Source organism: Rahnella laticis, assembly GCF_015644585.1.
Lineage (GTDB): Bacteria > Pseudomonadota > Gammaproteobacteria > Enterobacterales > Enterobacteriaceae > Rahnella > Rahnella laticis.
Genome location: NZ_JADOBI010000003.1, coordinates 402204 through 517546, shown reverse-complemented (window position 1 = coordinate 517546; position 115343 = coordinate 402204). Strand labels below are relative to the sequence as shown.

Genomic DNA, 115343 nt, shown 5'->3' with positions numbered 1-115343 from the left:
GTGAGCTGAAAACAAAGAAAGCGAGAAAAGGGTTTCTGCCATTACGGGGGAACCCTTTTTTGTGTTTTGAACCTCATTCATCAGACCTGCCTGGAATCCCCGCTTATCTCAGTAAAAAACCTGCATTTCCCCTTTTCAAAAAGAGATTTAAGAAATAAAAAATGAAATCGATTAACAAATAACAGGCTTTGCAAAATATTATTCTGTCAGCAGGGATTATAACGGTGATCACAATAATGAGTTAAAGTGGTTATAACGTAATGTAATTGTCACGCAGGCATGATTTAATTATAGGTGCTATTTTTATCCGATAATTGTTATTAAATATTTCTATTCTGAACGCGATTGAATTTACATTTGATTGCATTACAAACAATCGGGATGTTATTTGCACTAAAATATACATTTTGTTTTTTAGTTTTACATTTCAAAATAACAATGTCGAATTATTAAGCCGTATATATCTTTTTCTTATAGGGAACTTTCTGAATTTTCACTTTGTCGCCCGTCTTACCTATGTTAATTATTTATACGCGGCGCAAGACCGCTCACACATCACATAAATAATAATGACAGGGTAATAATGAACAATTTAAAAGCGTCAATGTTAATTGGCGGTGTCGTGCTGTCGGCTTTATCGGCAAGTGCGCAGGCCGAGATTACTGTTTTAGATAAAAATCCTCAGAGTAATTCTTTGCTGGCACCGTTAAGTTTACAGGTGGGCGGGAGTATTCGTCCTGAGTGGATTTTCAATAACGGCGAAGAGCCGGGCTATTATAAAAATGGTCATGACGGCGGTACACGTTTCCGTTTCCGCGGTGATTATAAGCTGACGCAAGACACCTCCATTATCGCTTACTACGAGCTGGGTGTGGACATGGCGCACCTGCTGGGCATGGACGGACACTATGAAGAAGGCGCACGTCGCGATACTCAGCGTCAGTTATATGCCGGGTTTAAAGACGACCGTTACGGCACATTAACCTACGGCCACCAGTACGGGATTTATTATTCCGTCGTCGGGATTAAAAGCGACGTCTGGGATAACGATGGTCACGCGGGTGGTACGGGAATTGGTATTAACGGCAACTACGACGGTGCTAATAAACCGAAGAACAGTATTAAATATACCAACGACTTTGGCCCTCTGACATTATATGCAAACTATTTGCTGCCGGAAGATCAAATCGCTGCCGGTGAAAATCAATATTATCGTCGTAATAATGGCGGCGGTTTAGGTTTCGATTATAAGCTGACCAAAGATTTAGTCTGGAGCGCAGCCTATAGCGTGACCGACGCGACGGTTAAAGATAATCAATACAATGAAAAAGATTATCACCAGCAGCTTTCCGGTACTGCGTTAACCTGGCAGCCGGGTAACTGGTATATCGTCGGGACCGGCAGTTATTACAAAGACTTTGTGCCAAGCACGCGCGCCAATCCGGTGGATCATTACTTTGCGGGCAGCGGCTACGGCGTTGAAGGTTTCGTCGGTTATACCTTTAATATCGACAAACCGTTCCTGAAATCTATTCAACCTTACGTCGCAGCCGATTCCCTGCAACTGAAAGGTGGCGAAGATTTCCATGCAAACCACACCTATTTTGGTGCGGGCACCACGATCGGTTACGGCCTGTCAGTTTATGTCGAACGCACACTGGCGCATTCTACCGACGGCGAACCGGATCAGACCTGGGTTACCGTGTTCTACGATTTCTAATTACCAATTGCCTCGTATTTTCAATTGCCAGCGCCGAAATGCGCTGGCTTTTTTACGCCCTGAATCCCGGCGTTATGCCGCCAGCGGCTCTTCCTCTACAGCGATGTCATCATCGGTAAACGGCAGTTCCAATGCCAGATTCAGCACCTCTAATCGCTCACAAAGAATATAGCCCAGCAAGTCTTTGGCCTGCGCGTTATCCAGCGTCACGATCGCATAAGCCAGTGCACGGCATTGATCGACGATCTCTTCGAGTTCCAGCTGTGTATTGTCATAAAGGTCAGACATGGGCTGCCTCCTGTGCGGAGGTGTTGAGCAGAGCGGTAGTATAAAATTCCATTTCGATGACTCCAGAAAATAGTGAGTTTGCTACCACTGGAGACGCTAAACCCATGGTGGTAGCTCAAACAGCGTTAGCGTTGCCGGTTTTCTGGATCCGGTGCTTTCGAAAAAGCCACTGCCTGAGCCACCATAATTTGGGTGAGTGCAGACCGTACCACATTTACTCTGTTTTCATAGAGTTGGTGGTACCAGAAAATGACAGAACGCTAATTCTGACTGCGGGTTTTGCCGCAGTGAGGAGAGACTACATCATGGGAATTTATACAGTAAGAAGAATTTTTAGGCAGTTTTCATTCTTGCGAGATGTCTTGGAAAAGGGGTGTAAATGAGATGAAATTCAAAGGCTCAAATGGCAATGAACCGTCTAATAATGGCTTCTGTCGTCGTTTGAATACATTGAGCAACGATGAGAAAAGAGGTGAAAGAATTATTTAAATTACACTCAAATACGAAATACTTCTCCGCGATGCCAATGCACGAACTGCTCAAGTGGATAATCTTCTTTATTTCTTGGAAGTAAAATTGATCGCCCTTCAAAATCCCAAAAAAGTTTATCAATTATCGGGCTACCATTCACTCCAGTAGAAATAAGCACTTTCATATTTTCATCAATTCCTATTACTCCCATGTCGAAGGCTGAGTGATGTAATGAACATAGAGCGAGTCCGTTAACCGTAATACATGGGCCTCCATATTGTTTCCATTTGATATGTGCAGCCTCTAAACCGACGGGAGTGCTGTCGTGTCGTAAATTATATCCACAAATTGCACATTGATAATTGTAGGCGCGCAAAATAGTTTGTCTAAAGTGAGGGTCGCGTGTTTTGCTGATATCCTCAATAAATAAGTCTAAACGATTGGCGACTAATTCTTGAACGCTCTCGGGAAATTGCTCACGTAATATTTGCAAGGCCAATTTGTTAACCAATAATGGCTCTCGATGCAACAATTCAAAAGCATCTTCATCAAAACCTCCCTTAACATCACGTTCAATAATTTCACGCTTTGGAGGTTCTTTGCTGCCTTTTTGGGGAGAACATAGATCGGCATTTTTTAACTCCCAGAAACCGTCTCCTTGTAAACGCCAAAAGGGCATAGTCGGGTAATGTTCTCGACGTTGTGGGCCAAAACTCTGAAGCAGATCTAACAATGGCCGATGAATTTCATTCCCGTAGTGAAATAATCTGCCATGCCCTTTTTTATATTCTGATAAAACATAGAGAAGTAACAAAGGCTTATGCGGTGCTCGCTGATCGCCTTTGCGCCAAACAGTCAAATTAGAGATCGCAGTTTGCAGCGTTTTACTGTTGAGCATGTAACTGTCCTCTCTAACAATTTCATTCATTGCGCACATGCTCGCAAAATCCAGCGACCAGAACAAGTGGCTCTTTCATGCCTAAATCCATCATTTCTCAGATTTATTTATCCTTTTTTGTGTTCAAACCATCCAAAATCCAAATGCATTCGTTGTAAGCAATCAAGATCGTCTTATACTTCCAACCTATTGATTCATGTAACAGGTATCGATAGATGGCGAATGAAGAGATCTGTGTTGTTCTCGCGGAGAATGATGATTCTAAGTGGGATGATAAAACTGGGGAACGCTACCATTTCCCTAAAATGTATAGAAAACATCTCAGCCCTGGGATGCGATTTGTTTACTATAAAGGTAAGTTAAAACCAGAGAATAAGGAGTTTGCTTCTCAGCGTTTATCAAAATTGCCTCACTATTTTGGTGTTGGGCGAATAAGCGACATCACTCCAGATGACGATGGACATTTTTATGCCACACTGACTGATTTTCAGGAGTTCGACAATGCTGTCATTGCCAAAAAGGATGATGGATATTACGAGGATATTCCTGAACGTCAAAAATCGAATTATTGGCGCCCAAGTGTTCGCCCAATCTCAGCAGAAATATTCGCAGATATTGCTGTCGCTGCCGCATTAACAGAACCACGCCAGATCATCGGTGATATCAAAAACGAAGATGTTCATATTGAAGATGAAACTGACGAAGAGTCTCTGATTTCTTATCAGGAAGGGAAAAAGTCTTCCAAGTTTGTCACGACTTATGAAAGAGACCAGAAGCTAAAAAAACGGGCCAAAGAGCTTCACGGTACAACCTGCTTTGCCTGCGGTTTCAATTTCGGTGATTTCTACGGTGAATATGCTAAGGACTTTATCCATATCCATCACGTCGTGCCGGTATCCGAATTTGGCGGGTCAAAGAATGTCGATCCTAAAAAAGATCTTGTGCCGGTTTGCGCTAACTGTCATGGGATTATTCATCGTAAAAAAGACCGAACGCTGTCTATTGATGAATTAAAAGCCATGATCGCCGCGAGCAAAAAAACGCCCTAACAAGGGCGTTTCTCCTCAGCGCATTATTCCCCCTTAAAACATCGCCCCCATCTCCAACTGTCCCATCAGCAACGCATTGTCACTGTAGTCCACCGGGACGGCGACGACGGCGGGGCCTTGTACGTCCATCGCGGCGCGGAGGGTGCTTTCCAGGGTTTCGGCGGAGGTGACGGCGAAACCTTTCGCGCCGAACGCGTCAGCGTACGCTTTGAAATCGATCGGGCCGAACTGGATGCCGGAGGTGCGCTGGTATTTTTTCTCTTCCTGGATGGCGACCATGTTGTACGCCTCATCCACCCAGATGATGTGCAGCAAATTCACGCCCAGCCGGACGGCGGTTTCCAGCTCCATGCTCGATTGCATAAAGCCGCCGTCGCCGGAAACGGACACCACTTTGCGGCCGGGATCGACCAGCGCCGCGCCAATCGCCCACGGCAGCGCGACGCCCATAGTTTGCTGGCCGTTGGAAATCAGCACCTGACGTGCGCGGAAGCTGTAAAGGTAACGGGCGATCCAAATGTGGAAACTGCCCATGTCGACGCATAACGTGACGTCGCTGTTGACGATGTCCTGCATCGCGCGCACCAGCCGCAGCGGGTGGATGGCGAACTGGTTCAGGCTCCGGCCTTTTTGATCCAGCAGTTCGCGTTGCTGGCGGCGGTCTTCCAGAATCGCGATGGACGAGGTGCTCAGCACGAAATGCTGCTGGATTTGTTCGGTCAGCAGGTCGAGCGTATCGGCGATATCGCCCACCAGTTCGACTTCCGGCAGATATTCGCTGTCCGTTTCGGCGGGCATCACGTCGATATGCACCAGTTCGGCATTCTCGTTATTCCACTGCGCCGGTTCGTACTCGACCGGGCTGTAGCCGATGGTGATCACCAAATCGGCATTGCGCAGCAGGCGGTCACCGGCCTGATTATTGAATAAACCCACGCGCCCGGCGAACCGGTGGAACGACGCCTGATCGATAACGCCGGCGGCCTGATAAGTACTGGTGACCGGCAAATCGCTTTTGTGCAGCAGACGGCGGATTGCCGCCGCATTACGCGGCTGGCTGGCCATCAGGCCGAGCAGCAGCACCGGGTTTTTGGCCTGATTTAACAGACGCGCGACCTGCAAAATGGCGTCGTGCGGCGCGCTGCCCAGAACGGGCGGCTGTGATGTCAGCAGTTTGCCGTTGGCGGGTTCGTTGACGATGTCCATTGGCAGGCTGATGAATGCCGCGCCCGGACGCCCGAATTCGGCGGCGCGAAAGCCGTTTGCCATCACTTCGGCCAGCGCGGAAGAGGAGGTCACTTCCGCAGAATATTTGGTTACCGGGCGGAACATCGCGACGGTATCCATCGTCTGGTGAACCTGTTTTACGTGGTCGGCACGTTTTACCGCGCCGCCGAGTGCGACCAGCGGATCGCCTTCTGATGTCGCCGTGGCGACGCCGGTGATGAGGTTGGAACAGCCGGGGCCGGACGTCACCAGCGCGACGCCCGCTTTGCCGGTCAGGCGGCCGACGGCACCGGCCATAAAGGCGGCGTTGGCTTCGTGGCGCACCGGAATGGTGGTGATGGTGGAGTCGATCAGGGAATCAAATACGCGGTCGATTTTTGCGCCGGGAATGCCGAAGACATGTTTTACGCCCTGTGCTTCAAGCTGAGCGACTACCAGATCTGCGCCGCATTTCCATTCGATTTTAGGGTCTGAGTTTTTCATGGTGTTTTCCTTTTACCTGCGGGCTGTTAACTCTCAACGGACTGAATCGCATCGTTTAAATCATCGGGATTTAAATCGGCATGCAGGAAATCGCTGTCCTGCGGGAAGTCGATCAGCAGCTTTTCAACGGTGCCGAACGTGAGCACGCCGCTCTCAACCTGATAATCCAGAACATGGCCGCCGCTGCTGCGTTCCTGATTAATAAAGTGTTCGTGATAGCCCGCCACATTGATGCCCTGCATATACGCCGGGGTCAGAAAACCAATCAGCACGCCCTGGCTGTGCTCGATGTGAAAGGTTGGCTGGGCCTCGATGGCTTCCAGCATCGGTTTATACGGGCGCTTTTGTTCCGGCACGGTGCGCGTCTCCACGCGGCTGAATTCACCGTCGATGCGCAGCGCACAGAAGGTGTTCTGGCTGGCCACGGCGCGGTCAATCACCGCGTGGATCTGCTCGCGGGTGTGGGGTTTTTCAATCAGGTATTCATTCGTAGGATTAAAGAATGTCATCACCGCGAACGGCGTTTTTTGTTCGGGCAGGGCGCGTCGTGCGCTGCCGTCGCCACGTAACTGGAAGATATTGCTATTAAAAGCAATCAGTTCTCCGTCGAGATGGTTAAAGGTACCGAGGCCAAAATCGCCGTGTTCCAGCAGGTCGGCCATGGTGGTTTCGCCTTCGTAGACGCCGCTGAGCAGGGCACTCATCAGGGATGACTGGTACAAGACGCGGTCGGGATGTCTCTGGGTAAACGCTGAGGCGGTGCGGGCGAGTTCGGCAACGCAGGAACAGGAATCAGAATGGGTTTTCATGCAGGAAGCTCCGGTCGAATGATTAACTTATCTGATTAAAGGTTGACGCGATTCAGCCAGAAGTTCCAATATGACGAGGTGTTCACTTTGAGACGTTTTTGATATGGAACTTCGTCATCTGCGCTACTTTGTCGCGGTAGCAGAGACGGGCCACTTCACCCGTGCTGCCGAACAACTGGGGATCTCCCAGCCTCCATTGAGCCAGCAAATCCAGCGGCTCGAACATGAAATCGGAACCCCTTTACTCAAGCGTCTGACCCGTGGCGTCGAGCTGACCGAAGCCGGAAAAGTGCTCTACGACGATGCTCAGACCATCATCAAACTCACCGATGCCGCCCTTGAAAGAACCCGTGCCGTGGCGCGCGGAATCAACGGGACATTGCGTATCGGCTTCGCCACATCGACGGCATTTAACCCGCAGGTTTTTGCGCTGCTGCACCGCTTTCGGGATAAATATCCGGGCATCGTGCTTGAGCCGCAGGAAAAGGATATGGCGGGGCTGATGACCGCAATGGGCGAGGGCGCGCTGGACGCGGCATTTATTCGCCTGCCTTGCGAGCGCAGTAAAGACTTCAGTTTTAAGGTGCTGGATATCGAAGAAATGATGGTGGCGCTGCCGAAAAAGCATCCGCTCAGCCAGGAGAAAGAGGTGCGTCTGGCGGCGCTGCGGCACGATACGCTCATCACTTTCCCGCGGGATTTATCGCCGGGGTTGTACGACGCGGTGACACAGGCGTGTGAAGATGCGGGTTTTACGCCGCGCTACGGGCAGCAATGTCCGCAAATTACGTCGTCGCTGAGCATGGTGGCAACAGGATTTGGTTATGCGCTGGTGCCGGCGTCTCTCAGTAAGATTGATGAGACTAACGTACGATGTCTGCCCCTGGCAGGGCAGACATTAACCACGCAGATAGCGCTGGCCTGGCGACGTACGGATAACTGCAAGGCCGCGCTGCATCTGGTGGGGTTACTCTAAATTACACCACGATAATCACAGAAACCCGGCGGTTCTGCGCGCGCCCGGCCTGCGTTTTATTGCTGGCAACCGGCTGGCTCTGGCCTAATCCACGGGTATGGATATTGGCGCGCGGCATTCCGGCGTCGGCAAAGGCGGCGGCAACGGTATTGGCGCGGCGCAGCGACAGATCATTGTTGTAGCTGGCGTCGCCGTAGTTATCGGTATGGCCGTCGAGGTTCACTTTATTCAGGCCAACGTGCAGAAGTTCGCCCGCCAGTTTTTCCACCGACTGCTTACTTTCAGCGGAAAGTTTGTCCTGATTATTGCCAAACAGAACTTTGGCATCCAGGCCGAGTTCCCAACCGGCATCCGTTTGGGTGAAGCCATTTTTTTGCAGAACCGCGATTTGTTCCGGGGTTAATCCGGTCACTGGTTTGGCCTGGCAGGCCGCCAGGAAAATAATGCAAAGTGCCATTCCGGCATACTGGCACCAGGTTTTGAAACGATTGTTATTATGCATGTGTGTTAACTCCTTTTAGTCTTTCATCACGACAGGAAGCGGCATTCCTGAAGAAACATGCCAGCAACTGCCGGATATCTTTTTCGAGCGATACATCGCTTCGTCGGCTTTTTCGAGCAGTTCTTTCGCGCTGTTCGCCTGCGAAGGCGACAACGCAATACCGATACTCAGGGAAACATCCAGTGTCTTGTTATTGAGCAGGATCACCGGCGTTTTCATGATGTCGACAATCCGCTCGGCGAAGGCCACAGCTTCTGCCGTGGAAATCATCGGATCGAGCAGGATAGCAAACTCATCGCCCCCCAGACGCGCCAGCACATCGCCCTGACGCAGCGTTTTTGCCAGCCGTTCGCCGATCACCATCAGCACACGGTCCCCGGCGGCATGCCCCAGCGTGTCATTGATCTCTTTAAAGTTATCGACATCAATAAACAGCAGAGCCAGCGACAGAGGCGGACGCATCGGGTTGAAGCACTGATTTAGGGTATCAATAAAGAACGCGCGATTATGCAGACCCGTCAATCCATCGTGCAACGCTTTTTGTGTCAGCGAACTGTTTTCGTTACGCATATGGTTTTCCCAGGCTTCCAGCTCGGTCAGCAGGCTGTTGAAGTCCTGGCTCAGCGTATGCAGCTCGACAATCGGGGCGGACGGTACGCGCAGATTGAAAGAGCGGTTAGCGCTCACTTCGTGCGTAACATGCGTGATGTGGCCAAGCGCATCGACAATCCCTTTCTGCATCCGGCGCGAAAAATACAGTGCGACCAGCGCCGTCAGCACCAGACAACCCAGCAGGCTGAGCACCGTTTCCAGCAGGAAACCAATCAGGCTGGTGCCGTTACCGGCGAGCCAGATGGTGCCGATGACGGAACCGGAGTGGATCACCTGCGTGGTAATCGGCTCCGGGAAGGCGAGATGCCCGACGAACTGGCCGAGCTTGTCCCAGTTGGTGTTGATCGGGCGCTGCCATTCCGTGAATGTCGCACCGGCAGGCGTCAGGATTTTCGCCTGCGTAAAATCACCGCGCTTGGCGATGAACTCCAGCGAGTCGTGTGCGGCCGCCGGATCGTTAAAGACCAGTGCGGCTTCCGTGGTGTAGCCAATCGCGCGCGCCGTCAGCTCAAGGTTGCTTTGGGCATGCGAACGCAAAGCGATCAGGGCCAGCAGGGTGAGTAAAAAGCCTGCCAGACCAATCGCCGTCACAATAACAATCACATGGATTCTGTTCAGTGCGGCGCTCAACGTCGTGCGCGGGCTCTGCTGTTCTGTGTCAGGAACAGGAATTTTATTTTCCATGGTCACTCCTTTTCCCTGGCAAGTTGTAATACGGCGGGATTAACCCGTACGCCGCTGCGGGACAGCGTATCCAGATTCAATTTAAAACCGGTGTGTTGAGCGGTAATCACCAGACAAAATGAGTTCAGTAATGCGCAGGCATCATCCTGTTCGCCAATGGTCAAAATCGAATGCCCTTCCAGGCGCTGGTGTAAATCGGTTTGCTGTGCGGCGGTTGTACTGCCGGAATAAATGGCGTTGCACTCCGACGTCAGCAGCGGGCTGTCTATCGGAAGGGTTAAAACCTTGAGGGATCTGCCGGAAAATGCGCTGCCGTCCGGCGTTAATTGCGCGGCATATTTTACCGGCGGAATGATGCACAGCGTCAGCGCCGAAGAGGCGGTGCCGTCGGGCCAGCGCGAATAGCTGAGAATGCCGTTGACCGTCTGCGCGACGGCGGCGTTCGTGGCCGCATCACCGGTTTCTGCCACACTGGGCGCCAGCGGAACGGCCAGAAGCAATGTCAGCAGCGCAAAGCCAGTCACAGCCTTCAAAAAACGGCGGGAATGAGTCTTCACTGACAGGCAAAAAAGAGTTCGGGCTTTTCCCATTGAGTCGCTCAGCGTTTTCTTCCGGTTGAAATTATTTCTCCGGAATAAGAATAACTTTATCGGCATGAGTTCTGAAAGCGTCAATAAGAAATTTTTCATCTTGTTACGCCGCTCGCTTTGTTCCGAAATTTTTACACAAGGCAGGCAAACGGCGCATCCTGAAGCAGGGGTAATGATTTTGGTTCGAAGGTTGTTTGTTTTTTAGCCAGTTCAGGGCGACCTGAAACGGCGATAAATAATACACTTTGCTGGCAATTCAACCGTTATTTAAATAATAGTCACGTGGATAACAAAATATGACAAAAAATAAATGTTATCGGAATCACTAATTGATGAATTTAAATTGCAGGAAATGTTAATGATTTTGAATTTAAAGGAATATCAGGCGGAAATATTTAGTTATTCGTGATCATGATCTCAAAGCCAGGTTGTTCACCAGATTTTTATGCTGCTGATAGGTATCATGCCCGCATTAATGGTATGTTTTATCCGTCAGGGTGGTTTTTTTGATGACGGGTGCAGTAAAAAAAACATCAACCATTCCTGGGGAAAACGGAATTATTTTTATAATTAGGTACTGAGGAATCATGGATAATACAACAATCGGGACGCTGTCTAAAAAATCGGTAAGTTCCTGGCGTAAAACTGACACCATGTGGATGTTAGGCCTCTACGGAACGGCAATTGGTGCAGGTGTTCTATTTCTTCCTATTAATGCAGGGATTGGCGGTTTAATTCCGTTAATCATCATGGCAATTCTTGCCTTCCCAATGACTTTCTTTGCTCACCGCGGATTAACACGCTTTGTATTATCCGGTAAGAATGCGGGCGAAGATATTACGGAAGTTGTTGAAGAGCATTTCGGTATTTCAGCCGGAAAGTTAATTACCCTGCTTTATTTCTTCGCCATCTATCCCATCCTTTTAGTTTACAGCGTGGCCATTACCAATACGGTTGAGAGTTTTATTACTCACCAGATGCATATGAATGCGCCACCGCGTGCATTGCTGTCATTGGTTCTGATCCTCGGCTTAATGACGCTGGTACATTTCGGGCAGGACATGATCGTGAAAGCGATGAGCATTCTGGTCTTCCCGTTTGTTGCCGTGCTGATGGCGCTGGCGCTGTACCTTATTCCTAACTGGAACACGTCGGTATTTGAAAACGTGTCTCTGTCCGGTAACGGCGTGGGTCACGGCATGCTGATGACGCTGTGGCTGGTCATTCCGGTGATGGTGTTCTCCTTCAACCATTCCCCGATTATCTCTTCTTTTGCTGTCGCAAAACGTAAAGAGTATGGCGAAGACGCTGAGAAAAAATGCTCCCGTATTCTGGCATTTAGCCACATCATGATGGTGCTGACGGTGATGTTCTTCGTCTTCAGCTGCGTCCTGAGCCTGTCTCCGGAAAACCTGATGGAAGCTAAAGCACAGAACGTTTCCATTCTGTCTTATTTAGCTAACCATTTCTCTAACCCGGTGATTGCTTATATCGCGCCATTTATTGCCTTTATCGCGATTACTAAATCTTTCCTCGGCCATTATCTGGGCGCGCGTGAAGGTTTCAACGGTATGGTGATTAAATCACTGCGCAGCAAAGGAAAAACAATTCCTCTGCCAGCGCTGAACCGTTATACCGGTATCTTCATGTTATTAACCACCTGGTTAGTCGCAACGCTGAATCCAAGTATTTTAGGCATGATTGAAACACTGGGTGGCCCGATTATTGCGATGCTGTTATTCCTGATGCCGATGTATGCCATTCGCAAAGTGCCTGCGATGAAAAAATACAGCGGTCATATCAGTAACGCATTCGTGGTTATTATGGGGCTGATTGCCATGTCTGCGATTGTATTTAGTCTGATGGGTTAATTCATTCAACAGTCATATCCGGTGAGCGGATTTTATTCCGCTCACTGCTTCTGTTTTATCCACCGTCATCTTTATTTATTCCTTAATCCTATTCAGACATGGAGTCTACCGTGATCAGCGTCTTCGATATTTTCAAAATTGGTATTGGTCCTTCCAGTTCGCATACTGTCGGCCCGATGAAAGCCGGGAAAATATTCACTGATGAACTTATCTCTTCAGGCCATATTGACCAGACAACCCGCGTTTCTGTGGATGTTTACGGATCGTTATCGTTGACCGGTAAAGGTCATCATACTGATCTGGCTATCATTATGGGGCTGGCCGGTAATATGCCGGATGACGTTGATATCGATGCGATCCCCGGTTTTATACACCAGGTGGAAACTTCCGGTCGTCTGATGCTGGGCAAAGGGGCGAAAGAAGTGGATTTCCCGGCCGGTTCAGGCATGAATTTCCACACCAGCAATTTGCCGTTGCATGAAAACGGCATGTCCATCAGTGCTTTTAATCGTGATGAACTGCTGTATACCCGGACTTATTATTCTATTGGCGGCGGTTTTATTGTCGAAGCCAGCAAATTTGGCGTGCAGGATGAAAACCCGGTCGTGCGCCCGTACCCGTTCCGTTCGGCCAGCGATCTGCAAAAACATTGTACGGAAACCGGCCTGTCGCTGTCGGCGCTGATGCTGAAAAACGAGCTGGCGGGGCATACCCGTAACGAAATCAGCGATCACTTTGCCGCCATCTGGAATGTGATGAGCGAAGGGATCACCCGCGGTATTCATACGGAAGGGTTATTGCCTGGTCCGATGAAAATCAACCGTCGTGCGGCGGCTCTGCGTCGCATTCTGGTGACGCAGGATAAAAATAACGTCGATCCGATGGGCGTCGTTGACTGGATCAACATGTACGCCATGGCGGTGAATGAAGAAAATGCCGCAGGTGGCCGCGTGGTGACTGCGCCGACTAACGGCGCGTGCGGGATTATTCCGGCGGTTCTGACGTACTACGATCAGTTTATCCGCCCGATCAGCCCCGATTCCTACAGCCGTTTCTTCCTCGCGTCGGGTGCCGTCGGCATTCTGTTCAAAATGAATGCGTCGATTTCCGGTGCTGAAGTCGGTTGTCAGGGTGAAGTTGGCGTGGCCTGTTCCATGGCGGCGGCAGGTCTGACCGAGCTTCTGGGTGGCAGCACCGCGCAGGTCTTTATGGCGGCAGAAATCGCGATGGAACACCATCTCGGGCTGACCTGCGATCCGCTTGCCGGGCAGGTTCAGGTGCCGTGCATTGAACGAAATGCGATTTCAGCGGTGAAAGCCGTTAACGCCTCGCGTATGGCGCTTCGCCGCACCAGCGAGCCGCGCGTTTGCCTCGATAAAGTCATCGAAACCATGTACGAAACCGGCAAAGACATGAACTCGAAGTACCGTGAAACCTCAACAGGTGGTCTGGCGATCAAAGTTTTAGCCTGTAATTAATCCTCTTTTTACCTCATTTCTGAAAAGGCGGGAAACCGCCTTTCCCGCTCCCCTCGCGCATTTTCCCTGTGTTATGTTTTGAGTTATCTATACTTTTTCATTACCTCTACACACCTGGAAAACAGTTAAAAGGAAAAGCTCTGCATGTCTAAATTTTTTATGAATGACCGCAAGACCCTGATTAACGATGTGATCGAAGGGGTGATCCTGACCTCTCCCTACAAAAATCTGGCGAAGCTGGACGTGGATCCGGCAATCCGCGTCGTTGTGCGCCGCGACTGGGATAAGAAAAAAGTCGCGCTGATTTCCGGCGGCGGTTCCGGACATGAACCTGCGCACGTCGGTTTTGTCGGTAAAGGGATGCTGACGGCGGCGGTGTGCGGCGAAGTGTTTGCTTCCCCGAGCGTTGATGCGGTGCTTAACGCCATTGTTGCGGTGACCGGGAAATCGGGCTGCCTGCTGATCGTCAAAAACTACACCGGCGACCGTCTCAACTTTGGCCTGGCGGCAGAAAAAGCCAAAGGCATGGGATACAACGTCGAACTGGTGATGGTGTCTGATGACATTTCCCTGCCGGATAACAAACAGCCGCGCGGCATCGCGGGCACGGCGCTGGTCCACAAGATTGCCGGTTATGCGGCCGAGCAGGGCAAATCCCTGAAAGAAGTGACCAAGATTGCCCAACAGGCTATCGATGCGACGGCCAGTATCGGCGTGGCGGCAGCCGGTTGTAACCTGCCCGGCGGCGGGGAAGATGAAGAAGAACAGCGCATCGAGTCCGGCCACGTTGAGCTGGGTTTGGGCATTCACGGCGAGCCGGGCGTGTCGACCATGAAAACCCAGAACAGCAAAAAAGTGATTGATACGCTGGTCGGAAAGCTTCAGGAACATGTGAAGAAAAGCGACAAACTGGCGGTGCTGGTCAATAACCTCGGTGGCGTTTCGCCGCTGGAGATGAATCAGCTGACCAAAGAGCTGGTGCATTCCGCGCTCGGCGGTTCAATCCGTTATCTGATTGGCCCGGCGTCGCTGGTCAGCGCGCTGGATATGAAAGGTTTCTCGCTCTCGGTGATTGCGCTGAAAGGCGGCATCGAAGAAGCATTGCTGGCAGAGGTTGAAGCGTCCGGCTGGCAGCCGCTCGTGAAACTGGAAAAACTGGCGACCCAAAAAGGTAAGAAGATCAGCGAGAAGAAAGTCGCGAAAGCCTCGTCTAACGCCGCGGTCGGCAAAATTGTCGAAACCATTACGCAGACGCTTTCTGACCTCGAAGATGAACTGAACAAGCTGGATGCTAAAGTAGGCGACGGTGATACCGGTTCGACGTTTGCCAGCGGTGCGCGGGATATTCAGAAACAGAACAAAGGCAAAAAACTGCCGCTGAACAATGTGGCCGATCTTCTCGGCGTCGTCGGCGATCGTCTGGCCGTCGTGATGGGCGGATCCAGCGGTGTACTGATGTCGATCTTCTTCACGGCGGCGGGCAAAAAAGTGGCTGAAGGCGAGAAGTTGCCGAAAGCGCTGCTGTTTGGCCTGGAGCGGATGAAACATTATGGCGGCGCCGATCTCGGCGATCGCACCATGATCGACGCGCTGCAACCTGCGCTGGAAGCATTAGGCAAAAAAGAGGCGCTGAAGGGCGCCGCCAAAGCTGCAGCCAAAGGCGCAAAAGATACCGCCAGCATGAAGAAAGCCAACGCCGGTCGTTCTTCATATCTCAGCAGCAACAGCCTGAAAGGCGTGAAAGATCCGGGCGCGGTCGCTGTCGAAAAAGTGTTCGAGGCACTGGCGAAGAAATAACGTTGTCATTGCGTTGAGAAGTCCTAAAAACAAAAGGCTTGCGGGGAAACCGGCAGGCCTTTTTTACACTCAAAACAAAAACTGATCTAAATCAAATCTGAGTGATTTGCCCGCCCGCCGAAATTGTAGCCCCCGTATAATTTGCGGCCAATTATTTGCCGTCGAACGAAGAACCTCCTATGCCAATCAGTCTGATCCAACCCGATCGCACATTGTTTTCTTACCCTCGCTACTGGGCCGAATGTTACGGCACAGCGCCGTTTTTCCCGATGACCCGGGCGGAAATGGATGAACTTGGCTGGGACAGTTGCGATGTGATCGTGGTGACCGGCGATGCGTATGTTGATCACCCGAGTTTCGGGATGGCGATCATCGGCCGCATGCTGGAAGCGCAGGGGTTCCGCGTGGGGATCATCGCGCAGCCGGACTGGACCAATAAAGACGATTTTATGCGGCTCGGGAAGCCGAATCTGTTTTACGGCGTGACCGCCGGAAATATGGATTCGATGATCAACCGTTACACCGCTGACCGGAAATTGCGCCATGACGATGCGTACACGCCGGGCAATGTCGGCGGCAAACGCCCCGATCGCGCGACGCTGGTTTACACGCAGCGCTGCAAAGAAGCCTACAGCGATGTGCCGGTTTTACTTGGCGGCATTGAAGCCAGTTTGCGGCGTATCGCGCATTACGATTACTGGTCCGATACCGTGCGGCGTTCGGTGCTGGTGGATTCCAAAGCTGACATGTTGATTTACGGCAACGGCGAGCGCCCTCTGGTGGAAGTGGCGCACCGGCTGGCGGCGGGCGAGTCGATTGCAGATATTCACGACGTACGAAATACCGCCGTGATGCGCAAAACAGCGCTGACTGGCTGGAGCGGGGTCGATTCCACGCGGCTCGATAAGCCCGGCAAAATTGAGCCGATCATGAACCCGTATGGCGAGGATTTGCCCTGCTCCGAAGGGGAACTTCCTGCGCCGGATGCGCCGCAGCCGGTTACCGTTCGTGCGCCAAAGCCGAAGCCGTGGGAGAAAACCTACGTTCTGCTGCCGTCGTTCGAAAAAGTGAAGGGCGATAAAGTGCTGTACGCCCACACCTCGCGTATTTTGCACCACGAAACCAATCCGGGCTGTGCGCGGGCGCTGATGCAAAAACACGGCGATCGCTATGTGTGGATTAATCCTCCGGCGATCCCGCTGTCCACGGAAGAAATGGATGAAGTGTTTGGCCTGCCGTTCCAGCGCGTGCCGCATCCTTCTTACGGCAAATCCACGATCCCGGCGTATGACATGATCCGTTTTTCGATCAACATCATGCGTGGTTGCTACGGCGGTTGCGCATTTTGTTCGATCACTGAACATGAAGGGCGGATCATTCAGAGCCGTTCGGAAGAGTCGATCGTGCGTGAAATCGAAGAGATCCGCGACAGCGTGCCCGGCTTTACCGGCGTGATTTCCGATCTGGGTGGCCCGACGGCAAACATGTATATGCTGCGCTGCCAGTCGCCAAAAGCGGAACAAAGCTGCCGCCGCGCGTCCTGCGTTTATCCTGAAATCTGTACGCACATGGACACCAACCATGAGCCGACCATCAATCTTTACCGCCGCACGCGCAGCCTGAAAGGCATCAAGAAAATCCTGATCGCCTCCGGCGTGCGTTACGATCTGGCGGTGGAAGATCCGCGTTATATCAAGGAGCTGGCCGAACATCACGTCGGCGGTTATCTGAAAATTGCGCCGGAGCACACCGAAACCGGGCCGCTGTCGAAAATGATGAAACCGGGAATGGGCAGCTATTACCGGTTCAAGGAGCTGTTCGACAGCTATTCCAAACAGGCCGGAAAAGAGCAGTATCTGATCCCGTATTTCATCTCCGCCCATCCGGGTACACGCACGGAAGATATGATCAATCTGGCGCTGTGGCTGAAGAAGAACCGCTTCCGGCTGGATCAGGTGCAGAACTTCTATCCGTCACCGCTCGCCAGCGCGACCACCATGTATTACAGCGGTAAAAATCCGCTCGGCAAAGTGGATTATAAAAGTGAGGACGTGGTGGTGCCGAAAGGCGATCGTCAGCGTCGCTTGCATAAAGCGTTGCTGCGTTATCACGATCCGGTGAACTGGCCGGTGATCCGCGAAGCGCTGACGGCGATGGGGTTGCGCCGCCTGATCGGCATCCGCCCGGATTGCCTGGTGCCTCCGGACGGCTTTGATCCGAAATTTACGCCATCACGTTCCGGGAAAGACAAACCGGCCGCGACGCGTTTCACCGGATCCAAAGCGCAAAATCCGGCGAGCGGAAAAGGCAAATCCACCGAGTTCCGTGCAGGGAAAAAACCGGCGGCGGCCAGACCGGCTCAGGGGAAAAACGGTCAGTCTGCCGCGCAGGAAAAAAGCGGGGAACAACGGGTTAATCGAGGTAAAAGACCGGCTTAAGATCGCTGCTGATCGGGCTGTTATCGGCATTGGCAGGCATCACGTCTGCCATATGCTTCCACCATTGCTGGCAGATTTCCGTCTTCGCCACGGCGTTCCATCTTTCTTCTGATTCAATCTCCACATACCCGAACAGCAGGTTACGTTTTTCATCGAGAAAAATGCTGTAGTGGTGCGCGCCGTGCGCTTTCAGGGTCTCCGCCAGTTCCGGCCAGATCGGCGTATGCCGCCGCTGATATTCCGCATGCGCATTCGGGTTGACCTGCATAACGAAGGATTTAAGGATCATTCGAATTCTCCTGGTTTGGTTTTCTCCCTCCCCTGCGAAGGGGAAGGAGAAAAGAAGTCACATCGCTTTCATGTAAAGCTCGCGCACTTCTTCGCTCGTTGCGGTTCCCGGGTTGCACGGCGCGCAGGGGTCAGCCAGGGCTTTGTCGAGCCAGCCTTCTATGTCGGCTTCGACTATGCCTAATGCTCTGAATCCTGATGGAATTCCCACTCTCGCTGACAAATCCCGGATCGCTTTAATCGCCGCAATGCTGGCCTGCGTTTCGCTGATGCCCTGCGTATTCACGCCCATGGCGCGTGCGATATCGGCAAAACGGTGCGGGGCGGAAGCACGGTTAAATTCTTCCACGACCGGCAGCAGAATGGCATTACAGACGCCGTGCGGCAGATTGTGCGTCGCGCCCGGCTGATGCGCCAGCGCATGCACTAATCCCAGCCCGGCGCTGTTAAACGCCATCCCGGCCAGATATTGTCCCTGCGCCATTTTCTCGCGCGCTTCAATATTATCGCCATGATCCACCGCTTCTGGCAGCCATCGGGTGATGGTTGAGATCGCCGCCAGCGCCGTCGGATCGGTCAACGGATGCGCACCGACAGAAACATAGGCTTCGATGGCGTGCGTCAGGGCGTCCATACCGGTGGCCGCAGTCACGTCTGCGGGGATCTTCAGCATAATCGACGGATCGTCCACCGCGATATCCGGGATCAGATTTGCATCGATAATGACTTCTTTCACCTGACGCTGGCTGTCGATGATCACCGCATTACTGGTCAGTTCCGCAGCGGTACCGGCCGTGGTGTTGACCGCCACCAGAAATACGCCCGGTTTCGTTACTTTGCCGACGCCGGAATAAATCGTCACCGGCCCCGGATTGGCTGTCAGGATTTTGATGCCTTTTGCGGTATCAATCGGGCTGCCGCCGCCGAAACCAATCAGGTAATCGCAATGATTTTCCTGATACTGACGGAAACCTTCGTCTACGTGTGCGGAAGTCGGATTAGGCACCACGCCGCCGTATAACGCATACGGCAGTCCGGCGGTTTTCAGTGCGGAGAACAGGCCATCGAGCAGACCTAACTCGACCAGCTGAACGTCGGTGACGATCAGCGCTTTGCCCGGTTGTTTTGTCGCCAGCATCGCAACCATATCGCTGATCGCGCCATGGCCGTGGAGGCTGATTTTAGGTAATGCCAACATAAAGCTCATATAAAATCCCTCTTCTATTTTATTAAGAATCAATGCTCTGACCGCGCGGCTCCTGATCTGCGCCGGTCCCGGCGACAGGAAACATTCCGTCGTTCCTGTGCCGGGTTTTTAATAAGCCGGAGCCTTAATGGCCGGTTCAGGCTTTTAAAGCGGCCTCAAAAGGTGTGACGTCAAAGCGTTTAGCCAGCGCAATCAGCTCGTCGGTTTGGATCGTCTGTTTCATGCCACCCATCGAAATCACTTTCACCAGTATTTCCGCTGATTTTTCAGCGGTGTCGATCAGACCAAAGGCGTCATCAAGTGTCGGGCCGCAGCCGAAGATCCCGTGGAAGGCCCACAGCACCAGACTGTGATGCTGCATACGGTCGGAAGTGGCTGCGCCGATGCCGTCGGTGCCCGGCACCATCCACGGCACAATGCCCACGCCGTCGGGGAAGACCACCAGACATTCAGTGCTGCATTCCCACAGCTTGCGGGTGATTTTCGCGCTGTCGGGTTCGAGCACGTAAGTCAGCGCAATCAGGTTAGTGGCGTGACAGTGCATGATCACGCGGTCCTGCCCGTGAGTGACGCGTTTACGCACGGCGTGAGATTGCAGGTGCGACGCCAGTTCAGACGTCGGCAGGCCGCCCGCGGTCAGGCCCCAGAGGATTTTGTAGCTGGTGCCTTTGTCATCGAGCTGGATCACGGTCAGCGCTTCGGCAGGGGCGAGCTGCACGTTGCGGAAGAATTTGCCGGAGCCGGTCACAATGAAATATTCGTTAGCCAGATCCGGCGCATGCTGGGTCAGTTCAACCTGACGCGGCTGGGCGTAAAAATCATTTTTGTACGGTGCCACGTCTTCCGGCAGCAGACGCATACTGACGTTGCCGCCGTTGCGCTCGTCCCAGCCTTTCAGCCACATATCGGTGGTCGCTTTGACCATGCCCTGTACAAACCACGCGCTAAATAATGTTTTCATCAGTTCTTTCCTGCGAATAGGGTGAATGCTTTTAAGCCATAAATTCTTCGGTAATCAGCGTTTTGCCAGCACGCTGGTTTCGTAATGACGAACGGTATCCAGCCACTGACCGCCGACCGGTACGTCGTGGCGCTGGCAAAACATGTCCCAGACGGCCTGCCACGGCAGCGATTTTTGTTCTTCCAGCAGGGCCAGGCGGGCGGTGTAATCGCCTTCGACTTCCAGTTTTTTCAGCAAGTCGGTCGGTTCCAGCAGCGCTTTCAGCAAGGCTTTTTTCATGTTGCGCGTGCCGATGACCCAGGCGGCGATGCGGTTGATGGAGGCGTCGAAGAAATCCAGCCCGATATGCACGCGGTTGAACAGGTTATGGCGCACGATTTCGCTGGCGATAGCCTGTGTTTCATCGTCCAGCAGCACGACGTGGTCGCTGTCCCAGCGCACCGGACGACTGACGTGCAGCAGCAGGCGCGGCACATACAACATGGCGGCCGAGATTTTGTCGGAGATCACTTCGGTCGGGTGGAAATGCCCGGCATCGAGGCACAGCGCGGTGCCGCGGCTGGCGGCGTAGCCCAGATAGAATTCGTTGGATCCGACGGTGTAGCTTTCAGAGCCGATGCCGAACAGTTTGCTTTCGACGGCGTCGATGTGTTCGGTGATATCAAACTTCTCGGCAATCACTTCGTCGAGCGCGCTCATCAGGCGTTGGCGCGGTGCCAGACGATCCACGGTGACATCTTTCATGCCGTCCGGAACCCAGATATTCATGACGGAAGGCGTACCCAGCGCGCGGCCAAAGGAAGCGGAAACGCGGCGGCTGGCCTGACAATGCTCAATCCAGAACTGACGGATTTCCGGGTTAGCGCTGGAGAGCGTGAAGCCGTCCGCGCTCATCGGATGCGAGAAACAGGACGGGTTGAAGTCCAGACCCAGTTTGTTTTTCTTCGCCCAGTCGACCCAGCCAGTGAAATGCTTCGGTTCGATTTCATTGCGCGGAACCGGATTATCGGATTCCAGATAAATAGCATGCAGATTCAGACGATTAGGGCCGGGGATCATTGAAATCGCCAGTTCTAAATCCGCGCGCAGCTGTTGTGCATTCCGCGCTTTGCCCGGGTAATTACCGGTCGCCTGAATACCGCCGGTCAGCCCGCCTTCCGGATTTTCAAAACCCGCGACGTCATCCCCCTGCCAGCAATGAATTGAAACCGGCAGGGTATCGAGTTGTTTGATTGCGGCTTCGGCATCAATGCCCAGTTGGGCGAAACGTTCTTTAGCAAGCGTCCATGCATTGTCGATAGATGAAGTCATACTGCGAGCTCCTCATTGGCGTGACAGAGCGCCTGGAAACGGCGCCAGTGAATTGGGAAATCCTCGTGAATACGGGGGAGGTAATGGCGTTGCTCGAAATTCGTGGCGACAATGCGACGAAATTCAGCGGCATCTTTTACGGCATCAAGTGCCATCAGCTGGCAGCCGATATTGCCAAGCGTTGAGGCTTCAACCGGCCCGGCGCTGACGTTCACCTGACAGGTGTCGGCGCAAAGCTGGTTCAGGAACTGGTTCTGGCTGCCACCGCCGACAATGTGAATGTCGCGAAGCGGCTCGCCCTGCAGCTTCGCCAGCTGAACGGACACCTGCCGGTACAACATGGCAAGGCTGTCGAAAATACAGCGCGCCAGTTCGGCCGGTGAGTCCGGAACCGGTTCTCCCGCCTGTTCGCAGGCTTCGCGAATGGCATCGACCATTGACGGTGGATTGATAAAGCGGTCTTCATTCGGGTTAATCAGATAGGTGAACGGCGGGACGTTTTTGGCCAGCGTAATTAATGAAGGCAGGTCCTGAATATTCAGTTCACGGCAAACGCGCTGGAACAGCCATAACCCCATGATATTGCTCAGTACGCGATAGCTGCCGTTGATGCCGCCTTCATTGGTGACATTGTCGTGCAGCGCACCGGCGTGATTGAACGCTTTCGGACTTTCGATGCCCATCAGAGACCAGGTGCCGGAGCTGATATAGGCGCTGTGCGTGCCGGTGAGCGGCGCGGCGACGACTGCGCTGGCGGTGTCATGCGTGGCGACACTGAAAACGGGCACGCTGCGGCCGCGCGGGCTGTGCCACAGACCGGGAGAATGGCCGGGCTGGCCTGGTTTTGTCAGCCAGTGACGCGGCACGCCTGCCAGTTTCAGCAGATCTTCATCCCAGTCGCCGGTGGCAATATTCAGCATCTGCGTGGTGCTGGCGTTGGTGTATTCCTGATTCAGTTTGCCGGTAAGACGGTAGAGGAAATAATCCGGGATCATCAGCAGATGCGCGGCTTTCTCCACGACCTCAGGCTGCTGTTCGCTCAGCGCACGCAGCTGATAGAGCGTATTGAACGGCATAAACTGGATGCCGGTTTTCTGGTAAATCGCTTCGCGGCTCAGCTGTTGTTCCATGCGCGCCATGACGCCTTCGGTGCGGTTGTCGCGGTAGGAAACGGGCAACCCTACGCGCTGGCCGTGCTCGTCGATCAGGACATAATCCACGCCCCACGTATCAATGCCGATACCGTCGAGCTGAATGCCCGACGCATCCAGGCGGTTCAGCCCCTCGAGAATGTGCTTTTCCAGCGCATCAAGATCCCAGGTTTCGTGACCGTCTGTGTGCAACAGATTATTGGGAAAACGGTGAATTTCTTTCAGCGTCAGCGTTGCTGCCGGGTCTGCATCGAGGCGGGTAAACGTCGCCAGCATTACCCGGCCGCTGGAAGCGCCGAGGTCAATAGCGGCAAGATGGTGAGTTCTCATAGCGGCCATTCCTTATTGAATATGCGGCCAGTGTAGGGGAGGCGTTGCGGGGTCACCTTCCGGTGATTGCCACCGGTTTTGACGGGATGGCAGCATTAAAAAGGTAGATGCGAGGCAGATCACAGATCAGCCTAAAGCTGGCTCTGGCGAGGTTTTGCAAACGGGGATGCGGGCAGGGCGGGCGACTGTGATCTTCGCCGCAGATCTGTTGCGTGGTGGGGTGAATCTTAAAAATCTGACCGTTTATGACGTTTTTCACGCCGCCGTTTGAAGGTAAGAACAGCACGCGCAGGGTAGGGTTGTTTTCCGAAGCATCATGATTTCCTGAACCGGAGGCGATAAATGACGTTACTGAAGGGTGATGATTATTTTGCGGCACCTGAGCTGACTGTGACGGTTGAGCGGCGTCTTCCGCAAGACGTTTTCCCGGAGCATTACCACGATTTCCACGAGATTATGCTGGTGGAAAGCGGCTCGGGCGTGCACATCTTTAATGACAATCCGTATACCCTGACCGCCGGAACGGTGTGTTTTGTCCGCGCCAGCGATCATCATTTGTTTGAAAACGTGGATAACCTGCGGCTGACCAATGTGCTTTTCCGTTCGCCAAAAGCGTTTCGCTTTATTCAGGATGTCGGCCATTTTCTGCCGCAGGAACATCACTATCAGTCGCAGATCCACTGGCAGCTCAGCCCGTGCGTGTTGCATCAGGTTCTGAACTGTATCGCGCAGCTGGAAGCGCTGCCCGACAGTGTGGAAATGGAACACATCGCCACGCGCGAAAGCCTGTTTTTACAGCTGCTGATCCTGCTTTATCAGGACTGTTTCCAGCCACAATTGCGAGATACCTCGGAAAACAGGGTTAACCAACTTTTGCAATGGCTCCAGTCACATTACAGTGAGGACGTTAACTGGACCGAGGCCGCCGAACGGTTTTCGCTGGCGCTGCGCACGCTGCACCGGCAGATGAAGCATTACACCGGCATGACGCCGCAGCGGTATCTCAACCGCCTGCGCCTGCTGGAAGCCCGCCGCCGTTTACACCACAGCGATCAGAGCATTACGGATATCGCTTATGCCTGCGGGTTCAGTGACAGTAACCATTTCTCGACGCAGTTCCGTCGGGAATTTTCGGTGTCGCCAAAACTCATGCGTGATCAGCTACGTTAAGCGGTGCCTCTCGTGCGCTCAGGTTTTTACCTGAGCCGCCTCGTTTATCTTGCCGTCAAACGGGTATGGGATTGCTGCTATGTCTTTAAGACTCAATAAAAATGACCTCTTTCTGACCGGGATGAACTCGGTGGTGGTAGAAGAGCGCCATCCGCAGGCGGATTTCCCCACCCATGACCACGATTTCGATGAACTGGTGATCGTCTGGCGTGGCAACGGTATGCATATCTGGAACGATATTCCCTATCCCATTACCTGCGGCGACCTGTTTTATATCAACGCCAGAGACCGGCACAGCTATGAATCTGCCAATGAACTGGCGCTCGATAATGTGCTGTTTTGCCGCGAACGTTTCCGGCTGGAAGCCGACTGGGCGCAATTATTGCCGGGAGAAAATGCCAGCCAGGAACAGCGTTACTGGCGGCTGAGCACGCTCGGGATGTCCGTTTTACGCGATAAAGTGGATGAGCTGGCGAAGGAGTGTATGAAATCCGAGCCGCTATCTGTTCAGCTGAGCGAGGCGTTGCTGATGCAACTGGCGCTGCTTTTGCTGCGCTTCCGGCACCGTCCGGACAGCGGCGCGTTGCCCGACGCACATCAACTGGATTTATTGCTTATGGCGCTGCGGGCTGGCATTGCCGAACCGTTCCATCTGGAGACGTTTTGTCAGCAACATCAGCTGAATCCCCGCAGCCTGCGGGCGTTATTCAAGCAACATACCGGCCTGAGTGTAATGAGTTATTTGCGTCAGCTCAGGCTGTGCCGGGCAATGAGTTTGCTGCGTTATGGCAACATGGCGATTGGTGACGTGGCCGCCGAATGCGGCTTTGACGACAGTAATTATTTTTCCGTGGTGTTTAACCGTGCGTACGGTGTTTCGCCGAGGGATTACCGGCAGCGGTTTATTGCTCAGGCGAAAAAGACGCCGCCGCAGCCTTTTTCGCTGATTGCGGCGGATTGATAACGGCAAAGCACGCTCTGCCGCCAGGGTTTTCGCTAGGGTTTACGGATTGAAAATCAGAGTGCCATTCCCAGCCCGACGATATTGGCGGCCAGAATAATCACCAGCGCACCGAGGCAGAGAATGCGAACCGGTTTTCTGCCGACGCACACCCATTCTTTCAGAACCAGACCGACGATCCCGCCGCACAGCACGTAGAAACTCATGTGCAGCATCCAGCTCATGTAGTCGTATTCGATGGGAATGCTCGCGTGTCCCCAGGCGTAAAAGAAGAATTGCAGATACCACATGGTGCCGCCCAGGATGGAGAACAGGATATTGGCCACCAGCAGGGATTTCGCCACGGACATGTCTGCCCTGAGCGAAAGGTTCTTTCGCGTCGCGAGACGGATGATGCAAAAACCAAGGTTGACGATAGCGCCGCCGCCCATGATCACCACATAACTCGGCAGGGCCACGTACAGCGGGTCGATGCCCAGCGCGCGTGCTGCGTCGTGCATCGGAACCGCTGCGCTCATCGCAAACGACATCCCGGCGGAGAAGATCCCGCACATCACCGCCAGAATCAGCCCTTTTTTCAGGTTAAATTCTTCCGCCTGAATCCCCAGCGCTTTCTCTTTCAGATAACCGGCGTAACTGACTATCGCCACGCCAATCACCGCCACCAGCACGCCGAGCAACGTTAACCGGCCACCGGCGGTACCGAACAGCATACCGATTTTGCCTTGCAGGACCGGCGTCATCAATGTGCCGATAATCAGGGTGATCCCGATGGCGATGCCGATCCCCAGCGACATCCCGAGATAGCGCATCGTGAGGCCGTAATTAATGTTCCCGATGCCCCACATCGCGCCGAACAGGAAAACCGGCAGCAGGGTGGCAAAGCTGAACGAGCCGTAATACGCCCAGAAATCGGGCAGAAGTACGTAGCTCACCGCCCACGGTAAAATAATCCAGGAAAAGAAGCCGCCCAGCGACCACATGGTCTCCCAGGACCAGCTTTTCACTTGCTTGAAAGGTGCATAGAAGCAGGCTGCGCTGGCCGCTCCTATCAGATGCCAGATAATCCCTAAAACTATCGAATTGTTCATACACCGGACCTTTTGTTATGTAGAGAAACAGAGTGGTAATGAGGTGAATAAGCCCGCCGTAACACGCTGATCCGTCAGAAGTCAGTACGGCGGGTGGGCAACAGTGTAAGAAGTGTTCGATCAGGGAGCCTTCCGGTCAGTGCCACGGGAAAATAGCCTCTGGCACTCGCCGGAAGGTGGACGTGAGAGAGTTCACAAATTTTGAAACAGACTAAATAATGGCGTTAAAACAATAAAGTAGACGGGATTTGTAACATAAAACCTGGCGGGAAAAAGCAATATTCTGCGGGGACGATGACAAAACAACGTCGGGATTAGGATTATTTTTATACATCTTATTTTTGTGGGGATTTACAAAATGAAAGGTTATTTAAGCAGGGCGTTCAGTCAGGCGGGTAACAGGGTTTTGTAACATTCAATAAGGTAAACAAGCTGTTTAACTTTCAGCCTGAACCATTAATCAGGCCGAAAATTGAATGATTATGCAGTGATAATGAATGAGCGCGCTTTATTATCGAACAGGGCAACGGTATCATTATCGCTAGCAAAAATAATAACAATGAGCGCGCTGTTATCAATGTTACTTTCCGGCAATAATCAGGCTAATTTTTCTTCAGCGATTTCGTGGCGCTCATTATTCTCTTCCCACGCATAAAATATTTTATTACGCCCGCTGTTTTTGGCTTTATACAGTGAGGCGTCAGCGTTGCCCAGGGCACTAATAAAATCGCCCTCTTCCAGCGCAGCTAACCCGGCGCTGACGGTAACGTGAGTCGAGACCTGTGCGTTAAACAAATGCGGGATATTCAGCCCCAGAACCTTATTCTGAATGCGTTCTGCCATCCGGATTGCGTGTTCCTGTTTCACGTTCGACATCAGCACCAGAAACTCTTCTCCGCCATAACGAACGACCACATCCCGCGAACGCACGGCGTCACGAATGGCGGCAGAAACGCGCACCAGCGCCTGATCGCCCATGCTGTGGCCGTAATTGTCGTTGTAGGCTTTGAAGTGATCGATATCGAGCAGCATCACGTAATGGCCTGACGCCTGATTAAAGAGGGTTTCCAGCTTGTTCTGCAAGCCACGACGGTTGTACAGGCCGGTGAGCGGATCCAGCATACTGAGATCGCTGAACTTTTCCCTTTCGCTGTAGAGATTCGACACCATGCGGCGGGTGAATTCGTCACTGCGTTTGAGCATCAGGTGATGCAGCCACAGGCCAATCAGCGGCAACATGACGGTGAACAGGATATGCCCGATGTGCTGAAAGTCATCCAGAAAGATCACGCAGATAGTGGAAGGTACTGCATGAAGGCAAAAAGCCAGAAAATTATCTGACAAAGCGATGGCGCTGATAAAGAATATACTGAGTAAACTGATCACCAGATAATTTTTATCTGTTTGCCCGACTTCCTCAAAACGTAATGCTATTTGCCAGGCCCATAACAGACCGACAATCACAGAACACATATTCAGATGTGAAGAGTAATTTTTCTTACTGAAAAAAGAAAATATTAACCCGCCACAACAAAGTGCAAAAATCAGTATCAGCGGAAAGGGTGTCGCCGCTGCATTGTCGGGGGGATAAACCATCGAAAATAGCGCCGTGGCACTATTTAAAAAAAAGAACAGGAGCATCGCCAGCCGATGTTTGCTTCTCAGCAGCTCATCATAGGAATGAGATATCATCAAATTTACTCTATTTAGCGTGTGTTGTTCTGAATAGATAAAGATTCTTATCGCCCTATACCGCGCGCTTATTCCATTAAGACAAGTTCCATGCAGGCAGGCTAATAGTTCTAATAGGTAATTATTAGAATTCTATAAATATAGTTTTTTTAGTGACTATTATAAAAAATTTAATTAACCCGGTTTCACTAATTTGGTTTAACGCCTTTAAAATTAGCACTTTTGTACGCAGGTGTCACCCAAACGGAGTACAAGACCGCAAATAACCACGCAGACCTTACCTTAAAGGCGGGCGCACTGGCAGACGGGCGTTGTGTCGTCTGATTTATTGCGGGGACGACTGGTAAATGAGAAAAAATCCTATATGATATTAGTTCTCATTATCAACGTTTGGAGAAGGGTTATGATACCGGCAATTGTCATGGCATGTGGGATCTGGGCGGTTGTGTGGATGCTGGGTAAGCGTCTGACCAGCGGCTGGGGCGTTTTGCTGCCTTGCGCGCTGATGCCGTTGCTGGCGCTGGCGCATATGACGTTGGATCAGCTGCGCGTTCTGGTCGTGGTCGCGATGCTGGTGACGCTGGGCATGCTGTTCCACCGGACGTTGCGCCATTATCTGCTGCTGCCCTCATTTATGGCGCTGGCTGGCGGTCTGGCAGCAGTAACGTTGAATTTTAGTTTGAGATGAAAAAACAGGTTTTAAACACAGGAATACGAAGATGAGAAACAGGAAAAACAGTAAAGCGAAGGGGATTTTTTACTTTTTGAAATCGAAAGAGTTAATACAGGAAGGAAAAACCGAAGAACAGAATCATGTGGTGCGAAGAGAGGGACTTGAACCCTCACGTCCGTAAGAACACTAACACCTGAAGCTAGCGCGTCTACCAATTCCGCCACCTTCGCACAGATGAATTCTGCTTACTGCTGATTTATATCACCGGAGTGGTGCGAAGGGAGGGACTCGAACCCTCACATCCGAAGGACACTAACACCTGAAGCTAGCGCGTCTACCAATTCCGCCACCATCGCGTACCGTGCCGTGCAATATAAATCTTGCGATTGTTTTGGTGCGAAGGGAGGGACTCGAACCCTCACATCCAAAGGACACTAACACCTGAAGCTAGCGCGTCTACCAATTCCGCCACCATCGCGAACCAATTGATTACTGTGTTGACGCATTCATCGGAATGTCATCAGCAAGTAACACAACCACGGGGGCGAATTCTAGAGATTTTCCCACAGGCGTCAACTGTTATTTCCCCCATTTAGGACGGTTGATGTAAAAAACAACATATTCACGGTGAATGGGTCAATCTGTCAGAACGAAGCCAGGTTAATTGATGGTTTAATCAGCAATTTTTCTATTAATGCCCGAAGGCAGCTCTCACGCATCCGGCTGTGAAAAGAGCGTAATCAGCCAGTCGAGAAACACGCGAATACGCGGCGCGAGAAAACGTCCCGGCGGATACATGATGTAAAGCGGCATCGGCGGCGGCGTTAACGCTGACAAGACTTCAACCAGTTCTCCCCGTTCCAGTTCCTGCGCAATCGCCAGTCTCGACACCTGAACCAGGCCAAAACCTGCTTTTGCCGCCGCCACGTAAGCATCCGCCCCGCTGACCGTCAGCGTGCGGCGTAACGGAATTTTTTCGACCGTGCCATCCGTGACAAATTCCAGGTGTGATTCCGGTTGCTGATGTGCGAAAAAATAGCCAATAGCCTGATGCGCGGCGAGATCTGCACGCGTCTGCGGGATGCCAAATTTCGCGAAATACGCCGGAGACGCACAGGTGATTTGTTCGAGATTGGCCAGATGCCGCGATTGCAGATTTTCGTCTTCAGACGGCCACGCACGAATCACGCAATCCACGCCCTGATCGAGCAAATTGACGGAGTTGTCATTGGCGCTGACGCTCAGGGTGATATGCGGGTAGCGTTCATAAAATGCCTGCAACGCCGGAATCACCATCACGCGCGCCAGCGAATGCGGCATGTCGATTCTGACCGTTCCGGCGGGCTGGTTTTTGTGATGGGCAAATAAGGTATCGGCTTCTTCCAGCGCTGACAGTAATTGCAGGCAGCGCTGGTAATAAATTTTACCTTCATCGGTGATTTTAACCTGACGCGTGGTGCGCAAAAACAGCCGAACGCCCAGCCGCTGTTCGAGCCGTTTCAGCGTCGTGCTGACCGTTGCGCGCGGTAAATCAAGGTCTTCCGCCGCGCGGCTAAAACTCTCCAGCTCGGCGATACGGATGAAAATTTTCATTGCCTGTATCTGATCCATTTTGCTTCTCCGCAGGCGCTCACCATTGTTTGCGATTTATGAACAGTGTTGCACGTTTTGGATGATTTATCTTATCCGCAATAACAACCACACTTCCTCCCGTTACTTACTCTTCATGTCTCGAGGGAATCTCAATGAAACAACGTCAGCTTGGAAAAATGGGTCCGATGGTGTCAGCGCTCGGTTTGGGTTGCATGGGCATGAGCGATTTCTACACCACCGGTCAGGATGAAAAAGAGTCGATGGCGACGCTGGAACGTGCGCTGGAACTGGGCGTCACGATGTTTGATACCGCCGACGTGTACGGCCCGCATACCAATGAAGAACTGCTGGGACGTTTTCTGAAAGGGCGTCGCGATAAAGTTTTCCTGGCCACCAAATTCGGCATCGTGCGTGACCTCGCGAACCCGCACGCACGCGCCACCAACGGACATCCGGATTATGTCCGTCAATCCGTTGAAGGCAGCCTGAAGCGTCTGGGAACGGATGTTATCGATCTCTATTATCAGCACCGTCCTGATCCGTCCGTTCCCGTTGAGGAAACCATGGGCGCGCTGGCGGATCTGGTTCAGGAAGGGAAGATCCGTTACATCGGGCTGAGCGAAGTGTCTGTCAGCCTGCTGGAGCGTGCGCACAAAGTGCATCCGGTTACCGCGCTGCAAACGGAATATTCGCTGTGGTCGCGGGATGTGGAAGCGGAGATTTTGCCGGCGTGCGAACGCCTTGGCATTGGTTTTGTGCCGTACAGCCCGCTGGGACGCGGTTTCCTGACCGGACAAATCCGTTCAATGGACGATCTTGAGCCTGACGATTACCGTCGTTTCAGCCCGCGTTTCGAAGGTGAAAACTTCGCGAAGAATCTGCAACTGGCGGAAAAAATCGGTGAACTGGCGCAGGAAAAAGGGGTGAAACCGTCGCAGCTGGCGCTGGCATGGGTGTTATCGCGTAACGATAATCTGGTGCCAATCCCTGGCACCAAACGTCGTCATTATCTTGAGGAAAACATCGCCGCGCTTGATGTCTCCCTGAGTGAAGCCGAAATCGCGGCGATCGAAGCAGTGTTTCCTTTCCACGTTGCGGCGGGTGACCGTTACAACGCAGAAATGATGCGTATCCTCAGCGAGCAGTAAAACGACGGATTAACGCTTTTTCTTTGGATCACGCGGCGGACGGCCACGTACTGCTTTGTACACTTTGAAGCGGCCATTTTGTGCCAGCACTTCATGGCTGCCAAACGTGTCATCCAGCAGCGCGGCGTATGGCAGGAAGGCGTTAGCCACAATGCGCAGTTCGCCGCCGATGTTCAGATGGCTGACCGCGCCACGGATCAGCTGCTCAGCCGCCGTCAGGCTGGTTTGCAGACCTTCGTGGAATGGCGGGTTGGAGATGATCATGTCAAAACGACCGGTAATATCGGAATAAACGTTGCTGGCGATCACTTCGCCCGGCAAATCATTGGCGGCCAGTGTGGCGCGGCTGGCTTCGATAGCGGCTGCGCTCACATCGCTCAGCGTGATTTTCATCTTCGGCGAGTATGTCGCCAGCACGGATGCCAGAACGCCGGAACCACAGGCCACATCCAGCACTTTGCCTTTAACAGGCTCTTCGAAGCTGTTGATGAGCAACAGGCTTCCGCTGTCCAGACCTTCACGGCTGAATACGCCCGGCAGGGTTTTGATGGTCACTTCTTCGACCATGTACTCATCCCACCAGCCCTCTGCATCAAATTCAGGCTGTTTTTCCAGACGCCCGTGATACAGGCCGCAACGGCGCGCACTGTCGATTTTGCTCAGTTCGCACAAGCCTTCCAGCGTGGTTTCCGCGCTGCGAACGCCACTGCGGTTTTCACCGATGACAAATACGTCGATACCGACCGGCAGCTGTGACAGCAGGTTGAAAAGCTGGAATTTGGCTTCCAGCTTGCTCTTCGGCCAGTAATACACCAGCACATCGCAAGGCGCGATCAGGTCTGCGTCGGCCAGTAAGCCGAACTGCACGTTGTCGCCCAGCGTTTTGCTGAGCATCTGCCAGTGGTGATACATATTGGTGTGAACGCGGACTTCTTCGGCGTCGAGTTCAGCAGGCAGGTTATCTTGTAAGTCGCCGGCGAACAGGACGCGGCGGCCTTCAAATTCTTCGCTATGGCGCAGTATGACTTCGCTGGCCGGAGTTAATGCAGACATCAGGGTGTGGCTCCTCAGGAATGTAACGCGCGATTATAGAGGTTTATTGGCGCATGTTCGATGTGTTTGCTAGCATAGCCCGGCTTTTCGCTATTCAACGGGCAGGGATCAGGCATGGCATCCAGACGAGATACACTGTTACAACAACTGGGCATTACCCAGTGGACGCTGCGCCGGCCTGCGGTTTTGCAGGGTGAAGTCGCCGTCAGCCTGCCTGCGGAGACAAAATTATTGATTGTCGCCGACGTACCGCCCGCTGAAGATGATCCGCTGGTGCGCGATGTGCTCCGCAGTCTGGCACTGGCTGAACCGCAGGTTTACCGCCTGACGCCGGAACAGGTAACCATGTTGCCGGAAGATACCCGCTGCAATATCTGGCGACTGGGTTTAAGCGAACCGCTTACGCTCGCCGGTACGCAGTTATCCAGCCCGGCTCTCGCCGAGCTTTATCAAGACGCCAGCGCAAAACGCGCACTCTGGCAGCAGATCTGTGAAAATGAACAACATTTCTATCCTGACGCCCGCTGATCTTCCCCGCGCATTTGAAATTGAACAGGCCAGCCACGCTTTCCCGTGGACGGAAAAAACGCTCGCCAGCAATCAGGGCGAACGCTATCTGAATCTCAAAATCATGCACAACGACGTGATGGCCGGTTTTGCTATTACGCAAATCGTTCTTGATGAAGCCACGCTGTTCAATATTGCCATCGATCCGGCATTTCAGCGTCAGGGATTAGGCCGGGCCTTGCTGGAAGACGTCATCCAACAGATTGAGAAAAAAGACGTTTTCACGCTCTGGCTGGAAGTCCGCGCCTCCAACGCCAAAGCGATCGCGTTATACGAAAGCCTGGGCTTTAACGAAGTCTCCGTCCGCCGTAACTATTATCCCGCCGCACAAGGCCGCGAAGACGCCATCATGATGGCGCTGCCGCTGGGCTGATTAACAACCTATTCGTTGTAAAGAACCGGTAATTACAGCTGATGTGTTGTATTTGGTGTTGAATACAATATATTGATTGTAATTCCATGGTGAAAACAATTCATAAGTTGTTATTGTACAAATTTACAACTAGTGTGTTGTAAACGTCTCCGTAGGAAATTCTGATGAAATCGCTAAATGAACTTCCGGAACTCCTCAAAAAACGCAGGCTGGAACTGGATCTCAATCAGAAAGACATGTTGATGAAAATCGGTATGTCCCAGCAGCAGTATCAGCGAATCGAGTCCGGTGGCGACCCGCGTCTTTCAACTTTATTACGCATTCTGGAAGGAATGGATCTTGAAATGATGCTGGTGCCGCGCAAAAGGGTTTTGGAAGTTAAGGAGTTGCTTTCTGTTCCCGCGGAGAAGACCCGTCTTGAAGAGCGTCAGCCCGACAACTGGCAGGATCTGCTGCGTGACCTGGAGGATTAAGTATGAGCAATACAACGGAATCTGTGGAGGCGCTGGCTCTCTATTTGCACGATCAGCAGATCGGCGTTCTGGCACATTATTCTGGCAGCCGAAATATACTGACGTTCGATCCCGCTTACGCAGCGTTGCCAGAAAGTGTGCGACCCGTTTTTACTCTTACACAAAAATCGCATCCTGATTATTTGCGCCAGCCGCTGATTTCAACACTCCGATTGCCGCCTGTGCTTTCCAATTTATTGCCGGAAGGCGCGATGCGTGCGTGGCTGGCGCTTGAACTCAAAACTCATCGTGATTCCGAATTTCCCCTTCTTGCCTATACGGCGAAAAATTTGCCTGGCGCGCTTTCGGTCAGAGCCCTGCCATTAGGTGAAATGCCCGCATGGGCAAAAGCTTCACGGGATAACCGGTTGGTGCCGGTGCAGATTGAAGTACACCGGCTTGCTAATAAATTTTCACTGGCAGGCGTGCAGCTGAAGTTCTCTGCTTTCAGGGAGGGCGGAAGGTTTAATATCAGCGCTGACGTTGACGGTGACAGCTGGATTATCAAAACGCCGTCAGTCGTGCATCCTTCGCTGGCTGAAAACGAATTTACGTCCATGACGCTGGCCGAAATGGCGGGTGTGGACATTCCGGAGGTCAAGCTTACCGCGCTTTCTGACATCACTAATCTGCCTGATATCCGGCTTCCCGATGAAGCTTTTGCTTACAGCATCAAACGATTTGATCGTGGTCCGGCGGGTCGCATCCACAGTGAGGATTTTGCGCAAATCTTTGAGGTGTATGCTCACGAAAAATACGTGCGCTATAACTATGAGCAAATTGCCGCACTGTTGTATCGCGTGGGGTCAGCTGGTTTAGAAGATGTGCAGCAAATGGCGCGCCGGTTACTGGTCAATATTTTACTGGGAAACGGGGATGCACATCTGAAGAACTGGTCTGTAATTTATCCTGATGGTCTGAATGCCAGACTTTCTCCGGCTTATGACATCGTCAGTACGCGGGTTTATATGCAGGATGAAGAAGGTGTTGCGTTAAACATGGCGAAAGAAAAGCGCTGGGCAGTGATCGGTTTTTCCACTTTTGAAAAATGGGCGAATCGGATTGGCATTTCCTGGCCAGCTATAAAAGTGCATCTGGATGATGTACTGAGTATCGCGCGGCATGAATGGTCTGACCGGCTGGAAACACTTCCCATGTCTGCCGGCCACAAAGTGATTTTAAGAAAACACTGGGCATCGTTGTCCCCGGACTTCAGACTCTGACGTTTCTCCAAGCAGCGCACAAAAAAACCATTGATTGCCCATCCCGTCTAAATCAGTGAAAATAGCCGGCTATAACTTTTATTACCGCTTTGCCTGACGTCACCTTCTGACGTGATGTGAATCCCGATGCAGGGCGGACCAACCGCAGAAACGTGAAAAACATGTCTCCAAGTGAATACGCCCTTGAAGTGGCTAAGCGCCGCACATTTGCCATCATCTCTCACCCCGATGCCGGTAAAACCACTATTACTGAAAAAGTTCTGTTATTCGGACAGGCAATCCAGACCGCCGGTACGGTAAAAGGCCGTGGCTCAAGCCATCACGCCAAATCCGACTGGATGGAAATGGAAAAACAACGTGGTATTTCCATCACCACGTCCGTGATGCAGTTCCCGTATAAACAGTGTCTGGTCAACCTGCTCGATACCCCGGGGCACGAAGACTTCTCCGAAGATACTTACCGTACCCTGACCGCCGTTGACTGCTGTCTGATGGTGATCGACGCCGCGAAAGGTGTTGAAGACCGGACCCGCAAACTGATGGAAGTTACCCGTCTGCGTGATACGCCGATCCTGACTTTCATGAACAAACTTGACCGTGACATCCGCGACCCGATGGAAGTGATGGACGAAGTTGAGCGCGAGCTGAAAATCGCCTGCTCGCCAATTACCTGGCCGATCGGTTGCGGTAAATTGTTCAAAGGTGTTTATCACCTTTATAAAGACGAAGTTTATCTGTATCAGACCGGTAAAGGTCACACCATTCAGGAAGTCCGCGTGGTGAAAGGTCTGGATAACCCGGAACTGGACGCTGCCGTTGGCGAAGATCTGGCGATGCAGCTGCGTGAAGAGCTGGAACTGGTTCAGGGCGCGTCCCACGAATTTGACCATGAAGCGTTCCTGCAGGGCGAACTGACGCCGGTCTTCTTCGGTACCGCACTGGGTAACTTCGGTGTTGACCACATGCTCGACGGTCTGGTGGATTGGGCGCCTGCGCCGATGCCACGTAAAACTGACCTGCGCGAAGTGAAAGCCGACGATGAGAAATTCACCGGTTTCGTGTTTAAAATTCAGGCTAACATGGACCCGAAACACCGCGACCGCGTGGCGTTTATGCGTGTGGTTTCCGGTAAGTACGAAAAAGGCATGAAATTGCGTCAGGTGCGTACCGGCAAAGACGTCGTGATTTCCGATGCACTGACCTTTATGGCCGGTGACCGTTCCCACGTTGAAGAAGCGTATCCGGGCGACATCATCGGTCTGCACAACCACGGCACCATTCAGATTGGCGACACCTTTACGCAGGGTGAGAACATGAAGTTCACCGGCATCCCTAACTTTGCCCCTGAACTGTTCCGTCGTATTCGTCTGCGTGATCCGCTGAAACAGAAACAGCTACTGAAAGGTCTGGTTCAGCTGTCAGAAGAAGGCGCGGTTCAGGTCTTCCGTCCGATCTCCAACAACGATTTGATCGTCGGTGCGGTCGGTGTTCTGCAGTTTGAAGTGGTCGTGGCACGTCTTAAAAGTGAATACAACGTGGAAGCGATTTACGAGTCCGTGAACGTTTCAACGGCGCGCTGGGTAGAATGCAGCGACGTGAAGAAATTCGAAGAATTCAAACGTAAGAATGAAACCAACCTGGCGCTCGATGGCGGCGATAATCTGGCGTATATCGCTCCAACCATGGTGAATCTGAACCTGGCTTCAGAGCGTTACCCGGAAGTGAAATTCCGTAAAACCCGCGAGCATTAATTCTTCTTCGCGTGGCTTTTGATGAAAAAGACGGCAATCTGGCCGTCTTTTTTTTCGCCTTTTACCATTCTCCGCAATTTCCCTCTGTTCAATTTCTCCTCTCTTTGCCCGAAAAACGGGCAGAATTCGCGTGAAATCCTAAGACTTGTCTGCATTCGCGGGCTTATCCGGCGATCTTCCTACTAATTTGATCATTCTTGACTATATTAAATGTGTGTTCAGGAAATGGTGGCTTAAAGCACTGTCTTAAAGTCACGATGCAGAGTGTTATATCGCAAGGCGATTAAAAGCCAGAATAAAACGACGTACTCTGCTTCTCCGGACGTGAAAACAGCAGCAATACAAATTGTTAGGAGACGTCACCAAGACTGTGACGTGAAGGGCCCCGATTGAGGCTCACAAACTGAAAGGAAGAAATCGATGAAAAACTCTAAATTTGCCTATTCAATGATGGCCGTAGTTCTGGGTACCGCGCTGATGAGCGGTAGTGCACTGGCTGCAACTACCACGGATAGCGCAGGTGCAAAAATCGATAGCTCCATGAAGAAAGTTGATAACTACATGGGCGACAGCGCCATCACAGCGAAAGTAAAAAGTGCTCTGGTGGATGATAAAGCCATCAAAAGCAGCGACATCTCGGTAACCACTAACTCCGGCGTTGTGACGCTGAGCGGTTTTGTGGGCTCACAGGCCGAAGCTGAACAAGCCGTTGCTGCCGCGACAAAAGTTGAAGGTGTGAAATCTGTCAGCGACAAACTGCACACCAAAGACAGCAAAGATCAGAGCGTAAAAGGTTACGCGGGTGACACTGCAACCACAGCTTCGGTAAAAGCGAAACTGTTGGCTGACGATATTGTCCCTTCACGTAACGTGAAAGTTGAAACCACCGCCGGTGTTGTTCAGCTTTCCGGTTCAGTAAAAGATCAGGCGCAGTCTGACCGTGCTGAAAGTGTGGCGAAAACCGTTGATGGCGTGAAAAGCGTCAAAAATGACCTGAAAGTCGCACCTTAATCTTTCTGAGTCAAAAGGTGCCCTCCTGTCGGGCGGGCACCGTTCGAATGAAAAACGCATAACAATATTTTGAGTTGCCCGCTGAATAACGGGTCGTGCAGACCCTGTGGATCATCTTTGTCCGTTTATTTATACAAAGCTTTGTACAAATAAATCGACGCCGAAAACGCTAACACTTTCATTTTTCGACTACCTTTAATAGGTAATGTGTTGGGTTATCAGGCGCTGAGCCGATAAAAAAGGCGTCAGAAAGATAAACGTTTCACAGTGACAATGGCCCGAAGCGGGGCACCACCTTTTAAACTGGCAAAGTGAAAATAGGGTAAGGAGAAGCTTATGTTTCGTTGGGGCATTATTTTTCTAATCATCGCGTTGATCGCGGCAGCATTGGGTTTCGGTGGATTAGCCGGTACCGCTGCATGGGCTGCAAAAATCGTCTTCGTCGTCGGTATTATCTTGTTCCTGGTCAGCTTGTTTACCGGCCGCAAGAGACTCTGACGCAATAATGTAGTGAAGCGATAACGAGTTAAAATATCACTCTCGCCCCCTTCTCTGAACGCACTGCCTTACGCCGTGTTTTCAGAAAAGGGGGCGAGACTTTTTTTGGCATCCGTTCAGGCGGATACGTGTTTCGTTAACAGGACGTAACGATTTTATCGGCCAATTCAGGCAAGTAATTCACGCAAAACGAGAAGTCGAGGTATGCTCAGAAAGGAGGCCGGTAAAAGGCCAATCGTGTAATGCCGATTTTGCGAGGATAGCGCGTTGGGATACAGAATACCTGTCACGCTGGGGAATATAGAACCGCTGGCGTATAAACCTTATATGCCGGGGAAAATTGCCCTGGTATGTGAAGGAGGAGGACAGAGAGGCATTTTTACCGCAGGCGTTTTGGATGAATTCCAGCGGGCTCGTTTTAATCCTTTTGATCTCTATCTGGGCACATCAGCAGGCGCGCAAAACCTTTCCGCGTTTGTGTGCGGCCAGCCCGGTTACGCCCGCAGAGTCATCACCCGCTACACCACCAGCCCTGACTTTTTCAATCCTCTGCGCTTTGTGCGTGGCGGACACCTTATCGATCTCGACTGGCTGGTCGATGAAACGTCGAAAAACATGCCGCTGGCGATGGAAAGTGCAGAAAAACTGCTGATCGACGGCCGTGAGTTTCTGATGTGCGCCTGCCGCAGCGATGATTACACCGCCAACTACTTTGCGCCGACGCGTGAAAACTGGCTGCCGGTGATCAAAGCGTCCAGCGCGATCCCCGGTTTTTACCGCATGGGCGTGGATCTGGATGGCATCAGCTATCAGGATGGCGGGATCAGCGATGCGATCCCGGTCGAGGAAGCTTACCGCCGCGGCGCAGATACCATTGTGGTGATCCGCACCGTGCCTTCGGCGATGTTCTACACGCCGCAGTGGATGAAACGGATGGAGCAGTGGCTGAGTGAAAGCAGCCTGCAACAGCTGGTGCGTATGATGCAGCATCACGAAGAAAGCTATCACCGCATTCAGCAGTTCATTGAAAATCCGCCGGATGATGTGCGTATTTTCGAAATCTTCCCGCCAAAACCGCTGGCCAGCCACGCGCTGGGAAGCCGTCTTCCTGCGCTAAACCAGGATTATCATCTGGGCCGCCGCTGCGGACGTTATTTCCTTTCTGCTGCTGCGCACTGGCTGATGCCGCGCGAAAACGAACGGCCTTATCCGCAGATTACTCCGCGCGTTAGCCGGCCAAAACGCATCGTGGTGCCGCAGGACGAGCCGGAGAATGTGATCCCGCTGGCCGCTGCCAGCAGCACAATCGAACAGATTATTCTCGATCCCGCCGTGCTGACGGATATGGTCGCCGATGGCGGCGTAGTCCGTCCGGCGGCGATGAACGACAATGCTCCGGCTGAGAGCCATTATCCGGCCAGCGAAGGTGATAAGTTGTGAGTTTCACGTTTATCGATACGCACTGCCATTTCGATTTTCCGCCTTTTACCGGCGCGGAAGCGGAAAGCCTGCGTCTCGCCGGTGAATCGGATGTCCGCGAAATTATCGTGCCTGCCGTGACGGCAGATCGCTTTCGCGGCATTCTCGCGCTCGCCAAAAATCACCCGCAGATCCACGCCGCGCTCGGGCTGCATCCTTTATACATCGCGCAGCACAAGGATCAGGATCTCGAATTGCTGGAAGCGTTGCTCAGCCACCGTGATGCGCGGCTGGTCGCAGTAGGCGAAATCGGGCTGGATTTATACATGGAAGCTCCGATGTTTGAGCAACAACAGCGGTTGCTTAAAACTCAGTTTTCCCTGGCAAAAAAAGAGAATCTGCCGGTAATTTTGCATTCACGCCGTAGCCACGATCAGCTCGCGGCGATGTTACGGCAGGCGAAACTGCCCGCGACCGGCGTGGTACACGGTTTTGCCGGAAGCCTTTCTCAGGCGCAGGCGTTTATTAAACTCGGTTATGCGATAGGCGTTGGCGGAACGATTAGTTACGAACGTGCGCAGAAAACCCGTCAGGTGATGGCGCAGTTGCCACTCTCTTCTTTACTGCTCGAAACCGATGCGCCGGATATGCCGTTGCAGGGTTTTCAGGGACAACCTAACCGGCCGGAACGCGCCGCGGCGGTGTTTGATGTGTTATGCCAGTTGCGTACGGAATCCGCGCAGGAAATCGCCGATGCGCTGCTCGCCAACACCCGCCGGGTCTTTCAGTTATCTGCACGGCAGTAATTCGTTATACTTTTTTTGTGATTTAAATAACATTTTTATCATCCGGTATTTCTCGGTGTCTGCGCATTATCAGCTGTGGTGCGATTTATGTTCTCTTTAAAATGTTATTATTATAACATTACCCACAAGATCGCCGGTCGGCGTTCTCTGTATATCCGCCTGAACTTCGTTTGTCATGAATCGGGTATACACTCTTATCTGGGTTAGACGCTGAGCATGGCGCCATTAAAATGTGACATGAGTCTCATTTTAATGAGCAACGTTGCAAACGGTTTTCATTTTGTGTGAAATACTGCACACAGGAACCTGATGTGACGTGTTCAAATAGTCACAACGAATTGGCATCAGCCAATCCAAGCGCGGTGAGAAGGATCTCAGTTGCCACGTAAGCCACAGGGTTTACGCACGCTATCTTCATGGAACCAAGTCCGCTCGCCAACGTGCAGAATTCTTTCCCCGACGTTAACCGCCGGAATGAATTCATGACTGTATGCTCAGTTCTGGCCGGTCGCTGGAATTGAAAATTGTTGGAGAGTTATATGACCGATTTAACCGCCGCAGCGCAACGTGCGCTGAACCTGATGGATTTAACCACGCTGAACGAAGACGACACCGATGCTAAAGTGATCGCGCTTTGTCACCAGGCAAAAAGCCCGGCAGGTAACACCGCTGCTGTCTGTATTTATCCTCGTTTTATCCCGATTGCGCGTAAAACTTTGCGTGAGCAGGGGACGCCGGATATCCGTATCGCTACCGTCACGAACTTCCCGCACGGTAATGACGATCTTGAAATCGCGCTGGCAGAAACCCGCGCAGCCATTGCTTACGGCGCCGACGAAGTTGACGTGGTATTCCCGTACCGCGCGCTGATCGCCGGTAACGAGCAAATCGGTTTTGAGATGGTTAAACAGTGCAAAGAAGCCTGTGCAGTCGCAAACGTTCTGCTGAAAGTGATCATCGAAACCGGTGAGTTGAAACAGGACGCGCTGATCCGTAAAGCCTCTGAAATTGCTATCAAAGCAGGCGCTGATTTCATCAAAACCTCAACCGGTAAAGTGCCTGAAAACGCAACATTGCACAGCGCTGAGCTGATGATGAGCGTGATTGCTGAAATGGGCGTGGGCAAAGCCGTCGGTTTCAAACCGGCCGGTGGCGTGAAAACGGCTGAAGATGCTGCGCAATATCTGGCACTGGCTGACCGCCTGCTGGGCCGCGAATGGGCTGACGCACGTCACTTCCGTTTTGGCGCTTCCAGCCTGCTGGCAAGCCTGCTGACCACTCTGGGTCACGCTGGCCAGAAAGCCACCAGCAGCTATTAATCACCACTACACGAACTTTGCCGCGGCGCTGTTTAGCAGCGTCCGGTATTCGCGTCCGCATCCGGCGCTCAGCTTAAGCAGGGGGATACCTTGTTTCTCGCACAAGAAATTATTCGAAAAAAACGTGACGGCCAGCCTTTAAGCGACGAAGAAATTCGTTTCTTTGTGAACGGTATTCGTGACAGTCAGGTTTCAGAAGGTCAGATTGCTGCGCTGGCAATGACCATTTATTTCAATGACATGACTATGAAAGAGCGCGTTTCGCTGACCATGGCGATGCGCGATTCCGGCACCGTGCTGGACTGGAAAAGCCTCAACCTGAACGGCCCGATTGTGGATAAACATTCCACCGGCGGCGTGGGTGACGTGACTTCCCTGATGTTAGGCCCGATGGTCGCCGCGTGCGGCGGTTATGTGCCGATGATTTCCGGCCGCGGGCTGGGCCATACCGGCGGTACGCTGGACAAACTCGAAGCCATTCCGGGCTTTGATATTTTCCCGGATGACAGCCGTTTCCGCAGCATTATTCAGGACGTCGGTGTGGCGATTATCGGCCAGACCAGCTCGCTGGCACCGGCGGACAAACGCTTCTACGCAACGCGTGATATCACCGCGACCGTGGATTCTATCCCGCTGATTACCGCGTCAATCCTCGCCAAAAAACTGGCAGAAGGGCTGGACGCGCTGGTCATGGACGTCAAAGTGGGCTCCGGCGCGTTTATGCCGACCTACCAGCTTTCAGAAGATCTGGCACAGGCGATTGTGGATGTGGCAAATGGCGCGGGTTGCAAAACCACGGCTCTGCTCACCGACATGAACCAGGTGCTGGCGTCCAGCGCCGGTAACGCAGTCGAAGTGCGCGAAGCCGTGCGCTTCCTGACCGGCGAATACCGTAATCCGCGCCTGCTCGAAGTGACGATGGCGCTGTGCGTGGAAATGTTGCTGTCCGGCGGGCTGGCAAAAGACGACGCAGACGCCCGCAGCAAATTGCAGGCCGTTCTCGACAACGGCAAAGCGGCCGAAGTCTTTGGTCGCATGATTGCGGCGCAAAAAGGCCCGAGTGATTTCATCGAACATTACGACCGTTATCTGCAACAGGCCACGTTGACCAAGCCGGTGTATGCCGAAACTCAGGGCATTGTCAGTGCGATGGATACCCGCGCGCTGGGCATGGCCGTGGTTTCTCTGGGTGGCGGCCGTCGCCGTGCCAGCGATGCTATCGACTACAGCGTCGGTCTGACACACATGGCTCAGCTGGGGCAGCAGGTGGATACCCGTCAGCCACTGGCGATGATCCATGCCAACAGCGAAGCGGCCTGGCAGCAGGCAGCGGAAGAAGTGCGGGCGGCCATTGTCCTGAGTGACAAAGCGCCGGAAAGCACGCCGGTGGTGTACCGCCGAATCGGTGGCAACGCTTGATTTCAGGCTAAATCGCCCCCATTTAAGAATGATCAGGTGCGCGGCAGTTCCGCGTGACCCAATGCGTAACCATTCGCAGGAGAGCAAAATGAAACGTACATTTATCATGGTGTTAGACTCATTCGGTATCGGTGCCAGTGAAGATGCCGAGCGCTTTGGCGATGCCGGTTCTGACACGCTGGGCCATATCGCTGCTGCCTGCGCGCGTGGCGAAGCCGACAAAGGCCGCAAAGGGCCGCTGAATCTGCCGAATCTGACCCGTCTCGGGCTGGCGAAAGCCGCTGAAGAATCCACCGGCAAAATCCCGGAAGGCATGGACGGTAATTCTGAAATTACCGGCGCTTATGCTTACGCGAGCGAACTTTCCTCCGGTAAAGACACACCGTCAGGCCACTGGGAAATCGCCGGTGTGCCTGTGTTGTTCGACTGGGGTTATTTCAGCGACACCACCAACAGCTTCCCGCAGGAATTGCTGGATAAACTGGTGAAACGCGCCAATCTGCCGGGATACCTCGGCAACTGCCACTCATCCGGCACCGTCGTGCTGGACGATTTAGGCGAAGAACACATGAAAACCGGCAAGCCGATTTTCTACACCTCTGCGGACTCCGTTTTCCAGATTGCCTGCCACGAAGAAACTTTCGGGCTGGATCGCCTGTACGAACTGTGCGAAATCGCCCGTGAAGAACTGACTGAAGGCGGCTACAACATTGGCCGTGTTATCGCGCGTCCGTTTATCGGCGACAAAGCCGGTCACTTCGAACGTACCGGCAACCGTCATGATTTAGCGGTGGAGCCACCGGCACCCACTATCCTGAAAAAACTTGTCGATGAGAAAAACGGCCACGTGGTTTCCGTTGGTAAAATCGCGGATATCTATGCGCAGGTCGGTATCACCAAAAAAGTGAAAGCCACCGGGCTGGACGCGCTGTTTGACGCGACCATCAGAGAGATGAAAGAAGCGGGCGACAAGACCATTGTCTTCACCAACTTTGTTGATTTCGACTCTTCTTACGGCCACCGTCGCGATGTCCCGGGCTATGCCGCTGCGCTTGAACTGTTCGACCGCCGCCTGCCGGAATTGCTGGAACTGGTCAAAGAAGACGACATCATCATCTTCACCGCTGACCACGGCTGTGACCCGACATGGCGCGGCACAGACCATACCCGTGAGCACATTCCGGTGTTAATCTATGGCCCGAAAGTAAAACCGGGCTCGCTGGGCCACCGCGAAACCTTCGCGGATATCGGGCAGACGGTTGCGAAATACTTCGATCTGACACCGATGGATTACGGTCAATCCATGCTCTAAACCCTACGTCTTTCAAGCTGTAGCGTTGTTGGCTTCACGCCTTCACCCCAGTCACTTAGCGGTCTAAGCTCCTGGGGTTTCACACGCTTGCCGCCTAGCTACAACTTGAAATCCATTGGGTTTAAGTTCAGTGATTTTTTATAAAAATTTAAGGAAAGAGAACAATGGCAACTCCACACATTAATGCTGAAATGGGCGACTTCGCTGACGTAGTGCTGATGCCGGGCGACCCGCTGCGTGCCAAGCACATCGCAGAAACTTTCCTTCAGGACGTTAAGCAGGTGAACGACGTGCGCGGGATGCTGGGCTTCACCGGCACCTACAAAGGCCGCAAAATCTCCGTTATGGGCCACGGCATGGGCATTCCTTCCTGCTCAATTTATGCCAAAGAGCTGATCACTGAATTCGGCGTCAAAAAAATCATCCGTGTGGGTTCCTGCGGCGCGGTGCGTGAAGACATCAAACTGCGCGACATCGTTATTGGTATGGGTGCCTGCACCGATTCCAAAGTTAACCGCATGCGTTTTAAAGATCACGATTACGCCGCTATCGCAGATTACGACATGGTGCGTAACGCAGCCGATGCCGCGAAAGCCAAAGGCATCAACGCGCGCGTCGGTAACATCTTCTCCGCTGACCTGTTCTACACGCCAGACCCGCAAATGTTCGACGTGATGGAAAAATACGGCATTCTGGGCGTGGAAATGGAAGCCGCCGGTATCTACGGCGTGGCAGCTGAATTCGGCGCAAAAGCGCTGACCATCTGTACCGTTTCCGACCATATCCGTAGGCATGAACAAACCACTGCCGCTGAACGTCAGACGACCTTCAACGACATGATCGAAATCGCTCTGGAATCCGTTCTGCTGGGCGACAAAGAATAAATTCTGCTGATTATTGCAGACACGAAAACGGGCGCCGAAAGGTGCCCGTTTTGCTATGCGTTTTTGTGGCATATTTTGATGGTTAAAATTTATATCCTCAGGATATATCGATTTATATTCATTTATTATCTATGCTATTAGCTATGCATTTACCTATTCATAGCTGAGTCAATCATGCCAGATCTTGTGGATTTACTTCGTCAGGGCAGCCTGACGGCGAAAGAGATCACGGAACAGCTTCAAATCAATCAGTCAACGCTTTCAAGGCGACTGACTAAAATCCCTGAGATCGTGAAAATCGGGCGAAGCCGCTCGACCCGCTACATATTGCCGCGCCCGCTGGATAACCAGTGGAGCTTCCCGCTATATCAGATTAATGAAGCCGGAAATGCAGAAAAGGCGGGCACACTTTATTCCATCTGGCCTGGTGAAAGCTGTGCGGTAGAAACTGCCAGCGGGCAAAGCCTGATTTACGATGGTCTGCCGTGGTTTCTTACGGATATGCGCCCGCAAGGTTTTTTGGGGCGTGCCTGGGGGCGTGATATTAATTCCGCGCTGCATTTCCCTGATGACATCAAAAAGTGGACGGAATCGCAGACGCTGGTCGCTCTGGCGAGAGCGGGTGATGAAACGGTGGGTAATTTCATTATTGGCGATATGGCTTATCAGAAATGGTTCCAGAAACCGGAAGAAATCCCGGTGCCTGAAATAGATAAAATCCAGATCTATGAGCGGCTGGCACGGAGAAGCCTGGCCGGAGAAGAAATCGGTTCATCGGCGGGCGGTGAGCAGCCAAAGTTCAGCTGTTACGCAGAACAGGTAGATCGCAGTGCCTCTCAGGTTTTAGTGAAATTTTCGCCTCCGGCTGAGAATGAAAACGCCCAACGCTGGGGAGATCTGTTGCGCGCAGAAGCTCACGCATTGCGGGTATTAAATGATGCGGGCATTGAGGCGGCGGTTGCTGAAATTTTTACAGGCGGCAGTCAGGAGGTTTTCCTTCAGGTCGGGCGTTTTGACCGGGTGGGGGAGCGCGGTCGTCGCGGTTTGGTTTCACTGGAAGCCGTTGCTGCTGAATTTGGCGGGGGAAATGGAAACTGGTTTTTGACCGCCCAGCAGTTACGCCGGAATAAGATTATCACGGCGCAGACGCTGGATAAAATCGAGCAGATTTATGCCTTCGGCAAACTGATTGCCAACAGTGATATGCACCAGGGAAATCTGTCGTTCATCGATCCGGCCATTGATCCCTTAAAACAGGCGCTTTCGATATCGCCGGTTTATGACATGTTACCGATGGCCTTTGCACCGACCAATGCGGGCGTGATGCGGCGCGAAACCATGACGCTGAATCTCGATCCGCTCGTATCTAAAGAGAAGTGGCTGGATGCGCAAGCCTGGGCGCTGACATTCTGGGAAAGCGTGGCAGACGATACCGCGATAAGTACTGAATTCCGCCAGCTGGCCAGCGGAATGCGGGCTCAGGTGGCGGCGTTAACGGCGCAGATTCAGCGGCTGGCCTGAATCATTTAGGTCGGCTGCGTTTCAGGCTGCGGTAGGCGGCCTGAGCCGCTTCTTTGGTTTGTGCTTCCGTTGCCGGTTTTGCCTCGGCGACTTCGGCTTCCGGTTCAGGAATATTCAGTACCGGCGGCGGGCCGAATTCGTCCGTTTCTTCTTCCTGCTCGTCGTCTTCTTTCACCGGTTTACTGGCGGTCAGCAGGAACGGCGATTGCTGCCAGCGCGAACGGCGACCCTGCAACAACGTACGTGCCAGAATGATACCCACACCCAATGCCGCAAGCATCATCAGACGCAGCAGATTGGTGGTGTTATCGACCTGCTTGGATTCCGTTGCCAGAACATGCGTATCGAGCGTGATGCGCAAAAATCCGCTCGGACCATTTTTATCTTCTATCGGCACCACAATCTGATGATTGAAGTAGCTGCCCGCACGTTTGCCGTCCAGCGATAACCGGTCGCGAACCGGCACCTGCTCGCCCGCATGGGCCACCAGAGAGCCGTCGGATTCATAAACGCTGGCATCAAGAATGCGACTGCCATCGGTAAGCTGACTCAAAATAGTGGAAATTTGCGCGATATCAGCGCCATCATTGTCGCTGTCCATCAGTGGCGCGAGTGAAAATGCCACCTGCTTCGCGAGTGTCTGGGCAAGTTGCTCCACCTGCGTGGAACGCGCCAGTTGATGTCCCAGGCTGAAATAGGATGCGCCTTGCATCAGAATGACTAATAACGCCAGGCTTATCAGTACGATAGCAGCGCGGTGCAGGCGAAATTTAAGTTTGGCCTTGGCCATTCTGTTTCCTTGCGATTTTCGATGACTTTAATGTTGCCAGAAGCGGTGGCGATAGGGTAGCTTGATGCCTCGTTTTACCCGGCATCCTTCAAGCTGCCTCTGCGTTGGCTGCCTTCATTCACCCCGGTCACTGACTTGTGTCAGCTCCAGGGGTTCATTCAGTTGCCGCCTTGATGCAACTCGAATGATTTTGGGTATATCGTGTCATTAATATTTTCCTACTGCCATAAAGCCCTACAGGAGCCATCATGCCAAACAGTCTGACCTATTGCGATCTTCCTGCGGAGATCCATCAATGGCCGGGACTTCCCCTTTCACTGAGCGGTGATGAAGTCATGCCACTCGATTACCGGGCGGGACACACCGGATGGCTGCTCTATGGTAGAAAACTGGATAAAACGAGCATTACGCTTTTCCAGCGCCGCTTAGGCCGTGCTCTGGTGATTGTCAGTGCATGGGCAGTAGAAGGTTATCAGGTTGTTCGTCTGGCGGGTTCACTGACCTCCGACGCACAAGTTCTGGCCGAATCTTTTGAATTCGATGTCGCCCAGTTGGGTAAAGTGCCTTACCTGCGAACGCCTGGCCTGCTGGTTATGGACATGGATTCTACCGCGATTGAGATTGAATGCATCGACGAAATTGCCAAACTGGCGGGCGTGGGTGTGCAGGTGGCTGAAGTCACCGAACGTGCGATGCGCGGTGAGCTGGATTTCTCCGCCAGCCTGCGTCAGCGCGTTGCGACGCTCAAAGATGCCGATGCCGGGATCCTTGAGCAGGTGCGTCAGACATTACCACTGATGCCGGGCCTGACCGTGATGGTTCAGCGCTTGCAGGAAGCGGGCTGGCACGTGGCGATTGCGTCAGGGGGTTTCACGTATTACGCCGAATATCTGCGTGATCAGCTGAATCTGGTCGACGTGGCGGCGAATGAGCTGGAAGTCCGCGACGGTAAGCTGACCGGACGCGTGATCGGGCCAATTGTTGATGCCCAATACAAAGCCGATACGCTGCTAAAACTGGCGGAAAAACTGGGCATTTCTCAGGAGCAAACTATCGCAATCGGCGATGGCGCCAATGATCTCAAAATGATGGCCGTTGCGGGGATGGGCATTGCTTATCACGCGAAACCGAAAGTGTATGAACAGGCTGCCGTTTGCATCCGTCATGCTGATCTTTTAGGGGTGCTGTGTATTCTCAGCGGTAGTCAGTCTTAATAAAAATAAAGAGGTAAGTTGTGGCGAAAGCAGCAAAACGTGCATTTGTGTGTAATGAATGTGGCGCAGATTATCCGCGCTGGCAGGGGCAGTGCAGTGCGTGTCAGGCCTGGAACAGCATTACTGAAATCCGTTTAGCGGCTTCCCCGACTGTGGCGCGTAACGAGCGTCTGACCGGTTACGCGGGTGATGCGGGCGTCAGCCGTGTACAAAAACTCTCTGATATCAGCCTCGATGAACTTCCGCGTTTCAGCACCGGTTTCAAGGAATTTGACCGGGTACTGGGCGGCGGCGTGGTGCCCGGCAGTGCGATTCTTATCGGCGGTAATCCGGGCGCGGGCAAAAGTACGCTGTTGCTGCAAATTTTGTGTCACCTCAGCGAAAACATGAAAACCCTGTACGTCACCGGCGAAGAATCACTGCAACAGGTGGCGATGCGCGCGCACCGTCTGGGTTTACCGACGTCGAACATGAACATGTTGTCGGAAACCAGCATTGAACAGATTTGCGAAATTGCCGACAAAGAACAGCCGAAACTGATGGTGATCGACTCCATTCAGGTGATGCACATGGCGGACATTCAGTCATCGCCGGGCACGGTCGCACAGGTGCGCGAAACCGCCGCCTATCTCACCCGTTTTGCGAAAACGCGCGGTGTGGCGATTGTGATGGTCGGCCACGTCACTAAAGACGGATCGCTGGCCGGGCCGAAAGTGCTCGAACACTGCATCGACTGTTCCGTTCTGCTCGACGGCGATGCCGACTCCCGTTTCCGTACCTTACGCAGCCATAAAAACCGCTTCGGCGCAGTGAATGAACTGGGCGTATTCGCCATGACCGAACAAGGGCTGCGCGAAGTCAGTAATCCCTCGGCCATTTTCCTGAGCCGCGGCGATGAAATTACGTCTGGCAGTTCGGTGATGGTGCTGTGGGAAGGGACGCGGCCATTGCTGGTTGAAGTACAGGCGCTGGTTGATCACTCAATGATGGGAAATCCGCGTCGTGTGGCCGTCGGGCTTGAGCAAAACCGGCTGGCGATCCTGCTGGCGGTTCTGCACCGTCATGGTGGTTTGCAGATGGCGGATCAGGACGTATTCGTTAACGTCGTGGGTGGCGTGAAAGTCACGGAAACCAGTGCGGATCTCGCGCTGCTGCTGTCGCTGGTGTCCAGCCTGCGCGACCGTCCTCTGCCACAAGATTTGGTTGTGTTTGGCGAAGTGGGGCTGGCGGGGGAAATCCGCCCGGTACCCAGCGGTCAGGAACGTATCACCGAAGCGGCGAAACACGGCTTTAAACGCGCCATCGTGCCGCACGCCAATGTGCCGAAAAAAGTCCCTACCGGAATGCAGGTGTTTGGTGTCAAAAAACTGGCAGATGCACTGGCGATCCTCGACGATTTGTAACGGTTGTCTGGTGTCAATTAAGCCTGCCTTTGTGCTATTTTGGGTTTAGCTATTTTGTTTAGTACAGCAAACCTGGGGACAAGGCATGTCACAGTTCGACTATCTAAAAACCGCGATTAAACAACAGGGACGCACGCTGCAACAGGTGGCCGAGGCCAGCGGGATGACCAAGGGTTATCTCAGCCAGTTGTTGAATGCAAAGATAAAAAGCCCCAGCGCTCAAAAGCTGGAGGCGCTGCATCGCTTCCTTGATCTTGAGTTTCCCCGCCGCGAAAAGAATATCGGCGTGGTGTTTGGTAAGTTTTATCCGCTGCACACCGGCCATATTTATCTGATTCAGCGCGCCTGTAGTCAGGTCGATGAACTCCATATCATCATGGGCTATGACGAACCGCGTGACCGCGAGTTATTCGAAAACAGCTCTATGTCCCAGCAGCCGACGGTCAGCGACCGTCTGCGCTGGTTATTGCAGACGTTCAAATACCAGAAAAACATCCGTATCCATGCTTTCAATGAAGAAGGGATGGAGCCGTATCCGCACGGCTGGGATGTCTGGGGACGCGGCATTAAAGAGTTCATGAGCCAGAAAGGCATCGAGCCGAATACCATTTATTCGAGCGAAGAAGGCGACGCGCCGCAGTACCGCGAACATCTCGGGATTGAAACGGTGCTGATCGACCCGAAACGCTCCTTTATGAATATCAGCGGCCGTCAGATACGTCAGGATCCATTCCGTTACTGGGATTATATTCCAACGGAGGTGAAGCCGTTCTTCGTGCGCACCGTGGCGATTCTGGGCGGCGAATCCAGCGGGAAATCGACACTGGTCAATAAATTAGCCAACATTTTCAACACCACCAGCGCCTGGGAATATGGCCGCGATTACGTCTTCTCGCACCTCGGTGGCGATGAAATGGCGCTGCAATATTCCGACTACGATAAAATCGCGCTCGGGCAGGCGCAATATATTGATTTTGCAGTGAAATATGCCAATAAAGTGGCGTTTATAGATACCGATTTTCTGACGACGCAGGCGTTTTGTAAAAAGTACGAAGGGCGTGAGCATCCGTTTGTTCAGGCTCTGATGGACGAATACAAATTCGATCTGGTGATCTTGCTGGAAAATAACACGCCGTGGGTGGCTGATGGCCTGCGCAGTCTGGGAAGTACAACCGACCGCATGTCATTCCAGAACCTGCTTATCGATATGCTGAAACAGAACAATGTGGATTACGTTCACGTTGAATCTTCAGATTACGATCAGCGTTTTCTCGAGTGCGTGGGTTTGGTGAAAAACATGCTGGCTGCCGATACCAGCCGGTTGAACGATCCCAACGTGAACTGACCTGTTTTCCCGAAAAACTCAGGCGCCTGTTTTACGCAACAGGCGCTTTTTTATGCCTGCTATTTTTACCCTTCAACGGCCAGTTCCTTTTAATTATTCACGACGTGAATGGTTTTCATTTTTGTATTTTATATAATTATTAATGAATTCATCTGATTGCAGGGGGTTCGCTTTTTAATTAATTCAGCTTGTAACAGCTTGAATTAAAAAACGTTTTTGTATCAATGCATTGGCATGCTCAGTTTTGGCCGGGTTTTTATTGCGCATTTTATGCGTAAATCTCATTTGCGAAATAAAAATAGAGTGGCGTCCGTTGAGTTTTATTTGTCCGATTATACTCATTCATTGTGCCTCTCATTCCGGCTGAGGCTTTTTAAGGTGATCCGAATGAATTTGTCATTCAAACCCTGGGGTATCGCAGTCGTGTGCAGCGCAGGGGCTTTTGCTCTTGCCAGCGTGATGTTTATGCAAGGCTGGTTTCCGGTGCGCAGTCAGGCCGAAACCACCGTTCAGACCGCACCACCTGCACCCCCCGCGCCCGTTGCGGCACCTGTAGTTGCCGTTCCTCCGCCTGCCACTCCCGTTACACCTCCGGCTTTTACACAAGCTCAGCTCGATCAGTGGGTTGCGCCCGTGGCGCTTTATCCTGACAGCCTGCTTTCTCAGGTTCTGATGGCATCTACGTATCCGACCAACGTCATTCAGGCTGTGCAATGGTCGCGTGATCATCCGCAAAGTCAGGGGGATCCTGCCGTGAAAGCCGTGGCGAATGAGCCCTGGGATCCGAGCGTGAAATCTCTGGTGGCGTTTCCGCAGTTACTGGCGCTGATGGGCGAAGATCCGGTATGGGTACAAAATCTGGGGGACGCGTTTCTGGCGCAACCCGGAGATGTGATGGACACGGTGCAGAAATTCCGTCAGGTCGCGCAAAAGAGCGGGGCGCTGAAAAGTACGCCGCAGCAGAAAGTCACGGTAAAACCGGCGGCGCAAAGCAGCACCACCGTGGTCAATGCTCAGCCCGCGCAGCAGACCATCATTATTGAATCCGCCGATCCGCAGGTGGTTTACGTGCCGAGCTATAACCCGAATGTGGTTTATGGCGCATGGCCGACACCGGCTTATCCGCCGGTTTATCTGCCACCGCCTCCGGGTCAGCAGTTTGTGAACGGCGTGGCGTCAGGCATCGGTTTTGGCGTTGGCGTCGCGGCAACCTACGCGATTTTCGGCAATATCGACTGGGATGATGATCATCATCACGACGATTACGACCACCATGACGATCATCACGATGACGGCCATCACGGCGGTTCGTCCAACAATTACGTCAACGTAAACGTCAATAATTACAACCGTATATCAGGTAATAACAACAATGCGGTTAACCATTCAGGTTCAGCGGCGACACAGGGCTGGCAGCATAATCCGGCTTTCAACGCGGGTGTCCCGAATAACCGGGCGTACCTGAACGGAGCGACGCAAAATCAGGCGCTGAACAATGTGGCGCAACGTAATAATTATCGGGGTTTTGACGGCAACCCAGGCGTACAAAATAACCTGAGCGGGCAGACGATGGATCAGCGACGTCAGCAGGCCGCTTCGGTGATGAATCGCCATGAGGGCAATTTGTCGGGTGCAACGCATTCCGCGGCGGGTGCGGCTTCTGCCAGCCGGGCCGCTGCGAATTTGAATAATCATCAGGCGTCCGGTCGTCCGTTGTCGCAGCAACATCAGGCGTTAAACCGTCAGCAAAACGGCAACCAGAACGCCCTGCGCGGCGGAAATCAGCAGCAAAGGCAGAATTTCCATCAGTCCGGCAACATGCCGCGCAGCACGGCATTCAGCGGAAATTCGAGCCGCGCGCCGTCATGGCAACAGCAGCAGGCGCGCGGTAATCAGAGCCGCCAGCAGATGCAAAACTTCCAGCACGCACGCCCGGCGAACGCGGAACCGGTTCATTTCCACCGCCGCTAGGCTTACGAGGAAAAGTCATGAAGACATTACGTAACATTGTGATTTGCACCAGCCTGTTTGCCCTGCCTCTGACGGGGTTTGCGCAGCAGGCATTTTCCCGCCCGGAGCTGGCGGCGCAGGCGCTGGTGAAAGCAACGCAGGCGCATGACGATAAGGCGTTGGGGAAAATTCTCGGCAGCGACTGGCAGGTTTATCTGCCGAAAAAAGATGTCGACCCCGATGAAGTGGCGCGCTTTCTGCGTGACTGGAATGTCAGCCACAAAATTGTTGAGCAGGGTGACATTGCGCATCTGAACGTCGGGGAAGAAAACTGGCAACTGCCGATCCCGATGAAACGCACGGCGCAGGGCTGGGAGTTCGATATGGAGGCGGGCGCGGCGGAAATTGAAACCCGAACCATTGGGCGTAACGAACTGTCGGCCATGCAGGCAGTTTCGGCTTACGCCGACGCGCAGCATGAATATCAGCTGGGTGCCGGGCAGTTTGCTCAGAAGATTATCAGCACTGACGGGCAGCACGACGGATTGTACTGGCCGGTCAAAGAAGGCGACGCGCCAAGCCCGCTCGGGCCTGCTTTCGGTCAGGATCAGCCGGGCACCGATTATCACGGCTACTACTACCGCATTCTTACCGCGCAGGGCGGGAACGCCAGCGGCGGGGCGCACAGTTACATCGAAAACGGAAAAATGACTCAGGGTTTTGCGCTCATCGCATGGCCGGTGGTTTACGGCCATACCGGCATCACCAGTTTTATGATTAATCAGCAGGGTGATGTGTATCAGCTGGATTTAGGCGCGAACACTGATGCTGTGGCGCGGGCGCTGACGGCGTTTGATCCGGATGCTAAATGGCAGAAGGTTGATGACGGCGAATAGCCACAATGCAGGACAAAAAAAGAACCCCGCCATGAAAATCGCGGGGTTTTGTTTTTACAGAAGAGGTCAGAAGGCGACGACGACTTTGCCCTGCATGTGGCCATCCAGCACTTTCGCATGAGCCGCTTCGATGCTTTCCACGGTCAGGCCGTGCAGGGTTTCGCTCAGCGTGGTGGTGACTTTACCTTCATCCACCAGCGCGGCGACTTGCTTGAGGATCTCGCCCTGTTGCGCGATATCCGGCGTATTGAACATGCTGCGGGTATACATCAGTTCCCAGTGCAGCGCGGCGCTTTTCAGCTTCAGCTTGTTCATATCCAGCGGATGTTCGTTCTCAACGATCGTACAGATGTGGCCCATTGGCGCAATAAGATCGGTAATCGCATCCCAGTGACCGTCGGTATCATTCAGGCACAGGATGAAATCCACCTGTTTGATGTCGTGTTTCGCCAGCTCACCTTTCAGATCTTTGTAGCTCACGGTCAGATCGGCACCGCGATCCAGACACCATTGCGCAGATTCCGGGCGCGAAGCGGTCGCAATGACTTTCACTTTGCTTTGCAGTGAAGCAAACGGGATCGCCAGCGAACCGACGCCACCGGCACCGCCGATAATCAGCAGCGTTTTATCGTCCGAAGCCTCCTGAATTTTCAGGTGTTCGAACAGAGCTTCCCAGGCCGTCAGCGTGGTCAGCGGCATTGCGGCGGCCTGCGCCCAGTTCAGGGATTTCGGTTTCACGGAAACGATACGCGAGTCAATAAGCTGTTCGGAAGCGTTGCTGCCGGAACGAGTGATGTCCCCGGCGTACCAGACTTCGTCGCCTGCTTTGAAGTTTTTCACCGCGCTGCCCACGGCTTTCACAATGCCGCTGGCATCCCAGCCCAGAATTTTAGGCGCATCCAGGCCGCTTTTCTGCACGCCTTTATGCACTTTGGTATCGACCGGGTTAATCGAAACGGCTTTCACTTCCACCAGCAGGTCATTTTCGCCCGGCACAGGTTGTGGCAGTTCGATGGCGATAAAACGGGATGGTTCTTTTGGATTTACGGCAATCGCTTTAACAGACATAAAAATTCCTCCATTGGGTATTCAGACAGTCTAGTCCTCTGGCGGCAGCCTGATAAGATGGACAATAACTAACAAAGTGTTCGGCTGAGGTGAACAATCGTGTTTAAACAATTGCAGGATATGGCGCTGTTTGCTCTGGTCGCGGAATGCGGCAGTTTTACACAGGCGGCCAGCCGTGCCGGTTTGCCGAAATCCAGCGTTAGCCAGCGGATAAGCCAGCTGGAAAAATCCGTTGGCCTGCGGTTACTGAACCGCACCACGCGCCAGCTCAATCTGACGTTTGCCGGTGAACGCTATCTGATCCACTGTCAGGAAATGATGCAGGCCAGCGAGCGGGCGGAACTGGCGATCCGCCGCTTGCGCGATAACCCGAGCGGGCGCTTGCGTATCACCAGCCCGGCAGGGCTGGGTGCCACGCTGCTGGCTCGCATGAACGTCGAATTCCAAAAGCGTTACCCGGATGTTTCGCTGGAAGTGTCAGTGTCTGACGCGCTGGTGGATCTGGTGCAGGAAGGATTCGATATCGCGCTGCGCACCGGCAAGCCGCAGGATTCCTCGCTGATTGGCCGCGAACTGGGCCACAGCCCGCGCTATCTTCTGGCTTCGCCTGATTATCTGGCACAGCATCCGCTGATTGAATCACCCCAGCAGTTAGCCTCGCATCACTGTATTGCGCACCGTGCATGGTCGGAATGGGTGCTGCATCGCGGCGAAACTTATCATCGCTGGCTGCTGCCTTCGGCGCATACCACTGACAATCTGCTGTATGCGCGGGAATGCGCGCTGGCTGGCGCGGGCATCACGTTGTTACCGGCGTTTTTGTGCCATGACGAAGTGGCCGCCGGCACGCTCGTGCGGGTGTTGCCGGAGTGGGAAGCGGAAGGCAACGATCTGTTTCTGGTGTATCCGGGGCGGAAACTGAATTCTCCGGCGCTGGCGTGTTTTATTGATTTTATGCTGGAAGAATACGGCTTTGCGAAGAGTTACAGCGAAGCGCTGGCGGGGGAATAAAGGGGATCCGGCTCATAAAAAAAGGCCCGTTGCCGGGCCTTCGTTCGTTCATAAAGACGATTACTTGATCATCTTTTTGTACTTGATGCGCTTCGGCTCTAACGCTTCGGCACCTAAAGTACGTTTTTTGTATTCTTCGTATTCGGTGAAGTTACCTTCAAAGAATTCAACTTTACCTTCATCCTGATAATCAAGGATGTGGGTCGCTATACGGTCGAGGAACCAGCGGTCATGGGAAATGACCATGGCGCAGCCCGGGAATTCCAGCAAGGCGTTTTCCAGTGCGCGCAGGGTTTCGATGTCGAGGTCGTTGGTCGGTTCATCGAGCAGCAGCATGTTACCGCCAACCTGCAGCAGTTTTGCCAGATGCAGGCGACCGCGCTCACCACCGGACAACTCACCGACGCGTTTGCCCTGATCAACCCCTTTGAAGTTGAAACGGCCTACGTACGCGCGGCTTGGCATTTCGGTCGTGCCGATACGCATGATGTCCTGACCACCGGACACTTCTTCCCACACGGTTTTACTGTTATCCATTGAGTCACGGAACTGATCAACGGACGCCAGTTTCACCGTGTCGCCCAGCTCAATCGTGCCGCTGTTTGCTTCTTCCTGACCGGACATCATGCGGAACAGTGTGGATTTACCGGCACCGTTCGGGCCGATAATGCCGACGATAGCGCCTTTCGGTACGGAGAAGGACAGATCGTCAATCAGAACGCGATCACCATAAGATTTGCTCAGGTTCTTCACTTCAACGACTTTGTCGCCCAGGCGTGGACCTGGTGGAATGAACAGTTCGTTGGTTTCGTTACGTTTCTGGTATTCGGTGTTGTTCAGCTCTTCGAAGCGAGCCAGACGGGCCTTGCCTTTAGACTGACGGCCTTTCGCGCCCTGACGAACCCATTCCAGCTCTTTCTCAATAGATTTACGACGGGCCGCTTCGGAGGAAGCTTCCTGCGCCAGACGTTCATCTTTTTGTTCCAGCCAGGTGGAATAGTTACCTTCCCACGGAATACCTTCGCCGCGGTCAAGCTCAAGGATCCAGCCCGCCACGTTATCGAGGAAGTAACGGTCGTGGGTAATCGCCACAACGGTCCCTTCGAAATCGTGCAGGAAGCGTTCCAGCCATGCCACGGATTCTGCATCCAGGTGGTTGGTCGGTTCGTCGAGCAGCAACATGTCTGGTTTTTCGAGCAGCAGGCGGCACAGCGCCACGCGGCGGCGTTCACCCCCGGACAGGGTCGCGACTTTCGCATCCCAGTCTGGAAGGCGCAGCGCATCGGCAGCACGTTCCAGCTGGCTGTTCAGGTTATGGCCGTCGTGTGCCTGAATGATTTCTTCCAGCTTGCCCTGCTCGGCGGCCAGTTTGTCGAAATCGGCTTCCGGCTCAGCATACAGCGCATAAACTTCATCAAGGCGTTTGAGTGCGCCCACCACTTCAGAAACGGCTTCTTCCACGGACTCACGCACGGTGTGTTCCATGTTCAGTTGCGGTTCCTGCGGCAGATAACCAATTTTCAGATCAGGCTGCGGGCGCGCTTCGCCTTCGATATCGGTATCGATACCGGCCATGATGCGCAGAAGGGTAGATTTACCTGAACCGTTCAGACCCAGAACGCCAATTTTGGCGCCAGGGAAGAAACTCAGGGAGATGTTCTTAAGAATATGACGCTTCGGCGGAACAACTTTGCCGAGGCGGTGCATGGAATATACGTATTGAGCCACGTTGTTTTGAGCCTCTTTCTCTGCGGGCCGCGCGCATGAGCCGAATCATTGAGACTGATCCGGCGGGCGCAGCGGCGAATTAAAGCCAGCCCCGCCTGACTGCGGCATGACTGATAAGGGTTCCGACCGGGAAGTTTAGCGTGTTTCAGTCGTGTTCCCAACCATCAGCTTCACAGTAAGGGAAGAATGTTGCTGGCCGGATGCAGGGGCGTTAACGGTTAGCCGAAAGGAACGGTGAATTCATCCGGTTCACCGGTGAGCCGGATAGGCTGGGTTCTGCCGACAAACATTCCGGTGGTCAAAATATCTGTGAGCTTAACGACATGATAAATAGCCTGTTTATTTTGGGTTTTAACTTTGCGCTTAATGTTGCCTTTGTGAGACGCCACCGTTTTCTGCTTGATGTTCAGGTGTTGGGAAATGTTTTGCGTGTTCAGCCCGGACATCCACATTTTCAGAATGCTTGACTCGGTACGGCTCAGACTGACCGGCGTGAGATCCAGCGGTTGCTCCGTTTCAACTTCAGGCTCGGCTTCTGTGAAACGTGACAGTTGCAGATTGTGCGCGATCAGCTGGTAAATCGTGGTGGTGCGAATCGACTTTGAAATGATGATGATGTTTTTCCGGATCGGCACATAGTTCTGATAATTCAGGTTTTCTTTGGAAATAAACACAAAGAACAGCGTACCGGGATGCGCGTTGATCACTTCCCTTAACGCGTGACCGGACTGTGCATCAGTGACGAAGCAGTCTTCGTTTACAAAGATGATTTCAGGCCTCAGGGAATTGCATGCGGCTTGCAGTGCGTTGATGTCCTTAAGCGAAAGAATATCTTTCTGGTGTTGTCCGTTAAGTTGCAAGAGTGAATGCAATGCCAGCTGCGTGTAAAAGCACTTATCTACAATGAGCGATGACATCGTAAGTTACCTATTTTTTGGCTCTATGTTTTTCTGCAGGCGCAGAGAGCTCGTTTTTATAAATCGACCGGTTTGATCAACGCAGCCGTACTGCGATGGGGGCGTATCCCTGGAAATTGCCGTTTGGCGGCAAAATATGACTTTGCTGTGTGACGGGAGAACCCTTAGGCAGAGTAATAAAGCGGGGAAGGATTGATGTAAATCAGCAGAACCGGCTTTGGGACGTTTTGTGAGATCTTTGAGACGAAATGAGGGCGATGCGCGTTAAAGTTTTAGAATTGTGATGTTTATATTGAAAAAAAACCGGGCTACAGAAAGTAGCCCGGTAAGCGGGAAACTCGCTACGCTTTTTTACGAATGAAGCGGTTAACCAGCCATTTCTCGATTTCGACAATCACGAAGATCATCGCACCGACCAGCAGGGTAATGCCCCAGAATTTCAGCGGCAGCGGTACGGTGCCAAACAGGTGGTTCATCACTGGCAGATAAATCAGCGCCAGTTGCAGCACCAGCAGCACGCCGGAGACAATCCACAGACCTTTGTTGACGAACACTTCGCGGCTCAGCGGGAAGCGATCCATCACGCGGCAGTTAAACATGTACACCCACTGCGCGGTGACCAGCGTTTGCAGCAAGACCGTACGAATCAAATCGCTGCTGTAGCCGAGTGGTTGCATCCAGGCTTCAAGAATGAAGGCGCTGCAGGCAATCAGAATACCGACGAACGCGATACGCCAGACGGCGTGCAGGTCTAACACATGCTGACCCGGCTCACGCGGACGGCGGCGCATCATACCTTTCTCGGCAGGCTCAAAGGCCAGACCAAATGACAGCGTGGTCGACGTCGCCATGTTCATCCACAAGATTTGCACCGGCGTCAGCGGGATCACAGCACCGGCCAGAATCGCCAGGATAATCAGCAGCCCCTGCGCGAGGTTAGTCGGCAGAATAAACAGAATGGTTTTCTTCAGGTTGTCGTAAACACGACGGCCTTCTTTCACCGCACTGGCGATGGTCGCGAAGTTGTCATCCGTCAGCACCATATCGGCAGCTTCTTTGGTAACTTCGGTGCCCTTGATGCCCATCGCGATGCCGACGTCAGCCTGTTTCAGCGCAGGCGCATCGTTCACGCCGTCGCCGGTCATGCCGACCACTTCACCGTTTTCCTGCAACGCTTTCACCAGACGCAGCTTATGCTCCGGACTGGTGCGGGCGAAAATATCGTACTGGCTGGCAGCGACCGCCAGTTCGGCGTCGTCCATGTGCTCAAGCTCGTTGCCGGTGATGGAATCCCCGCTGTTGCCAATACCTAACATTTTGCCGATGGCCATTGCCGTTTCCTGATGGTCACCGGTGATCATCTTCACGCGGATCCCGGCCTGCTGACATTGCGCAATCGCATCAATGGCTTCCGGACGTGGCGGATCCATCATTCCGGCGATACCGGCGAAGACCAGGCCTTGCTGCAAATCGTCGTGGCTCAGATCGCCGTTGATTTCCGGCTCATCCCTGAACGCGGCGGCAACCATACGCAGGCCCTGACGGGCGTAGCGCGCCATCTCTTCTTCCCAGTATTCGCGGCGGAAAGGCTGCACACCGTTTTCGGTCAGCTCAAATGTCGCCAGCGAGAACAGAACGTCGGGCGCACCGGTCACAAAGAGCTGCGTTTTGCCGTTAATGCGCTGCAACGTCGACATGTATTTGTGCTTGGAATCGAACGGGATTTTATCCAGAGATTCGATTTTACCGGTGTTGAGCGTACATTTGGCCGCCAGCACTTTCAGCGCGCCGGAGGTCGGCCCGCCGGTAATGCCCCAGTGGCCTTTGTCGTCCTGAATCAGCTGGCTGTCATTACATAAATCGACCGCCGTGATGAAGGTGTTCAGCACCGGCGTATTGATGACATCAATTTGCTGCTGCGTCGTGGCGTCCACAATCCGGCCTCTCGGCTGGTAGCTTTCACCTTCCACGTTATAAGCACGGTCTGCCAGAATCACCGCCTTGACGGTCATTTCATTCATGGTCAGCGTGCCGGTTTTATCCGAGCAGATGACGGTCATTGAACCCAGCGTTTCGACGGTCGGCAGCTTACGGATAATCGCGTGATTACGCGCCATCGACTGAACGCCGAGGGACAGAATAATCGAGATAATGGCCGGTAAACCTTCCGGCACGGAGGCCACGGCGAGGCTTATCAGCGACAGCAACAGCTCGCCGAGCGGCATGTCGCGCAGGATAAAGGCGAAGACAAACAGGAACGCCATCATCAGCAAAATCAGGGCGAAAATGCCTTTACCCAGCTTGTCGATTTGCTGCAACAGTGGGGTGCGCTGCGGTTCAATCGACGACATCATCTGGTTGATATGACCCAGTTCGGTGTCTTTACCGGTGGCATACACCACGCCGGTGGCCGTACCGCCGCTGATCATCGTGCCCGAGAACAGCAGGTTGTGACGGTCGCCAATCATGACTTCATCGTCGATAGTACGGGCTGTTTTGGTGACGACGGTAGATTCGCCGGTCAGGATGGCTTCTTCAACCTGCAGGTTATGTGCGCTGACGATACGCAGGTCTGCCGGGATTTTATCGCCCGGACGCAGCTGAACGATATCGCCGGGTACCAGTTGATCGGCATTGATGGTCTGAATCTGTCCGTCGCGGATCACAACCGCCTGACTGGACAGCATATTCTGAATGCTTTTCAGCGATTTCTCGGCGCTGTTTTCTTGCAGAAAACCGATCATGGCGTTAATGACGGCAACGCCGAGGATCACCAGCGTGTCCACCCAGTGGCCCATCGCACCGGTGACGACCGCTGCCGCCAGCAGGATGTAAATCAGGACGTCATTGAAATGCGCGAGGAAGCGCATCAGGGCGCTTTTGGTTTGTTTTTCCGGTAAGGCATTCGGACCAAATTCTTTCAGGCGCTCAGCGGCAACCTGGGGATTCAGACCGGCTTCGCTGGTTTCCAGACGCGACATGGCGTCGTTACCACTAATCTGATACCAGTTTTTGTTTTCTGCCGCCGCTGAAGAAGAAGGGCTGGCATTGGTTTTGACAGATGATGATGAGTGAGTCATATACTTTTCCATAAGCGATGAATAAGAATGCTTGCACGTGATTAAATTAAGCGTGTAATTACTACGGGTATTCAAATCGGTTTGAGAATATGAAGTGATAATAAGTAATTACGCTAAAATAAAATTGATCTGAACCAATAAAGACTTTTATAACGCTATCAATAATAAATTTTTTCAATGAAAACATTGTGTTAATTAAATTAGGAATATCGGTATTATTTACTCTTCATTTAGGTTTTGTTTAGAGTTTAAATATCACGGTAAATTAGCGTAAATAAAGATAAGTTTTGTCAGTGTATTTATTCAGATTCTCATTGTAAGGGTGCTATCTATTTGTGTTCTCTCAAATATCCGGCTTTTATCGCGGTCATAATATTGCTATTTGCGCTTATTCATCTGCTACGTTGTGTTACGTAAAATAAGCGTGTGGTTCTCTGGTAACGGCTTTGCGCATGCCTCACACTGTGTAAAGTTTGTGATGCTGTTCCCGCATGACTTCAATTTTAAAAATGAATCGATTAGCGTAGTGACTGTCTGCAGAACGAAGAACAGTTCTTACATCAAAAACAGCAGGTCTGTAGGGCAATATCTGTGCCGCTGGCACAGCAGGAAGGACAACCCGTGAGGATAAAGGCAAGTATGGTCAAGGTGGACAAATGGCACGCTCTGGCAATGAGCGTAGTGCTGGTGACAGCATCGGGCGTGGCGAAAGCGGATTCGCTGGATTCTCAACGTCAGCACTATATGCAGATTAAACAGGCGTGGGATAACAATCAGATGGACGTCGTTGGCCAGCTGATGCCGACGCTCGAAGATTATCCTCTTTATCCTTATCTCGAATACCGCCAGCTGACGCAGGATCTGGGCGAGGCGACACCGGCTCAGGTGAATGCTTTTGTGAAAGCGAATCCGACCTTGCCGCCGGCGCGTTCCCTGCCTGCACGCTTTGTGAATGAACTGGCGCGTCGTCAGGACTGGAACAGTTTGCTGTCTTTCAGCCCGCAGCCGCCGAAGCCGGTCGCCGCCCGCTGTAACTATTACTATGCCAAATGGGCCACCGGCGATCAGAAAACCGCGTTTGATGGCGCGAAAGATATCTGGTTGACCGGCACGTCTCTGCCCAATACCTGCGACAAATTATTCACCGTCTGGCAGGGCGCAGGCAATCAGACGGCACTGACGACGCTGCAACGTATTGGTCTGGCGATGAAAGCCGGGAATACCAGTCTGGTGAGTTATCTGGCGAAGCAGTTGCCGCCGGATTATCAAACCATGCGCGACGCACTGGTTGATCTGCAAAACAGCCCGAATACGATTGAAAGCTTTGCGCGCAACGTCGGGCCGACCGATTTCACCCGTAACGCCACCAGCATTACGTTCGCCCGCATTGCCCGCGATGATTCGGAAAACGCGCGTTCGATGATCCCGGTTCTGGCGCGTTTGCAGAAGATGAGTGACAGCGATCGTCTGGAACTGGAAGAAGCCGTTGCCTGGCGTTATATGGGCAGCGATGCCACGCCGGAGCAGGCCGCATGGCGTGATAACGTGATCTTGCGCAGCCATTCCACCACGCTGGTTGAACGTCGGATCCGCATGGCGCTGGCTGCCGGTGACCGTCAGGGCCTGAGTCAGTGGCTGGAGCGTTTGCCTTCGGACGCTTTGCAGCAGGACGAATGGCAATACTGGCGTGCGTCGGTCATGATCGACAAAGGGCAGCGTTCGCAGGGTGAAGCGATGCTGCGTACATTAATGCAGGGGCGCGGTTTCTATCCGATGGCGGCGGCGCAAAAGCTGAATGTCGCGTATCCGATGCAGATTTCTGTGGCGACGAAACCGGATTCCAGCATAGCGGCATTACCGGAAGTAGCCCGCGTACGTGAACTGATGTACTGGCAGATGGACAATCTGGCGCGCACCGAATGGAGCTATCTGGTGAGCAGCCGCAGTACGGCGCAGCAATCCGCGCTGGCGCGTTATGCCTTCGAGCAAAAATGGCCGGACCTGAGCGTACAAGCCACGATAACCGGCAAGCTGTGGGATTATCTCGAAGAACGTTTCCCGCTGGCATGGCCGGATGAATTCCGCCGTGCGACCAATGATAAAGGCATTACCCAAAGTTACGCGATGGCGATTGCCCGTCAGGAGAGCGCATGGAATCCGAAAGCGCGTTCTCCGGTGGGCGCGGCGGGCCTGATGCAGGTTATGCCTGCGACGGCGCAGCACACGGTAGACATGTTCGGTTTGCAGGGTTACAGCAATCCGGCGCAGTTGCTGGAGCCGCAGATGAATATCACCATCGGCACCAGCTATCTTGAATACGTCTACCAGATGTTTGGCCGCAACCGAATTTTATCCAGCGCCGCCTATAACGCTGGTCCGTCGCGGGTGAATACCTGGCTGGGAACCAGCGCGGGCAGGGTGGACTCCGTCGCATTTATCGAAAGTATCCCTTTCTCTGAAACGCGCCGATATGTTAAAAATGTGTTGGCTTATGATGCGTTTTATCGCTATTTTTTACATCAACCGGCCAAAATTTTGACGGATGCCGAATGGCAGAGGCGTTACTGATTTTCGGGCGTTTATGTTAAGCTGCTGTACTAGTTCAATAGTATGGCAGCCCTCACATGACGCAACGAACACTCACTGACCCTGCTCTTTCCCAACAAGGCAATGAGGACTGGCAGTGCTTTCTGGCACTGCTACAGCAATCTTTTGCTGAAAATCTGCATCAGGATTTGTTGCAACTGCTTCTGACGCCCGACGAACGTGCGGCGCTGGGAACGCGGGTGCGCATTATTCAGGAACTGATGCGGGGAGAAATGAGCCAGCGGGAGCTGAAAAGCCAGCTGGGTGCCGGTATCGCGACGATAACCCGGGGTTCCAACGGCCTGAAAACAGCACCGGCGGAACTGAAGGAATGGTTGGGTGAGCAGTTACTGTCAGAAAAAACGGACGACTGATGCGTCCGTTTTCGTTTTAATTTCAGGTTTCAAAACTCAGTGCGTCTGCGCGCGAGCCTGATACACCGGATTATGGAACGGCGCTAAAGCCAGAACCAGCGCCTGATGATAAACGCTGGTGCGCGTCAGTTTACCCGCCGTAAAAATGCCAATCGCGCCGCCTTTACGTTTAACTTCCGCAATACCGGTCAGCTTCTCCATCTCATCTCCCAATTCGCTGCCCTGATTGATTCCCTGTAAAATAATTTCAGGTAACATCAGGCTCGCAGAACGGGATTCGCCGCGCTGGTGCATATTCTCAATCACCATCCAGGCGAACGTCATATTGTCTTCGATACCGGCTTCCACGCCGACCCAGAAGTCCGCTTCCGGGCGAACCTGACGCGCACCAATGACGCGATGACGCGCACCGGTACGGGTTTCATTACTGCCGATGGGCTGATTTGGAACACCACTATCGACGTCAACGCCTTCAATGCGAAACGCCTCAGCGCCGAAAATGTCTTCAAAAGCCATGGCGATAGCTTTGATCTTTGCCGGGTTAGTGGTTGCAGCGACAACATGGTACATAGAGTTCTGGCATCCTTTAGCAAATTTCACGCAGTATAACGGAAAACACACATGTTACAGGTATATCTCGTCCGTCACGGCGAAACAGAATGGAACGCAGCGCGTCGTATTCAGGGGCAGTCAGACAGCCCTCTGACGGCTAAAGGTCTTTATCAGGCCCGTCAGGTTGCTGAGCGCGTGCGCAACGAAGGGATCACTCACGTTATCACCAGTGATTTAGGGCGTACCCGTCACACCGCGCAGATTATCGCTGATGCCTGCGGCTGTGAAGTGATCAATGAGCCGCGCCTGCGCGAGTTGCATATGGGCGTGCTGGAAGAACGTGTTCTGGATGGCCTGACTGAGCAGGAAGAAATCTGGCGTAAGCAGATGGTGGATGGCTCACCGCAAGGGCGTATTCCGGAAGGCGAAACCATGACGGAGCTGGCGGCGCGTATGCGTGCTGCGCTCGATAATTGCCTGCAACTGCCGCCGGGCAGCAAACCTCTGCTGGTCAGCCACGGCATTGCGCTGGGGTGTCTGATCAGTACGATTCTGGGATTGCCTGCGTATGCGGAACGTCGTCTTCGCCTGCGTAACTGTTCATTGTCGCGCGTGGATCATCAGCAAAGTGCGTGGCTGGCGAATGGCTGGATTGTGGAAACGGCGGGCGATGTATCACATCTGGATCTGCCCGCGTTAGACGAGTTACAACGCTAACGCCTGGAGGCGTTAGCGGCGGATTGGGATCAGGTAATCGCACTGTATTTCTAATGGTGCAGTGCCGGGAGCACGGCCATTAGTGTAGAAGCGTTCGATATCCTGTCCCTTTCTGCGGGTCAGTTTCAGCGTTGGCAGACAGGTGCTGTACAACGTCAGAATAAACTCCTGCAAATGCTCAGGCGTGCCATTGTAGTGGAACATGGCATACTCGCCTTCCTGCAACACAATCGGCTGACCTTCAACATTTTCAGGCAGATGCGCAGGCTCAAGCGCGGTCGTGTAAAGGACTTCCTGTTCGTCATCTTTTTCCTGGCTTGGACGCGAATGGTGCAGGCCATAAAGTATCGGTGGCAGCGTTTTCGCTTCACCAATATATTGACGCCAGAAATGGCGGCGCATTTCGTTACGGTACGTGGTGATTTGCTCTAGCGTACAGGCGTAACTTTGCGTCATACCGATCAGATGCTGTTCAGGCAGCGCGATATATTCCGGCTGAGGCAGAATAAACGCACCCAGACGAATTGGCGGGCAGATCCCGAAGGAATGCCAGTCTTCAGCACGACGATACAGTGCCGGAGTTTGAGCAAATTGCTTTTTGAATGCCCGCGTAAACGTTTGTTGAGAGTCAAAACGGTACTGAAGGGCGATATCTAAAATGGGGCGACTGGTGAGGCGCAAAGCGACGGCGGCTTTAGAAAGACGACGCGCGCGAATATAAGCACCGATTGCATTGTTTGTGACATCTTTAAACATTCGCTGCAGGTGCCACTTGGAATAGCCGGCCTTGGCTGCGACATTGTCGAGTGACAAGGGCTGGTCTAAATGGGTTTCTAACCAGCTAAGAAGGTCACGAATGATTCCTGCTTGATCCATAGATCGTCCTCGTTGAGCTAAGATAATTCACAGAATGTTGCGCGCATAATAGCAACTTTTTACTGATAAGACTTCCTAAGAATTTTTTGGCTATCTGTGCTATTTGCAGGTGTTACAGAGTATTTCATTCAGAAACTGTGAATGCACGCTTTCCGAATGGGGTTTCTTTAGAAAACAACGTCATGCTCATGACGTGGAGTAACTTAATGAAAAAGTGTTGGATTTTTGTATTTGGGATGTTTGTTTTTTGTTCCGGGGCGGCGCATGCCGAGGAAGTCGGGTCGGTCGATACGGTCTTTAAATTGTTCGGACCGGACCATAAAATCGTCGTCGAGGCCTTTGATGATCCTGATATTAAAAATGTAACGTGTTATATCAGTCGCGCGAAAACCGGCGGGATTAAAGGCGGATTAGGGCTGGCAGAAGACACATCCGATGCGGCGATTTCCTGCCAGCAGGTTGGCCCGATCGAACTGAGCGATAAGATTAAACAAGGCAAAGACAAGGGAACGGTGGTGTTTCAGAAACGGACTTCCCTGGTGTTTAAAAAGCTTCAGGTCGTTCGCTTTTACGATGAAAAACGTAACGCGCTTATCTATATGAGTTATTCAGACAAAGTCGTCGATGGCTCACCTAAAAATGCGCTGAGCGCTGTTCCGATCATTCCGTGGGCGCATACGACGCCGTAAGTTTTTGAGGATGTTCAAAGCAGAACTCAAACAAAAGGCCAGCTTTCGCTGGCCTTTGACGTTTTATAGCGTCGTCTACAGAGCGGTTGGCAACCTTCTGTATTAGTCTTCCAGATCACCACAGAAACGGTAACCTTCGCCATGAATGGTCGCGATGATTTCCGGAGTATCTGGCGTCGCTTCGAAGTGTTTACGAATGCGGCGAATGGTAACGTCAACAGTACGGTCATGCGGCTTCAGCTCGCGGCCGGTCATTTTCTTCAGCAGGTCGCCACGGGTTTGAATTTTGCCCGGGTTTTCGCAGAAGTGCAGCATTGCGCGGAATTCGCTGCGCGGTAACTTGTATTGTTCGCCCTGCGGGCTGATCAGTGAACGGCTGTTGATGTCCAGTTCCCAACCATTGAATTTGTAGCTTTCGACCAGACGACGTTCTTCACCGGTCGTGCCCAGGTTCATCGTGCGGGACAACAGATTTCGTGCGCGGATAGTCAGTTCGCGCGGGTTGAATGGCTTAGTGATGTAATCATCAGCGCCGATTTCCAGACCCAGAATTTTGTCGACTTCGTTGTCGCGGCCCGTCAGGAACATCAGTGCAACGCTGGCTTGTTCGCGTAATTCGCGTGCCAGCAGCAGGCCATTTTTTCCTGGCAGGTTGATATCCATGATAACCAGATTGATGTCATTTTCGGACAGAATGTGGTGCATTTCAGCGCCATCATTGGCTTCATGTACCATGTAGCCTTCTGCTTCAAAAATGCTCTTTAACGTATTACGTGTCACTAACTCGTCTTCGACGATCAGAATGTGAGGGGTCTGCATGATTGCTACCTAAGATTGCCAACAAATAGAAAATAGGAGTACAGAAGTCCTTGTTATCCCAATGAATTTTGATGCCTTATTGGCCATCTCACTCGTTACATGACTAAAGTACGTAAACGCGTTCTCGATGCAATTTCCATCAACGGCAACAACATCGCAAGCTCGGTCAGGGATTCCACTTTCTGCAGTTCCACGGGGTCCTAAAGCGGCGAACATCCTAACCCTATTAACAGCAATATAACAGCGAGTGCCGAAATTACCACCCAACAAAATTACGGTTTGTTGACATATATCAAGTTCAATTGTAGCACGGTAACAGAACAGTGAAAAACACTTACAAGAATGCACGCTTGAGTCACATTTCGGCCTTTATTGTACACGATTCAGCAATTCACCAGGCAACGAAAGATAAATGCAAAATCTGTATGTGTCGTTATTATATATCCATATGAAAAATAATGATAAATTTTTCTTTAAAGTTGGCTTAACCGCGCCAGCACCTTTTTTTCCTATCGGGTAAGCTTTTCCGATAAAATAAAAGAATATATTGAGCCGACTGTTAAGTTCTTGTGAAGAATATAAGCGATGAATAGTTTTGGAATTGGATAAAATTTCATCGCTGAAAAACGGGCGGCAATTTCATTCACTCTTTGCAGGGGCGCGACATGCAACTTCATATTATTTTAGTTTCTCCGGCCCGCCCGGAAAATGTCGGCGCGGCAGCCCGGGCAATGAAAACGATGGGCTTCGCGTCATTGCGCATTGTCGACAGCGAAGCGCACCTTAAGCCGGAAGCTGGCTGGGTTGCACACGGTTCGCAGGAGATCCTGCAAAATGCGCTGCATTTCAATACGCTCGCCGAAGCGCTGGCCGACATTGATTTTACCGTCGCCACAACTGCACGCAGCCGCGCGCGTTTTCACTATTACTGCACGCCGCAGGAATTGCAGGTTCAGCTCGAAGAGAAGAGCGACTGGTTAAACCACGCGGCGCTGGTGTTCGGGCGCGAAGATTCCGGGCTGACGAATGAAGAGCTGGAACTTGCCGATGTTCTGACCGGCGTCCCGATGGTGGCGGATTACCCGTCGCTGAATCTGGGCCAGGCGGTGATGGTTTTCTGCTATCAGTTGTCGGCGCTGAATCAGGTGACGTCGGCGAAAGCAGAAAATGCGCAGGAAGGGCAGTTGTCTGCACTGCGTGGCAGAGTCGATCGTTTACTGGAAAATGTCGGTGCCGGAGACGACCAGAAACTGTCCGACTGGCTGCATCAGAGACTCGGTCTTTTGCAGCAGCGTGACGCCGCAATGCTGCACACTTTGCTGCATGACATCGAAAAAAAGCTGACCCAATGATCTGACGGGAATATCCGCTTCACTGGTGTGATCTTCGGTGTGAAAGAAACAGACCTGCGGATAACACTGGAAATGTTTTTAAAGGCAGCTCATTATCCATTTAATTCTGTCCGTGATTAACCGGGCAAAAACAGAAAAAAATTGACTTATTGTGCCTTATGCTTTAGCTAATAGAGGCAGACAGAGTACAAACCTAAAGACAGACAGAAAAATAAAATGCGAATCATCAGCCTGAACACAACAATTATTACCACCACCGATACCACAGGTAACGGGGCGGGCTGACGCGTACAGGAAAAAGAAAAAAAGCCCGCACCTAAACAGTGCGGGCTTTTTTTTTACATTTAAACGAGAGCTTCAGGAGAGAACCAGAAATGCGAGTGTTGAAATTTGGCGGGACCTCGGTAGCAAACGCAGAACGCTTCTTGCGGGTTGCGGATATTATGGAAAGCAATGCGCGTCAGGGACAGGTCGCGACGGTATTATCCGCGCCTGCCAAAATTACCAACTATCTGGTTGCCATGATTGAACGGACTGTCGCCGGACAGGACATCAAGACCATCATGAGCGATGCGGAAAACATTTTTGGTCAGCTGATTACCGGTCTGGCGGCACAGCAGCCGGGCTTTGATTTACCGAAAGTGAAAGCGTTTGTTGATCAGGAATTCGCTCAGCTTAAACAATTGCTGCACGGAATCGCTCTGCTGGGCCAATGCCCGGACAGCGTGAACGCTTCAATCATCTGTCGTGGTGAAAAGCTCTCAATCGCCATTATGGAAGCCGTTTTCCTTGCGAAAGGGTTTGGCGTCACCGTCATTAACCCGGTCGAAAAGCTGCTGGCTCAGGGCCACTATCTCGAATCCACTGTCGATATCAACGAATCCACCCGCCGTATTGCCGCCAGCGCCATTCCTGCCGATCACATTGTGCTGATGGCCGGTTTCACCGCGGGCAACGAGAAGGGTGAACTGGTTGTGCTGGGGCGTAACGGCTCTGACTATTCTGCGGCCGTGCTGGCGGCGTGTTTACGCGCTGATTGCTGCGAGATCTGGACTGACGTCGACGGCGTCTATACCTGTGACCCGCGCACTGTGCCTGATGCCCGTTTGCTGAAATCCATGTCGTATCAGGAAGCGATGGAGCTGTCGTACTTCGGCGCAAAAGTGCTTCACCCGCGCACCATCCTGCCGATTGCCCAGTTCCAGATCCCTTGCCTGATTAAAAACACTACGAACCCGCAGGCGCCAGGCACCCTGATTGGCAGCGAAAGCCTCGGCGACAATACGCCGGTCAAAGGCATCACCAACCTGAATAATATGGCGATGATCAACGTCTCCGGTCCGGGGATGAAAGGGATGATCGGCATGGCGGCACGCGTTTTTGCAGTGATGTCGCGTTCCGGGATTTCCGTTGTGCTGATCACCCAGTCTTCGTCTGAATACAGCATCAGCTTCTGCGTGCCGCAAAATGAGCTGGTTCGCGCACGCAAGGCGCTGGAAGATGAGTTCTATCTTGAGCTGAAAGATGGCCTGCTTGAGCCGCTGGATGTCATGGAAAAACTGGCCGTGATTTCTGTGGTCGGCGACGGCATGCGTACGCTGCGCGGCATTTCGGCGAAATTCTTCTCCGCACTGGCGCGTGCCAATATCAATATCGTCGCCATCGCGCAGGGTTCTTCTGAGCGTTCCATTTCCGTTGTGGTGAATAACGAAGATGCCACTACCGGTGTCCGCGTCAGCCACCAGATGTTGTTCAACACCGATCAGGTTATCGAAGTCTTTCTGATTGGCGTCGGCGGTGTCGGCGGGGCGTTGATCGAACAGATCCGCCGTCAGCAGGCCTGGCTGAAAACCAAACATATCGATCTGCGCGTTTGCGGCATCGCCAATTCCCGCGCGTTGCTTACCAACGTTCACGGCATTCCGCTCGATACCTGGCAGGACGAGCTGGGCGCGGCGAAAGAGCCTCTGAATCTGGGCCGTCTGATCCGCCTGGTGAAGGAATACCATCTGCTGAACCCGGTGATTGTTGACTGTACGTCCAGCCAGGAAGTGGCGGACCAATATGCCGATTTCCTGGCCGATGGTTTCCACGTCGTCACGCCGAATAAAAAAGCCAATACCTCATCGATGAATTATTACCATCAGCTGCGTAAAGCGGCGGATGGTTCGCGCCGAAAATTCCTGTACGACACTAACGTCGGCGCTGGTTTGCCGGTTATCGAGAACCTGCAAAACCTGCTAAATGCAGGCGATGAACTGCTGCGTTTCTCGGGGATCCTCTCCGGATCGCTGTCCTTCATTTTCGGTAAACTGGACGAAGGTATGTCACTGTCTGCCGCCACCTTGCAGGCGCGCGATATGGGCTACACCGAGCCGGATCCGCGTGACGATTTGTCGGGTATGGACGTCGCCCGTAAGTTGCTTATTCTGGCGCGTGAAGCCGGTTATAAGCTGGAATTAACGGACATCGATGTGGAATCTGTTTTGCCTGTGTCTTTTGATTCCTCAGGCAACGTAAATGAGTTTGTGGCCCGCCTGCCGGAACTGGACGCCGAATTTGCTCAGCGCGTTGCAGATGCGACAGCAGCGGGTAAAGTATTGCGCTACGTCGGCGCTATCGAAGAAGGGCGTTGCAAGGTAAAAATCGACGCCGTCGATGGCAATGACCCGCTTTATAAAGTAAAAAATGGTGAGAATGCGCTGGCGTTTTACAGCCGCTATTATCAGCCGTTACCGCTGGTGTTGCGCGGTTATGGTGCCGGTAATGATGTGACGGCGGCAGGTGTGTTTGCCGATCTTTTGAGAACGCTGTCATGGAAGTTAGGAGTTTAATATGGTTAAGGTGTATGCCCCGGCTTCAATTGGGAACGTCAGCGTAGGCTTCGACGTTCTGGGCGCAGCAGTGTCTCCGGTGGATGGCACGCTTCTGGGTGATTGCGTATCGGTAGAAGCCGCCACAACATTCAGCCTGAAAAACGAAGGCAAGTTTGTTTCCAAACTGCCTGACCGGATGGAAGACAACATCGTTTATCAGTGCTGGCAGCGTTTCTGTCAGGAAATCGGCAAAGATGTGCCGGTGGCCATGACGCTTGAAAAAAATATGCCGATCGGTTCCGGGCTGGGTTCCAGCGCCTGTTCGGTGGTTGCCGGTCTGATGGCAATGAACGAATTTTGCGGCAAGCCGCTCAGCGACAACAAAATGCTGGAGCTGATGGGCGAGCTGGAAGGGCGGATTTCCGGCAGTGTGCATTTTGATAACGTCGCGCCGTGCTATCTGGGCGGCATCCAGCTGATGCTCGAAGAGCTGGATATCATCAGCCAGAATGTGCCAAGTTTTGACGACTGGCTGTGGGTGATGGCGTATCCGGGCATCAAAGTCTCGACGGCGGAAGCGCGCGCGATTTTACCGGCGCAGTATCGCCGCCAGGATTGCATCAGCCACGGGCGTTATCTGGCGGGCTTTATTCATGCGTGCCATACACAGCAACCGGCGCTGGCCGCGAAGCTGATGAAAGATGTGATCGCCGAACCTTACCGCACACGCCTTCTGCCGGGTTTTGCCGAAGCACGCAGCGCGGCCGAAGAAATCGGTGCGCTGGCTTGCGGGATTTCCGGTTCCGGCCCGACGCTGTTTGCCGTCTGCAATGACAGCGCAACCGCGAAACGTATGGCCGACTGGTTGCAGACCCACTATCTGCAAAATGACGAAGGCTTTGTTCATATTTGTCGTCTGGATACCGCTGGCGCGCGGGTATTGGGATAACTCGATAATCGACTGGGATAACTAATGAAACTGTACAACCTGAAGGATCACAACGAGCAAGTGAGTTTTGCGCAGGCCGTCAAACAAGGTCTGGGCAAACAACAGGGATTATTCTTCCCGCTCGACCTGCCGGAATTTGAGCTGACTGAAATTGACCGCCTGCTGGATCTGGATTTCGTCACCCGCAGCACGCGCATTCTTTCTGCTTTCATCGGCGATGAAATTCCTGAAGATGAATTGCATCAGCGCGTGAAAAACGCGTTTGCCTTCCCGGCGCCTGTCGCAAAAGTGGAAGACGATATTGCCTGTCTGGAGCTGTTCCACGGCCCGACCCTGGCATTTAAAGATTTCGGTGGCCGCTTCATGGCGCAGATCCTGACGCAGGTTTCTGGCGATCAGCCGGTCACGATCCTGACCGCAACATCCGGTGATACCGGTGCTGCTGTGGCGCACGCTTTCCACGGTCTGAAAAACGTTCGTGTGGTGATCCTGTATCCGCGCGGCAAAATCAGCCCGCTTCAGGAAAAACTGTTCTGTACTCTCGGTGGCAATATTCACACCGTGGCTATCGATGGCGATTTCGACGCCTGTCAGGCGCTGGTCAAACAGGCGTTTGATGATGAAGAACTGAAACATGCGCTGAAGCTGAACTCCGCGAACTCCATCAATATCAGCCGTCTGCTGGCGCAGATTTGCTATTACTTCGAAGCCGTGGCGCAACTGCCGCAGGAAGCCCGCAATCAGCTGGTCGTTTCCGTGCCAAGCGGTAACTTTGGTGACCTGACCGCCGGTTTGCTGGCGAAATCTCTCGGTCTGCCGGTTAAGCGTTTCATCGCTGCCACCAACGCCAATGACACCGTGCCGCGTTTCCTGAGCAATGGCGAATGGGAACCGAAGAAAACCGTTGCGACATTGTCGAACGCCATGGACGTCAGCCAGCCAAACAACTGGCCGCGCGTGGAAGAACTATATCGCCGTAAAATCTGGCAGCTGAAAGATCTCGGTTTTGGTGCGGTCAGCGATGACACCACGGAAGACGCGATGCGCGAGCTGGCGAATATCGGTTACATCTCTGAACCGCATGCCGCCATTGCTTACCGCGTTCTGCGTGACCAGTTGCAACCGGGCGAATTCGGCCTGTTCATCGGCACGGCGCATCCGGCGAAGTTCAAAGAAAGCGTGGAAGCGATTTTGGATCAGGATATCGGCTTGCCGAAAGAGCTGGCGGATCGCGCAGACCTGCCACTGCTGTCGCACAATCTGCCGGCAGACTTCAGCGAAATGCGCGCATTCCTGATGGCATTGCCTGAATAAAGTCTGCGGCATTCTGAAATGCAAAAAGCCCTCTTCGTGAGGGCTTTTTTACGGGCGCAGAAAGGGGAATCAGCGTTCAGGGCGGGTAAAGACCAGCTCGTTGCCCTGCGATCGTGACTCGTCAAAGGCATAACCTTCCAGATTGAAATCCTGCAATTGTTTCGCCTTATCCAGACGCTCTTTGATGATAAAGCGGCTCATCAGCCCGCGCGCTTTCTTCGCGTAGAAGCTGATGACTTTGTATTTGCCATTTTTCTCATCAAGGAAAACAGGTTTGATGATTTCGCCATCCAGCAGTTTAGGTTTTACCGCTTTGAAATATTCGTCGGACGCCAGATTCACCAGCACTTTGCTTTTCTGTTCGCTCAGCAGCTGGTTGAGTTTTTCGGTCAGCAACTCGCCCCAGAAGGCATAAAGATTGGCACCCTGCGGATTTTCCAGGCGGATACCCATTTCCAGGCGATACGGCATCATCAGATCCAGCGGACGAAGAAGTCCGTACAAACCCGATAACATCCGCAGATGTTTCTGGGCAAAATCGAAATCTTTTTCGCTGAAGTCTTCGGCTTGTAAGCCGGTATAAACGTCACCTTTGAACGCCAGTAACGCCTGACGTGCATTTTCCGGCGTGAAATCCGGCTGCCAGTCATTGAAGCGCTCTGCGTTCAGATGAGCCAGTTTATCGCTGATCCCCATCAGTGAAGAGATCTGCGCAGGCGACATTTTACGCGCTACCGTGATCAGCTGAGCTGATTTATCCAGCAACTCAGGTTGGGTATAGCGCGTTGTCGCAAGCGGGCTTTCGTAATCGAGCGTTTTGGCAGGTGAAATAATGGTCAGCATAGTCTCGTCCGTTGGTCAGTGACGCTTCAAATTTGGGATTTTTTCGTTGCACTACTGTAGCAAAAAAGCCGCTGCGGGGGAGCCATGATATCGATAGGTAAAAGCTTAACTGTCAGTGCCGGGATGGTTTTTTATCCCAAATGCCCGGCTCCAGCTGGTCGCGCAATTCCGGGAAATGGTCCGGATTAAACACCGGTATTTTCCCCATGCGTTGCTGGCGTTCGTAGTCCTTCACCACTTTGACCGCCACGCCCGAAAGCAGCAGCAGCGCGGTCAGGTTCAGTATTGCCATCAGCGCCATGAAGATATCCGCCAGTTTCCAGGCGATATGCAGTTCCATCAGACAGCCGCAGAACACCATGCCGATGACCATCAGGCGGAAAATCAGCAATTTATACGGCGCGGCGCGGTGAACAAAACTCAGGTTGTTTTCCGCATACGCGTAGTTGCCTGAGATAGAAGTAAAGGCGAAGGAAAACACCAGTACGGCCAGCGCGATGTGGCTCCATTCGCCCGTCGCAGGCGTGATGGCCTGCTGCAATAAGCGGATACCAAAAGGCGCGTCCGGATGATCAAGCACGCCGGACGTCAGTACAATCAGCGCCGTGGCGGTGCAAATCACCACGGTATCGATAAAGACGGCAAACATCTGGTTGAAACCCATGGTGGCGGGGTGGCTGACCGACGCCATCGCCGCCGCGTTTGGCGAAGACCCGACGCCTGCTTCGCTGGCAAAAACGCCGCGCTGCATTCCCTGAGTGATGGCCTGCGTGACGCCGTAGGCCAGGGCGCCGGAGGCCGCTTCCTGCAAACCGAAAGCGCTTTTAAAGACCAGCGCAATCACCTGTGGCAATTTTTCGATGTTATGACCGATGACCCAGACCGCCAGCAGCAGGTACGCACAGGCCATCAGCGGAACCATCCATTTGGAAAGCCAGATAACAGAACGTATACCGCCAAAAATCAGCAGGGCGGTCATCGTAGCCAGAATAGCGGCGGTGGTCAGATGGGGAACGTGTAGCAAATGAAAGGAGGCCTGAGCAATGGAGTTAGCCTGTAACGCACTGAAAACAAAGCCGCAGGAGACAACCATCAGGAAGGAAAATAGAATGCCCATCCAGCGCATGCCCAGCCCTTTCTCCATGTAATCTGCCGGGCCGCCGCGAAATTTACCGCGCTCGCCAACGCCTTTGTATATCTGCGCCAGCGTGTTTTCAATCAGCGCCGTCGCCATGCTGAAAACGGCGATGACCCACATCCAGAAAATCGCGCCCGGCCCGCCGAGGGTAATGGCTATCGCCACGCCGGTCAGGTTACCGGTACCAATACGTGAGGATAAACTCAGGCACAGCGTGCCCCAGGCTGACATTCCCCGTGGATCGCGGCCAGGCTTAAAAAGGGCAGGGGAAAACAGATGTCTGAAACGGCGGAACTGGATGAAACTCAGGCGAATGGTGAGGTAAATGCCGGTGCCAAACAGCAGGTAAATCAGGATGGAACTCCAGAGAATAGTGTCAAAAAAATCCAGCAGATCATTCATGAATTATCCTTGGTTGATAAACCCTTCATTTTTTTAGTTGTTCGCTCAGAGGGCTATGACCACTTTGGTTGGCTAACATACCTTTTTTATTGAAACGGGGACATATGCAAATTGGCTGATTTTGTGTGTTTTAGAAGGTGAGAAATCCATAGATGTTCGTAGCCGAGCATGCCGCGATAAGCGCCTTGCGCGTGGCTTTTTGCATGTTATCATCAGCCAAAGGCAAGGCATGAAAATGCCTATACGAAAACGTCCAAACGATGAGATATGCCAAAATGACCGATAAACTGACTTCCCTACGCCAAATGACTCAGGTTGTTGCTGACACCGGAGATATCGCGGCAATGAAGTTGTACCAGCCGCAGGATGCGACCACTAACCCGTCACTGATCCTCAGCGCTGCGCAAATTCCTGAATACCGTAAACTGATCGACGAAGCAATCGCCTGGGCACGTGACCAGAGCAGCGATCACGATCAGCAGATTACTGATGCAGCTGACAAACTGGCAGTGAACATCGGTCTGGAAATCCTGAAACTTGTCCCGGGCCGTATTTCGACTGAAGTTGACGCTCGTCTGTCTTACGACACTGACGCGAGCGTGGCAAAAGCGAAACGTCTGATCAAACTGTACAACGATGCGGGCATCAGCAACGACCGTATCCTGATCAAACTGGCGTCTACCTGGCAGGGTATCCGCGCAGCGGAAAAACTGGAAAAAGAAGGCATCAACTGTAACCTGACGCTGCTCTTCTCATTCGCTCAGGCGCGTGCCTGTGCAGAAGCCGGTGTGTTCCTGATTTCTCCATTCGTTGGCCGTATCCTCGACTGGTACAAAGCCAATGGCGACAAAAAAGAGTTCGCACCGAATGAAGATCCGGGCGTTGTGTCCGTGACCGAAATCTACGAATACTACAAACAACACGGCTATGAAACTGTCGTGATGGGTGCAAGCTTCCGTAACATCGGCGAAATCATCGAACTGGCTGGCTGTGACCGTCTGACCATCGCACCTGCACTGCTGAAAGAGCTGGCAGAAAGCGAAGGCCCACTGGAACGCAAACTGTCCTTCTCCGGCGAAACCAAGCCACGCCCTGCGCCACTGACTGAAGCTCAGTTCTACTGGGACCACAACCAGGATCCAATGGCGATCGACAAACTGGCAGATGGCATCCGTAAGTTTGCAATCGATCAGGGCAAACTGGAAAAAATGATTTCTGACCTGCTGTAATCAGCACTCAGTTTTCGACGAAAAGCGGCTAATCAGCCGCTTTTTTTGTGTCTGCGATAAAACCCCGCGCCGTTATCGATATAATGAGGCTTATTGAAAGCAGATTTTGTCACGGAGAAATGGCATGGATAAATTGCGAATTGGTCTGGTATCGGTGTCAGACCGTGCGTCGGGTGGGGTATATCAGGACAAAGGTATTCCGGCGCTGGAAGAATGGCTGGAGAAAGCGCTCATCACGCCCTTCAAACTGGAAACACGGCTTATTCCGGATGAACAACCTCTGATCGAACAGGCGATCAGCGAGCTGGTCGATGAAAGCGGTTGTCATCTGGTGCTGACCACTGGCGGAACCGGCCCGGCGCGCCGTGATGTGACACCGGACGCCACGCTGGCCATCGCCGATCGTGAGATGCCGGGCTTTGGTGAACAGATGCGTCAGATCAGCCTGCACTTTGTCCCGACGGCAATTTTATCGCGTCAGGTCGGCGTGATCCGCAAACAGGCGCTGATCCTCAACTTACCGGGACAACCCAAATCCATTCAAGAAACGCTGGAAGGTCTGAAAGACGCGGAAGGCAAAGTGATCGTATCCGGTATTTTCGCCAGCGTGCCTTACTGCATCCAGTTGCTCGACGGGCCGTATATTGAAACGCACGACCACGTGGTAGCAGCATTTCGTCCAAAAAGTGCCCGTCGCGACACAAAAAACTGAATACGCTTTGTTTTTGAAATAAGATTCAGGCGCTCTGGTGTGAAAAATATTTGCCGCTATAGTAATAATTACTTTACAGAAAGCGGCAAAAACCGTTTCCATTTTCACTCTGGCGTCACACGGACTCTTATGCAACACGCACAATCGCGCCGGCTGGACCGGCAGGACTTCAAAACGCTTTCCCTGGCTGCGCTGGGCGGCGCCCTCGAATTCTACGATTTCATCATTTTCGTCTTCTTCGCTGCGGTTATTGGCGACCTTTTCTTCCCGGCTGATATGCCCGACTGGCTGCGTCAGGTGCAGACGTTTGGCATTTTTGCCGCCGGTTATCTGGCGCGTCCGCTGGGCGGCATTATCATGGCGCACTTTGGGGATCTGGTTGGCCGCAAACGGATGTTCAGCCTGAGTATTCTGCTGATGGCGTTACCGACGCTGGCGATGGGGCTCCTGCCGACGTACGCTTCGATCGGCATTGCCGCACCGTTATTGCTTTTACTGATGCGTATTTTGCAGGGCGCAGCGATCGGCGGCGAAGTGCCGGGAGCCTGGGTTTTTGTGGCGGAACACGTTCCGCGTAACCGCATTGGTTTTGCCTGCGGAACGCTGACTGCCGGCCTGACAATGGGTATCCTGCTGGGTTCTCTTGTGGCAACTTTACTGAACACCAGCATGACGCCCGCTACGATCAGCCAATATGGCTGGCGCATTCCGTTCTTTATCGGCGGGGTTTTCGGGTTAATCGCCCTGTATCTGCGCCGCTGGTTGCAGGAAACGCCGGTCTTTATCGAGATGAAAGCCCACAAAGCGCTGGCAGAAGAATTGCCGCTGAAGGCTGTTGTCGCGAATCATAAAAAAGAAATCGTGGTGTCGATGCTGATGACCTGGCTGTTGTCTGCGGGGATCGTGGTCGTCATTCTGATGACGCCGACGTGGCTGCAAAAACAGTTTGGCATTCCGGCGGCAGCGGCGTTGCAGGCAAACTGCCTCGCCACCGTTGCGCTGATGTTTGGCTGCATTATTTCGGGCAGTGTTGTGGATCGTCTGGGTGCCAGTAAGACGTTTATTATCGGCAGCCTGTTCCTCGGAATTTGCAGCTGGAGTTTCTATCACATGGTTGCGGCTGATCCGTCTGTGCTGATGGGGATGTACGCGCTGGCCGGTTTAAGCGTGGGCGTGGTTGGCGCGGTGCCGTATGTGATGGTGCGGGCTTTCCCGGCGGAAGTGCGGTTTACCGGAATTTCTTTCTCTTACAATGTGGCTTACGCCATTTTTGGTGGCCTGACACCGGTGTTCGTGACGCTTATCATGCGTCTGACACCAATGGCACCGGCTTATTATGTGCTGGCATTGTCCGTGATTGGTTTACTGACCGGCATTTATCTCAGCCGTGATCTGAACAGTGAAACCGCCCGCGAAGCTAAATTTGCAGAGCGTGCCGCTTCAGGCCAGTAAGCTTCTTAAACTCATTTTTGGCGCAAAAAAAAGCCCCGTTCATTCGGGGCTTTTTCGTCTCAGACGTCGCGCGTTATGCCGTAACCGCATTCACATCGCGAGCGTGGCTTTTAGGTTCGCCAATCGGCAAAACGGTGCGGCCATACTGCTCGTTGAGCACTTCGGCCATCGCCAGATAAATCGCGCTGGCGCCACAGAAGATACCTTCAAAACCGGCAAAATGCAGAACCGCCGTATTGCCGGTCATGTTGCCGAAACACAGCAGGGCAAACAAAATGGTCAGGCTGCCGAAAACGACCTGTAAACCACGGTTTGCTTTCAACGTGCCAAAAAACATGAAGAGAGTGAAAACGCCCCAGATGCCCAGATAAGCGCCCAGGAAACTTTCGCTGCTGGCATCGGCCATGCCCATGCGTGGCAGCATCAGAATACCGACCAGGCTCAGCCAGAACGCACCGTAGGAGGTAAACGCCGTGGTGCCGAAGGTATTCCCTTTTTTAAATTCCATCATCCCTGCAAGAATTTGAATCAAACCACCATAAAAAATGCCCATGCTGACAATAACAGCGGTCAACGGGAAAAAGCCTGCGTTGTGTAAATTCAACAAGATAGTAGTCATACCAAATCCCATTAACCCGAGCGGGCCTGGATTTGCCAACGTTTTGGTCTGCATAGATCCTCTGTATCAGAATTATTATTAATTGATAATCGGGGGAAGAAACGCTTGGGAAATGGGTAAAAAAGCCGCATATCTTTGGAAGCGCGCGGCATCATAAGGAGGGTTGCGTCAGTAAACATTGATCTGGCGTAACAGCAATTGAAGATTTTTTTTCACTTTGCCCCTTGATGCTGAGCGTCATGGCCCCATCTTATCCTCAACCGCAGTTGTTACCGTCGGTAAAACCGTAATATGGGGCTGTTGAAATCGAAAAGATCGTCCTCATATACAGTAGCAACCTGAACGAATATGAATTTAAGTGGAGACGTGTTAGATGGGTAAAATTATTGGGATCGACCTGGGCACCACCAACTCTTGTGTAGCTATCATGGATGGCACGACTGCTCGTGTACTGGAGAATGCTGAAGGCGACCGCACCACTCCTTCCATCATCGCTTATGCGGCAGATGGCGAGACTCTGGTAGGTTCTCCGGCTAAACGTCAGGCAGTGACCAACCCGCAGAACACCTTGTTTGCGATCAAACGCCTGATTGGCCGTCGCTTCCAGGATGAAGAAGTACAACGCGATAAAGGCATTATGCCTTACCAGATCGTAGGCTCCGACAACGGCGACGCCTGGATCGACATTAAAGGTCAGAAAATTGCACCTCCGCAGATCTCTGCTGAAGTGTTGAAGAAAATGAAGAAAACTGCTGAAGATTATCTGGGCGAACCAGTAACTGAAGCTGTTATCACCGTACCTGCATACTTCAACGATGCACAGCGTCAGGCAACGAAAGACGCCGGCCGTATCGCAGGTCTGGAAGTCAAACGTATCATCAACGAACCCACCGCTGCGGCACTGGCTTACGGCCTGGATCGCGAAATCGGTAACCGCACTATCGCGGTATACGACCTCGGTGGTGGTACTTTCGATATCTCTATTATCGAAATCGACGAAGTTGACGGTGAAAAAACCTTCGAAGTTCTGGCAACCAACGGTGATACTCACCTCGGTGGTGAAGACTTCGACAGCCGTCTTATCAACTATCTGGTTGAAGAGTTTAAGAAAGAACAAGGTATGGATCTGCGTAATGATCCGCTGGCAATGCAACGTCTGAAAGAAGCGGCTGAAAAAGCGAAGATTGAATTGTCTTCTGCTCAGCAGACCGACGTTAACCTGCCGTATATCACTGCGGATGCAACCGGTCCAAAACACATGAACATCAAGGTGACCCGTGCAAAACTGGAATCTTTGGTGGAAGACCTGGTTAACCGTTGTATTGAACCACTGAAAGTGGCTCTGAAAGACGCAGGTCTGTCTGTCTCTGACGTTCAGGACGTGATCCTGGTCGGTGGTCAGACGCGTATGCCAATGGTTCAGAAGAAAGTGGCTGAATTCTTTGGTAAAGAACCACGTAAAGACGTGAACCCGGACGAAGCTGTGGCAATCGGTGCAGCAGTTCAGGGTGGTGTGTTGGCAGGTGATGTTAAAGACGTTCTGTTGCTGGACGTGACTCCGTTGTCTCTGGGTATCGAAACCATGGGCAGCGTGATGACTCCGCTCATCACCAAAAACACCACTATCCCGACGAAACACAGCCAGGTGTTCTCTACTGCGGAAGACAACCAGTCTGCAGTAACCATCCATGTGTTGCAGGGTGAGCGTAAACGTTCAAGTGATAACAAATCTCTGGGTCAGTTCAACCTGGACGGTATTCAGGCAGCGCCACGCGGTCAGGCACAGATCGAAGTGACCTTCGACCTTGACGCCGACGGTATCCTGCATGTGTCTGCGAAAGACAAAAATACCGGCCGTGAGCAGAAGATCACCATCAAGGCATCTTCTGGTCTGACGGAAGAAGAGATCCAGCAAATGGTCAACGATGCTGAAGCGAATGCTGAAGCTGACCGTAAGTTTGAAGAACTGGTTCAGACCCGCAACCAGGCGGACCACCTGATCCACGGAACCCGTAAGCAACTGGAAGAAGCCGGCGACAAACTGCCAGCTGAAGACAAAACTGCGGTTGAAGAAGCCCTGAAAGCACTGGAAGTTTCTGCTAAAGGTGAAGACAAGGCTGATATCGAAGCGAAAATCCAGGCGCTGGTTCAGGTTTCCGGCAAACTGATGGAAATGGCTCAGCAGCAAGGCCAGACCGAAGGCAGCGATGACAGCGCGAAGAAAGATGACGACGTTGTTGATGCTGAATTCGAAGAAGTTAAAGACAAGAAATAATCGCCCTTTAGCGGGCACAGTAAGAGTTCATTACTGAAAACCAGCACGGGCGTCGAGGAAACTCTACGCCCGTGCACGCATGTTGAGGGCAGGAAAAAGCATGGCGAAGCAAGATTATTACGAGCTGTTGGGCGTTTCCAAAACGGCCGATGAGCGCGAAATCAAAAAGGCCTACAAGCGCCTGGCAATGAAGCATCACCCTGACCGTAATCAGGGCGATAAAGAGTCTGAAAGCAAATTTAAAGAAATTAAAGAAGCTTACGAAATTCTGACCGATGCGCAAAAGCGCGCGGCCTATGACCAGTACGGTCATGCAGCCTTTGAACAGGGCGGCATGGGCGGTGGCGGTGGTTACGGCGGCGGCGGTGCAGATTTCAGCGACATCTTTGGTGACGTCTTTGGCGACATCTTTGGCGGCGGTCGCCGTCAGCGTGCCAGCCGGGGTTCAGATCTGCGTTACAACATGGATCTGACTCTGGAAGAGGCCGTTCGTGGTGTCACCAAAGAAATCCGCATCCCGACACTGGATGAATGTGACGTTTGCCACGGCAGCGGCGCGAAAGCGGGTAGCTCACCAACGACCTGTCCAACCTGTCACGGTGCGGGCCAGGTGCAGATGCGTCAGGGCTTCTTTACTGTGCAACAGGCGTGTCCGACCTGTCAGGGCCGCGGTAAAGTGATCAAAGATCCGTGCAACAAATGTCACGGTCATGGCCGCGTAGAACGTTCGAAAACGCTGTCCGTGAAAATTCCTGCGGGTGTTGACACCGGCGACCGTATTCGTCTGGAAGGTGAAGGCGAAGCGGGCGAGCATGGCGCACCGTCAGGCGATCTGTACGTTCAGGTTCAGGTCAAAGCGCACAAAATCTTCGAGCGCGAAGGCAACAACCTGTACTGCGAAGTGCCAATCAACTTTGCGATGGCTGCACTGGGTGGCGAAATTGAGGTTCCTACGCTTGATGGTCGCGTGAGCCTGAAGATCCCAGCCGAAACGCAAACCGGTAAGATGTTCCGTATGCGCGGACGCGGTGTGAAATCCGTACGTGGCGGCGCACAGGGCGACTTAATGTGCCGTGTTGTAGTCGAAACACCGGTCAGCCTGAGCGAAAAGCAAAAACAATTGCTGCGTGATCTGGAAGAAAGCTTTGGTGGCGTATCGGGCGAAAAAAATAGCCCGCGCTCTAAAAGCTTTCTGGACGGCGTGAAAAAGTTTTTCGATGATCTGACACGTTAACCGGTTCCTGCAAAAAGGAACGGTATACTCCAGACAAATCCCCGGCAGCAATTCGCGCCGGGGATTTTTTTATGGGATTTTTTTAAAAAAACGGTGAAAGCGTCGAATAAATAATTCGTAAAAACCGAGGTATACTCCAGAAATAAACGAGTTTTTACGAAGTGAATCACTGCGTACAATTCGCGCATCCGATTGTGGCGTCCCGTTTTCAGCCACGCTTAATTAACAGGAGAGTCAGAATGTCGAATTTAATTCGTCGTTTTTTGCGTATGGAAGCTGCGGGCGGAATTGTGCTCATCATTGCCGCCGTCGTGGCACTGGTTATGGCAAACAGCCCGTTGCAGGGCGCTTATCAGGCGTTTTTAGATATTCCGGTCACGCTGCGCTTTTCTGAGTTGCTGATCGACAAACCGCTTTTGCTGTGGATTAACGACGGTCTGATGGCGGTGTTTTTCCTGATGATTGGTCTGGAAGTTAAGCGGGAGATGTGTGAAGGCGCACTGGCCAATCGCGAGCAGGCGCTGTTCCCGGCTATCGCCGCGCTGGGCGGTATGATCGTTCCGGCGCTGATTTATTTGCTGTTCAACGGCAATGACGAAATTGCGCGTCAGGGCTGGGCAATCCCGGCTGCAACGGATATCGCTTTTGCACTGGGTGTTATGGCGCTGTTGGGATCACGTGTACCGACCGGGCTGAAAGTTTTCCTGCTGGCACTGGCCATCATTGATGATCTGGGTGCCATCGTGATTATCGCGCTGTTCTACAGCCATGATATTTCGATGATGGCGCTGGGGTTGTCGGCAGTTTGCATCGCCGCGCTGGCCTGCCTTAACTGGCGCGGGGTCACTAAACTGACGCCATACCTGCTGATTGGCGCAATTTTCTGGGTATGCGTTCTGAAATCAGGTATTCATGCGACATTAGCGGGCGTGATCCTTGGCTTCCTGATCCCGCTGAATACCAAAGAAAATAAGGCTTCGCCGGCACGCCGCCTGGAGCACGGTATTCATCCGTACGTGGCCTGGTTTATTTTGCCAATTTTTGCTTTTGCGAATGCGGGGATTTCTTTGCAGGGCGTGACGGCTTCCGGGGCATTTTCCCTGCTGCCGATGGGGATTGCGGCGGGCCTGCTGCTGGGTAAACCGCTCGGCATCATGTTGTTCAGCAGTGTGGCGCTCAAATTGGGCATCACCCGTTTACCGTCAGGGATTTCATTCGGCCAGATTTCAGCCGTTTCCGTGCTTTGCGGCATTGGCTTCACCATGTCGATTTTCATTGGTTCACTGGCCTTCGCCCTGAGGGATCCGGCACTGCTGACTTACGCGAAAATGGGCATCCTGATGGGGTCAGTGGCTTCGGCTCTGTTGGGATATGTGCTGTTGAGCCGTGCTTTACCAAAGAAAGTTGTTAAACATTGACCGGCAGGTTGCGCGCTGAGTCGCGCAACCTGATAGCAATCTCGTGCTTCAGAAAAGGATGAAAACATGCCTCATATTAATTACAACCATTTGTATTATTTTTGGCACGTGTGTAAATCAGGTTCTGTTGTGGGAGCCGCCGAGGCGTTGTATCTGACCCCGCAGACAATCACCGGCCAGATCAAATCATTGGAAGAAAGGCTTGGCGGAAAACTTTTTAAGCGGCAAGGGCGCGGGCTGATACCTTCAGAGCTGGGTCAGCTGGTCTATCGCTATGCGGATAAAATGTTCACCCTGAGCCAGGAAATGCTGGATATCGTGAATTACCGCAAAGAGTCGAGCCTGCTGTTTGATGTGGGCGTTGCGGATGCGTTGTCTAAACGTCTGGTCAGCCGTGTGCTGGAAGCCGCCGTACCTGAAAATGCCCAAATTCATTTACGCTGTTTTGAATCGACGCACGAAATGCTGCTCGAACAGCTAAGTTTGCATAAGCTGGATATGATTTTGTCCGATTGCCCGGTGGATTCTACCCAGCAGGAAGGGCTATTTTCAGTCAAGCTGGGTGAAAGCCCGATCAGCTTCTTTTGTTGCAAACCGCTGGATGGCGCGGATTTTCCGGCCTGCCTTGAGCAACGCCCGCTGCTTATTCCCGGTCGCCGTTCGATGTTAGGACGTAAATTGCTGAACTGGTTTACGACGCAGGGGCTGAACGTCAATATCCTCGGGGAATTCGATGACGCGGCACTGATGAAAGCATTCGGAATGAACAACGATGCCATTTTTGTCGCACCGGCTATCTACTCCTCGACGGAGTTTCAGGACGAGAAAATTGAAGAGGTCGGGCGGGTAGAAGGGATCATGGAAGAGTACTACGTGATTTTTGCGGAAAGGATGATTCAGCATCCTTCGGTACAGCGGATTTGTCACACTGACTTTTCGGCGCTATTTACCTGAAACCTGAAACGACTCAAATTTCAGATATAAAAAAACCGGCCAAGGCCGGTTTTTTTATCAAAGCATTTCAGCGTAATGCGATTATTGCATTGCGTTGATTTGCGCAGTCAGGTTTGACTTATGACGCGCTGCTTTGTTTTTGTGGATCAGGCCTTTGCAAGACTGACGGTCCACAATTGGTTGCATTTCGTTAAATGCATTTTGTGCAGCAGTTTTGTCGCCTGCTGCGATAGCCGCGTGTACCTTTTTGATAAAGGTACGCATCATTGAACGACGGCTCGCGTTGTGCTTACGGCGTTTTTCTGACTGTACGGCGCGTTTCTTAGCTGATTTGATATTAGCCAAGGCCAACTCCCAAATATTTTTCTATTGATGAACAATTCAAAGGCCGAGGAATATGCCTTTTCGGTCTTCTTTTGTCAACGGATTTGTGCAAATAAGCGGCGCTTTTAAGCGTAAACTTTAATCGTCGCTTGTTACGTTGTGATGGCGCAGGATTTTAACAGCTTCCGGCATCGGAATACAGTCTTTCGCGAGAAAAATCGACAGGAGAGTGTACAAACTGCCCACTGCGGCCATTAACGCCTTGTTTATGCGAAAAGTCACGCATTCCCTGTGTGCAACGAAAGATTTTCATCGCCACTCGTCCATTTGAACCGCAATATCTGCCGTATGCAAGGGAGAATGGTGTGATCCTGTGAATCGCTGGTTAACCTTGGAGGCTGTACAAGGTATAATCCGCCGATTTCCATCTTTATGAGTCAGCATTGGATTTGAGCCAGCTATGGAGCTAATTCGCGGAATACACAATATTCGAGCACGTCATCATGGATGTGTGCTGACTATTGGCAATTTTGATGGTGTACACCGTGGTCATCAGGCCCTGATTAAACAGCTAAAGCTGGAAGGTCAACGTCTGGGGCTGCCGGTGATGGTAATGATTTTTGAGCCACAGCCGCTGGAACTGTTCGCCGGTGATAAAGCACCTGCGCGCCTGACCAGTTTGCGTGACAAAGCCAAGTATCTGGCCGAGTGCGGAGTTGATTATCTGTTATGCGTACGCTTCGAACCCCGGTTCGCAGCGCATATTGCACAGGAATTTATCTCTAAATTGCTGGTGGAGAAACTGGGCGTCAGATTCCTGACTGTCGGGGATGATTTCCGCTTTGGCGCGCGCCGTCTGGGAGATTTTGAGCTGTTACAGAAAGCCGGTGAAGAATATGGCTTTGAAGTGATCAGCACACAAACCTTCCGCGAAGGCGGCAATCGTATCAGCAGCACCGCAATTCGCGATGCGCTGCGCGATGACGATCTGGCGCTGGCCGAAAATTTACTGGGCCATCCGTTCAGTATTTCCGGCCGCGTTGTTCACGGCGATAAACTGGGGCGTACCATCGGTTTCCCAACGGCCAACGTGCCGCTCAAACGCGTGGTTTCACCCGTGCGCGGTGTTTATGCCGTGGACGTTTTAGGCCTCGGGCCTGAGCCTTTGCCGGGCGTGGCCAATATTGGTATACGCCCGACGGTCGGCGGTGTGCGCAAGCAGTTGGAAGTGCACCTTCTCGACACCACATTAGATCTATACGGGCGCCACATTGACGTGGTGCTTCGCGCGAAATTGCGCAACGAACAGCGTTTTTCCTCGCTTGATGCTTTGAAGCAACAAATTGCGAACGATGAGGTGACGGCCCGGGAATTCTTTGGGTTAAAGACACCACGCTAAACATGTACTGACAGGCGTGTAACAAAGCCTGGAATCCAGCCGAAAAACGGAACCGAGAATCTATGAGTGACTACAAGAACACCCTGAATTTGCCGGAAACAGGGTTCCCGATGCGTGGCGATCTGGCCAAGCGTGAACCTGACATGCTGAAAAATTGGTATGACCAGGATCTGTACGGGATTATTCGTGCTGCCAAGAAAGGCAAAAAAACCTTTATTTTGCATGACGGCCCTCCGTATGCGAACGGCAGCATTCATATTGGTCACTCAGTAAACAAAATTCTTAAAGACATGATTATCAAGTCCAAAGGGCTTGCGGGCTTCGATGCGCCGTATGTTCCGGGCTGGGATTGTCATGGTCTGCCGATTGAGCTGAAAGTTGAGCAACTGATCGGCAAGCCGGGTGAGAAAGTGACGGCGGCTGAGTTCCGTGAAGCGTGCCGTAAATATGCCGCAGAGCAGGTTGAAGGCCAGAAGAAAGACTTCATCCGTCTGGGCGTGTTGGGCGACTGGGATCACCCGTACCTGACCATGGACTTCAAAACTGAAGCCAACATCATCCGTGCGCTGGGCAAAATCATCGGTAACGGTCACCTGCATAAAGGTGCGAAACCTGTTCACTGGTGTACCGATTGCGGCTCTTCACTGGCTGAAGCGGAAGTTGAGTATTACGACAAAACGTCCCCGTCTATCGATGTGACGTTTAACGCCACTGACGCAGCGGCTGTGGCAGCGAAATTCGGTGCGGCTTCCTTTAATGGCCCGATCTCTCTGGTCATCTGGACCACCACGCCGTGGACCATGCCTGCAAACCGCGCAATTTCCCTGAATCCTGAATTCTCTTATCAGCTGGTTCAGGTGGAAGGCCAGTGTCTGATTCTGGCAACCGATCTGGTTGAAAGCGTCATGAAACGCGCCGGTATCGCAGAATGGACTGTGCTGGGCGAATGCAAAGGTGCAGATCTTGAATTACTGCGCTTCAAACACCCGTTCCTGGGCTTCGATGTTCCGGCTATTTTGGGCGATCACGTTACGCTCGACGCCGGTACGGGTGCTGTACATACCGCACCGGGCCACGGTCCTGATGACTTTGTTATCGGCCAGAAATACGGTCTGGAAGTGGCTAACCCGGTTGGCCCGAACGGTTGTTATCTGCCGGGCACTTACCCGACGCTGGACGGCAAGTTTGTCTTTAAAGCCAATGATTTGATCGTCGAACTGCTGCGTGAAAAAGGCGCATTGCTGCACGTTGAGAAAATCACGCACAGCTACCCTTGTTGCTGGCGTCACAAAACGCCAATCATCTTCCGCGCCACGCCGCAATGGTTCATCAGCATGGATCAGAAAGGCCTGCGTAAGCAGTCACTGGAAGAGATCAAAGGCGTTCAGTGGATCCCTGACTGGGGTCAGGCGCGTATTGAAAACATGGTCGCTAACCGTCCTGACTGGTGTATCTCCCGTCAGCGTACCTGGGGCGTACCGATGTCTCTGTTTGTCCACAAAGACACTGAGCAACTGCATCCGCGCAGCCTTGAGCTGATGGAAGAAGTCGCAAAACGCGTTGAAGTTGACGGCATTCAGGCGTGGTGGGATCTGAACCCGGAAGATATTTTGGGTGCGGACGCCGCCGATTACGTCAAAGTGCCGGATACGCTGGATGTGTGGTTCGACTCCGGTTCTACGCATTCTTCTGTTGTGGATGTGCGCCCTGAGTTCAACGGCCATTCCCCGGATTTGTATCTGGAAGGCTCCGACCAGCATCGCGGCTGGTTCATGTCTTCACTGATGATTTCGACAGCCATGAAAGGCAAAGCGCCTTACAAACAAGTTCTGACGCACGGTTTCACAGTGGATGGTCAGGGCCGCAAAATGTCCAAATCCATCGGTAACACCATCGCGCCTCAGGACGTGATGAACAAGCTGGGTGGCGACATCCTGCGTCTGTGGGTCGCGTCAACGGATTACACCGGTGAAATCGCCGTGTCCGACGAAATTCTTAAACGTGCCGCGGATTCTTACCGCCGTATCCGTAACACCGCGCGCTTCCTGCTGGCGAACCTTAACGGTTTCGATCCGGCGCTGCACAGCGTGGCTCCGGAAGACATGGTCGTTCTGGATCGCTGGGCCGTTGGCCGCGCGAAAGCTGCACAAGAAGAGATCATTGCCGCGTATGAAGCCTATGATTTCCACGGTGTGGTTCAGCGTCTGATGCAGTTCTGTTCCATCGAGATGGGTTCTTTCTATCTGGATATCATCAAAGATCGCCAGTACACCGCAAAAAGCGACAGCGTTGCACGTCGCAGCTGCCAGACCGCGCTGTATTACATCAGCGAAGCACTGGTTCGTTGGATGGCGCCGATCATGTCCTTCACAGCGGATGAAATCTGGGCTGAATTGCCGGGCCAGCGTGAGAAATTCGTCTTCACCGAAGAATGGTTTGACGGTCTGTTTGGCCTGACCGGTAACGAATCCATGAACGATGCGTTCTGGGATGAGCTGCTGAAAGTTCGTGGCGAAGTGAACAAGGTGATTGAACAGGCGCGTGCCGATAAACGTCTGGGCGGTTCTCTGGAAGCGGCGGTCACGCTGTATGCCGATGACGCTCTGGCGGCCGATCTGCGCTCACTGGGCAATGAACTGCGCTTCGTGCTGCTGACCTCCGGCGCTAAAGTGGCTGCGCTGTCAGAAGCTGACGAATCCGCTCAGCCAAGTGAATTGCTCAAAGGCCTGAAAATTGGTCTGGCAAAAGCAGAAGGCGACAAGTGCCCGCGCTGCTGGCATTACACCACTGACGTCGGCCAGAACGCGGAACACAGCGAACTCTGTGGCCGCTGTGTGACCAACATTGCCGGCGACGGCGAAGAGCGTAAGTTTGCATAATGAGTAAATCGATCTGTTCCACCGGACTCCGCTGGCTCTGGCTGGCGGTCGTGGTCATCATCGTGGATCTGGGCAGTAAGTTCCTCATCATGGGGAACTTCCAGCTTGGCGAATCCATGCCGCTGATCCCGTATTTGAACCTGTTCTATGCGCAAAACCACGGGGCAGCGTTTAGCTTCCTGGCGGATAAAGGCGGCTGGCAGCGCTGGTTCTTTGCTGTGATTGCACTGGCAATCGTCGTGGCGCTGGTGGTACTGATGTACCGTGGTACCGCGAAGCAAAAACTCAATAACATCGCGTTTGCGATGATTATCGGCGGGGCGTTAGGTAATTTGTTCGACCGCCTGTATCACGGTTTCGTGGTCGACTTTATCGACTTCTATGTCGGCAACTGGCATTTCGCGACGTTCAATCTGGCTGACAGCTTTATTTGCGTCGGTGCAGCGCTGGTCGTGCTGGAGGGTTTTCTGGCAAAACCTAAAGAAGCGGAAAAGAGCAAAGGATAAGTATGATGTCTCAACAGGTGAAACATGACAGCGCCGTGCTGGTGCATTTTACGTTGAAACTGGAAGACGGTTCGACGGCAGAATCAACCCGCGCGAATGGTAAACCCGCGCTGTTTCGCCTTGGCGATGGCAGCTTGTCTGACGCGCTGGAGAATCAGCTGTTAGGCCTGACGGTGGGCGACAAGCGCGCCTTTACCCTCGCACCTGAATCGGCGTTTGGCGGCAAAAGCCCCGATCTGGTTCAGTTCTTTTCGCGTCGTGACTTCCAGGAAACAGGCGTGCCGGATGTCGGCACGATTATGCTGTTTTCCGGGCGTGACGGCAGCGAAATGCCGGGCGTGGTGCGTGAGGTGACGGAAGATTCTATCACTGTAGATTTCAACCATCCGCTGGCGGGACAGCATATCGATTTTGATATCGAAGTGCTGGAAATCGATCCGCAACTGGAGGAGAAGCATGCAGATATTGCTGGCTAATCCGCGAGGATTTTGCGCGGGCGTTGACCGTGCAATCAGCATCGTAGAACGCGCGCTGGAAATTTACGGCGCGCCGATTTACGTTCGTCATGAAGTCGTACATAACCGCTATGTGGTTGACAGCCTGCGTCAGCGCGGGGCGATTTTTATCGAGCAAATCAGTGAAGTGCCTGATGGCTCCATTCTGATTTTCTCCGCTCACGGTGTGTCTCAGGCTGTCCGTGCTGAAGCGAAAGCGCGTGATCTGACCATGTTGTTTGACGCCACTTGTCCGCTCGTGACTAAAGTCCATATGGAAGTTGCGCGTGCCAGCCGTAAGGGCACGGAAGCGATTCTGATTGGTCATGCCGGTCACCCGGAAGTGGAAGGCACAATGGGCCAGTACAGCAACCCGAACGGGGGAATGTATCTGGTTGAGGCGCCGGAGGATGTCTATAAATTGCAGGTGAAAGACGAAAATAACCTGTGCTTTATGACACAAACCACGCTTTCTGTTGATGATACGTCTGCGGTGATTGATGCGCTGCGCGAGCGTTTCCCGAAGATTATCGGGCCGCGTAAAGACGATATTTGCTATGCGACAACCAACCGTCAGGAAGCCGTACGTACGCTGGCGGATGGCGCGGATGTCGTGCTGGTGGTCGGGTCGAAGAACTCTTCCAACTCCAACCGTCTGGCGGAACTGGCACAGCGCGTCGGTGTGCCTTCCTATCTGATCGACTCTGCGGCAGATATTCAGGAAAGCTGGCTCAAAAATGCGAAAAGCATTGGCGTGACAGCTGGCGCATCGGCACCGGATATTTTGGTGCAGGACGTGATCAGCAAGCTGAAAGCATTTGGCGGCCTCGATGTGATTAATATCGAAGGGCGCGAAGAGAATATTGTCTTCGAAGTGCCGAAAGAGCTGCGCGTTGATGTGCGTCAGATCGACTGACGAAACGCATAAAATTAAAAAACCGGCTCACGTGGCCGGTTTTTTTACGTCTTTTTTGACACCCGTTACGGGTTTTCGAGTCTGAAAAGATTCTGCGGAGCGCCGACCGTCGCCGTTTTAGCGTGAAGCAACGCTCCCTCCAGCGCGTGCGGGGCATCAAGGTTTTTACGCGCCGAGGTAATAAATATCTCGGTCATATCCGGGCCACCAAAAGTGCAGCAACTTGGCTGCGTGACGGGCACCGGCAGGGTGTCCAGCGTCAGCAGTTCGCCCTGATTGATCTGCTGGCGCAGCAGGCATTTTGAGCCCCAGCAGGCGGTGATGAGCCAGCCGTTTTGCGTCAGCGCCGAACCGTCGGGGATTTTGTCGCCGGAGGAGAAACAGGAAATTTTCAGAGGATTAATGCGGCGGGCGTTAGCGGAATAAAAGCGGTTTTTCCGGCTGTCTGCAAACCAAACTTTGCCTTCATACCAGACCAGCGTATTGGTTGTCCCCACGTTATCGAGCATGATTTCAGGCTTTTCAGCCCCGGCCTCAAAGCGGAACCACGCGCCGGTCATTTTTTCTTCTTCAATATCCATCGTGCCAAACCAAAGTGAGCCATCAGGTGCGACAGCGGCTTCGTTGGGGCGCGTTCCTTCCGCACCGGGATAATCGCAGAGTTTTTGCCGGGTTTGAGCTTCGTAATCGTAAAGATGAACACCGTCCTGAGAAACCAGCAAAAAGACGTTACGCTTTTGCGTTAACAATACGCCGCTGGTCAGGGAAGGGAGTTCGTGAATTTCAGTCTGGCCGGAGGCTGGCCAGTATCGTAATACGCGCTGAGCCAGGATATCGACCCACAATAATGACTGGGTGCGCTGGCACCAGACGGGAGTTTCACCCAATTCGGCTCGATAGTCGCCAATGGCTGTTATGTCGGACCGGAAAAATGCTGACATCGCAAAGCTCTCCTGCTGGCTGCAAAGTGGATATAGCGAAAAACTGTCTGTATTCAGTCTAGTCTGGCTTTGCCCGCAGGGATTAAGAATGGTGTAAAAAGAAAGGGCCAGCCCGTCAATAAGACGTAAAGCTGGCCCCTGAAGTTCAATCGTTAAGGCTTAGAAGTCGTATCTCAGACGGATCAGGTTCATGTCGCCGAGGTTATCGGTAGAAGACGTGAACACATGTTCGTAATCAACACGGAAGCCGTAATCGAGCTGGAAGGACACACCCAGACCGTTATCGATGCGCTGATAGTTACGGCCAGTCACATAGGTCAGACGGTCACCCATGAAGTATGGCTGAATGGTTTTCACAGCGAACTGATTGATTGGGAAAGCGTAACCCAGGAAGTATTCCAGACCGTACGCATCACCTGCGAAGAAGTGATCTTCAGTTTTCAGGCCCGTGGTCAGGAAGTCATGGTAATAACCGCCACCGAAGGACGCTGTCCAGTTGCCTGGTTTCCAGCTCAGAGCGGTACCAACGATGCTCTGATTGTAGTCTTTGGAGGTGTTGTTATTAGGGTTTTTCATTTCTGCGTCGGTGTAGTTGTACGCAGTACCCCATGTCAGTTCTTTGGTGATGTGGTAATCCACACCCACAGAGCCGCCGCCGTTACGTTTGTAACGCAGGCTGTTTTTACCGGTCAGCAGATCGTTATCTGAGAACAGGTAAGAAGCATACACATCAGCATCGCCGAAGGTATTTTTGTATTTCAGCATCTTACGTGAACGGTAAGAACCGTCGTAGTCGCCGTTAACACCGTTGCCTGGTGCCTGAGCGAGCATGTCGTAGTCCCAGATATCGGTTTTCGCACCCACAACATCATAATAAACGCTGTTTTGCTGGCCGAAAGTCAGCTGACCGTAGGTTTTGCTTTTCAGACCGGTGTACAGCATACGGCGGGTGGTGTTATGTGCGCCGGCAGCATAGTGGTTATCCCAGCCAGTCAGCGCAGGAATATTCACACCCAGCTCGTAATAGTTAATCCAGCTGATGTCATCAAACAGATAGTAGTCAGTGGAGAAACGGAAGCGAGTACCGCCGTCAAAACCGTTGGTTTTGTAGTTTTTAACGCCGTTCTGGAACTGGAACTGCGGACGAATACTCCCACCAACCTGGAATTGCAGACGGCTCAGCGGATCGTTAGGCTGTGGGTCTTGTTTAATCAGGGTGATTTCTGCGTGTGAAGCAAAGGAAGCCAGACCGAACAACAGGCCAGCGGTCGCCACTTGCGTGACTTTGTTTAGTTTGAATTTCATGTTAAGTCCCTGCGCCAATATACTTACCCGGAAGAACCGGTATGTGAACTGGCGATGTTTTTTATTATTTCCCCTTACCGGTAACTGTCTGGTCAGGGTGAAGACGCGCCTCATGGATCCAGGCTACTTATTTTATCCATCCTAAAATCAAATTTAGGAGGTTAAAATTAGGTGGCTATTTATTATCACAATCATTGATTTTATCAATATTATTTCATCACATATAATAAAAATTTAATGTTTCAGATCTAAGAAATAGCGTGTTTGTTCTTTTATTTGTCTTACGTGGCGGGGAGATACAGTGGTGATTATTGCTAACTTGAACTATTCCTGCGGCGCAGGAATGCTGTAATAAAGAGGGGGAGTTCATTGAGTTCTCAGGAAAGCCGGACAGGGGCGGCATTAGGTGCAGAACTGATGTCATACGTTTATGCACTAAAGTGAATGATTATGCGAAGTGCCCGGATGAAGGATTTTAAGGTGTATTTTCTCAATCAGTTCCGCTTTTACGAACCGTTTAACACAAAATCTTAGATTGCGTAACCTGAAAACAGATGGCTTTTACTGATGTTAACGGACCTATATCATAATTTTCTAATTATGAGGCAATTTCTCTGGCTCCTGGATCGCAGGGTCGATAACCTGATTCTGTTTCACGGCAGAACGACTATAAGAAGAGAGTAGTAATTATGAGTAACGCTGATATTCGCATGGCTATCGTTGGCGCAGGCGGTCGTATGGGCCGGCAGCTGATTCAGGCCGTCTCTGATACTGATGGCGTGGTATTGGGCGCGGCGCTGGAACGTCCGGGTTCTTCCCTGGTCGGAGCCGATGCGGGCGAACTGGCGGGAACCGGTACATCCGGTATCCGGGTGAACGATGACCTCGATGCGGTGGCGAATGACTTCGATATTCTGATCGACTTCACCCGCCCGGAAGGCACGCTGGCGCACCTGGCTTTTTGCCAGAAACACCATAAAGGTATGATTATTGGCACTACGGGCTTCGATGACGCCGGTAAGGCCGCAATTAAACAGGCTTCAGAGAGCATTCCTGTGGTTTTTGCCGCTAACTTTAGCGTGGGCGTCAACGTCGTGCTCAAGTTACTGGAAAAAGCCGCGAAGGTGATGGGCGATTATACGGATATCGAAATTGTGGAAGCGCATCACCGCCACAAAGTGGATGCACCTTCCGGCACCGCGCTGGCGATGGGAGAGGCGATTGCTGATGCGCTGGGCCGTGATCTGAAAGACTGCGCAGTGTATGCCCGCGAAGGACATACCGGCGAACGTGATCCGAAAAGCATTGGTTTTGCGACCATCCGCGCCGGGGATATTGTCGGTGAACACACCGCGATGTTTGCAGATATCGGTGAGCGCGTAGAGATTACGCACAAGGCTTCCAGCCGCATGACATTCGCAAATGGCGCAGTTCGTGCAGGAAAGTGGCTTTCCTCGCATAAAAATGGCCTTTACGACATGCGGGATGTGCTTGGATTGGATGATTTATAGAATTTGATTTAGATGTGATGTGGTTGTTTTGGTCATAATGTTTTGATAAAAGGGCAGTTCCTTGATTGCCCTTCTCTTTTTTATTATAAAAGATAAATTTTGACTGTGATTTTCTTCCTGATTGCCATTTCTATAAATATTCCTGCTTAACATACCTCCTTCTGTATGCATTTTAAACAGCGCGACTCCTCCGTTTTGTAATAATCTCGTTTACATCACCCTTTTTCAGACATCCCCTTCCGCAAACGGTTACTATACTGACTTGAGCTAGGTTTTTATGGCGGTAGCAGGAGCTTTTCGCTGAGTTGTGCGAAAAACAAAGAAATATTGGTGCTTTTAGTAGACAAACCCCATCGCCCTCTCTAAAATGCCGCCGTTTGCCAAAAATTGGCTTTGGGAGCGATTTTTGCATTGATTTAGATCTCGTTATCTGAATTAATATGCAAATATTGTGATTTATTATTCTTGGAGGATGCTTTGATAAAGTCAGCGCTATTGGTTCTGGAAGACGGAACCCAATTCCACGGTCGGGCCATCGGGGCAGAAGGGTCGGCAGTGGGGGAAGTGGTCTTCAATACGTCGATGACCGGTTATCAAGAAATCCTCACTGATCCTTCCTATTCCCGCCAAATTGTCACTCTCACTTATCCCCATATCGGTAATGTCGGCACCAATGCCGCTGATGAAGAATCCTCCGCAGTACACGCTCAAGGTCTGGTCATTCGCGATTTACCTCTGATTGCCAGCAACTACCGCAGTGAAGAAAACCTCTCTGATTACCTTAAGCGCCATAACATCGTGGCCATCGCCGATATTGATACCCGTAAACTGACCCGCCTGCTTCGTGAAAAAGGTGCGCAAAATGGCTGCATCATCGCGGGCGATTCACCGGATGCTCAGCTGGCGCTGCAAAAAGCCAAAGCATTCCCGGGGCTGAAAGGGATGGATCTGGCAAAAGAAGTCACCACAGCGGAATCCTACAGCTGGCAGCAAGGCAGCTGGACGCTCGAAGGTGAGTTGCCTGAAGCTAAGAAAAATGAAGAATTACCGTTCCACGTTGTGGCCTATGACTACGGCGCGAAACGCAACATCCTGCGCATGCTGGTGGATCGCGGTTGCCGCCTGACGGTGGTTCCGGCGCAAACTCCGGCGGCCGACGTGCTGAAACTCAATCCGGACGGCATATTCCTGTCCAACGGCCCGGGTGACCCGGAGCCTTGCGATTACGCCATCGCCGCGATTAAAACTTTCCTCGAAACCGATATTCCGGTGTTCGGCATCTGCCTCGGCCATCAGTTGCTGGCGCTGGCCAGCGGCGCGAAAACGCTGAAGATGAAACTCGGCCACCACGGCGGTAACCACCCGGTTAAAGATATCGATAACAACGTCGTGATGATTACGGCGCAGAACCACGGCTTTGCGGTAGATGAAAATAATCTGCCAGCGAACCTGCGCGTGACGCACAAATCGCTGTTTGACCACACCGTTCAGGGCATTCACCGCACCGATAAAGCGGCGTTCAGCTTCCAGGGACACCCTGAAGCCAGCCCGGGCCCGCACGATGCGGCGCCATTGTTCGACCATTTCATCGAACTGATTAACGCTTACCGCGCTTCTCATAACAACAACGCCACTCTTATAAGCAAATAAATCAGGAGCGAATAAAAAATGCCAAAACGTACAGACATAAAAAGCATCCTGATTCTGGGCGCAGGCCCGATTGTCATCGGCCAGGCGTGTGAGTTTGACTACTCCGGCGCACAGGCGTGTAAAGCGCTGCGTGAAGAGGGTTACCGCGTCATTCTGGTGAACTCCAACCCGGCAACGATTATGACTGACCCGGAAATGGCCGATGCGACGTACATCGAGCCGATTCACTGGGAAGTTGTGCGCAAGATTATTGAGAAAGAACGTCCGGACGCTGTGCTGCCTACCATGGGTGGTCAGACTGCACTGAACTGTGCACTGGAACTGGAACGTCAGGGCGTGCTGGCAGAATTCGGCGTGACCATGATTGGCGCGACCGCAGACGCCATTGATAAAGCCGAAGACCGTCGCCGTTTCGATATCGCGATGAAGAAAATCGGCCTTGATACCGCACGTTCAGGCATTGCGCATACCATGGAAGAAGCGCTGGTGATCGCGGCTGACGTCGGTTTCCCGTGCATCATTCGTCCTTCATTCACCATGGGCGGCACCGGTGGCGGTATCGCGTACAACCGTGAAGAGTTTGAAGAGATTTGCGAACGCGGTTTGGATCTTTCCCCAACCAAAGAGCTGCTGATTGATGAGTCGCTGATTGGCTGGAAAGAGTACGAGATGGAAGTGGTGCGTGATAAAAACGACAACTGCATCATCGTCTGCTCAATCGAAAACTTCGATGCGATGGGTATCCACACCGGTGACTCCATCACCGTTGCGCCTGCGCAGACCCTGACCGACAAAGAATACCAAATCATGCGTAACGCCTCGATGGCGGTACTGCGTGAAATCGGCGTAGAAACCGGTGGTTCAAATGTCCAGTTCTCGGTGAACCCGAAAAATGGTCGTCTGATTGTCATCGAAATGAACCCGCGCGTTTCCCGTTCATCAGCACTGGCGTCGAAAGCGACCGGCTTCCCGATTGCAAAAGTCGCCGCGAAACTGGCGGTGGGTTACACCCTCGATGAACTGATGAACGACATCACCGGCGGCAAAACGCCTGCGTCGTTCGAACCTTCCATCGACTACGTTGTGACGAAAATCCCACGGTTTAACTTCGAGAAATTTGCCGGTGCAAACGACCGTCTGACCACGCAGATGAAATCTGTTGGCGAAGTGATGGCGATTGGCCGCACGCAGCAGGAATCACTGCAAAAAGCCCTTCGCGGTCTGGAAGTAGGCGCAAGCGGCTTCGACCCGAAAGTGAGCCTGGACGACCCGGAAGCGCTGACGAAAATCCGCCGCGAACTGAAAGAAGCGGGCGCGGAGCGTATCTGGTACATCGCTGACGCCTTCCGCGCCGGGATGTCCGTTGACGGTATCTTCAACCTGACCAACGTCGACCGCTGGTTCCTGGTGCAAATTGAAGAGCTGGTGAAACTGGAAAATGAAGTCGCCGAAGGTGGTTTCAACATCCTGACCCATGACTACCTGCGTATGCTCAAACGCAAAGGTTTTGCTGACCTGCGTCTGGCCAAACTGGTAGGTGTATCCGAAAGCGAAGTGCGCAAACTGCGCCACAAATACAATCTGCACCCGGTTTACAAACGTGTGGATACCTGCGCGGCGGAATTCTCGACTGACACGGCGTACATGTACTCCACGTACGAAGAAGAGTGCGAATCCAACCCGACTAACGACAAGCCAAAAATCATGGTGCTGGGCGGCGGTCCGAACCGTATCGGTCAGGGCATTGAGTTCGACTATTGCTGCGTACACGCCTCACTGGCGCTGCGTGAAGACGGTTACGAAACCATCATGGTCAACTGTAACCCTGAAACGGTTTCTACCGACTACGACACTTCCGACCGTCTGTACTTCGAATCGGTCACGCTGGAAGACGTGCTGGAAATCGTGCGCATCGAGCAGCCGAAAGGCGTCATCGTGCAGTACGGCGGCCAGACTCCGCTGAAACTGGCGCGTGAGCTTGAAGCCGCTGGCGTACCGATTATCGGTACCAGCCCGGACGCCATTGACCGCGCCGAAGACCGCGAACGTTTCCAGCAGGCGGTTAACCGTCTGGGCCTGAAACAACCGGCTAACGCCACGGTAGCGACCATCGAACAGGCTGTCGAAAAAGCAGCAGGCATCGGTTATCCGCTGGTGGTTCGTCCGTCGTATGTTCTGGGCGGCCGCGCAATGGAAATCGTGTACGACGAAATCGACCTGCGTCGTTACTTCCAGAATGCGGTCAGCGTGTCCAACGATGCGCCGGTATTGCTCGACCGTTTCCTGGATGACGCTGTTGAAGTGGACGTTGATGCAATCTGCGACGGCGAGCGCGTACTGATTGGCGGCATCATGGAGCACATTGAGCAGGCTGGCGTTCACTCCGGTGACTCCGCATGTTCTTTGCCTTGTTACACGCTGAGCCAGGAAATTCAGGATGTGATGCGTCAGCAGGTCGAGAAACTGGCCTTCGAGCTGAGCGTTCGCGGCCTGATGAACGTCCAGTTCGCGGTGAAAAACAACGAAGTCTACCTGATTGAAGTTAACCCGCGCGCCGCACGTACCGTCCCGTTCGTGTCTAAAGCGACCGGTGTGGCACTGGCGAAAGTGGCCGCCCGCGTCATGGCAGGCCAGACGCTGGCGCAGCAAGGCGTGACGGAAGAAGTCATTCCGCCTTACTACTCCGTCAAAGAAGTAGTGTTGCCGTTCAACAAATTCCCTGGCGTTGACCCGATTCTCGGGCCGGAAATGCGTTCTACCGGTGAAGTCATGGGCGTTGGCCGCACTTTCGCAGAAGCATTCGCGAAAGCGCAGCTGGGCAGCAACTCCGGCATGAAGAAAGCCGGCCGCGCGCTGTTGTCAGTGCGTGAAGGCGACAAAGGCCGCGTCGTGGATTTGGCCGCGAAACTGCTGAAACGCGGCTTCGAGCTGGATGCGACGCACGGGACTGCCGTTGTGCTGGGCGAAGCCGGGATTAACCCGCGCCTGGTCAACAAGGTGCATGAAGGTCGTCCGCACATTCAGGACCGCATTAAAAACGGTGAGTATGTGTACATCGTCAACACCACGGCTGGCCGTCAGGCGATTGAAGACTCCAAGCTGATCCGCCGTAGTGCGCTGCAATATAAAGTGCATTACGACACCACGCTGAACGGCGGTTTCGCCACGGCGATGGCGCTGTCTTCTGACCCGACAGAGCAGGTGACGTCGGTGCAGGAAATGCACGCGAAAATCAAAGGCTAATGGCATAATTGATTGGCAAAAGGCGTGGCGAAAGCTGCGCCTTTCGTCTTTTATACGCAGGGCTTTTTTCCAGAAAGCCGAAAATTGCGTATGCTGAAGTAAATGAAATAAGACAAGAGACCTGCATGATATTAATAATTTACGCTCATCCTTATCCGCGCCATTCGCGGGCCAACCAGGGACTGCTCTCGGCAGTATCAGATTTACCCAACGTCGAAGTCCGTTCACTTTACGACCTGTACCCCGATTTCAATATCGACATTGACGCAGAACAGAAAGCCGTCGAGCGCGCCGATCTGGTGGTTTTCCAGCATCCGATCCAGTGGTACGGCCTGCCGCCGCTGATGAAATTATGGATAGATAAAGTGCTGGAACATGGCTGGGCATATGGTCACGAAGGCAACGCGCTTAACGGAAAACATTGCCTGTGGGCGGTGACGACCGGTGGTAATGAACATCACTTCGAGCTGGGCGATCATCCGAATTTCGATGTTCTTGCGCAGCCGTTACAGGCGACGGCGGTTTACTGCGGCATGCACTGGCTGCCGTACTTTGCGGTACATAACACGTTCATTTGCGACGAAGTTGCTCTGAAAGCAGCCGGTGAAGAATACCGTCAACGCCTGACAGCCTGCCTGAGCCTGAAAGAAGGCTGCCCGCCGGAGGTGAATCATGGATAACCATAACCTGATGATTGAGGGGCTGATTTATCTTGGCTCCGCGGCGCTGTTTGTGCCGATAGCTGTCCGGCTTGGGCTCGGCTCTGTGCTGGGTTATCTGATCGCGGGCTGCATTATCGGGCCGTGGGGATTGAAACTGGTTTCTGACGCCGAGTCGATTCTGACGTTTGCGGAAATTGGTGTGGTGCTGATGCTGTTCGTGATTGGTCTTGAGCTGGATCCGAAACGGCTGTGGACAATGCGCGCCTCCGTTTTTGGCGGCGGCAGTATTCAGATGGCCGGTTGCGGCATTGTGCTCAGTGCGTTTTGTTATTTCCTCGGTCTGGACTGGAAAATTGCCTTGCTGATTGGCATGACGCTGGCGCTGTCTTCTACCGCAATTGCCATGCAGGCGATGAGCGAACGCAGCCTGACGCCGTCCCCGATTGGCCGCAGCGCGTTTGCCGTGCTGTTATTCCAGGATATTGCGGCGATCCCGCTGGTGGCGATGATCCCGCTTCTAGCCAGCACCGGCGAAGCCACAACGCTCCTGAGCTTTGGTCTGTCGGCGGCAAAAGTGGCCGGTGCGCTGGTGCTGGTGGTGTTGCTCGGACGTTACGTTACACGGCCTTTGCTGCATTTTGTTGCCCGTTCCGGCATGCGCGAAGTGTTCAGCGCCGTGGCACTTTTCCTGGTGTTCGGTTTCGGCATTCTGCTTGAAATGGCCGGTATGTCGATGGCGATGGGCGCGTTTCTGGCGGGCGTATTGCTGGCGAGTTCGGAATACCGCCACGCGCTGGAAAGCGATATTCAGCCGTTCAAAGGTTTGCTCCTTGGCCTGTTCTTTATCGGCGTCGGGATGTCTATCGACTTCGGCACGCTGGTGCATCAGCCGTTGCTGATCGCCACCTTGCTGGTGGGCTTTATGGCGCTCAAGGCGGCGCTGTTGTGGCTGATTGCGCCGTGGCTGGGCGTACCGAAAAAACAGCGTGGTCTTTTTGCGATCTTAATCGGGCAGGGCAGTGAATTCGCCTTCGTGATTTTCAGTGCTGCGAAAATGGCTGGCGTGATGCCTGACGAATGGTCGAAAGCGCTGACGCTCGCCGTTGCGCTCTCAATGGCCGTAACGCCGCTGCTGCTGGTGATTGCGAACCGCATGGAGCGCAATGCGCCGAAAGATGACCGTCCGCAGGACACCATTGACGAAGAAAATGCGCAGGTGATAATCGCCGGGTTTGGTCGTTTCGGGCAGATTGCCGGCCGTTTGTTGCTGGCCAATAATGTTCATACCGTCGTTCTGGACCACGATCCTGATCATATCGAAACGCTGCGTAAATTCGGCACCAAAGTGTTTTACGGTGACGCGACCCGCGTGGATTTACTCGAATCGGCAGGCGCCGCGCAGGCCAAAGTGCTGATTAACGCCATCGATGACGTTGAAGCCAACCTGCAACTGACGGCGCTGGCGAAAGAGCATTTCCCGAACCTGAAGGTGATTGCGCGTGCCCGCGACGTTGACCACTGGTATCAGCTGCGTCAGTTGGGCGTGGAAGCGCCGGAGCGGGAATTGTTTGAAGGTTCACTGCGCGTGGGGCGTGACGTGCTGGAAGAACTCGGGCTGGATGCGTATGAAGCGCGGGAAAAAGCCGATTTGTTCCGTCGCTATAACCTGAAAATGCTTGAAGCTACTATCGAGAATTACGAGGATACTGAATTCCGTATCGCCAGTATGCAACGTGCGAAGGACATGCTGACCGCAGCTATCGAGCAGGATCAGGAGCGTCTGTCATCGGTTCAGTCTGGCTGGCGCGGGAGTATTGATGGTAAAGCGCCGGAAAAGGATGTGATAGAAGCAAAAGGTTAAACTCTGAGGAATCAGAGAGAGAACAAAAAGCCGGCACAGATTTGCCGGCTTTTTTGATCAGCTCAGCGCAACTTTAATGCCCAAACCAATCAGCACGCCGCCCAGCAGTTTATCGATAATCTTCTGCGCTTTCGCCAGACCCCGGCGAACCGGCGCGCTCTGGATTAACAGCGCCAGCGAAGGCCACCAGACCACGGATAAACTGACAATAATCGACGCGTACCACAGCTTTTCGCCCAGGGTCGAGTTGATCTGCAAGACCTGCGTAAACATCGCCAGGAAAAACAGCGTCGCTTTCGGGTTCAGCAGATTACACAAGTAACCCTGCACAAACGCGGTACGCAGTTTGACCTGCTGCGGTTCCAGCCCGTCGAGATTCATTTTGCTGTTGCTGCGTGAGAACAATGCCTGAATGCCGACCCAGATCAGATAGGCAGCGCCGACGTATTTCAGCAAATCAAACAGCCAGGGCGTGGTCGTGATCACCACCGCCAGACCGGCCACGCAGTAAGACATGTGCGTGATGACACCGCAAATAACCCCCAGTGACGTCATGAGTGCCGCGATGCGCGGGTATCGGGCCGCATTTTTGATGACCAGAAAGAAATCGGGGCCGGGAGAAAGCATGCCGAGGAACGCAATACTGGCAACAAAAAGGGTGGTTTCAAGCATGGAAATAACCGTCGTTAATGTTCAGAACAAAATGAAGGCCGCATGATACGCCAATCCCCGGCAAGATAAATCACTCTTATGGCTTTTTTTGCCGGACTGACATTTCGGTTAATGGTGGAAAGGGCGGTGACTGTACCGTAATCGCCCCGGTGTGTAAGCGCAGTTGTACAAGCGCGATCGGAGAGGCGAAACTACAGATCGCGTTTCCAGCATTTTCGGCTGGGCAAATGAAAATTCTTCCGGTTTTTAACCCCCTTTCAGACCCGAAATTGGCACATCTGGCGGGTAAAATCCCGTCAGGGTAAGAGCGCTCTTATATCTTTGTAAAGCGTGAGTCTCCCTATCGACGGTTGATTGGGCTTTCCGTATAGTGTGGGCTCTTTTTTTGAGTCTCTTTAATCAACACAGGGCTTCATAATGATTATCAGCCTGATCGCCGCACTGGCGACCGATCGCGTTATTGGCATGGAAAACGCAATGCCTTGGCATTTACCCGGTGATCTGGCCTGGTTTAAGCGTAATACGCTCAACAAACCTGTCATCATGGGGCGCAAGACGTTCGAGTCGATTGGGCGACCGTTACCTGGCCGGCTGAACATCGTCATCAGCTCAAAGCCTGGTGAGCACGACGGCGTGACCTGGGTGACGTCTGTGGAGGCCGCACTGGCTGCCGCCGGTGATGTGGAAGAAGTGATGGTGATGGGCGGTGGCCGCGTATACGAGCAATTATTGCCGAAGGCGAACCGTTTATACCTGACCCATATTGATGCGGAAGTGGAAGGGGATACGCATTTCCCTGACTACGAGCCGGATGACTGGGAAAGCACTTTCAGCGAATTCCATGACGCTGATGAGCAAAACTCTCACGGTTACTGCTTCGAAATTCTTGACCGTCGCGCCTGATTTTCAGGCTGACGCGTAAAGCAAAAAGGCACCTTTCAGGGGTGCCTTTTGACTTTTATCCCGCCCAAAAACTACAGCGCTTTCGGCAGCTCAGATTGCTCTTTTTCTTTATGACGGTTCGACGGCTGGGTGAAATAGGTTTTATCTTCCCAGCGCAGCATCGTTAAATCCCCGCCCCAGCAACAACCGGTGTCCAGCGCGTAAATGCCTTCCGGTGCGCCTTTTCCTTCCAGCGATGCCCAGTGGCCAAACGCAATGCTGTAACCTGCTTCCTGCACCGGACCCGGAATATCAAACCAGGGTTTGAGGGGTTTTGGCGCGTTCTCGGGCACATCTTTGCAAATCATATCCAGCTGCCCGTTCGGGAAACAGTAGCGCATGCGGGTGAACGCATTGGTACTGAATCGCAAACGCGCCAGACCGCTCAGCTCCGGATGCCAGTTGTTCGGCATATCGCCGTACATGGCATCGAGAAACAGCGGGTAAGTGTCGCTGCTCAGCACGGCTTCAACTTCGCGGGCGCACATTTTTGCAGTGTCGAGATCCCATTGCGGAGTGATCCCGGCATGAGCCATCACCAGTCTCAGATCTTCATCTACCTGCAATACCGGCTGACGACGCAGCCAGTTGATCAGCTCATCGGCATCTTCTGCTTCGAGTAACGGTGTAATACGATCTTTCGGCTTGTTAAAGCTGATGCCCGCGTAAACCGCCAGCAGATGCAAATCGTGATTACCGAGTACCATTCGCACGCAATCACCCAAACCACTGACAAAACGCAGGACTTCAACAGAAGACGGCCCGCGCGCGACGAGATCGCCCGTCAGCCAGAGAACATCATTTTGCGGATCAAAATCTACCTGCGCCAATAGCGCCTTGAGTTCATCGATGCAGCCGTGAACATCACCAATAAGATATGTCGACATGTGGATTAATTTATCAGCGTAGGGATGGCGAGGCGGAAGACCGGGATCGGCACGCGGAAGCTTTCACCGTCGTGCGCGACCATTTCGTAATGGCCTTCCATCGTGCCCAGTGGCGTTTCTAAAACAGCGCCGCTGGTGTAGTGGAATTCATTGCCGGGCAGGATCAGCGGTTGTTCACCGATAACCCCTTCACCCTGAACTTCGGTCTGGCGGCCGTTACTGTTGGTGATCAGCCAGTAACGGCGAAGCAGTTGCACATTAAAACGCCCCAGATTGCGGATCGTGATGGTGTAGGCGAAAACAAAACGTTCTTCTTCCGGTATCGACTGTGACTCTACGTAGATACTTTGCACCTGAACACAAACACGGGGCGAATTAAGCATAACGCTACTCCTGAGGTTCCGGGGTTTTAGGCCGCGTGGACAACCAGTTAGCCAGTTTACAGTATTGCTCAACCGAAATATTTTCAGCACGCATGCTGAGATCTAAGCCCAGCTCCGTCATTTGCTCAGGAGTGAACAGATGGCCGAGGCTGTTACGCACAGTCTTACGACGCTGATTGAACGCGTCGGTGGTCAGGCGGCTCAGAATGCGGATATCAGAAACCGGATAAGGGATCACGTCATGCGGCACTAAACGCACCACGGCGGATTCCACTTTTGGCGCCGGTGTAAAGGATTCTGGCGGCACTTCCAGCACAGGGATAACATTGCAGTAATACTGCGCCATCACCGTTAAACGACCATACGCTTTGCTGTTCGGGCCTGCAACCAGGCGGTTTACCACTTCCTTCTGCAACATGAAATGCATGTCTTTGATGGCGTTGGTGTAGGTGAACAGGTGGAACATCAGCGGCGTGGAAATGTTATACGGCAGGTTGCCGAATACGCGCAGCGGCTGGCCAAGCTCTTCGGAGAGCTCACCAAAATTGATTTTCATGGCATCAGACTGAATGACGCGCAGCTTGCCCTGAAACTTCGGATTGTTTTCCAGACGTGTAGCCAGATCGCGGTCGAGTTCGATGACCGTCATGCTGTCCAGACGTGAAGCGACGGGCTCAGTTAATGCAGCCAGGCCAGGACCGATTTCGACTACAGATTCGCCCGGCATAGGATGAATGGCCGACACGATGCTATCGATAACAAACTGATCGGTTAAGAAGTTTTGCCCAAAACGTTTACGGGCAAAGTGACCTTGGTGGACTCTACTATTCATTGTTGTTATTTATCGTTGCTGTTATTTGCCATACGAATGGCGAGATTTATTGCTGTCTTGAAACTGCCTGCATCGGCGGTGCCGGTTGCAGCGAGTTCAAGGGCGGTGCCGTGATCAACGGAAGTCCGGATAAAGGGAAGGCCCAGCGTGATATTCACGGCGCGACCGAATCCCTGATATTTTAGCACCGGAAGGCCCTGATCGTGATACATCGATAAAACAGCATCGGCGTGTTGCAGATATTTAGGCTGGAATAACGTATCAGCGGGCAGCGGACCGATAAGATGCATTCCCTGCTGGCGCAGTTCTTCCAGCGCAGGGATGATGATGTCTATTTCCTCATGACCCATATGACCGCCTTCACCGGCGTGCGGATTCAGACCGCACACGTAGATTTGCGGCTCGGCGATGCCGAATTTGGTCCTCAGATCATGATTCAAAATGGTGATGACTTCGTGCAGACATTCGCGCGTGATCGCACCCGGTACGGCTAACAGCGGTAAATGCGTAGTCGCCAGCGCGACGCGCAGTTCTTCCGTTGCCAGCATCATCACTACGCGGTTGCAGTGACTACGGTCAGCAAAGAATTCGGTATGACCGATAAACGGGATTCCGGCATCGTTAATGATGCTCTTTTGCACAGGGCCGGTAATCAGCGCGGCAAACTCACCGCTGATTGCGCCATCGCAGGCGCGGGCCAGCGTTTCTACCACGTATTGGCTGTTGGCGACATCCAGTTTACCGGGCGTGACAGGCACAGCCGTGCTGACCGGTAAAACCGTTAATGTCCCCGCGGCCTGAGGTTCTGCCGGGCTGTCTTTCTGGTATTCGCGCAACTGGATCTTCAGACCCAGTTTTTCAGCGCGCTCAAGCAGCAGGGCCGGATCGGCACACACCACCAGCTCAACAGGCCATGCCTGCTGAGCCAGCGCCAGTACCAGATCCGGCCCAACCCCGGCAGGTTCGCCGGGGGTGATGACGACAGATTTCGTTGTCAGTGTTTTATTGTCCATTACCGTCCATAATTTTCACGTACGCTTCAGCACGTTGTTCCTGCATCCAGGTCTGGGCTTCTTCCGCAAATTTACGGTTGAACAGCATGCGGTAAGCACGTTCTTTCTGCGCCGCATCTGTTTTATCAACCTGGCGGGTATCCAGTAACTGGATCAGGTGCCAGCCGAAGGAAGAATGAACTGGCGCACTGATTTCCCCTTTTTTCAGGTTCATCAGCGCATCGCGGAACGCAGGATCGTACATATCCGGAGACGCCCAACCTAAGTCGCCGCCCTGATTTGCAGAACCCGGATCCTGAGAAAGCTGTTTCGCTTCATCAGCAAACGTTGCTTTGCCGCTCTTAATATCCGCCGCAGCCTGTTCCAGTTTCGCGCGCGCCTGAGCATCGGTCATCACAACGGATGGCTTGATCAGGATATGGCGTGCATGGACTTCAGTGACGGAAACGCTTTTGTTATCACCACGGATATCATTCACTTTCAGGATGTGGAAGCCCACGCCTGAACGGATCGGACCGATAACCTGGCCTTTCTGCGCAGTGCTCAGCGCCTGAGCGAACAGGGAAGGTAATTCCTGCAATTTGCCCCAACCCATGTTGCCGCCTTTCAGCGCCTGGGAATCGGCAGAGTAGGTGATAGCCAGTTTTCCGAAGTCCGCGCCGTTGTTCAGATCGGCAACGATTTTCTTCGCCAGCTGTTCAGCTGTATCAACCTGATCCTGTGTTGGGTTTTCCGGCAATGGCAACAGGATATGGCTGAGGTTAAATTCAGCGCTGCTGCCGTTCTGAGCCGCAACCTGTTTGGACAGCTGATCCACTTCCTGAGGCAGGATCGTCACGCGACGGCGAACTTCGCTGTTACGGACTTCGCTGATCAGCATTTCTTTACGGATCTGGGCGCGATAAGTGCTGTAGTTAAGACCGTCATAAGCCAGACGGCTGCGCAGCTGGTCAACGGAGATATTGTTCTGCTGCGCAATGCCAGCAATCGCTTTGTCCACATCCTGATCGGTCAGCGTGATACCCATGCGGGTCGCCATCTGCAACTGGATCTGGTCCATGATCAGACGATCCAGGATCTGGTGGCGCAACGTTGCTTCATCGGGCAGCTGTTGGTTCGCTTGCTTGGCCTGCTGCGTGACTGACTGATACAGGCTGTCTACGTCACTTTGCAATACGACGCCGTTGTTGACGACGGCGGCAACTTTATCAACTTCCTGAGGGGCTGCAAACGCAGTGCTGGCACAAAGCGTCACGCCGAGGAGAAGTGTTCTCCAGTTCTTCATACTTTTTCCATTTGTCTAATCCGCAAACGCGGGTTTCAAGTTCACTGAGTTCGTAGAGTCTTAACTCATCAATCGTGGTATCGGCTTAGAAAGCGCGTTGATAAGGCAGTATGCCGCTGGCCAACATTTCTTTCGTTCCGAGGGTTTGATTGTTCCCCAGGCCTCTAAGTTCAATGTTGAATCCAATCTTATTGTCATACTTGCTTTCGGACTTAACAGTATCGTAGTTGGTGATCTTACGTTCGTAGCCCACGTTGATGGCCCAGCAGCAAGTGTTGTACTGCAAACCAATCAGCTGATCGGCAGATTGCTGTGCTTTCGTGTCGTAATAATAGGCCGCAACAATCGCCCAGCGGTCAGCAATTGGCCAGCTGGCGATGCCGCCCACCTGAGAAATACCATCCTGATAACCCGGGTTGGTCACGCTCGGCAGTGTCGCCTGAATATATTCCGGGCTGGCATAACGGTAGCTCAACTGAACCATTCTTTCTGAGTCAGCGCGGTATTCCAGAACGGCATCGCCCAGCGCCAGCGCATCTAAACGGGTGTCATACTGCACGCCGCCACGAACGCCCCAGAAGTCATTGATTTTGTAATAGCTGTCACCGGCCCAAACCAGGCTGCCTTTGTCATCACTTTTATCCAGAACACTGTTCACGTCACCTGTGCGCGGTGGCTGGAAGTAGTAAATCTGACCGGCAGACGCATTGAAGCGCTCTTCCAGATTTTCGTCATAAATACGGGTGGTTAAACCGGTTGCCACCTGGTTTGCCGAAGCAATACGGTCCAGGCCGCTGTAACTTTTATCACGGAACAGACCGGTATAGTCGGACTGCAACAGCGTCGAGTCATAGGTATTAATCCCGCTCTGGTTACGATACGGAATGTACAAATATTGTGCGCGCGGTTCGAGGGTCTGGGTGTAATCACTGTTCCAGTCCATCGTCCGGTCGAAGACCATTTTGCCGTCGGTTTTGAACTCAGGCATAACGCGGTTTACTGAAGAACGCAGTTTGGTATCCGGGTTCGCATCGTAATACGCATCCGGAATATCCTGCTGATAGTGGGTCGCCATCAGCTTCACTTCGTTATCCAGACTTCCCCAGCCGTTACTCAGTGGCAGGCTCAGGGTCGGTTCGAAGTGCGTACGCACCGCTTCCGGGTTATCAGGGTTAACGCTGGTGAATTTCACCGCCTGACCATAAAGATGCAGGTCAAAAGGACCCACATCGTTTTTGTAATAGTTGATGTCCAGCTGTGGCTGGGCGCGGTAAGCATTGCTGTTACCGTAGTCCGAGAACACCTGGAATTGTTTGCTGGCCAGCGTCACATCCCAGTTTTCGTTGGCATAGCCCACGCTAAACTTCTGGGTAGAATAGCCGTCAGTACTTGAACCGTATTTCGAATCGAAATCGGTGAAGTAGTACGGATCACTGACCTTGGTGTAGTCGACGTTGAAGCGCCACACCTGATCGTATACACCGGCATGGCGCCAGTAGTACATCCAGCGCTTAGTCTTATCGCTGGTCCGGTTCTCATCATCCACGTACTGCTGATCGATTTTCTTATCGTTGCCCAGATAATCGAACTCCATCAGACCTGCACCGGCCACGGTCAGATAGCGGAATTCGTTCTGCAATTGCAGACCACGGTTGCTCATGTAGTTCGGCGTGATCGTGGCATCGTAGTTTGGCGCGATGTTCCAGTACCAGGGAACGGTCAGGCCGAAACCGTTGTTGCTGCTGTATTTGGCGTTCGGAATAAGGAAGCCCGAGCGGCGTTTATCACCGATCGGCAACTGCATATACGGGCTATAGAACACCGGAACCGGGCCAATATGGAAACGCGCGTTCCAGATTTCAGCCACTTCTTCCTGGCGATCCTGAATCACTTCTGAACCCACCACGCTCCAGCTGTTATCGCCAGGCAGACAGGTTGTGAAAGTGCCGTTATCCATGATGGTGTAGCGGTTGTTGTCACGCTGCTTCATCTTGTCGGCATTACCGCGGCCCTGACGGCCTACCATCTGGTAATCGCCGTTCTGAACATCGGTATCTTTGGTGGTCAGGTTTGCAAAGCCTTTTGGCCCGTTCAGCTTGATCTGGTTATCGTTATAACGCACGTTCCCGGTCGCCGTGGCGGTACGGGTCGGAGTGGGCTGATTCGGGTTGGCAATTTGGTTGAGCTGAACATGATCGGCATCGAGCGTACTGTTACCCTGAACGATATTCACGTTGCCGCTGAAAAGCGCGCTGTCAGGATAATTTCCGGTGGCCTTGTCGGCATTGATGGTCACAGGCAGTGAATTAGGATCACCCTGCACCAAAGGTTTGTCATAGGTCGGAACGCCGAGCATACATTGTTGCGCGAGGTCGGCCATTGCGCCGTGACTGTACAATACTGACCAGATTGTGGCAGCCAGCACTGTGGGTAAGCGTGTTTTCAGACGTCTGTTTTTCATACGTAAAATGGTGTTCCGTCATCAGAGGCATCATGCCGGCAAACGGTCAGAGACTATCTCACTCATCATGGTTGCGCTAGTGTTAAATCCAACCTGTTACGTTGCCGCCGTTAGGCACAACGATAAATGCCGGTTATGATAAAGCAATTTTTAAGCGACGGCATGGCGAATTGAGGAGTATATGCAGTATTGGGGAAAACTGCTCGGACTTATCCTGGGCTTATGGTCCGGTTTAGGCTTCTGGGGAATTGTTTCAGGGGTGTTGATAGGGCATATGTTTGATACCGCGCGTTCCGCGAAACGCCGGGGATATTTCGCCGATCAACAGACACGTCAAACCATCTTTTTCCGCACCACATTCGAAGTGATGGGGAATCTGACTAAATCAAAAGGCAGAGTGACCGAGGCGGATATACAAATCGCCAGTCTTTACATGGAACGTATGCAGTTGCACGGTGAGCAGCGTGAAGCCGCCCAGCGTGCCTTCCGCGACGGGAAAGATGCGAATTACCCGTTGCGGGAAAAAATGCGGGCATTGCGTACTGCATGTTTTGGCCGCTTTGATCTGATCCGGACTTTTCTGGAAATCCAGATCCAGGCGGCGTATGCCGACGGCTCTTTACACCCGAACGAGCGCGAAGTGCTGTATGTGATTGCCGAAGAACTCGGGATCTCCCGCATGCAGTTCGAACAGTTCCTGCGCATGATGGAAGGCGGACAACAGTTCGGCGGAAATCAGCAGGGTGGTCACTCTTATCGCGGCGGTTATCACCAGACACAGCAAGGCCCGACACTGGCCGATGCCTGTAAAGTGCTGGGTGTGAATGCCACGGATGACGCGACCACCATCAAACGGGCGTACCGCAAACTGATGGGCGAACATCACCCGGATAAACTGGTTGCGAAGGGTTTGCCGCCGGAAATGATGGAAATGGCGAAAGAGAAAGCGCAGTCGATTCAGGCCGCATATGACCTGATCAAAAGAGAGAAAGGTTTTAAGTAATCTTCTCCGACGCAAAAGTAAAAGGCGCTGAATTCAGCGCCTTTTTTGTAACTGCCGGAAACTTAAAAATCCGGCTCGCAGTTAAATACCAGCGGCGCATCAGTGATCGGATGGTAAAACGACAGCTCCTGCGCATGCAGTTGCAGACGGTCAGCGGCGGCCAGCGCCTGCGGATGTGCGTAAAACTTATCGCCCAGAATCGGATGCCCGAGCGCCAGTAAATGCACGCGCAGCTGGTGCGAACGCCCGGTAATCGGCCGGAGTTTGACGCGCGTCGTGCCGTCTTCATCCCAGGACATCACTTCATACTGCGTC

At 52.8% G+C, this 115343-nt stretch carries 98 protein-coding genes, 3 tRNA genes and 1 other annotated feature (2 of these 102 cut by a window edge); of the genes, 60 read left to right on the top strand and 41 right to left on the bottom strand.

Going from position 1 to position 115343, the window contains the following annotated elements; genetic code table 11:
- Positions 1-9, top strand: the 3' end of a protein-coding gene (malQ, locus tag IV433_RS08595; protein WP_195813637.1) for a 4-alpha-glucanotransferase. It extends 2079 nt beyond the left edge of the window; the window shows 9 of its 2088 coding nt (coding positions 2080-2088); its start codon lies off the left edge, out of view; it ends in the stop codon at positions 7-9.
- 574 nt (positions 10-583) lie between these two features.
- The gene (locus IV433_RS08590; RefSeq protein WP_152325238.1) at positions 584-1720 is read left to right on the top strand and encodes a porin; all 1137 of its coding nucleotides are present in this window, start codon (positions 584-586) and stop codon (positions 1718-1720) included.
- Positions 1721-1792: 72 nt separating this feature from the next.
- Here the strand turns inward: IV433_RS08590 and IV433_RS08585 are convergent, their stop codons facing one another.
- Complete coding sequence (locus IV433_RS08585; protein ID WP_195813638.1) at positions 1793-2008, bottom strand: hypothetical protein; 216 nt, start codon at positions 2006-2008, stop codon at positions 1793-1795.
- A 496-nt stretch (positions 2009-2504) separates the two neighbouring features.
- Positions 2505-3377, bottom strand: coding sequence for a phosphorothioated DNA-binding restriction endonuclease (locus IV433_RS08580; RefSeq protein WP_195813639.1), 873 nt, complete (start codon positions 3375-3377; stop codon positions 2505-2507).
- A 215-nt stretch (positions 3378-3592) separates the two neighbouring features.
- Between IV433_RS08580 and IV433_RS08575 the strand changes: the two genes are divergently transcribed.
- A complete protein-coding gene (locus tag IV433_RS08575) occupies positions 3593-4426 on the top strand; it encodes an HNH endonuclease (RefSeq protein ID WP_195813640.1) in 834 nt (277 codons plus the stop codon).
- Positions 4427-4459: 33 nt separating this feature from the next.
- Here the strand turns inward: IV433_RS08575 and alsS are convergent, their stop codons facing one another.
- Positions 4460-6136, bottom strand: coding sequence for an acetolactate synthase AlsS (gene alsS, locus IV433_RS08570; RefSeq protein WP_195813641.1), 1677 nt, complete (start codon positions 6134-6136; stop codon positions 4460-4462).
- Between the two features lie 26 nt (positions 6137-6162).
- Entirely contained in the window at positions 6163-6945 is a 783-nt protein-coding gene (budA, locus tag IV433_RS08565; RefSeq protein ID WP_165058910.1) for an acetolactate decarboxylase, read from the bottom strand.
- Positions 6946-7048: 103 nt separating this feature from the next.
- On the opposite strand from budA, the gene IV433_RS08560 reads away from it, so the two are divergent.
- Positions 7049-7921, top strand: a complete 873-nt coding sequence (locus IV433_RS08560) for a LysR family transcriptional regulator (RefSeq protein ID WP_195813642.1) — start codon at positions 7049-7051, stop codon at positions 7919-7921.
- 1 nt (position 7922) lies between these two features.
- On the opposite strand, the gene IV433_RS08555 is transcribed toward IV433_RS08560, so the two are convergent.
- Genes IV433_RS08555 through IV433_RS08545 form a run of 3 tightly spaced genes read right to left on the bottom strand, consistent with a single transcriptional unit; the run spans position 7923 to position 10243 of the window.
- Entirely contained in the window at positions 7923-8423 is a 501-nt protein-coding gene (locus IV433_RS08555) for an OmpA family protein (protein WP_195813643.1), read from the bottom strand.
- A 15-nt stretch (positions 8424-8438) separates the two neighbouring features.
- Complete coding sequence (locus IV433_RS08550) at positions 8439-9719, bottom strand: diguanylate cyclase domain-containing protein (protein ID WP_195813644.1); 1281 nt, start codon at positions 9717-9719, stop codon at positions 8439-8441.
- Positions 9720-9721: 2 nt separating this feature from the next.
- Entirely contained in the window at positions 9722-10243 is a 522-nt protein-coding gene (locus IV433_RS08545) for a YfiR family protein (RefSeq protein ID WP_326838651.1), read from the bottom strand.
- A 653-nt stretch (positions 10244-10896) separates the two neighbouring features.
- Between IV433_RS08545 and IV433_RS08540 the strand changes: the two genes are divergently transcribed.
- The 4 genes from IV433_RS08540 (at position 10897) to IV433_RS08525 (ending at position 17893) form a co-directional block, all read left to right on the top strand.
- Positions 10897-12180, top strand: coding sequence for an HAAAP family serine/threonine permease (locus IV433_RS08540; RefSeq protein ID WP_195813645.1), 1284 nt, complete (start codon positions 10897-10899; stop codon positions 12178-12180).
- Between the two features lie 110 nt (positions 12181-12290).
- Positions 12291-13658: an L-serine ammonia-lyase gene (locus tag IV433_RS08535; RefSeq protein WP_195813646.1), complete on the top strand. Its 1368-nt coding sequence runs from the start codon at positions 12291-12293 to the stop codon at positions 13656-13658.
- 144 nt (positions 13659-13802) lie between these two features.
- Positions 13803-15455 carry a dihydroxyacetone kinase subunit DhaK gene (locus tag IV433_RS08530; RefSeq protein ID WP_195813647.1) on the top strand — a complete coding sequence of 551 codons (1653 nt, stop codon included), beginning with the start codon at positions 13803-13805 and terminating at the stop codon, positions 15453-15455.
- Positions 15456-15634: 179 nt separating this feature from the next.
- Positions 15635-17893, top strand: a complete 2259-nt coding sequence (locus tag IV433_RS08525) for a YgiQ family radical SAM protein (protein WP_195813648.1) — start codon at positions 15635-15637, stop codon at positions 17891-17893.
- Here IV433_RS08525 and rhaM read toward each other — a convergent pair.
- The 5 genes from rhaM to rhaB form a co-directional block, all read right to left on the bottom strand.
- Complete coding sequence (gene rhaM / locus IV433_RS08520; RefSeq protein ID WP_195813649.1) at positions 17868-18182, bottom strand: L-rhamnose mutarotase; 315 nt, start codon at positions 18180-18182, stop codon at positions 17868-17870. The genes IV433_RS08525 and rhaM overlap by 26 nt on opposite strands.
- 57 nt (positions 18183-18239) lie before the next feature.
- Complete coding sequence (gene fucO / locus IV433_RS08515) at positions 18240-19388, bottom strand: lactaldehyde reductase (protein WP_195813650.1); 1149 nt, start codon at positions 19386-19388, stop codon at positions 18240-18242.
- Between the two features lie 136 nt (positions 19389-19524).
- Positions 19525-20349, bottom strand: a complete 825-nt coding sequence (gene rhaD, locus IV433_RS08510) for a rhamnulose-1-phosphate aldolase (RefSeq protein ID WP_195813651.1) — start codon at positions 20347-20349, stop codon at positions 19525-19527.
- A 54-nt stretch (positions 20350-20403) separates the two neighbouring features.
- Positions 20404-21660 (bottom strand): L-rhamnose isomerase, encoded by a 1257-nt coding sequence (locus tag IV433_RS08505; protein WP_195813652.1) that lies wholly within the window; start codon positions 21658-21660, stop codon positions 20404-20406.
- On the bottom strand, positions 21657-23141 hold the full coding sequence (gene rhaB, locus IV433_RS08500; RefSeq protein ID WP_195813653.1) for a rhamnulokinase: 1485 nt from the start codon (positions 23139-23141) through the stop codon (positions 21657-21659). Before rhaB ends, IV433_RS08505 begins: the two co-directional genes overlap by 4 nt.
- Before the next feature lie 342 nt (positions 23142-23483).
- On the opposite strand from rhaB, the gene rhaS reads away from it, so the two are divergent.
- The gene (gene rhaS / locus IV433_RS08495; protein WP_195813654.1) at positions 23484-24311 is read left to right on the top strand and encodes an HTH-type transcriptional activator RhaS; all 828 of its coding nucleotides are present in this window, start codon (positions 23484-23486) and stop codon (positions 24309-24311) included.
- Positions 24312-24390: 79 nt separating this feature from the next.
- The gene (gene rhaR / locus IV433_RS08490; protein WP_195813655.1) at positions 24391-25272 is read left to right on the top strand and encodes an HTH-type transcriptional activator RhaR; all 882 of its coding nucleotides are present in this window, start codon (positions 24391-24393) and stop codon (positions 25270-25272) included.
- A 56-nt stretch (positions 25273-25328) separates the two neighbouring features.
- Here the strand turns inward: rhaR and rhaT are convergent, their stop codons facing one another.
- Positions 25329-26363, bottom strand: a complete 1035-nt coding sequence (rhaT, locus tag IV433_RS08485) for an L-rhamnose/proton symporter RhaT (RefSeq protein WP_195813656.1) — start codon at positions 26361-26363, stop codon at positions 25329-25331.
- Between the two features lie 597 nt (positions 26364-26960).
- Positions 26961-28055 carry a GGDEF domain-containing protein gene (locus IV433_RS08480; RefSeq protein ID WP_195813657.1) on the bottom strand — a complete coding sequence of 365 codons (1095 nt, stop codon included), beginning with the start codon at positions 28053-28055 and terminating at the stop codon, positions 26961-26963.
- Between the two features lie 403 nt (positions 28056-28458).
- Here IV433_RS08480 and IV433_RS08475 point away from each other — a divergent pair, with 403 nt between their 5' ends.
- Positions 28459-28743, top strand: coding sequence for a DUF1435 domain-containing protein (locus tag IV433_RS08475; RefSeq protein WP_195813658.1), 285 nt, complete (start codon positions 28459-28461; stop codon positions 28741-28743).
- 128 nt (positions 28744-28871) lie between these two features.
- Here the strand turns inward: IV433_RS08475 and IV433_RS08470 are convergent.
- From IV433_RS08470 to IV433_RS08455, 4 genes are all read right to left on the bottom strand, one after another.
- Positions 28872-28958, bottom strand: a tRNA-Leu gene (locus IV433_RS08470).
- Between the two features lie 40 nt (positions 28959-28998).
- A tRNA-Leu gene (locus IV433_RS08465) sits at positions 28999-29084 on the bottom strand.
- A gap of 36 nt (positions 29085-29120) precedes the next feature.
- Positions 29121-29206 (bottom strand) — tRNA-Leu (locus IV433_RS08460).
- A 233-nt stretch (positions 29207-29439) separates the two neighbouring features.
- Positions 29440-30339: a LysR family transcriptional regulator gene (locus IV433_RS08455; protein WP_195813659.1), complete on the bottom strand. Its 900-nt coding sequence runs from the start codon at positions 30337-30339 to the stop codon at positions 29440-29442.
- A gap of 134 nt (positions 30340-30473) precedes the next feature.
- On the opposite strand from IV433_RS08455, the gene IV433_RS08450 reads away from it, so the two are divergent.
- Positions 30474-31469 (top strand): aldo/keto reductase, encoded by a 996-nt coding sequence (locus IV433_RS08450; protein ID WP_195813660.1) that lies wholly within the window; start codon positions 30474-30476, stop codon positions 31467-31469.
- A gap of 9 nt (positions 31470-31478) precedes the next feature.
- Here the strand turns inward: IV433_RS08450 and rsmC are convergent, their stop codons facing one another.
- Positions 31479-32522 (bottom strand): 16S rRNA (guanine(1207)-N(2))-methyltransferase RsmC, encoded by a 1044-nt coding sequence (rsmC, locus tag IV433_RS08445; protein WP_195813661.1) that lies wholly within the window; start codon positions 32520-32522, stop codon positions 31479-31481.
- 114 nt (positions 32523-32636) lie between these two features.
- Between rsmC and IV433_RS08440 the strand changes: the two genes are divergently transcribed.
- The 14 genes from IV433_RS08440 (at position 32637) to yjjJ (ending at position 47137) form a co-directional block, all read left to right on the top strand.
- A complete protein-coding gene (locus IV433_RS08440; protein WP_195813662.1) occupies positions 32637-33050 on the top strand; it encodes a DNA polymerase III subunit psi in 414 nt (137 codons plus the stop codon).
- Positions 33019-33462 (top strand): ribosomal protein S18-alanine N-acetyltransferase, encoded by a 444-nt coding sequence (gene rimI, locus IV433_RS08435; RefSeq protein WP_195813663.1) that lies wholly within the window; start codon positions 33019-33021, stop codon positions 33460-33462. The genes IV433_RS08440 and rimI overlap by 32 nt, the downstream gene beginning before the upstream one ends.
- A 164-nt stretch (positions 33463-33626) precedes the next feature.
- On the top strand, positions 33627-33935 hold the full coding sequence (locus IV433_RS08430) for a helix-turn-helix domain-containing protein (RefSeq protein ID WP_195813664.1): 309 nt from the start codon (positions 33627-33629) through the stop codon (positions 33933-33935).
- Between the two features lie 2 nt (positions 33936-33937).
- The gene (locus IV433_RS08425; RefSeq protein WP_195813665.1) at positions 33938-35197 is read left to right on the top strand and encodes a type II toxin-antitoxin system HipA family toxin; all 1260 of its coding nucleotides are present in this window, start codon (positions 33938-33940) and stop codon (positions 35195-35197) included.
- Between the two features lie 161 nt (positions 35198-35358).
- Positions 35359-36948 (top strand): peptide chain release factor 3, encoded by a 1590-nt coding sequence (prfC, locus tag IV433_RS08420; RefSeq protein ID WP_195813666.1) that lies wholly within the window; start codon positions 35359-35361, stop codon positions 36946-36948.
- A gap of 420 nt (positions 36949-37368) precedes the next feature.
- On the top strand, positions 37369-37959 hold the full coding sequence (gene osmY / locus IV433_RS08415; protein WP_195813667.1) for a molecular chaperone OsmY: 591 nt from the start codon (positions 37369-37371) through the stop codon (positions 37957-37959).
- 336 nt (positions 37960-38295) lie between these two features.
- Positions 38296-38457 carry a DUF1328 domain-containing protein gene (locus tag IV433_RS08410; protein ID WP_013577105.1) on the top strand — a complete coding sequence of 54 codons (162 nt, stop codon included), beginning with the start codon at positions 38296-38298 and terminating at the stop codon, positions 38455-38457.
- A gap of 327 nt (positions 38458-38784) precedes the next feature.
- The gene (locus tag IV433_RS08405) at positions 38785-39897 is read left to right on the top strand and encodes a patatin-like phospholipase family protein (RefSeq protein ID WP_229893306.1); all 1113 of its coding nucleotides are present in this window, start codon (positions 38785-38787) and stop codon (positions 39895-39897) included.
- Entirely contained in the window at positions 39894-40682 is a 789-nt protein-coding gene (locus IV433_RS08400) for a TatD family hydrolase (protein WP_195813669.1), read from the top strand. Before IV433_RS08405 ends, IV433_RS08400 begins: the two co-directional genes overlap by 4 nt.
- A gap of 539 nt (positions 40683-41221) precedes the next feature.
- Positions 41222-42001 carry a deoxyribose-phosphate aldolase gene (deoC, locus tag IV433_RS08395; protein WP_195813670.1) on the top strand — a complete coding sequence of 260 codons (780 nt, stop codon included), beginning with the start codon at positions 41222-41224 and terminating at the stop codon, positions 41999-42001.
- Positions 42002-42091: 90 nt separating this feature from the next.
- Entirely contained in the window at positions 42092-43420 is a 1329-nt protein-coding gene (gene deoA / locus IV433_RS08390) for a thymidine phosphorylase (RefSeq protein ID WP_195813671.1), read from the top strand.
- Positions 43421-43508: 88 nt separating this feature from the next.
- A complete protein-coding gene (gene deoB, locus IV433_RS08385) occupies positions 43509-44732 on the top strand; it encodes a phosphopentomutase (protein WP_195813672.1) in 1224 nt (407 codons plus the stop codon).
- Between the two features lie 164 nt (positions 44733-44896).
- A complete protein-coding gene (gene deoD / locus IV433_RS08380; protein WP_195813673.1) occupies positions 44897-45616 on the top strand; it encodes a purine-nucleoside phosphorylase in 720 nt (239 codons plus the stop codon).
- A gap of 174 nt (positions 45617-45790) precedes the next feature.
- Positions 45791-47137: a type II toxin-antitoxin system HipA family toxin YjjJ gene (yjjJ, locus tag IV433_RS08375; protein ID WP_195813674.1), complete on the top strand. Its 1347-nt coding sequence runs from the start codon at positions 45791-45793 to the stop codon at positions 47135-47137.
- A 1-nt stretch (position 47138) separates the two neighbouring features.
- Here yjjJ and IV433_RS08370 read toward each other — a convergent pair whose 3' ends face one another.
- Positions 47139-47927 (bottom strand): YtjB family periplasmic protein, encoded by a 789-nt coding sequence (locus IV433_RS08370; RefSeq protein ID WP_152325203.1) that lies wholly within the window; start codon positions 47925-47927, stop codon positions 47139-47141.
- A 248-nt stretch (positions 47928-48175) separates the two neighbouring features.
- Between IV433_RS08370 and serB the strand changes: the two genes are divergently transcribed.
- The 5 genes from serB to IV433_RS08345 all read left to right on the top strand — a co-directional run bounded on the left by serB (position 48176) and on the right by IV433_RS08345 (position 54735).
- Complete coding sequence (gene serB / locus IV433_RS08365) at positions 48176-49141, top strand: phosphoserine phosphatase (protein WP_195813675.1); 966 nt, start codon at positions 48176-48178, stop codon at positions 49139-49141.
- A gap of 20 nt (positions 49142-49161) precedes the next feature.
- Positions 49162-50544, top strand: a complete 1383-nt coding sequence (gene radA / locus IV433_RS08360) for a DNA repair protein RadA (RefSeq protein ID WP_195813676.1) — start codon at positions 49162-49164, stop codon at positions 50542-50544.
- An 85-nt stretch (positions 50545-50629) separates the two neighbouring features.
- Positions 50630-51889, top strand: a complete 1260-nt coding sequence (gene nadR, locus IV433_RS08355; RefSeq protein WP_195813677.1) for a multifunctional transcriptional regulator/nicotinamide-nucleotide adenylyltransferase/ribosylnicotinamide kinase NadR — start codon at positions 50630-50632, stop codon at positions 51887-51889.
- Between the two features lie 387 nt (positions 51890-52276).
- Complete coding sequence (locus IV433_RS08350; protein ID WP_195813678.1) at positions 52277-53860, top strand: DUF3300 domain-containing protein; 1584 nt, start codon at positions 52277-52279, stop codon at positions 53858-53860.
- Between the two features lie 17 nt (positions 53861-53877).
- Positions 53878-54735: a DUF2950 domain-containing protein gene (locus tag IV433_RS08345; RefSeq protein WP_195813679.1), complete on the top strand. Its 858-nt coding sequence runs from the start codon at positions 53878-53880 to the stop codon at positions 54733-54735.
- Between the two features lie 66 nt (positions 54736-54801).
- Here the strand turns inward: IV433_RS08345 and IV433_RS08340 are convergent, their stop codons facing one another.
- Positions 54802-55803: a zinc-binding alcohol dehydrogenase family protein gene (locus tag IV433_RS08340; RefSeq protein WP_195813680.1), complete on the bottom strand. Its 1002-nt coding sequence runs from the start codon at positions 55801-55803 to the stop codon at positions 54802-54804.
- Between the two features lie 99 nt (positions 55804-55902).
- On the opposite strand from IV433_RS08340, the gene IV433_RS08335 reads away from it, so the two are divergent.
- Complete coding sequence (locus IV433_RS08335) at positions 55903-56814, top strand: LysR family transcriptional regulator (RefSeq protein ID WP_152325196.1); 912 nt, start codon at positions 55903-55905, stop codon at positions 56812-56814.
- Between the two features lie 60 nt (positions 56815-56874).
- On the opposite strand, the gene ettA is transcribed toward IV433_RS08335, so the two are convergent.
- The 3 genes from ettA to IV433_RS08320 form a co-directional block, all read right to left on the bottom strand.
- On the bottom strand, positions 56875-58542 hold the full coding sequence (gene ettA, locus IV433_RS08330) for an energy-dependent translational throttle protein EttA (protein ID WP_152325195.1): 1668 nt from the start codon (positions 58540-58542) through the stop codon (positions 56875-56877).
- 218 nt (positions 58543-58760) lie between these two features.
- Positions 58761-59459, bottom strand: coding sequence for a transcriptional regulator RcsA (gene rcsA / locus IV433_RS08325; RefSeq protein ID WP_195813681.1), 699 nt, complete (start codon positions 59457-59459; stop codon positions 58761-58763).
- 341 nt (positions 59460-59800) lie between these two features.
- Positions 59801-62539: a cation-transporting P-type ATPase gene (locus tag IV433_RS08320; RefSeq protein ID WP_195813682.1), complete on the bottom strand. Its 2739-nt coding sequence runs from the start codon at positions 62537-62539 to the stop codon at positions 59801-59803.
- A gap of 648 nt (positions 62540-63187) precedes the next feature.
- Between IV433_RS08320 and sltY the strand changes: the two genes are divergently transcribed.
- A complete protein-coding gene (gene sltY / locus IV433_RS08315; RefSeq protein ID WP_195813971.1) occupies positions 63188-65107 on the top strand; it encodes a murein transglycosylase in 1920 nt (639 codons plus the stop codon).
- Positions 65108-65163: 56 nt separating this feature from the next.
- Positions 65164-65499, top strand: a complete 336-nt coding sequence (trpR, locus tag IV433_RS08310; protein ID WP_104923402.1) for a trp operon repressor — start codon at positions 65164-65166, stop codon at positions 65497-65499.
- A 36-nt stretch (positions 65500-65535) separates the two neighbouring features.
- Here trpR and yjjX read toward each other — a convergent pair whose 3' ends face one another.
- Positions 65536-66069 carry an inosine/xanthosine triphosphatase gene (gene yjjX, locus IV433_RS08305; protein WP_195813683.1) on the bottom strand — a complete coding sequence of 178 codons (534 nt, stop codon included), beginning with the start codon at positions 66067-66069 and terminating at the stop codon, positions 65536-65538.
- A gap of 51 nt (positions 66070-66120) precedes the next feature.
- Here yjjX and gpmB point away from each other — a divergent pair, with 51 nt between their 5' ends.
- Positions 66121-66768 carry a 2,3-diphosphoglycerate-dependent phosphoglycerate mutase GpmB gene (gene gpmB / locus IV433_RS08300; protein WP_195813684.1) on the top strand — a complete coding sequence of 216 codons (648 nt, stop codon included), beginning with the start codon at positions 66121-66123 and terminating at the stop codon, positions 66766-66768.
- A 12-nt stretch (positions 66769-66780) separates the two neighbouring features.
- On the opposite strand, the gene robA is transcribed toward gpmB, so the two are convergent.
- The gene (gene robA / locus IV433_RS08295; protein ID WP_195813685.1) at positions 66781-67644 is read right to left on the bottom strand and encodes an MDR efflux pump AcrAB transcriptional activator RobA; all 864 of its coding nucleotides are present in this window, start codon (positions 67642-67644) and stop codon (positions 66781-66783) included.
- A gap of 206 nt (positions 67645-67850) precedes the next feature.
- Between robA and creA the strand changes: the two genes are divergently transcribed.
- The gene (gene creA, locus IV433_RS08290) at positions 67851-68333 is read left to right on the top strand and encodes a protein CreA (protein ID WP_195813972.1); all 483 of its coding nucleotides are present in this window, start codon (positions 67851-67853) and stop codon (positions 68331-68333) included.
- Positions 68334-68435: 102 nt separating this feature from the next.
- Here creA and arcA read toward each other — a convergent pair whose 3' ends face one another.
- Positions 68436-69152, bottom strand: coding sequence for a two-component system response regulator ArcA (gene arcA / locus IV433_RS08285; RefSeq protein ID WP_013577079.1), 717 nt, complete (start codon positions 69150-69152; stop codon positions 68436-68438).
- A gap of 665 nt (positions 69153-69817) precedes the next feature.
- On the opposite strand from arcA, the gene IV433_RS08280 reads away from it, so the two are divergent.
- The 5 genes from IV433_RS08280 (at position 69818) to thrC (ending at position 75583) form a co-directional block, all read left to right on the top strand.
- Positions 69818-70504, top strand: coding sequence for a tRNA/rRNA methyltransferase (locus IV433_RS08280; protein ID WP_195813686.1), 687 nt, complete (start codon positions 69818-69820; stop codon positions 70502-70504).
- A 216-nt stretch (positions 70505-70720) separates the two neighbouring features.
- Positions 70721-70789, top strand: a complete 69-nt coding sequence (thrL, locus tag IV433_RS08275) for a thr operon leader peptide (protein ID WP_071823645.1) — start codon at positions 70721-70723, stop codon at positions 70787-70789.
- Positions 70728-70844 (top strand) — a sequence feature (Thr leader region). (Overlaps the previous gene by 62 nt.)
- A 34-nt stretch (positions 70845-70878) precedes the next feature.
- The gene (gene thrA / locus IV433_RS08270) at positions 70879-73338 is read left to right on the top strand and encodes a bifunctional aspartate kinase/homoserine dehydrogenase I (protein ID WP_195813687.1); all 2460 of its coding nucleotides are present in this window, start codon (positions 70879-70881) and stop codon (positions 73336-73338) included.
- Between the two features lies 1 nt (position 73339).
- Positions 73340-74269: a homoserine kinase gene (gene thrB, locus IV433_RS08265; RefSeq protein WP_104923396.1), complete on the top strand. Its 930-nt coding sequence runs from the start codon at positions 73340-73342 to the stop codon at positions 74267-74269.
- Positions 74270-74293: 24 nt separating this feature from the next.
- Positions 74294-75583, top strand: a complete 1290-nt coding sequence (gene thrC / locus IV433_RS08260; RefSeq protein ID WP_195813688.1) for a threonine synthase — start codon at positions 74294-74296, stop codon at positions 75581-75583.
- 69 nt (positions 75584-75652) lie between these two features.
- Here the strand turns inward: thrC and yaaA are convergent, their stop codons facing one another.
- Positions 75653-76426: a peroxide stress protein YaaA gene (gene yaaA / locus IV433_RS08255; protein ID WP_195813689.1), complete on the bottom strand. Its 774-nt coding sequence runs from the start codon at positions 76424-76426 to the stop codon at positions 75653-75655.
- 112 nt (positions 76427-76538) lie between these two features.
- Positions 76539-77966, bottom strand: a complete 1428-nt coding sequence (locus tag IV433_RS08250; protein WP_195813690.1) for an alanine/glycine:cation symporter family protein — start codon at positions 77964-77966, stop codon at positions 76539-76541.
- 275 nt (positions 77967-78241) lie between these two features.
- Between IV433_RS08250 and tal the strand changes: the two genes are divergently transcribed.
- From tal to IV433_RS08235, 3 genes are all read left to right on the top strand, one after another.
- A complete protein-coding gene (gene tal, locus IV433_RS08245; protein WP_152325183.1) occupies positions 78242-79195 on the top strand; it encodes a transaldolase in 954 nt (317 codons plus the stop codon).
- A gap of 124 nt (positions 79196-79319) precedes the next feature.
- A complete protein-coding gene (gene mog / locus IV433_RS08240; RefSeq protein WP_152325182.1) occupies positions 79320-79907 on the top strand; it encodes a molybdopterin adenylyltransferase in 588 nt (195 codons plus the stop codon).
- Positions 79908-80036: 129 nt separating this feature from the next.
- Positions 80037-81359, top strand: a complete 1323-nt coding sequence (locus IV433_RS08235) for an MFS transporter (RefSeq protein ID WP_195813691.1) — start codon at positions 80037-80039, stop codon at positions 81357-81359.
- A 73-nt stretch (positions 81360-81432) separates the two neighbouring features.
- Here IV433_RS08235 and satP read toward each other — a convergent pair whose 3' ends face one another.
- Positions 81433-82032, bottom strand: coding sequence for an acetate uptake transporter (satP, locus tag IV433_RS08230; RefSeq protein WP_104923390.1), 600 nt, complete (start codon positions 82030-82032; stop codon positions 81433-81435).
- Between the two features lie 319 nt (positions 82033-82351).
- Here satP and dnaK point away from each other — a divergent pair, with 319 nt between their 5' ends.
- The 4 genes from dnaK (at position 82352) to nhaR (ending at position 87859) form a co-directional block, all read left to right on the top strand.
- The gene (gene dnaK / locus IV433_RS08225) at positions 82352-84253 is read left to right on the top strand and encodes a molecular chaperone DnaK (protein WP_195813692.1); all 1902 of its coding nucleotides are present in this window, start codon (positions 82352-82354) and stop codon (positions 84251-84253) included.
- Between the two features lie 100 nt (positions 84254-84353).
- Entirely contained in the window at positions 84354-85487 is a 1134-nt protein-coding gene (dnaJ, locus tag IV433_RS08220; protein WP_165058956.1) for a molecular chaperone DnaJ, read from the top strand.
- 239 nt (positions 85488-85726) lie between these two features.
- Positions 85727-86905 carry a Na+/H+ antiporter NhaA gene (gene nhaA / locus IV433_RS08215; protein ID WP_195813693.1) on the top strand — a complete coding sequence of 393 codons (1179 nt, stop codon included), beginning with the start codon at positions 85727-85729 and terminating at the stop codon, positions 86903-86905.
- A 66-nt stretch (positions 86906-86971) separates the two neighbouring features.
- Positions 86972-87859 carry a transcriptional activator NhaR gene (nhaR, locus tag IV433_RS08210; protein ID WP_195813694.1) on the top strand — a complete coding sequence of 296 codons (888 nt, stop codon included), beginning with the start codon at positions 86972-86974 and terminating at the stop codon, positions 87857-87859.
- Positions 87860-87940: 81 nt separating this feature from the next.
- Here the strand turns inward: nhaR and rpsT are convergent, their stop codons facing one another.
- Positions 87941-88204 (bottom strand): 30S ribosomal protein S20, encoded by a 264-nt coding sequence (gene rpsT / locus IV433_RS08205; protein ID WP_104923385.1) that lies wholly within the window; start codon positions 88202-88204, stop codon positions 87941-87943.
- 439 nt (positions 88205-88643) lie between these two features.
- Here rpsT and ribF point away from each other — a divergent pair, with 439 nt between their 5' ends.
- From ribF to ispH, 5 genes are all read left to right on the top strand, one after another.
- Complete coding sequence (gene ribF, locus IV433_RS08200) at positions 88644-89582, top strand: bifunctional riboflavin kinase/FAD synthetase (RefSeq protein ID WP_165058962.1); 939 nt, start codon at positions 88644-88646, stop codon at positions 89580-89582.
- Positions 89583-89644: 62 nt separating this feature from the next.
- Complete coding sequence (gene ileS / locus IV433_RS08195) at positions 89645-92461, top strand: isoleucine--tRNA ligase (RefSeq protein WP_195813695.1); 2817 nt, start codon at positions 89645-89647, stop codon at positions 92459-92461.
- Positions 92461-92967 carry a signal peptidase II gene (lspA, locus tag IV433_RS08190; RefSeq protein ID WP_101075118.1) on the top strand — a complete coding sequence of 169 codons (507 nt, stop codon included), beginning with the start codon at positions 92461-92463 and terminating at the stop codon, positions 92965-92967. Before ileS ends, lspA begins: the two co-directional genes overlap by 1 nt.
- Positions 92968-92972: 5 nt before the next feature.
- On the top strand, positions 92973-93443 hold the full coding sequence (gene fkpB / locus IV433_RS08185) for an FKBP-type peptidyl-prolyl cis-trans isomerase (protein WP_165059691.1): 471 nt from the start codon (positions 92973-92975) through the stop codon (positions 93441-93443).
- Positions 93424-94377: a 4-hydroxy-3-methylbut-2-enyl diphosphate reductase gene (gene ispH / locus IV433_RS08180; RefSeq protein WP_152325174.1), complete on the top strand. Its 954-nt coding sequence runs from the start codon at positions 93424-93426 to the stop codon at positions 94375-94377. Before fkpB ends, ispH begins: the two co-directional genes overlap by 20 nt.
- A 65-nt stretch (positions 94378-94442) precedes the next feature.
- Here ispH and IV433_RS08175 read toward each other — a convergent pair whose 3' ends face one another.
- Together IV433_RS08175 and IV433_RS08170 are read right to left on the bottom strand one after the other, a co-directional pair.
- Positions 94443-95318, bottom strand: coding sequence for an SMP-30/gluconolactonase/LRE family protein (locus IV433_RS08175; RefSeq protein ID WP_195813696.1), 876 nt, complete (start codon positions 95316-95318; stop codon positions 94443-94445).
- A gap of 159 nt (positions 95319-95477) precedes the next feature.
- Positions 95478-96623, bottom strand: a complete 1146-nt coding sequence (locus tag IV433_RS08170; protein WP_152325172.1) for a porin — start codon at positions 96621-96623, stop codon at positions 95478-95480.
- Between the two features lie 689 nt (positions 96624-97312).
- On the opposite strand from IV433_RS08170, the gene dapB reads away from it, so the two are divergent.
- The 5 genes from dapB to kefC all read left to right on the top strand — a co-directional run bounded on the left by dapB (position 97313) and on the right by kefC (position 105550).
- A complete protein-coding gene (gene dapB, locus IV433_RS08165; protein WP_195813697.1) occupies positions 97313-98134 on the top strand; it encodes a 4-hydroxy-tetrahydrodipicolinate reductase in 822 nt (273 codons plus the stop codon).
- A 477-nt stretch (positions 98135-98611) separates the two neighbouring features.
- The gene (gene carA / locus IV433_RS08160) at positions 98612-99784 is read left to right on the top strand and encodes a glutamine-hydrolyzing carbamoyl-phosphate synthase small subunit (RefSeq protein WP_101075126.1); all 1173 of its coding nucleotides are present in this window, start codon (positions 98612-98614) and stop codon (positions 99782-99784) included.
- 18 nt (positions 99785-99802) lie between these two features.
- Entirely contained in the window at positions 99803-103027 is a 3225-nt protein-coding gene (gene carB / locus IV433_RS08155) for a carbamoyl-phosphate synthase large subunit (RefSeq protein WP_195813698.1), read from the top strand.
- Between the two features lie 125 nt (positions 103028-103152).
- A complete protein-coding gene (gene kefF, locus IV433_RS08150) occupies positions 103153-103707 on the top strand; it encodes a glutathione-regulated potassium-efflux system oxidoreductase KefF (RefSeq protein ID WP_104923375.1) in 555 nt (184 codons plus the stop codon).
- Positions 103700-105550, top strand: a complete 1851-nt coding sequence (gene kefC, locus IV433_RS08145; RefSeq protein WP_195813699.1) for a glutathione-regulated potassium-efflux system protein KefC — start codon at positions 103700-103702, stop codon at positions 105548-105550. Before kefF ends, kefC begins: the two co-directional genes overlap by 8 nt.
- Before the next feature lie 57 nt (positions 105551-105607).
- Here the strand turns inward: kefC and IV433_RS08140 are convergent, their stop codons facing one another.
- Positions 105608-106222: a LysE family translocator gene (locus IV433_RS08140; protein ID WP_152325166.1), complete on the bottom strand. Its 615-nt coding sequence runs from the start codon at positions 106220-106222 to the stop codon at positions 105608-105610.
- 417 nt (positions 106223-106639) lie between these two features.
- Between IV433_RS08140 and folA the strand changes: the two genes are divergently transcribed.
- On the top strand, positions 106640-107125 hold the full coding sequence (gene folA / locus IV433_RS08135; protein ID WP_195813700.1) for a type 3 dihydrofolate reductase: 486 nt from the start codon (positions 106640-106642) through the stop codon (positions 107123-107125).
- A 71-nt stretch (positions 107126-107196) separates the two neighbouring features.
- Here folA and apaH read toward each other — a convergent pair whose 3' ends face one another.
- From apaH to lptD, 6 genes are all read right to left on the bottom strand, one after another.
- Positions 107197-108051 carry a bis(5'-nucleosyl)-tetraphosphatase (symmetrical) ApaH gene (gene apaH, locus IV433_RS08130; protein ID WP_195813701.1) on the bottom strand — a complete coding sequence of 285 codons (855 nt, stop codon included), beginning with the start codon at positions 108049-108051 and terminating at the stop codon, positions 107197-107199.
- Between the two features lie 5 nt (positions 108052-108056).
- The gene (gene apaG, locus IV433_RS08125; RefSeq protein ID WP_152325163.1) at positions 108057-108434 is read right to left on the bottom strand and encodes a Co2+/Mg2+ efflux protein ApaG; all 378 of its coding nucleotides are present in this window, start codon (positions 108432-108434) and stop codon (positions 108057-108059) included.
- Between the two features lie 4 nt (positions 108435-108438).
- Positions 108439-109266, bottom strand: a complete 828-nt coding sequence (gene rsmA, locus IV433_RS08120; protein WP_152325162.1) for a 16S rRNA (adenine(1518)-N(6)/adenine(1519)-N(6))-dimethyltransferase RsmA — start codon at positions 109264-109266, stop codon at positions 108439-108441.
- Between the two features lie 5 nt (positions 109267-109271).
- Entirely contained in the window at positions 109272-110279 is a 1008-nt protein-coding gene (gene pdxA, locus IV433_RS08115; protein WP_195813702.1) for a 4-hydroxythreonine-4-phosphate dehydrogenase PdxA, read from the bottom strand.
- Positions 110269-111564 carry a peptidylprolyl isomerase SurA gene (gene surA / locus IV433_RS08110; RefSeq protein ID WP_152325160.1) on the bottom strand — a complete coding sequence of 432 codons (1296 nt, stop codon included), beginning with the start codon at positions 111562-111564 and terminating at the stop codon, positions 110269-110271. Before surA ends, pdxA begins: the two co-directional genes overlap by 11 nt.
- A gap of 85 nt (positions 111565-111649) precedes the next feature.
- Complete coding sequence (gene lptD, locus IV433_RS08105; RefSeq protein WP_195813703.1) at positions 111650-114025, bottom strand: LPS assembly protein LptD; 2376 nt, start codon at positions 114023-114025, stop codon at positions 111650-111652.
- A 181-nt stretch (positions 114026-114206) separates the two neighbouring features.
- Between lptD and djlA the strand changes: the two genes are divergently transcribed.
- Positions 114207-115028, top strand: a complete 822-nt coding sequence (gene djlA, locus IV433_RS08100; RefSeq protein WP_195813704.1) for a co-chaperone DjlA — start codon at positions 114207-114209, stop codon at positions 115026-115028.
- Positions 115029-115090: 62 nt separating this feature from the next.
- On the opposite strand, the gene rluA is transcribed toward djlA, so the two are convergent.
- On the bottom strand, positions 115091-115343 hold the end of the coding sequence (rluA, locus tag IV433_RS08095) for a bifunctional tRNA pseudouridine(32) synthase/23S rRNA pseudouridine(746) synthase RluA (RefSeq protein ID WP_101075140.1). It continues 449 nt past the right edge of the window; only the last 253 of its 702 coding nucleotides appear in the window; its start codon lies beyond the right edge, outside the window — the gene reads right to left on this strand; it ends in the stop codon at positions 115091-115093.

Bases quoted from the DNA above. Each gene is read 5' to 3' on its own strand.
- satP (WP_104923390.1), bottom strand. From the start codon at position 82,032: ATGCAGACCAAAACGTTGGCAAATCCAGGCCCGCTCGGGTTAATGGGA.
- fucO (WP_195813650.1), bottom strand. From the start codon at position 19,388: ATGAGCTTTATGTTGGCATTACCTAAAATCAGCCTCCACGGCCATGGC.
- IV433_RS08555 (WP_195813643.1), bottom strand. From the start codon at position 8,423: ATGCATAATAACAATCGTTTCAAAACCTGGTGCCAGTATGCCGGAATG.
- rhaR (WP_195813655.1), top strand. From the start codon at position 24,391: ATGTCTTTAAGACTCAATAAAAATGACCTCTTTCTGACCGGGATGAAC.
- IV433_RS08250 (WP_195813690.1), bottom strand. From the start codon at position 77,966: ATGAATGATCTGCTGGATTTTTTTGACACTATTCTCTGGAGTTCCATC.
- thrB (WP_104923396.1), top strand. From the start codon at position 73,340: ATGGTTAAGGTGTATGCCCCGGCTTCAATTGGGAACGTCAGCGTAGGC.
- IV433_RS08480 (WP_195813657.1), bottom strand. From the start codon at position 28,055: ATGATATCTCATTCCTATGATGAGCTGCTGAGAAGCAAACATCGGCTG.
- arcA (WP_013577079.1), bottom strand. From the start codon at position 69,152: ATGCAGACCCCTCACATTCTGATCGTCGAAGACGAGTTAGTGACACGT.
- IV433_RS08540 (WP_195813645.1), top strand. From the start codon at position 10,897: ATGGATAATACAACAATCGGGACGCTGTCTAAAAAATCGGTAAGTTCC.
- serB (WP_195813675.1), top strand. From the start codon at position 48,176: ATGCCAAACAGTCTGACCTATTGCGATCTTCCTGCGGAGATCCATCAA.
- deoB (WP_195813672.1), top strand. From the start codon at position 43,509: ATGAAACGTACATTTATCATGGTGTTAGACTCATTCGGTATCGGTGCC.
- rcsA (WP_195813681.1), bottom strand. From the start codon at position 59,459: ATGTCATCGCTCATTGTAGATAAGTGCTTTTACACGCAGCTGGCATTG.
- dnaK (WP_195813692.1), top strand. From the start codon at position 82,352: ATGGGTAAAATTATTGGGATCGACCTGGGCACCACCAACTCTTGTGTA.
- IV433_RS08475 (WP_195813658.1), top strand. From the start codon at position 28,459: ATGATACCGGCAATTGTCATGGCATGTGGGATCTGGGCGGTTGTGTGG.
- fkpB (WP_165059691.1), top strand. From the start codon at position 92,973: ATGTCTCAACAGGTGAAACATGACAGCGCCGTGCTGGTGCATTTTACG.
- IV433_RS08550 (WP_195813644.1), bottom strand. From the start codon at position 9,719: ATGGAAAATAAAATTCCTGTTCCTGACACAGAACAGCAGAGCCCGCGC.
- IV433_RS08530 (WP_195813647.1), top strand. From the start codon at position 13,803: ATGTCTAAATTTTTTATGAATGACCGCAAGACCCTGATTAACGATGTG.
- IV433_RS08410 (WP_013577105.1), top strand. From the start codon at position 38,296: ATGTTTCGTTGGGGCATTATTTTTCTAATCATCGCGTTGATCGCGGCA.
- rhaD (WP_195813651.1), bottom strand. From the start codon at position 20,349: ATGAAAACATTATTTAGCGCGTGGTTTGTACAGGGCATGGTCAAAGCG.
- rimI (WP_195813663.1), top strand. From the start codon at position 33,019: ATGAACAACATTTCTATCCTGACGCCCGCTGATCTTCCCCGCGCATTT.
- budA (WP_165058910.1), bottom strand. From the start codon at position 6,945: ATGAAAACCCATTCTGATTCCTGTTCCTGCGTTGCCGAACTCGCCCGC.
- IV433_RS08345 (WP_195813679.1), top strand. From the start codon at position 53,878: ATGAAGACATTACGTAACATTGTGATTTGCACCAGCCTGTTTGCCCTG.
- nhaR (WP_195813694.1), top strand. From the start codon at position 86,972: ATGCCTCATATTAATTACAACCATTTGTATTATTTTTGGCACGTGTGT.
- rsmA (WP_152325162.1), bottom strand. From the start codon at position 109,266: ATGAATAGTAGAGTCCACCAAGGTCACTTTGCCCGTAAACGTTTTGGG.
- ileS (WP_195813695.1), top strand. From the start codon at position 89,645: ATGAGTGACTACAAGAACACCCTGAATTTGCCGGAAACAGGGTTCCCG.
- dnaJ (WP_165058956.1), top strand. From the start codon at position 84,354: ATGGCGAAGCAAGATTATTACGAGCTGTTGGGCGTTTCCAAAACGGCC.
- IV433_RS08455 (WP_195813659.1), bottom strand. From the start codon at position 30,339: ATGGATCAGATACAGGCAATGAAAATTTTCATCCGTATCGCCGAGCTG.
- thrA (WP_195813687.1), top strand. From the start codon at position 70,879: ATGCGAGTGTTGAAATTTGGCGGGACCTCGGTAGCAAACGCAGAACGC.
- apaG (WP_152325163.1), bottom strand. From the start codon at position 108,434: ATGCTTAATTCGCCCCGTGTTTGTGTTCAGGTGCAAAGTATCTACGTA.
- pdxA (WP_195813702.1), bottom strand. From the start codon at position 110,279: ATGGACAATAAAACACTGACAACGAAATCTGTCGTCATCACCCCCGGC.
- rhaT (WP_195813656.1), bottom strand. From the start codon at position 26,363: ATGAACAATTCGATAGTTTTAGGGATTATCTGGCATCTGATAGGAGCG.
- IV433_RS08350 (WP_195813678.1), top strand. From the start codon at position 52,277: ATGAATTTGTCATTCAAACCCTGGGGTATCGCAGTCGTGTGCAGCGCA.
- IV433_RS08590 (WP_152325238.1), top strand. From the start codon at position 584: ATGAACAATTTAAAAGCGTCAATGTTAATTGGCGGTGTCGTGCTGTCG.
- gpmB (WP_195813684.1), top strand. From the start codon at position 66,121: ATGTTACAGGTATATCTCGTCCGTCACGGCGAAACAGAATGGAACGCA.
- IV433_RS08575 (WP_195813640.1), top strand. From the start codon at position 3,593: ATGGCGAATGAAGAGATCTGTGTTGTTCTCGCGGAGAATGATGATTCT.
- IV433_RS08340 (WP_195813680.1), bottom strand. From the start codon at position 55,803: ATGTCTGTTAAAGCGATTGCCGTAAATCCAAAAGAACCATCCCGTTTT.
- thrC (WP_195813688.1), top strand. From the start codon at position 74,294: ATGAAACTGTACAACCTGAAGGATCACAACGAGCAAGTGAGTTTTGCG.
- lspA (WP_101075118.1), top strand. From the start codon at position 92,461: ATGAGTAAATCGATCTGTTCCACCGGACTCCGCTGGCTCTGGCTGGCG.
- apaH (WP_195813701.1), bottom strand. From the start codon at position 108,051: ATGTCGACATATCTTATTGGTGATGTTCACGGCTGCATCGATGAACTC.
- IV433_RS08405 (WP_229893306.1), top strand. From the start codon at position 38,785: ATGCCGGGGAAAATTGCCCTGGTATGTGAAGGAGGAGGACAGAGAGGC.
- deoD (WP_195813673.1), top strand. From the start codon at position 44,897: ATGGCAACTCCACACATTAATGCTGAAATGGGCGACTTCGCTGACGTA.
- IV433_RS08175 (WP_195813696.1), bottom strand. From the start codon at position 95,318: ATGTCAGCATTTTTCCGGTCCGACATAACAGCCATTGGCGACTATCGA.
- yjjJ (WP_195813674.1), top strand. From the start codon at position 45,791: ATGCCAGATCTTGTGGATTTACTTCGTCAGGGCAGCCTGACGGCGAAA.
- yjjX (WP_195813683.1), bottom strand. From the start codon at position 66,069: ATGTACCATGTTGTCGCTGCAACCACTAACCCGGCAAAGATCAAAGCT.
- IV433_RS08450 (WP_195813660.1), top strand. From the start codon at position 30,474: ATGAAACAACGTCAGCTTGGAAAAATGGGTCCGATGGTGTCAGCGCTC.
- rsmC (WP_195813661.1), bottom strand. From the start codon at position 32,522: ATGTCTGCATTAACTCCGGCCAGCGAAGTCATACTGCGCCATAGCGAA.
- creA (WP_195813972.1), top strand. From the start codon at position 67,851: ATGAAAAAGTGTTGGATTTTTGTATTTGGGATGTTTGTTTTTTGTTCC.
- IV433_RS08560 (WP_195813642.1), top strand. From the start codon at position 7,049: ATGGAACTTCGTCATCTGCGCTACTTTGTCGCGGTAGCAGAGACGGGC.
- deoC (WP_195813670.1), top strand. From the start codon at position 41,222: ATGACCGATTTAACCGCCGCAGCGCAACGTGCGCTGAACCTGATGGAT.
- IV433_RS08525 (WP_195813648.1), top strand. From the start codon at position 15,635: ATGCCAATCAGTCTGATCCAACCCGATCGCACATTGTTTTCTTACCCT.
- IV433_RS08280 (WP_195813686.1), top strand. From the start codon at position 69,818: ATGCAACTTCATATTATTTTAGTTTCTCCGGCCCGCCCGGAAAATGTC.
- rhaM (WP_195813649.1), bottom strand. From the start codon at position 18,182: ATGATCCTTAAATCCTTCGTTATGCAGGTCAACCCGAATGCGCATGCG.
- IV433_RS08505 (WP_195813652.1), bottom strand. From the start codon at position 21,660: ATGACTTCATCTATCGACAATGCATGGACGCTTGCTAAAGAACGTTTC.
- nhaA (WP_195813693.1), top strand. From the start codon at position 85,727: ATGTCGAATTTAATTCGTCGTTTTTTGCGTATGGAAGCTGCGGGCGGA.
- yaaA (WP_195813689.1), bottom strand. From the start codon at position 76,426: ATGCTGACCATTATTTCACCTGCCAAAACGCTCGATTACGAAAGCCCG.
- osmY (WP_195813667.1), top strand. From the start codon at position 37,369: ATGAAAAACTCTAAATTTGCCTATTCAATGATGGCCGTAGTTCTGGGT.
- carB (WP_195813698.1), top strand. From the start codon at position 99,803: ATGCCAAAACGTACAGACATAAAAAGCATCCTGATTCTGGGCGCAGGC.
- IV433_RS08425 (WP_195813665.1), top strand. From the start codon at position 33,938: ATGAGCAATACAACGGAATCTGTGGAGGCGCTGGCTCTCTATTTGCAC.
- surA (WP_152325160.1), bottom strand. From the start codon at position 111,564: ATGAAGAACTGGAGAACACTTCTCCTCGGCGTGACGCTTTGTGCCAGC.
- IV433_RS08585 (WP_195813638.1), bottom strand. From the start codon at position 2,008: ATGTCTGACCTTTATGACAATACACAGCTGGAACTCGAAGAGATCGTC.
- nadR (WP_195813677.1), top strand. From the start codon at position 50,630: ATGTCACAGTTCGACTATCTAAAAACCGCGATTAAACAACAGGGACGC.
- rhaS (WP_195813654.1), top strand. From the start codon at position 23,484: ATGACGTTACTGAAGGGTGATGATTATTTTGCGGCACCTGAGCTGACT.
- ribF (WP_165058962.1), top strand. From the start codon at position 88,644: ATGGAGCTAATTCGCGGAATACACAATATTCGAGCACGTCATCATGGA.
- IV433_RS08370 (WP_152325203.1), bottom strand. From the start codon at position 47,927: ATGGCCAAGGCCAAACTTAAATTTCGCCTGCACCGCGCTGCTATCGTA.
- dapB (WP_195813697.1), top strand. From the start codon at position 97,313: ATGAGTAACGCTGATATTCGCATGGCTATCGTTGGCGCAGGCGGTCGT.
- ispH (WP_152325174.1), top strand. From the start codon at position 93,424: ATGCAGATATTGCTGGCTAATCCGCGAGGATTTTGCGCGGGCGTTGAC.
- kefC (WP_195813699.1), top strand. From the start codon at position 103,700: ATGGATAACCATAACCTGATGATTGAGGGGCTGATTTATCTTGGCTCC.
- kefF (WP_104923375.1), top strand. From the start codon at position 103,153: ATGATATTAATAATTTACGCTCATCCTTATCCGCGCCATTCGCGGGCC.
- folA (WP_195813700.1), top strand. From the start codon at position 106,640: ATGATTATCAGCCTGATCGCCGCACTGGCGACCGATCGCGTTATTGGC.
- IV433_RS08320 (WP_195813682.1), bottom strand. From the start codon at position 62,539: ATGACTCACTCATCATCATCTGTCAAAACCAATGCCAGCCCTTCTTCT.
- robA (WP_195813685.1), bottom strand. From the start codon at position 67,644: ATGGATCAAGCAGGAATCATTCGTGACCTTCTTAGCTGGTTAGAAACC.
- IV433_RS08580 (WP_195813639.1), bottom strand. From the start codon at position 3,377: ATGCTCAACAGTAAAACGCTGCAAACTGCGATCTCTAATTTGACTGTT.
- rhaB (WP_195813653.1), bottom strand. From the start codon at position 23,141: ATGAGAACTCACCATCTTGCCGCTATTGACCTCGGCGCTTCCAGCGGC.
- prfC (WP_195813666.1), top strand. From the start codon at position 35,359: ATGTCTCCAAGTGAATACGCCCTTGAAGTGGCTAAGCGCCGCACATTT.
- alsS (WP_195813641.1), bottom strand. From the start codon at position 6,136: ATGAAAAACTCAGACCCTAAAATCGAATGGAAATGCGGCGCAGATCTG.
- IV433_RS08440 (WP_195813662.1), top strand. From the start codon at position 32,637: ATGGCATCCAGACGAGATACACTGTTACAACAACTGGGCATTACCCAG.
- tal (WP_152325183.1), top strand. From the start codon at position 78,242: ATGACCGATAAACTGACTTCCCTACGCCAAATGACTCAGGTTGTTGCT.
- IV433_RS08170 (WP_152325172.1), bottom strand. From the start codon at position 96,623: ATGAAATTCAAACTAAACAAAGTCACGCAAGTGGCGACCGCTGGCCTG.
- djlA (WP_195813704.1), top strand. From the start codon at position 114,207: ATGCAGTATTGGGGAAAACTGCTCGGACTTATCCTGGGCTTATGGTCC.
- IV433_RS08140 (WP_152325166.1), bottom strand. From the start codon at position 106,222: ATGCTTGAAACCACCCTTTTTGTTGCCAGTATTGCGTTCCTCGGCATG.
- mog (WP_152325182.1), top strand. From the start codon at position 79,320: ATGGATAAATTGCGAATTGGTCTGGTATCGGTGTCAGACCGTGCGTCG.
- trpR (WP_104923402.1), top strand. From the start codon at position 65,164: ATGACGCAACGAACACTCACTGACCCTGCTCTTTCCCAACAAGGCAAT.
- lptD (WP_195813703.1), bottom strand. From the start codon at position 114,025: ATGAAAAACAGACGTCTGAAAACACGCTTACCCACAGTGCTGGCTGCC.
- IV433_RS08235 (WP_195813691.1), top strand. From the start codon at position 80,037: ATGCAACACGCACAATCGCGCCGGCTGGACCGGCAGGACTTCAAAACG.
- IV433_RS08430 (WP_195813664.1), top strand. From the start codon at position 33,627: ATGAAATCGCTAAATGAACTTCCGGAACTCCTCAAAAAACGCAGGCTG.